At 42.1% G+C, this 115,343-nt stretch carries 87 protein-coding genes, 1 pseudogene and 3 riboswitches (2 of these 91 cut by a window edge); of the genes and pseudogenes, 30 read left to right on the top strand and 58 right to left on the bottom strand.

Annotation, left to right across the window (positions count from 1 at the left end; all coding sequences use genetic code 11):
• Nucleotides 1-254 carry the 3' portion of a TetR/AcrR family transcriptional regulator gene (locus BLP92_RS07195; RefSeq protein WP_090842045.1) on the top strand. The gene continues 328 nt to the left of window position 1, outside the view, so the window shows 254 of its 582 coding nt (coding positions 329-582); its start codon lies beyond the left edge, outside the window; the stop codon is at nucleotides 252-254.
• Entirely contained in the window at nucleotides 247-732 is a 486-nt protein-coding gene (locus BLP92_RS07200) for a small multi-drug export protein (RefSeq protein WP_090842047.1), read from the top strand. Before BLP92_RS07195 ends, BLP92_RS07200 begins: the two co-directional genes overlap by 8 nt.
• Before the next feature lie 191 nt (nucleotides 733-923).
• On the opposite strand, the gene BLP92_RS07205 is transcribed toward BLP92_RS07200, so the two are convergent.
• Nucleotides 924-2,207, bottom strand: a complete 1,284-nt coding sequence (locus tag BLP92_RS07205) for a helix-turn-helix domain-containing protein (protein WP_090842050.1) — start codon at nucleotides 2,205-2,207, stop codon at nucleotides 924-926.
• A 1,029-nt stretch (nucleotides 2,208-3,236) separates the two neighbouring features.
• Between BLP92_RS07205 and mreBH the strand changes: the two genes are divergently transcribed.
• Complete coding sequence (mreBH, locus tag BLP92_RS07210) at nucleotides 3,237-4,241, top strand: rod-share determining protein MreBH (protein WP_090842052.1); 1,005 nt, start codon at nucleotides 3,237-3,239, stop codon at nucleotides 4,239-4,241.
• 73 nt (nucleotides 4,242-4,314) lie between these two features.
• Here the strand turns inward: mreBH and BLP92_RS07215 are convergent, their stop codons facing one another.
• From BLP92_RS07215 to BLP92_RS07220, 3 genes are all read right to left on the bottom strand, one after another.
• On the bottom strand, nucleotides 4,315-4,875 hold the full coding sequence (locus BLP92_RS07215; RefSeq protein WP_090842054.1) for a carbonic anhydrase: 561 nt from the start codon (nucleotides 4,873-4,875) through the stop codon (nucleotides 4,315-4,317).
• Between the two features lie 284 nt (nucleotides 4,876-5,159).
• Entirely contained in the window at nucleotides 5,160-5,297 is a 138-nt protein-coding gene (locus BLP92_RS17880) for a lmo0937 family membrane protein (protein ID WP_139148932.1), read from the bottom strand.
• 67 nt (nucleotides 5,298-5,364) lie between these two features.
• Nucleotides 5,365-6,255, bottom strand: coding sequence for a diacylglycerol/lipid kinase family protein (locus BLP92_RS07220; protein ID WP_090842056.1), 891 nt, complete (start codon nucleotides 6,253-6,255; stop codon nucleotides 5,365-5,367).
• 757 nt (nucleotides 6,256-7,012) lie between these two features.
• On the opposite strand from BLP92_RS07220, the gene ytvI reads away from it, so the two are divergent.
• The 3 genes from ytvI to BLP92_RS07235 all read left to right on the top strand — a co-directional run bounded on the left by ytvI (nucleotide 7,013) and on the right by BLP92_RS07235 (nucleotide 10,240).
• Entirely contained in the window at nucleotides 7,013-8,161 is a 1,149-nt protein-coding gene (gene ytvI / locus BLP92_RS07225; RefSeq protein ID WP_244516710.1) for a sporulation integral membrane protein YtvI, read from the top strand.
• Nucleotides 8,162-8,653: 492 nt separating this feature from the next.
• Complete coding sequence (locus tag BLP92_RS07230; RefSeq protein ID WP_090842387.1) at nucleotides 8,654-9,022, top strand: Na-translocating system protein MpsC family protein; 369 nt, start codon at nucleotides 8,654-8,656, stop codon at nucleotides 9,020-9,022.
• Nucleotides 9,023-9,283: 261 nt separating this feature from the next.
• Complete coding sequence (locus BLP92_RS07235; RefSeq protein WP_090842058.1) at nucleotides 9,284-10,240, top strand: sodium-dependent bicarbonate transport family permease; 957 nt, start codon at nucleotides 9,284-9,286, stop codon at nucleotides 10,238-10,240.
• Nucleotides 10,241-10,433: 193 nt separating this feature from the next.
• Here BLP92_RS07235 and BLP92_RS17990 read toward each other — a convergent pair whose 3' ends face one another.
• On the bottom strand, nucleotides 10,434-10,580 hold the full coding sequence (locus tag BLP92_RS17990; RefSeq protein WP_175444207.1) for a hypothetical protein: 147 nt from the start codon (nucleotides 10,578-10,580) through the stop codon (nucleotides 10,434-10,436).
• 55 nt (nucleotides 10,581-10,635) lie between these two features.
• A complete protein-coding gene (locus BLP92_RS07240) occupies nucleotides 10,636-11,394 on the bottom strand; it encodes a TspO/MBR family protein (RefSeq protein ID WP_090842061.1) in 759 nt (252 codons plus the stop codon).
• Between the two features lie 155 nt (nucleotides 11,395-11,549).
• On the opposite strand from BLP92_RS07240, the gene kynU reads away from it, so the two are divergent.
• Nucleotides 11,550-12,821, top strand: a complete 1,272-nt coding sequence (gene kynU / locus BLP92_RS07245) for a kynureninase (RefSeq protein WP_090842062.1) — start codon at nucleotides 11,550-11,552, stop codon at nucleotides 12,819-12,821.
• Nucleotides 12,822-12,912: 91 nt separating this feature from the next.
• Here kynU and megL read toward each other — a convergent pair whose 3' ends face one another.
• Together megL and BLP92_RS07255 are read right to left on the bottom strand one after the other, a co-directional pair.
• The gene (gene megL, locus BLP92_RS07250) at nucleotides 12,913-14,100 is read right to left on the bottom strand and encodes a methionine gamma-lyase (protein WP_090842064.1); all 1,188 of its coding nucleotides are present in this window, start codon (nucleotides 14,098-14,100) and stop codon (nucleotides 12,913-12,915) included.
• A gap of 241 nt (nucleotides 14,101-14,341) precedes the next feature.
• Nucleotides 14,342-16,222 carry an ABC-F family ATP-binding cassette domain-containing protein gene (locus BLP92_RS07255; protein ID WP_090842066.1) on the bottom strand — a complete coding sequence of 627 codons (1,881 nt, stop codon included), beginning with the start codon at nucleotides 16,220-16,222 and terminating at the stop codon, nucleotides 14,342-14,344.
• A gap of 120 nt (nucleotides 16,223-16,342) precedes the next feature.
• On the opposite strand from BLP92_RS07255, the gene BLP92_RS07260 reads away from it, so the two are divergent.
• Entirely contained in the window at nucleotides 16,343-18,046 is a 1,704-nt protein-coding gene (locus tag BLP92_RS07260) for a hypothetical protein (RefSeq protein WP_090842068.1), read from the top strand.
• 171 nt (nucleotides 18,047-18,217) lie between these two features.
• On the opposite strand, the gene BLP92_RS07265 is transcribed toward BLP92_RS07260, so the two are convergent.
• The 3 genes from BLP92_RS07265 to BLP92_RS07275 all read right to left on the bottom strand — a co-directional run bounded on the left by BLP92_RS07265 (nucleotide 18,218) and on the right by BLP92_RS07275 (nucleotide 22,933).
• The gene (locus BLP92_RS07265; RefSeq protein WP_175444208.1) at nucleotides 18,218-21,454 is read right to left on the bottom strand and encodes a DEAD/DEAH box helicase; all 3,237 of its coding nucleotides are present in this window, start codon (nucleotides 21,452-21,454) and stop codon (nucleotides 18,218-18,220) included.
• Nucleotides 21,455-21,713: 259 nt separating this feature from the next.
• Nucleotides 21,714-22,319, bottom strand: coding sequence for a flavin reductase family protein (locus BLP92_RS07270; protein WP_090842072.1), 606 nt, complete (start codon nucleotides 22,317-22,319; stop codon nucleotides 21,714-21,716).
• Nucleotides 22,320-22,321: 2 nt separating this feature from the next.
• On the bottom strand, nucleotides 22,322-22,933 hold the full coding sequence (locus BLP92_RS07275; RefSeq protein ID WP_090842074.1) for an alpha/beta hydrolase: 612 nt from the start codon (nucleotides 22,931-22,933) through the stop codon (nucleotides 22,322-22,324).
• 189 nt (nucleotides 22,934-23,122) lie between these two features.
• Between BLP92_RS07275 and BLP92_RS07280 the strand changes: the two genes are divergently transcribed.
• On the top strand, nucleotides 23,123-24,433 hold the full coding sequence (locus BLP92_RS07280) for an acetamidase/formamidase family protein (RefSeq protein ID WP_090842076.1): 1,311 nt from the start codon (nucleotides 23,123-23,125) through the stop codon (nucleotides 24,431-24,433).
• Nucleotides 24,434-24,526: 93 nt separating this feature from the next.
• On the top strand, nucleotides 24,527-26,629 hold the full coding sequence (recQ, locus tag BLP92_RS07285) for a DNA helicase RecQ (protein WP_090842078.1): 2,103 nt from the start codon (nucleotides 24,527-24,529) through the stop codon (nucleotides 26,627-26,629).
• 107 nt (nucleotides 26,630-26,736) lie between these two features.
• Here recQ and BLP92_RS07290 read toward each other — a convergent pair whose 3' ends face one another.
• On the bottom strand, nucleotides 26,737-27,831 hold the full coding sequence (locus tag BLP92_RS07290; RefSeq protein ID WP_090842389.1) for a nitric oxide synthase oxygenase: 1,095 nt from the start codon (nucleotides 27,829-27,831) through the stop codon (nucleotides 26,737-26,739).
• A 115-nt stretch (nucleotides 27,832-27,946) separates the two neighbouring features.
• Nucleotides 27,947-28,046, top strand: a riboswitch (TPP riboswitch).
• Between the two features lie 184 nt (nucleotides 28,047-28,230).
• Between BLP92_RS07290 and thiM the strand changes: the two genes are divergently transcribed.
• From thiM to thiE, 3 genes are read left to right on the top strand one after another with little or no spacing between them, the layout of a single operon-like run.
• Entirely contained in the window at nucleotides 28,231-29,022 is a 792-nt protein-coding gene (thiM, locus tag BLP92_RS07295; protein WP_090842390.1) for a hydroxyethylthiazole kinase, read from the top strand.
• Nucleotides 29,019-29,846, top strand: a complete 828-nt coding sequence (gene thiD, locus BLP92_RS07300; RefSeq protein ID WP_090842080.1) for a bifunctional hydroxymethylpyrimidine kinase/phosphomethylpyrimidine kinase — start codon at nucleotides 29,019-29,021, stop codon at nucleotides 29,844-29,846. The genes thiM and thiD overlap by 4 nt, the downstream gene beginning before the upstream one ends.
• Nucleotides 29,843-30,505 carry a thiamine phosphate synthase gene (gene thiE, locus BLP92_RS07305; RefSeq protein ID WP_090842082.1) on the top strand — a complete coding sequence of 221 codons (663 nt, stop codon included), beginning with the start codon at nucleotides 29,843-29,845 and terminating at the stop codon, nucleotides 30,503-30,505. Before thiD ends, thiE begins: the two co-directional genes overlap by 4 nt.
• Here the strand turns inward: thiE and BLP92_RS07310 are convergent.
• From BLP92_RS07310 to ade, 6 genes are all read right to left on the bottom strand, one after another.
• The gene (locus tag BLP92_RS07310) at nucleotides 30,502-31,512 is read right to left on the bottom strand and encodes a ThiF family adenylyltransferase (protein ID WP_090842084.1); all 1,011 of its coding nucleotides are present in this window, start codon (nucleotides 31,510-31,512) and stop codon (nucleotides 30,502-30,504) included. The genes thiE and BLP92_RS07310 overlap by 4 nt on opposite strands.
• Nucleotides 31,505-32,272, bottom strand: coding sequence for a thiazole synthase (locus BLP92_RS07315; protein WP_090842086.1), 768 nt, complete (start codon nucleotides 32,270-32,272; stop codon nucleotides 31,505-31,507). The genes BLP92_RS07310 and BLP92_RS07315 overlap by 8 nt, the downstream gene beginning before the upstream one ends.
• Nucleotide 32,273: 1 nt before the next feature.
• Nucleotides 32,274-32,477, bottom strand: coding sequence for a sulfur carrier protein ThiS (thiS, locus tag BLP92_RS07320; protein WP_090842088.1), 204 nt, complete (start codon nucleotides 32,475-32,477; stop codon nucleotides 32,274-32,276).
• Entirely contained in the window at nucleotides 32,478-33,560 is a 1,083-nt protein-coding gene (thiO, locus tag BLP92_RS07325; protein WP_090842090.1) for a glycine oxidase ThiO, read from the bottom strand. It lies immediately after the preceding gene.
• Nucleotides 33,561-34,136, bottom strand: coding sequence for a thiamine phosphate synthase (locus BLP92_RS07330; protein WP_090842092.1), 576 nt, complete (start codon nucleotides 34,134-34,136; stop codon nucleotides 33,561-33,563).
• Between the two features lie 101 nt (nucleotides 34,137-34,237).
• Nucleotides 34,238-34,346: riboswitch (TPP riboswitch) on the bottom strand.
• 54 nt (nucleotides 34,347-34,400) lie between these two features.
• Nucleotides 34,401-36,128: an adenine deaminase gene (ade, locus tag BLP92_RS07335; RefSeq protein ID WP_090842093.1), complete on the bottom strand. Its 1,728-nt coding sequence runs from the start codon at nucleotides 36,126-36,128 to the stop codon at nucleotides 34,401-34,403.
• A gap of 179 nt (nucleotides 36,129-36,307) precedes the next feature.
• Here ade and BLP92_RS07340 point away from each other — a divergent pair, with 179 nt between their 5' ends.
• Entirely contained in the window at nucleotides 36,308-37,765 is a 1,458-nt protein-coding gene (locus tag BLP92_RS07340) for an MDR family MFS transporter (RefSeq protein ID WP_090842094.1), read from the top strand.
• Between the two features lie 236 nt (nucleotides 37,766-38,001).
• Here BLP92_RS07340 and BLP92_RS07345 read toward each other — a convergent pair whose 3' ends face one another.
• The 3 genes from BLP92_RS07345 to BLP92_RS07355 all read right to left on the bottom strand — a co-directional run bounded on the left by BLP92_RS07345 (nucleotide 38,002) and on the right by BLP92_RS07355 (nucleotide 42,789).
• Entirely contained in the window at nucleotides 38,002-39,843 is a 1,842-nt protein-coding gene (locus BLP92_RS07345; RefSeq protein ID WP_090842096.1) for an ABC transporter ATP-binding protein, read from the bottom strand.
• Nucleotides 39,836-41,557: an ABC transporter ATP-binding protein gene (locus BLP92_RS07350; protein WP_090842098.1), complete on the bottom strand. Its 1,722-nt coding sequence runs from the start codon at nucleotides 41,555-41,557 to the stop codon at nucleotides 39,836-39,838. The genes BLP92_RS07345 and BLP92_RS07350 overlap by 8 nt, the downstream gene beginning before the upstream one ends.
• Before the next feature lie 239 nt (nucleotides 41,558-41,796).
• A complete protein-coding gene (locus tag BLP92_RS07355) occupies nucleotides 41,797-42,789 on the bottom strand; it encodes a DoxX family membrane protein (protein WP_090842100.1) in 993 nt (330 codons plus the stop codon).
• 460 nt (nucleotides 42,790-43,249) lie between these two features.
• Between BLP92_RS07355 and BLP92_RS07360 the strand changes: the two genes are divergently transcribed.
• Entirely contained in the window at nucleotides 43,250-44,923 is a 1,674-nt protein-coding gene (locus BLP92_RS07360; protein WP_090842102.1) for a glycoside hydrolase family 13 protein, read from the top strand.
• A 571-nt stretch (nucleotides 44,924-45,494) separates the two neighbouring features.
• On the opposite strand, the gene BLP92_RS07370 is transcribed toward BLP92_RS07360, so the two are convergent.
• Both BLP92_RS07370 and BLP92_RS07375 read right to left on the bottom strand, forming a co-directional pair.
• The gene (locus tag BLP92_RS07370; protein WP_090842105.1) at nucleotides 45,495-47,948 is read right to left on the bottom strand and encodes a diguanylate cyclase domain-containing protein; all 2,454 of its coding nucleotides are present in this window, start codon (nucleotides 47,946-47,948) and stop codon (nucleotides 45,495-45,497) included.
• A gap of 61 nt (nucleotides 47,949-48,009) precedes the next feature.
• Nucleotides 48,010-48,456: a GNAT family N-acetyltransferase gene (locus tag BLP92_RS07375; protein ID WP_090842106.1), complete on the bottom strand. Its 447-nt coding sequence runs from the start codon at nucleotides 48,454-48,456 to the stop codon at nucleotides 48,010-48,012.
• 108 nt (nucleotides 48,457-48,564) lie between these two features.
• On the opposite strand from BLP92_RS07375, the gene BLP92_RS07380 reads away from it, so the two are divergent.
• Entirely contained in the window at nucleotides 48,565-49,038 is a 474-nt protein-coding gene (locus BLP92_RS07380; protein WP_090842108.1) for a DUF1499 domain-containing protein, read from the top strand.
• A gap of 75 nt (nucleotides 49,039-49,113) precedes the next feature.
• Here the strand turns inward: BLP92_RS07380 and BLP92_RS18125 are convergent, their stop codons facing one another.
• Complete coding sequence (locus tag BLP92_RS18125) at nucleotides 49,114-50,412, bottom strand: globin-coupled sensor protein (protein WP_090842110.1); 1,299 nt, start codon at nucleotides 50,410-50,412, stop codon at nucleotides 49,114-49,116.
• A 443-nt stretch (nucleotides 50,413-50,855) separates the two neighbouring features.
• On the opposite strand from BLP92_RS18125, the gene BLP92_RS07390 reads away from it, so the two are divergent.
• The gene (locus BLP92_RS07390) at nucleotides 50,856-51,638 is read left to right on the top strand and encodes a hypothetical protein (protein ID WP_090842112.1); all 783 of its coding nucleotides are present in this window, start codon (nucleotides 50,856-50,858) and stop codon (nucleotides 51,636-51,638) included.
• Between the two features lie 36 nt (nucleotides 51,639-51,674).
• Here the strand turns inward: BLP92_RS07390 and BLP92_RS07395 are convergent, their stop codons facing one another.
• Nucleotides 51,675-53,648: a putative bifunctional diguanylate cyclase/phosphodiesterase gene (locus BLP92_RS07395; protein WP_090842115.1), complete on the bottom strand. Its 1,974-nt coding sequence runs from the start codon at nucleotides 53,646-53,648 to the stop codon at nucleotides 51,675-51,677.
• A gap of 880 nt (nucleotides 53,649-54,528) precedes the next feature.
• A riboswitch (cyclic di-GMP riboswitch) is annotated at nucleotides 54,529-54,612 on the top strand.
• 57 nt (nucleotides 54,613-54,669) lie between these two features.
• Between BLP92_RS07395 and BLP92_RS07405 the strand changes: the two genes are divergently transcribed.
• Nucleotides 54,670-56,703, top strand: a complete 2,034-nt coding sequence (locus BLP92_RS07405) for a FapA family protein (protein ID WP_090842119.1) — start codon at nucleotides 54,670-54,672, stop codon at nucleotides 56,701-56,703.
• Nucleotides 56,704-56,929: 226 nt separating this feature from the next.
• Here the strand turns inward: BLP92_RS07405 and BLP92_RS07410 are convergent, their stop codons facing one another.
• Nucleotides 56,930-57,820, bottom strand: coding sequence for a helix-turn-helix domain-containing protein (locus tag BLP92_RS07410; protein WP_175444210.1), 891 nt, complete (start codon nucleotides 57,818-57,820; stop codon nucleotides 56,930-56,932).
• 332 nt (nucleotides 57,821-58,152) lie between these two features.
• Nucleotides 58,153-58,779, bottom strand: coding sequence for an FMN-dependent NADH-azoreductase (locus BLP92_RS07415; RefSeq protein WP_090842123.1), 627 nt, complete (start codon nucleotides 58,777-58,779; stop codon nucleotides 58,153-58,155).
• A gap of 620 nt (nucleotides 58,780-59,399) precedes the next feature.
• Here BLP92_RS07415 and BLP92_RS07420 point away from each other — a divergent pair.
• Nucleotides 59,400-60,764, top strand: a complete 1,365-nt coding sequence (locus BLP92_RS07420) for a C40 family peptidase (protein WP_175444211.1) — start codon at nucleotides 59,400-59,402, stop codon at nucleotides 60,762-60,764.
• 262 nt (nucleotides 60,765-61,026) lie between these two features.
• Here the strand turns inward: BLP92_RS07420 and BLP92_RS07425 are convergent, their stop codons facing one another.
• The 9 genes from BLP92_RS07425 to BLP92_RS07465 all read right to left on the bottom strand — a co-directional run bounded on the left by BLP92_RS07425 (nucleotide 61,027) and on the right by BLP92_RS07465 (nucleotide 69,913).
• Nucleotides 61,027-61,872, bottom strand: coding sequence for a MurR/RpiR family transcriptional regulator (locus BLP92_RS07425; RefSeq protein ID WP_090842392.1), 846 nt, complete (start codon nucleotides 61,870-61,872; stop codon nucleotides 61,027-61,029).
• A 64-nt stretch (nucleotides 61,873-61,936) separates the two neighbouring features.
• Entirely contained in the window at nucleotides 61,937-62,782 is an 846-nt protein-coding gene (locus BLP92_RS07430; protein ID WP_244516712.1) for a carbohydrate ABC transporter permease, read from the bottom strand.
• A gap of 240 nt (nucleotides 62,783-63,022) precedes the next feature.
• On the bottom strand, nucleotides 63,023-63,916 hold the full coding sequence (locus BLP92_RS07435; protein ID WP_090842129.1) for a carbohydrate ABC transporter permease: 894 nt from the start codon (nucleotides 63,914-63,916) through the stop codon (nucleotides 63,023-63,025).
• Nucleotides 63,917-64,074: 158 nt separating this feature from the next.
• Nucleotides 64,075-65,484, bottom strand: a complete 1,410-nt coding sequence (locus BLP92_RS07440; RefSeq protein WP_244516714.1) for an ABC transporter substrate-binding protein — start codon at nucleotides 65,482-65,484, stop codon at nucleotides 64,075-64,077.
• A 92-nt stretch (nucleotides 65,485-65,576) separates the two neighbouring features.
• Nucleotides 65,577-66,485 carry an N-acetylmuramic acid 6-phosphate etherase gene (murQ, locus tag BLP92_RS07445; protein WP_090842131.1) on the bottom strand — a complete coding sequence of 303 codons (909 nt, stop codon included), beginning with the start codon at nucleotides 66,483-66,485 and terminating at the stop codon, nucleotides 65,577-65,579.
• A 6-nt stretch (nucleotides 66,486-66,491) separates the two neighbouring features.
• On the bottom strand, nucleotides 66,492-67,469 hold the full coding sequence (locus tag BLP92_RS07450; protein ID WP_090842133.1) for an N-acetylglucosamine kinase: 978 nt from the start codon (nucleotides 67,467-67,469) through the stop codon (nucleotides 66,492-66,494).
• Nucleotides 67,470-67,646: 177 nt separating this feature from the next.
• Nucleotides 67,647-68,873, bottom strand: coding sequence for a YeeE/YedE family protein (locus BLP92_RS07455; protein ID WP_090842135.1), 1,227 nt, complete (start codon nucleotides 68,871-68,873; stop codon nucleotides 67,647-67,649).
• Between the two features lie 96 nt (nucleotides 68,874-68,969).
• Nucleotides 68,970-69,620 (bottom strand): pentapeptide repeat-containing protein, encoded by a 651-nt coding sequence (locus BLP92_RS07460; RefSeq protein ID WP_090842137.1) that lies wholly within the window; start codon nucleotides 69,618-69,620, stop codon nucleotides 68,970-68,972.
• A 71-nt stretch (nucleotides 69,621-69,691) separates the two neighbouring features.
• Entirely contained in the window at nucleotides 69,692-69,913 is a 222-nt protein-coding gene (locus tag BLP92_RS07465) for a group-specific protein (RefSeq protein WP_090842139.1), read from the bottom strand.
• A 383-nt stretch (nucleotides 69,914-70,296) separates the two neighbouring features.
• On the opposite strand from BLP92_RS07465, the gene BLP92_RS07470 reads away from it, so the two are divergent.
• The 3 genes from BLP92_RS07470 to BLP92_RS07480 all read left to right on the top strand — a co-directional run bounded on the left by BLP92_RS07470 (nucleotide 70,297) and on the right by BLP92_RS07480 (nucleotide 74,475).
• The gene (locus tag BLP92_RS07470) at nucleotides 70,297-71,547 is read left to right on the top strand and encodes an L-lactate MFS transporter (RefSeq protein ID WP_090842140.1); all 1,251 of its coding nucleotides are present in this window, start codon (nucleotides 70,297-70,299) and stop codon (nucleotides 71,545-71,547) included.
• Between the two features lie 60 nt (nucleotides 71,548-71,607).
• A complete protein-coding gene (locus tag BLP92_RS07475) occupies nucleotides 71,608-71,973 on the top strand; it encodes a Na-translocating system protein MpsC family protein (RefSeq protein ID WP_090842142.1) in 366 nt (121 codons plus the stop codon).
• Nucleotides 71,974-72,114: 141 nt separating this feature from the next.
• The gene (locus BLP92_RS07480; RefSeq protein WP_090842144.1) at nucleotides 72,115-74,475 is read left to right on the top strand and encodes an FdhF/YdeP family oxidoreductase; all 2,361 of its coding nucleotides are present in this window, start codon (nucleotides 72,115-72,117) and stop codon (nucleotides 74,473-74,475) included.
• A 762-nt stretch (nucleotides 74,476-75,237) separates the two neighbouring features.
• Here BLP92_RS07480 and BLP92_RS07485 read toward each other — a convergent pair.
• From BLP92_RS07485 to ggt, 8 genes are all read right to left on the bottom strand, one after another.
• Nucleotides 75,238-75,519 (bottom strand): DUF3219 family protein, encoded by a 282-nt coding sequence (locus BLP92_RS07485; protein ID WP_090842146.1) that lies wholly within the window; start codon nucleotides 75,517-75,519, stop codon nucleotides 75,238-75,240.
• Between the two features lie 75 nt (nucleotides 75,520-75,594).
• Nucleotides 75,595-76,599 (bottom strand): LLM class flavin-dependent oxidoreductase, encoded by a 1,005-nt coding sequence (locus BLP92_RS07490; RefSeq protein WP_090842148.1) that lies wholly within the window; start codon nucleotides 76,597-76,599, stop codon nucleotides 75,595-75,597.
• 684 nt (nucleotides 76,600-77,283) lie between these two features.
• Nucleotides 77,284-78,390, bottom strand: coding sequence for a M20 family metallopeptidase (locus tag BLP92_RS07495; RefSeq protein ID WP_090842149.1), 1,107 nt, complete (start codon nucleotides 78,388-78,390; stop codon nucleotides 77,284-77,286).
• A gap of 209 nt (nucleotides 78,391-78,599) precedes the next feature.
• Complete coding sequence (locus tag BLP92_RS07500; protein WP_090842151.1) at nucleotides 78,600-79,451, bottom strand: MBL fold metallo-hydrolase; 852 nt, start codon at nucleotides 79,449-79,451, stop codon at nucleotides 78,600-78,602.
• Between the two features lie 150 nt (nucleotides 79,452-79,601).
• Nucleotides 79,602-80,912, bottom strand: a complete 1,311-nt coding sequence (locus BLP92_RS07505) for a cytochrome P450 (RefSeq protein ID WP_090842153.1) — start codon at nucleotides 80,910-80,912, stop codon at nucleotides 79,602-79,604.
• A 14-nt stretch (nucleotides 80,913-80,926) separates the two neighbouring features.
• Complete coding sequence (locus tag BLP92_RS07510) at nucleotides 80,927-82,465, bottom strand: FAD-dependent oxidoreductase (protein WP_175444212.1); 1,539 nt, start codon at nucleotides 82,463-82,465, stop codon at nucleotides 80,927-80,929.
• A gap of 74 nt (nucleotides 82,466-82,539) precedes the next feature.
• Nucleotides 82,540-84,153, bottom strand: coding sequence for an L-lactate permease (locus BLP92_RS07515; protein WP_090842157.1), 1,614 nt, complete (start codon nucleotides 84,151-84,153; stop codon nucleotides 82,540-82,542).
• Nucleotides 84,154-84,180: 27 nt separating this feature from the next.
• Complete coding sequence (gene ggt / locus BLP92_RS07520; protein ID WP_090842159.1) at nucleotides 84,181-85,827, bottom strand: gamma-glutamyltransferase; 1,647 nt, start codon at nucleotides 85,825-85,827, stop codon at nucleotides 84,181-84,183.
• A gap of 783 nt (nucleotides 85,828-86,610) precedes the next feature.
• Between ggt and BLP92_RS07525 the strand changes: the two are divergent.
• The 3 genes and pseudogenes from BLP92_RS07525 to BLP92_RS07535 all read left to right on the top strand — a co-directional run.
• Nucleotides 86,611-86,747: pseudogene (locus tag BLP92_RS07525) on the top strand (manganese catalase family protein); the annotation flags it as partial.
• 242 nt (nucleotides 86,748-86,989) lie between these two features.
• Nucleotides 86,990-87,754, top strand: a complete 765-nt coding sequence (locus BLP92_RS07530) for an alpha/beta fold hydrolase (RefSeq protein ID WP_090842161.1) — start codon at nucleotides 86,990-86,992, stop codon at nucleotides 87,752-87,754.
• An 18-nt stretch (nucleotides 87,755-87,772) separates the two neighbouring features.
• On the top strand, nucleotides 87,773-88,480 hold the full coding sequence (locus tag BLP92_RS07535; protein ID WP_090842163.1) for a YqjF family protein: 708 nt from the start codon (nucleotides 87,773-87,775) through the stop codon (nucleotides 88,478-88,480).
• A 125-nt stretch (nucleotides 88,481-88,605) separates the two neighbouring features.
• On the opposite strand, the gene BLP92_RS07540 is transcribed toward BLP92_RS07535, so the two are convergent.
• The 3 genes from BLP92_RS07540 to BLP92_RS07550 form a co-directional block, all read right to left on the bottom strand.
• Nucleotides 88,606-89,139 (bottom strand): YflT domain-containing protein, encoded by a 534-nt coding sequence (locus BLP92_RS07540; protein ID WP_090842164.1) that lies wholly within the window; start codon nucleotides 89,137-89,139, stop codon nucleotides 88,606-88,608.
• A gap of 681 nt (nucleotides 89,140-89,820) precedes the next feature.
• Nucleotides 89,821-91,422 carry an ABC transporter permease gene (locus tag BLP92_RS07545; RefSeq protein WP_090842166.1) on the bottom strand — a complete coding sequence of 534 codons (1,602 nt, stop codon included), beginning with the start codon at nucleotides 91,420-91,422 and terminating at the stop codon, nucleotides 89,821-89,823.
• Nucleotides 91,422-92,336 carry an ABC transporter ATP-binding protein gene (locus BLP92_RS07550; RefSeq protein ID WP_090842168.1) on the bottom strand — a complete coding sequence of 305 codons (915 nt, stop codon included), beginning with the start codon at nucleotides 92,334-92,336 and terminating at the stop codon, nucleotides 91,422-91,424. The genes BLP92_RS07545 and BLP92_RS07550 overlap by 1 nt, the downstream gene beginning before the upstream one ends.
• Before the next feature lie 157 nt (nucleotides 92,337-92,493).
• Here BLP92_RS07550 and BLP92_RS07555 point away from each other — a divergent pair, with 157 nt between their 5' ends.
• Complete coding sequence (locus BLP92_RS07555) at nucleotides 92,494-93,087, top strand: TetR/AcrR family transcriptional regulator (RefSeq protein ID WP_090842170.1); 594 nt, start codon at nucleotides 92,494-92,496, stop codon at nucleotides 93,085-93,087.
• A gap of 75 nt (nucleotides 93,088-93,162) precedes the next feature.
• Here BLP92_RS07555 and BLP92_RS07560 read toward each other — a convergent pair whose 3' ends face one another.
• On the bottom strand, nucleotides 93,163-93,888 hold the full coding sequence (locus BLP92_RS07560) for a general stress protein (protein ID WP_175444213.1): 726 nt from the start codon (nucleotides 93,886-93,888) through the stop codon (nucleotides 93,163-93,165).
• 307 nt (nucleotides 93,889-94,195) lie between these two features.
• On the bottom strand, nucleotides 94,196-97,213 hold the full coding sequence (locus BLP92_RS07565) for an efflux RND transporter permease subunit (RefSeq protein WP_090842174.1): 3,018 nt from the start codon (nucleotides 97,211-97,213) through the stop codon (nucleotides 94,196-94,198).
• Between the two features lie 452 nt (nucleotides 97,214-97,665).
• On the opposite strand from BLP92_RS07565, the gene BLP92_RS07570 reads away from it, so the two are divergent.
• Nucleotides 97,666-99,030 (top strand): MATE family efflux transporter, encoded by a 1,365-nt coding sequence (locus tag BLP92_RS07570; RefSeq protein WP_090842176.1) that lies wholly within the window; start codon nucleotides 97,666-97,668, stop codon nucleotides 99,028-99,030.
• 165 nt (nucleotides 99,031-99,195) lie between these two features.
• On the opposite strand, the gene BLP92_RS07575 is transcribed toward BLP92_RS07570, so the two are convergent.
• From BLP92_RS07575 to BLP92_RS07610, 8 genes are all read right to left on the bottom strand, one after another.
• Nucleotides 99,196-100,035, bottom strand: a complete 840-nt coding sequence (locus tag BLP92_RS07575; protein WP_090842178.1) for a formate/nitrite transporter family protein — start codon at nucleotides 100,033-100,035, stop codon at nucleotides 99,196-99,198.
• 87 nt (nucleotides 100,036-100,122) lie between these two features.
• Nucleotides 100,123-101,532 (bottom strand): uroporphyrinogen-III C-methyltransferase, encoded by a 1,410-nt coding sequence (gene cobA, locus BLP92_RS07580; protein WP_244516716.1) that lies wholly within the window; start codon nucleotides 101,530-101,532, stop codon nucleotides 100,123-100,125.
• 12 nt (nucleotides 101,533-101,544) lie between these two features.
• On the bottom strand, nucleotides 101,545-101,862 hold the full coding sequence (locus tag BLP92_RS07585; protein ID WP_090842180.1) for a nitrite reductase (NAD(P)H) small subunit: 318 nt from the start codon (nucleotides 101,860-101,862) through the stop codon (nucleotides 101,545-101,547).
• Between the two features lie 117 nt (nucleotides 101,863-101,979).
• Nucleotides 101,980-104,382 carry a nitrite reductase large subunit NirB gene (nirB, locus tag BLP92_RS07590; protein WP_090842182.1) on the bottom strand — a complete coding sequence of 801 codons (2,403 nt, stop codon included), beginning with the start codon at nucleotides 104,380-104,382 and terminating at the stop codon, nucleotides 101,980-101,982.
• A 400-nt stretch (nucleotides 104,383-104,782) separates the two neighbouring features.
• Complete coding sequence (locus BLP92_RS07595) at nucleotides 104,783-105,133, bottom strand: hypothetical protein (protein ID WP_090842184.1); 351 nt, start codon at nucleotides 105,131-105,133, stop codon at nucleotides 104,783-104,785.
• 127 nt (nucleotides 105,134-105,260) lie between these two features.
• On the bottom strand, nucleotides 105,261-106,031 hold the full coding sequence (locus BLP92_RS07600) for an alpha/beta hydrolase (protein ID WP_090842186.1): 771 nt from the start codon (nucleotides 106,029-106,031) through the stop codon (nucleotides 105,261-105,263).
• 120 nt (nucleotides 106,032-106,151) lie between these two features.
• A complete protein-coding gene (locus tag BLP92_RS07605) occupies nucleotides 106,152-107,678 on the bottom strand; it encodes a NarK family nitrate/nitrite MFS transporter (protein WP_090842188.1) in 1,527 nt (508 codons plus the stop codon).
• A gap of 584 nt (nucleotides 107,679-108,262) precedes the next feature.
• Nucleotides 108,263-109,426, bottom strand: coding sequence for an MFS transporter (locus BLP92_RS07610; RefSeq protein ID WP_090842398.1), 1,164 nt, complete (start codon nucleotides 109,424-109,426; stop codon nucleotides 108,263-108,265).
• 392 nt (nucleotides 109,427-109,818) lie between these two features.
• Between BLP92_RS07610 and BLP92_RS07615 the strand changes: the two genes are divergently transcribed.
• Together BLP92_RS07615 and BLP92_RS07620 are read left to right on the top strand one after the other, a co-directional pair.
• On the top strand, nucleotides 109,819-111,501 hold the full coding sequence (locus tag BLP92_RS07615; protein WP_090842191.1) for a methyl-accepting chemotaxis protein: 1,683 nt from the start codon (nucleotides 109,819-109,821) through the stop codon (nucleotides 111,499-111,501).
• 315 nt (nucleotides 111,502-111,816) lie between these two features.
• The gene (locus BLP92_RS07620; protein WP_175444214.1) at nucleotides 111,817-112,623 is read left to right on the top strand and encodes a SurA N-terminal domain-containing protein; all 807 of its coding nucleotides are present in this window, start codon (nucleotides 111,817-111,819) and stop codon (nucleotides 112,621-112,623) included.
• Nucleotides 112,624-112,801: 178 nt separating this feature from the next.
• Here BLP92_RS07620 and BLP92_RS07625 read toward each other — a convergent pair whose 3' ends face one another.
• The gene (locus BLP92_RS07625) at nucleotides 112,802-114,292 is read right to left on the bottom strand and encodes a UDP-N-acetylmuramoyl-L-alanyl-D-glutamate--2,6-diaminopimelate ligase (RefSeq protein ID WP_090842195.1); all 1,491 of its coding nucleotides are present in this window, start codon (nucleotides 114,290-114,292) and stop codon (nucleotides 112,802-112,804) included.
• 441 nt (nucleotides 114,293-114,733) lie between these two features.
• Between BLP92_RS07625 and BLP92_RS07630 the strand changes: the two genes are divergently transcribed.
• Nucleotides 114,734-115,343: the 5' portion of an ATP-binding protein gene (locus BLP92_RS07630; RefSeq protein WP_175444215.1), read on the top strand. The gene runs 368 nt beyond the window's last position; 610 of the gene's 978 nt are visible here — the first part of the coding sequence; the start codon lies at nucleotides 114,734-114,736; the stop codon falls past the right edge of the window.

Raw genomic sequence — 115,343 nt, forward strand, 5'->3', positions numbered from 1 at the left:
AAAAAGACGTACGCCGGAAGTTTATGACTTTTGAAGAAGACTGCAATTTATTGCTCCGCCCATTATTTCAGCAGAAAATAGATAATAAAGAAATTCCTGTGCAGCCGCTGGAACCGCTGCTGGATGCATTTTACGGACTGCTCGACTCCTGGTCTGTACAAACTCTTTATTACGATACTGAAGAACTGAAAAGAAAACGCAGAGCCTCCTGGAAATTTTTTTGGAAAGGAATAGGAGGGCGATTGAATGATTGAAACTATCTGGCAGTATACCCTTATTTTTCTCATGGCAGCTACTCCCTGGTTTGAAATTCTTCTCGTCATTCCAATCGGTATAGGGATGGGGCTCGACCCTCTGCTTGTCGGTATTTTTTCATTCATCGGCAACTTTCTCCCCGTTCTGTTTATTATTTATCTGCTCCGTTTTTACCAGCAGACTAGTTTTCACAGAAGAAGAAAAGCAGCGAAATTGTGGAAAAAAAGGCACAGCAAAAAAAAGCCTGGGCGCAATGAAAAGGCACAGGCAGTATTTCAAAAATATGGATTGCCGGGCCTGGCAATCGCCGGTCCTGCAATTACAGGCATACATCTGGCTGCAGTAATTGCCTTATCTTTAAAAGCGGACAAACATGCCACTGCCTGGTGGATGGGAAGCAGCCTGTTTTTATGGAGCATCTTTCTTACCATTGCAAGTATTTACAGTATTGACTGGATTCAGAGTTTGTTTAATTAGCTCTGATGTCGAAATAAGAAAAGTACACCTGACGCGGAGAAATCCTTCCGCTGTCCCTTGAAAATAAGCAGGGTTCCGCGCAGCCAATCCAAGCAGGACAAAGACCGTTCTTTTGGATTCAAGCTATCGGCTGGCTTCACACCTGCTCTAAAAGTTCGTCTGCAGTGGAGACGAACCTTCCATGCAGCTTTTTAATGAAGAGTTCTTTTCCATAAAGCTTTCATGGCCTTCTGATACCAGGCGATACTCTCTTCAAGTAAATTATTGGCAGCGTAAAACTCTCCCATTCTCTCATAATAATATGCTAATGAAATCATATCCTGCTTCTCTTCAAAAAAAGGCAGGATAGTCTTTTTCATCTCACCTTCGAATTTATGAGAGGAAGCACCATCATATTTATATAAATAATAGAGAAATTTCAGTTCATACTTTTTTTCATATTGGGTATAAGCCTGTTCCCTGCGCAGTGCTTGAATAGTTTCCACTCCGTGGTTTACCCAGCTTATTATATCCTGAGGCGCATTCATAATTTCAAATTGCATGAGAATTCCATGTATGGGAGCAAGCCTTTCTCTTCCCGTGCGGAGCCTGTAGCTCTGCTGAAAAGACTGGATCGCTTTCATCGCCTCATTTTGCTGCGCATAAAGTTCTCCCTGTTCCTGAAGCATCCGTGCCAGTAATTGCTGATTTTTTATCTGTCCGCTGATTTTTTCAGCTTTTTCAAGCTCAGCTGCTGTATCTTCAAAATTGCCGCTTAATCTGAGCGCTCGTGCAAGGATGACTCTTCCCCTTCCGCTCTGCAGAAGAGCATACCGTTGATCGAACGATGTAAGTGCTTTATTTATAAGCCGAATGCTTAAAGTATAATCTCCTGTTTCAAGTACAGTTTTCCCCATCAACAAATAAAAATCTTCAAGAACATGTTTTTTCATGATTAAACTATTAATCATATTGCAGGCTGTTTGCATATTCCTTTTTGCTTTCTCATAGTCTTCATAATAACCAGCAGCTTCTCCCATAATCATGAAATAATAAAATCTGGTTTCTTCTGATAATTCCTCACTGGAAATACTATCCGCCCGCTTTATAAAGTCTTCTATCAGCCTTTCATGTTTCTTCAAAATAAAATATCTTATTGATATTAACGAATGGAGTAATTGGATTTCTCTATTTTGAAAAAAATCAATTTGTTCAGTTATTTCTCCCTTATATTTTTCTGCGGTTCTTACTTGTTCATAGATGATTGACTTATGCCATGCAGCAAGTTTCAGCCTGATTTCTTTTTCATCTACATTACTCAGCTCCTCTTTTGTAATGTGGAGCCTTTCAAGAAGCTGCATTAACAAATCATCTGCTGGTTCAATTTTATCGTTTTCTATTTTGCTGTAGTAAGAAACAGAGCAAATTCCTGCACATATTTCTTCCTGCTTCTTACGTTGTTTAATCCGATTGTATTTCAGCAATTTTCCTGACATCAATATCTCTCCCTGACAGCACATTGATTGTAGATGAAAAGCAGTTCTCCTGTTAAGTTAGGAGCGGATGTTAAACACAAAGCATTTTGAATACCTGCTTTCCTAAAACAACTTTATAATCTTGTTTTAAATACTTTAAAACTCATGTTTATATTTTCATTTTATAAATAGGCTACCTTGAAAATAAAAGTTTTGCTAAAAAGAAGTAATCATACTGCTTCCCTTTCGGAGAGGGTTGCCCAAGGGCTTGTTCTCGACTAATTTCTCTCCCAGGGTACGGCTTCCATCGATCCACAGACAGCAGGGCAGAGACCGCCATACTGTCTTGAAGAACCAGGATCGATTCCGCTCGTGCTTCGTGACCTTCCAGAAGGTCACTTGGTTCCTCCGCCTTGTCTTCGTTTTATTGATAGAAAAGCTAGTAATAGAAACAAGCTCTTTTTTTGTTTCACAAAAGGAAGAACGAGCTGGGAAGATCCCGCAGCGAAGTTCTCACTTATCAACAATGAACATTAAAATAAACTTGAATTAAGCGAATGATTTCTTTGTAATTTTTAAACTTATTATCAAAATCATAAATAATATCTGTTTAAGCTACTTTGTGCCTAATTATGAATATGAAATTAACAATATTATATAAATAAGTTCCATTTAACAGAGGCTATTATAGTGAAAATATCTACTCCTATCATATCTTGGAAAATTAATATGTAAATGATATTATTATTTTCTCAATTTAATTTTTGTTAACAATTCAGTTACAAATATTGTATGCTGTTTGTAAAAATGTTATTTTATCAATGCTGTATTCTTCAAAACAGCAGAATTAGCTTTGTCTAAAATTGTCGATTAATTCCTTATACTACTACTAAAAATGTAATGCTAATTACCTAATTGAGTTTTTGAAAGTATTTCTCTTAACTTTTTTCTTATTATTATAGATTTTCACATGTAAATTAAGGACCTGAATCTGTAAGAATAGTAGAAAGGCAAAAAATATAATAATTTATATATCGGAGGATTTATTTTATGTTATCAGCTATGCAAATTGGTATTGATTTAGGAACTGCAAATCTGCTTGTTTATACTAAGGAAAAAGGGATGATCATTAATGAACCTTCTGTTGTAGCCTTGGACAGCGCAACTGGAGAAGTGCTTGCCGTGGGGGAAGAAGCTAAAATGATGGTGGGGAAAACTCCTGGAAATATCGTGGCAATCCGGCCCCTGCGTGATGGTGTAATTGCGGACTATGACGTTACTACTGAGCTTATTAAACATTTAATGAAAAAAGCATCCAAAAAATTAGGAACTACTATTCGAAAGCCGAATGTAGTTGTATGTACTCCTTCAGGAGCTACCTCTGTGGAAAAACGTGCAATACAGGACGCTGTAAGACAAAGCGGAGCAAAAGATGTTCAGTTAATAGAAGAACCGGTTGCTGCTGCTATCGGTGCTGATCTGCCTGTAGAGGAACCTGTAGCAAATGTGGTAATAGATATTGGCGGCGGAACTTCAGAAGTAGCAATTATTTCTTTCGGAGGGATTGTTTCCAGTCATTCTCTTCGTGTAGGAGGAGACAGACTGGACGAAGACATTACTCAGTTCATCCGAAAAAAATATCACTTAATGATAGGCACCAGAACTGCCGAAGAAATTAAAATGGAAATTGGTTATGCTTTGATTGACCATACACCTCAAACGATGGAAATCCGCGGCAGGGATCTTGTCAGCGGCCTTCCGCACACAATCGAAATTACGTCCACTGAGATTCAGGGAGCTTATCAGGAAGCACTGCTTTCAATTCTTGAAACAATTAAGCTTACGCTGGAGGACTGTCCTCCTGAATTAAGCGGGGACATTGTAGATCGCGGTGTGATGCTTACCGGTGGCGGATCCCTTCTGAAAGGAATGGAAGAATGGCTGTCTAATGAAATTATCGTACCAGTTCACCTGGCGCCGAGCCCGCTCGAATCGGTAGCTATCGGCACCGGCCGATCTTTGAAAATGCTTAAAAAGCTTCAAAAAGCCAATTAATATCATGAGGTATTAAATTTAAAATAAGCTGTCCGGAATATTATTTTTCCGGACAGCTTATTAGTGTATTTGCTTATTCAGGTTTTTCAATCCATTCTACTTCCCCTGAGTCAAGGTGGAATAATCCGCCAAAGACAGGAACTTCCCGCTCCAGGGCCTGATAAGTCTCTAAGTTCTTAATGTTCTCCACCTGTACTTTCACATTATGCCGCTCCAAACTTTCTGCATCATCAGGTACTTCTCCATCATATGAAGATACTGACTCCCTGACATGGTGAATCCAGCTTTCCAGTTCAGGTGCGAATTTTTCACTTTTCGTCGCCTGAACTCCTCCGCAGTTTGTATGGCCGAGCACTAAAATATAATCTACTTTCAGCACGTGTATCGCATAATATAAGCTGGCTTTAAAGCTGTCATCAGATGCTTTCGCCTGGTTTGCAATATTTCTATGTATAAACAGCTGTCCAAGCGGCTGTCCCGTTATTGTCGTAGGAGAAGTTCTTGAGTCGCAGCAGGACAATACATAGAATGAAGGGCTCTGTCCTTTTGAAAGATTTTCAAAATACGCTTTATTTTCCTGCATTTGTTTTTCCTGAAACTGTTTTTGACCTTTTTCTAATTCATTCATCTTCATACCTTTACCCCCAAGTAATAATATTTTAATGTTAAAAGCTATATGGAATGATACGAATACCTAAGACGAGTGCCTTGAGCCGTCCTTCCCTGATCATTCCTGTAAAATTCAATGGGCTTCCTTATAATTTTAATAGTTTCTCAGCGTCTATTCAATTTATCAAGATACATTTAGACAATTTTTATTCATTTGAATGAATTTAATACACCTTATCGATACATTTCATTATCGTTCCCCACCGAAAAAGGGCAGTGCAGAAAATAAATCTCCGCACTGCCCTTTATTTATTTCCCACGGATCATTCTGATGATAAAGACAACCAGAACAATAACGAGTACGATATGAATAAGCCCTCCAGCAATATCCAGTACCAAACCTATCAGCCAGAATAATAACAAAATAGATATAATAGTCCAAAGCATGTCCAGTACCTCCTTTCAACTGCATCTATCTTCTACTATTACCTCTTCTCACAAATTCAAACTTTTGCTACTCTATTCCGCAGCAAAAAGGTAAGTACTGGTGCAGCACACTAATCTTGACAGGTGTTTCACTTTTAATTTCTCCATCTGTGTCTACTTTCTTCACAGGGTTTGTATTTATTTCAATAGATTCCCCCTGTATGTGCCGGACTCCTTCTGTATCTTCCATCGTATTTGCTGTTACTGTGCGCTGCAGCCATTCACGAAAAAGTTCTCCCCCTGTGCCCTTCATAAAAAATACGTCTAGTTTTCCATCCTGTAAATCAATATCCTCCGCGGGCAAGGGAGTCGTACCAAGGAACTTTCCATTGCTTACTAATATCATCACAGCTTCCCCATTGTATTTTTCTCCATCTATTGTCACATCATACTGAAAATTATCTGCTGATCCGAGTGTACGAATGGCACTCATAAAATAACTCAGCCTGCCTACTGTATCTTTTGCAGATTCATTAATATTTTCTGATGTATCGGCTATTACCCCTATTCCTAAAAAGTTCGAGAAAATAGAACCGTTGTACACTCCAATATCAATATTTTTTACCTTTTTCTGTAAAGATACTCTCGCAGCTTCCACAGGATTTATTGGCAGACCAAGAGACCTGGCAAAATCATTGCATGTACCGGCAGGAAGAATGCATATTACCGGAGTGATGGTTCTTTTTCTCAGAGCATCTATGCTTGCGTGCACAGTCCCATCTCCTCCCATGATCCAGACATATTGAAATGAACGGGAGTCGTCAGCTAGGTATTCTTTTAAGTCCTCTTCACTCTCCGGCTGATAAAAAGTCAGTTCCTTTACTGATTCCTGCAGCACTGCTTCTATCTCCTGTAATAATTGCGCTTTTTTAGCATTTCCAGCTTTGTTGTTATATATTACTACTCCGCTAGAGATCATTCTGATTCCTCCTATCTAATATGCAGACGGAATGAATTTTGGTACTTCCGTTTTATTGTTTCGAATTTGCGCGAACTGAAAATTTCTTTCCATGACTGCGTTCCTTTTCCTCGTATCAAAGGCATACTGCATTGAAAAATCAATCTATATTGTCCATATAGATTAAATATGTAAATCTTATTTGAGCAAAGATTTTAGTGCATCTTCCGATTACTCGTTCCAAACTAGGCGGAAAAATTGTTAGGAAGAGATCCTGCTTCTATAAGACCCTTACCCATTGTTACTTTATTAATCCCCTTCTCTTACTTTTACCAAACTTAACATACGAGGGATATTTATACGTGTCTCCAGGTATTAGTTTCTGTCTTCTTTTTTATGGAGTGTTCTTCTTTCTGCAAAATCCTGCATCAAGATTTTGTCTGTTTGAGTTTACAGATCAATCGAAAAAATCCTTCTCTCGGAAACAAAACCATCTTCTGCAGGATCTTACCACCTGAACATAGAATGCCAGATTACTTTCTCTAAGGAAACAATTCAAGTTCATTAATTTCCTGACATTTACATCTAAAATTAATATAAATTTTTGGCACATTAATTTCTATGTTTTTAATTTCTCACATTCGTGGAATAGAGTGAAAGGTAATTTATTCCTCAGGTTCTTACCTCTTATAAATTTTAATATATCACTATGAAAAATCTGGTATATTAGAACAAGTTAGTTTTCATCTTGATATTATACAGACAGGAGGGCTGATTCTTGACGAAAGATCATGCTTGGATGATGCTCCGGCTGCTTTTTGTAATTGTATTTATACTTACCATTTCCTATCTGGTATTATGGCTTTTCCGGATCGCTTATCCTTTTTGGATTGCAGCAATACTGGTATGGATGTCCTATCCATTAATCCGATGGCTTCGTAAAAGAATTCATCTTCCTAATACGCTTGCGGTAATCGTAACTTTATTACTCAGTATTGGTACTATGCTTGGGGCTTTGACAGGGCTTGTGTTTTTGATTATTTTTGGTGTCCGGCGTTTTTCAAATGTTGTACCGCAGTGGATTGAATCCACCTCCCGGGAAATTCAAACATTTTTTAATGAAACGATATTTCCCATCTGGCAGGGAATTACGGGTGCTATGGATTCTCTTACTCCTGAGCAGCAGGATGCTGTGGGAGAAGGTATCACTACGCTGGGCACACGTCTGGCTGAATCATTTACAGAAGGCGGCCAGGGATTAACAGAAGCACTTACTTCTATTTTAATTTTTGTACCAACTTCTATTGTAGTAATCGTGTTTATTTTTATTGCTTTTTATTTCATCGGAAAAGACTGGGAAAGAATTTTCAGTTATATATATTCTCAAATTCCTGTAACGATTGTAAAAAAATCGAAATCTTTTAAAACTATGTTTCAATACCGGGTATTTGGTTTTCTTCGTGCGCAGGTGCTGTTGATGCTGATTGCCTCTTTAATCGTTTTAATCGGCCTGGCGGTACTTCAGGTGGAAAATGCTATCACAATCGCAATGATCGTAGGAATTGCTGAGATTCTTCCATATTTAGGGTCTGGTACGATTCTTATTCCCTGGATGCTTTACATGTTTTTTACGGGAAATATCAGCATGGGCATTGGAATAGCAATTCTCTACGCCGTCACCGTATTAATAAGGCAGGCGATCGAACCGAAAGTACTTTCTTCCAGTATGAATTTAAATGCTTTAGCAGTATTAATTTCATTGTTTGTCGGCTGGCAGTTATTCGGAGTAATCGGGGTATTTACAGGACCATTTCTGCTGGTAGTAATCGTTATTTTTAAAGATATTGGAGTGCTTGGCGAATTATATCAGTTTGTGAAATACGGATTTAAAGAGGATGCTCCTCCCCCTATCTACGTGAAAGAATAAAGATAAAGTAGAGATAGGGAGATATTAGTTTCTAATAGTGAAAAGCGCTTCCTGTTAAGCAGGAAGCGTTTTTTTGGTATTATAAAACGGTTTATTTACTGTGCTGGCGGTGGATTCTCTCAAGTTCATCACCATAAGTGTGCACCCTGGCTCATGATAAAGCTTGCCTCTGCTTCTCACAGACACTATTGAAGAATGCAGATTAGTTTAAAAACTGGCTCTGCAATAAACTATGCTTCAAGCGAGTGACAATTTCAACAAGCAGCCTGATTCATCAATTTAGATAACCTTATTGCCGATTTTGTCCCAGCTTTTTTCCCATGAGGAGCTTTTCTTCTTATTTTAACTTGAAGGGAAAAGGATAGATATAAGTGGAATGAGAGGCTCGCGCAGTATGAGACAGGATGAATCTGTTACAAACTCCGGTTGACGGAGTTCCTAATTTCAAGTAATTTTATTACATACGTTTAGGAAGAAGGCGAGTTGAGAGAAGTGAAGAAGACGAAGGGTCAATTGGAAATGGCATTAAGTGTAAAGATTACGCAATGGGAAAAGGAGTATTTAGGCAGGGGATCACTATCATGTAAGTGTGAGTTGATCCGCGATATGGCGCTGATAACTCTCGCAGGTGTTTTAACGCCGGCTGAGTATCAGATGGCTGAATCAATTGCAGGAAGGGATCAGATTAAGAAATTCAGAAATGACCTGGTGGAATCCGGCAGGAAACAGGTTGAAGAGATGGTTAACGAGGTGTTTGGTTTGGAACTGATCTCGTTGCATACCGATATCAGTACAAAGACAGGCGAGCGGCTTATAGTACTCAAATTCAATAAACCTTGGGATCAGGCAGACAATGCCTAAATTTTAGTTGACTTACTCACTTTCATGCATAATAATAAAAGAGGAAACATTCGCTCAGGGCAGTTCAAGAGCCATTCTTGGAGATTGAGCCGCCGGATGATTGAATGGAGCCTCTCATCATAAACCAATGCGATTGTTGGTGATGTGGAATACTTTTCCAAAAGTAAGCCATACATACACAGCGCACACTCTTTTGAGTGTGCGCTTTTTTTGATGAGTGAAAACCTTTACAAACAAACTATCATTTAGGAGGTTATCATTATGGAAAGCTTATTGTATGTAGTCACAAGTCCTCCGGTTATTCTTTTTATTGTCGGTATTCTTGCGGCAATCGGAAAGTCGAACCTGAAAATGCCTGATGGATTATCTATTGGCCTGAATATGTATTTATTATTAGCGATCGGCCTGAAAGGGGGCATGGGCCTGGCAGAGGTCCGTATAGATGAAGTAGTGGCGCCATTTGCCGCAGCACTTATATTAGGGCTTATTTTGCCGATTGTAGGGTACTTTATCGGGATGCTGTTCAAATTTACGTTTGAGGAACGGGTTGCTATGGCTGCGACATTCGGTTCAGTTTCATTAGTTACTTTTGCTGCGGCTACCGCACAGCTTGATCAAATGGGGATTGGCTATGAGCCGTATATGACCACGCTTGTTGTTCTTTTGGAAATTCCCGGCCTTGTAGTAGCTTTAATGATTTACCAGCACTTTAAATCTCCCGTGTTTGGCATTGTACCTAGAGCCGGGGCGACCCATGTGATGATCGACAGTTTGATGTCAAAAAGCATTTTGCTGCTTATTGCGGGATTAGCAGCAGGATATTTTGCACCTGATACCGCTATGCTGAAACCGTTCTTTGTAGATCTTTTTCCGGGCGTACTGCTGTTGTTTTTGCTTGGATTAGGATTAAAGGTTGGACAGCAGCTCGGCGTGATTAAAGAATACGGCTGGGCTCTTATTGCTGCAGGGATTGTCTTTCCTGTTATCGGGGCCGTCATCGGGTATATGATGGCTCAAGCAGCCGGCTTTTCTGAAGGAGGAACCATACTGTTTATGGCACTTGCTGCAAGCGGATCTTACATTGCAGCACCCGCGATGCTCCAAGCTTCAGTACCTGATGCAAAGCCGTCCTTTTACTTAACGATGGCTCTGGCAGTCACCTTCCCGTTTAATCTGATTGTGGGGATACCGCTGTTTATTCAGTTCGTTACGGGTTAAAAAATATAGAAAGAGTGCGCCCCTGTCTGTGACAGGGGCGCACTCTTTTAGTTAACGCCCGATAAAATCATTGTGTGTCTTTACCAAACTTGTCTTTAGTTTTGTCCGAGCGTCTTTTATTTAATATTTATATTAGCTATGTTTTATATTTTCAAAATGGGGATTTCATTAGTGTCAGTATAAATATTATAGACTACAGGCTGGATGCTGACATGTTTCTTTCGTGCTGTACTTCCATTTCAGCGATACGATATTCCTGAATAAACGTATATACTACCCGTAGATCGTCTTCCGATAAGTTGTCTACTAAATGAAGGACATCTTGTTTTTCAATATTCACGGAAGTCCCCTCCTTCTGTTCGATCTACAGGTTATATACCCCTATTCCAGAATTTTCAACCGTCTAATTTCAAAATGTATTTCTTTCTTACTAAGAAAATAATATTATAAAGCAACAGCAACGCAGCTGTAACTGCAGCTGTAACTGCAATAAACTGTACTTCCTCTGCCCTCTCCACGTATATCCCAATAAAGGCCCATACAAATACAGATGAGTAAATTATATCTTTATATTTTTCGGCAATTATCGCAGCTATAATTCCCCCTGCAGGAATAATTATCACTGTCCATAACTCATTTGAAATGATAAAACCGTCCTCAAATCCAAATGTATTAAATAAAATGCCTATATTTACGATAAATGCTACAGAAACCCAGCCCATATAAATAGCAAAAGGCAGCTTCGTCCATACAGATACTTTGCCAGCCTGCAGGATCTGTCTGTATATCAGAATTATAGACAGAAGCAGAGCCGCCATAGGTAGCATGGTCCATGGGAAAAATTCGTAATGAAATAACAACAGCCAGCTGACATTAAAAATCCCATTCCATACAAATAACCAGCCTATATTATCTACAGCTTTAATATCACCTGCATGTGAAGTAAATAAAGAGCGAATTACCCAGATTCCCAATGTGATATAAATAAGACTCCAGATGCTGAATACATATCCTGCCGGGGTGAACAGGACATTTACTTCCTGTGACAATTCTCCTGTCGTCATATTATTTAAAGGAAGAATGTTGGCAAGTGCATTCATTCCAACTATAATCACCAGCACAACTAAGTTTATCACTGGAAATTTACGGTTCATTTTACCACTCCTTTCCTGTAGAATTTCTTCTTCCCGGACGGTTTAACGGGTAAACTTCTCCAATGAATATGTTACACTCATCTTATTCAATTTGGTTTTAAAAATTTTTTCAGAACTAAGTACGATTTATCATCCACATTGCAGGGGGTATATTTATGATGGAAATCTGGCAGAAAAGAGCGGAAGAGCTGGAAGAAAATGATCCACTGGCTCATTATAAAGCTGAATTTTATTTCCCGGAAAATACAAATGTTTATTTAGACGGGAACTCTCTTGGACTCCTTTCAAAACGTGCAGAGCAAGCTGTTTATAAACAATTGGACAGCTGGAAAAAACATGGAATTGATGGTTGGACACAAGGAGAGAATCCCTGGTTTTATTTTTCTGAGCAGCTTTCAGCAAAAGCTGCTGCTCTCGTGGGCGCTCATGCACATGAAGTTTCGATTACAGGGTCGATCACCGCAAATCTGCATCAGCTGCTTACTACGTTTTATAAGCCGGTTCAGGGAAGAAAAAATATTGTTATGGAAGAGCTTGCTTTTCCTACAGACCGTTATGCAGTACATAGCCAGTTAATGCATCATGGTTTAAATGAAAATCATTTGTCTCTGATTTCTTCAAACGATGGGTACACGGTTGATATGGATGACATTCTCGCAGCTATCGATGAACAGACAGCACTTGTTTTACTCCCTTCTGTTCTTTACCGAAGCGGACAAAGACTCGACTGGAAGGTAATCACTGATCATGCGCATCAGCAGGGCGCTGTTATTGGATGGGATCTTGCCCATTCCTTTGGGGTTATGCCGCACGATCTCCATGACGCCGGGGTCGATTTTGCCGTCTGGTGTACCTATAAATACGCAAACAGCGGACCCGGAGGTACTGGTGGGCTGTTTGTACACGAAAAACATCATGGGACTATTCCTGCACTTGCAGGCTGGTTCGGATCGGATAAGGAAAAGCAGTTTGATATGAGTGGTGAGTTTTCGCCTGCTGCTGATGCTTCCGCTTTTCAAATGGGAACCCCGAATATTTTAAGCATGACTCCTTTAAAAGGCGCTCTTGAAATGATAGAAGAGGCAGGAATTGATCGTATTAGAAGCCGCTCATTAAAACTGACTTCTTTTTTAAGGTTGGGAATTGAGGAAGCTGCTGCAGACGAATCAGCGCTTAATATTGTTACTCCTTCCGATGGGTATGGAGGACATATTGCTGTTTCCCATCCGGAGGCAGCTAAAATATGCAGAGCACTGAAAGCAAAAGGAATTGTGCCGGACTTTCGGGCCCCGGATATAATCCGGCTCGCCCCCTCCCCCCTATACACCAGCTTTCATGATATTTATGAAACTCTTGCAGTAATAAAAGAACTGCTGGAGACAAGAGAGTTTACAAAATATAAAAACACCCGGGGAATTATTGCCTGAGGACTTCCATAGGGAGACCCCGGCGGCAGATAGAGAACTTCAGCCGTCAGGGTCTTTAATTTAATGTTTCTTTCCTCATGAACCAATTTAGCTAACTAAATTCATACGTGCTGTGAAGCGCTGCTTCTATATCTGCCCAGATATCCTGCTTATTTTCCAGTCCTACCGATAAACGCACGAGAGCATCCGTAATCCCCATTTTTTTCCTCTCTTCCGCTGGAACAACGGCATGTGTCATTGAAGCCGGATGCTGAATTAACGATTCTGCATCGCCTAAACTTACAGCCCGCTGGACAACTTCGAGTGCATTCATAAATTTCTGGGCTTTTGCTTTTCCACCCGCTATCTCAAAACTTATCAGCCCCCCGAAATCTTTCATTTGTTTCTCTGCTAATTTATAACCTGAAAACTCAGGATCTCCAGGATAGATAATATGATTAACCTTCGGGTGTTGTTTCAGTTTTTCAAATATAAATCTGGCATTTTCGCAGTGCCTGTCCATTCTGACAGAAAGAGTTTTTAATCCTCTGAGCAGAAGCCATGCATCAAATGGTCCGAGCACCGCTCCGACATCTTTCTGAACGCTCATACGGATTTTTTGCATATCTTCCGACGGCCCCACTGCCGCACCGGCAATAACATCTCCATGACCGCTGATATATTTTGTGGCACTATGTACTACAAAGTCTGCGCCAAGAGTTAATGGCTGCTGGAGGTAGGGTGAGCAAAAAGTATTATCCACTACTACTTTTAAGTTATGCTTTTCCGCAGTTTGAATTACCATTTCCAAATCCACCAGTTTCATTGTTGGATTTATCGGAGTTTCTACATAAAGAACTCTGGACTCCGGACGGATCATTTTTTCAATTGCATCAGCTGTCTGCATATCAAATAAGTCATAATCCACCTTAAATTTGTCCTGCATAAGCTCTAGAAAACCATACGTGCATCCATAAACTCCCTCAGATACAAGCACGTGATCTCCAGATTTCAGCAGATGCATCAATATTGCTGATACTGCCCCCATTCCAGAAGCAAACGCAATCCCTTCCTCCCCTTCTTCCAGATCAGCGAGTTTCTGCTCCAGTTCTCTCACTGTTGGATTTCCAAGTCTTGAATATACATATCCCTCCTCTTCCCCTGCAAAGCGTGCTTCTCCCTGCTCTGCGCTGTCAAATACAAAAGTAGAAGTTTGATAAATTGGGGCGGCAAGACTGCCATGATGCTTTGAACGGTCAAAGAAACTGTGAATCAATCTGGTTTCAATATCTTTCTTCATACAATACCCCTCCCGTCACTATTAAGATAATTAAAGCGCTTACATTATTATAACCAATTATTGTATTAAGTACCATAGCAGAACTTTAAATGGCTTTATTGAGCATCTCTCGATATGAATATATGATGGCTTTTTCCTTGTTGTTAAACAAAAAAAGACCATAATCATATGGCCTTTCTGCGTTCATCCGCTGGAAGCGCTGCGGGAGTCTCTGTTCCTTTTTGTAAAAGTCTTCAGCTGCCTAGCCTTCTACAAGCAGGGACAGTTCTTCCCAGCGTTCCATTTTTTCTTCCAGAGTTTTTTCCGTCTGCTGCTTTTCTTCATATAAATCTCTTGCTTTATCAAAATCTGCTCCCGTATCTTCAATCTGCTGATCCAGTTTTTCGATCTTTTCTTCTAAAGCAGTTATATCTTCTTCGATCGAATTCCATTCCTGCTGTTCTTTATAAGAAAGCTTTTTCTTATTATTTTTAGCGACAAAAGGCGTTTCTTTCGCTTTTTCAGAAACAGCTGTTTTTGTTTTCTCAGCTTCCTGTTCCAGCCACTCACTGTAGCTTCCGTAGTAACGTTCTATGCTTCCGCCTTTTTCACGGAAAACTAGCAGCTGGCTGACTGCTCGATCAAGGAAATAGCGATCGTGTGATACGGTAATAACTACTCCCGGAAATTGTTCCAGGTAATCTTCCAGAATTGATAATGTTTCAGTATCAAGATCATTTGTAGGCTCATCCAGAAATAAAACGTTCGGCTCTTCCATTAATACTTTTAATAAATAAAGCCGTTTCTTTTCGCCGCCGGAAAGTCTGCGGATATATGTCCACTGTTTTGCCCTCGGAAAAAGAAATCTCTCCAGCATCTGTTCTGCTGTAATCATTGTCCCATCTGACGTTTTCACTACTTCGGCAGTAGCTTTAATATACTCAATCATCTTTAAATTTTCATCCATTGGCTCGTGTTCCTGTGTATAATAACCGATCGATACCGTTTCCCCTATATGCACGATTCCGCTGTCAGGCTTTATTTTCCCTGCAATCAAATGAAGAAGTGTGGTTTTGCCGACCCCATTCGGCCCAATAATACCTAAGCGGTCTCTGCGGTTGACTAAATAATCAAGTTCTTTAATTACTGTTTCTCCACCTCTGGATACAGAGACATTTTCGAGCTCAATGACATTTTTACCAAGCCTTTTGGAGCCTATGGCAAAATCCAGATCCTCTTTTTTTGTGGGCCCTTCTTCTTCCTGCAGAGATTCGACCCGCTGTTTTCTTGCTTTTTGCTTTGTTGTTCTGGCTTTCGCCCCCCGCTTGAGCCATTCCAGCTCTCTCCGGAGAATATTCTGTCTCTTAGTTTCAGACTGCGATTCCTGTCGCTCTCTTTCCGCTTTCTGTTCGAGAAAGCGCTCGTAGTTCCCGATATATTCATATAAATTACCTTCGTGCAGCTCAAAGATTTTCTGGGTCACACGGTTCAGGAAATACCGGTCGTGGGTGATTACAATCAGTGCACCGCTGTACTGTTTCAAAAACCCTTCCAGCCATTCGATCGTAATGTTATCCAGATGGTTTGTCGGCTCATCAAGCAACAGCAGATCCGCCGGCTGTATCAATGCTTTAGCCAGTGAAACACGGCGGCGCTGACCGCCGGAGAGTGCTCCTATTTTCTTCTGGAATTCATAAATACCCAGCTTAGTAAGAATCGTCTTCGCCTGCGTATTTGCCTCCCACGCGCTGTGTTCATCCATTTTCGATTGTGCTTTGGCAAAGCGGATTTGATTTTTTTCTTCCATGCTGTTTTCTGTAAGGGACGCTAAAGCGAATTCATACTCTCTCATTGCTTTCATTACAGGAGCATCTCCAAAAAATACTGTTTCTATTACTGTAAGTTCTTCATTCAGTTCTGGATCCTGACGCACATATTCCATTCTGAAATCATTTGCATGCAGGATGTCGCCTCCCTCTACCCCTTCAACTCCTGAAATTGCCTTAAGCAAAGAGGACTTTCCTGTACCATTTATTCCTACCAGGCCAATTCGTTCTTTTTTCTCCACCGTAAATGAGATACGATTGAATAGAACTTTATCACCATATGTCTTTTCGAGGTTTTCCACCCGAAGTAAACTCATTGTCATCATCCTTCACATTTAAAGCATTCTTGTCTATTGTAACGAAAAAACGAACAGGCTGAAACATTTATGGGTGTGAATCGTAGAAAAGAAGAAAAGAAATTTTAGGGGGAACTACATATGATTCAAATGATATTAATAATTATGCTTGGGGCACTTACTTTTCTGCCGCTCCAGCAGACCTGGTGGCAGAGAAAAGATTTTAAAATCTGGATCCCAGCCCGTTATTTTCTCGGGCTGCTTTACGGGGCTTTCCTGTTTTATGCAGGACTGCTGGATCAGACCTGGACACTGATAACTGCAGCCTACGTACCGATTATAGCTGTCTGGCTTATAATTGATAATAGTGTAGTCTACATGCTGGTACGCTCTTTTCGTAAGAAGCAGGCAGCTGCCGGCGCCAGCATCGGTATTGTCGTTTTACTGGTTTCTGTTGTTTTCTTTATGATTCAGCCATTGTTTCTTGCGGACAGCAAGTATGAGATTGCAGGCGGAGAAGAAGTAACAGAAGAGGATCTCAATCCAGTGAATGAAGAGAATATCCCCGTTGTTCCAAGAAGCTATGCAGAATACCGGGCAGATATTATGATGGGACAGCTGGATAACCCAGCCTTTTATAATTTGGGAACTACCCGCATTCAGCGCATGGATGAGTCATTATACTGGATTACTCCAATTGAATATGACGGTTTTTTCCGCTGGGTCAGATCTGATGCGGTGCCGGGATATATTATTGTCAGTGCAGAAAACCCGCGGGAAGATCCGCAGCTGATTGAAGCAGAGATGAACTATGTTCCATCTGCTTTCTTCCACGAAAACTTGGAACGCCATGTCCGGATGGAATATCCTGATGTGGTCATGCTTGACACTACTTTTGAAATAGATGACGAAGGTAATCCTTTCTATATTGTAAATTACGGCCATTTCACTGAATTCCGCCGTGTCGCTGAGGTGGATGGAATTATCACTGTAAATCCTGCTACCGGGGATATGGAACAGTACGAAGCGGCTGACGCTCCTGAATGGGTAAACCGTGTTTATCCTCCTCATATTGCTGAAGAGCGAAATGACTGGTTTGGTATTTATAAGCAGGGAATTATCAATCGCTTCTTTGGCCGGGAAGGCCTGACACAGCCTACCGGATGGGGTTCGGACGATGCTGTTACTGGTATTGTTGATGACAATTTGCAGCTCAGCTGGTTTACAGATCATATGAGACTGCAGAATGAAGGAGAAGAAGGCTCGCGCTCCATGGTAGGCTTTACCATGTTTGATGCAAGGACTGGAGAACTCCGCTACTTCCGGGATGCAAGTGGTTCCTTAAATGGCCGTACGGCGATGGATCTGGCCGAGCGTACCTTCCGCCGTGATGACTACGTAGCCGGAACACCATCTCTTTATAACATTTACGGTACTTACACATGGGTGGTGCCGCTGATGGACCGCAACTCTGTCCTTCGGGAAATTATGCTCGTAAACGCCCGTGATGAAAATATTTACGGTTATGGAGAAACAAAGCAGGAAGCTTTTAATGCTTATCAGCTGGAGCTTTCCTCCAGCACTGATGAAGATGTAGTTCCCGGGGAATTTACCGACCTAATCGAAGATACTTTTACAGTGCAGCGTGTGTATCATTGGGACAGAGAAGAAAATATCACAGTAAGACTATGGCTGGAAGGGGAAGACAGAATCTTTACTCTGGGGGCCTCCTCCCATCCTACGGCAGTTTTCATTGAGCCAGGAGATGAAATTACAATTTCCTATATGGACAACAATGAAAGTGTACAGCCAATTGAAGAACTTGAATTTGATGTTTCTCAGTAATTTATATTATTAAAAACGACGGGATCGGCTGATTACAGCCGATCCCGTTTTTATATATAGAATTGAATTTTAATAGTCAAACCTGAAAAGTGACTTCTTACCACATAAAACCTTTTCTTTGTCTTATAGCTCAACTGCAATTCGTGATGGTAATCCTAACGGTTTTCACATTTAAATTTCGAGCAGTTCTTCAATCTCCTCTTTTCCTAGGGAAGAAAGCATAGTTTCCCCGGACTGCACTACCCGGTCCAGCAGATTTCTCTTTTTTTCCTGGAGTTCATGAATTTTTTCCTCAATCGTTCCAGTAGTAATCATCTTCGTTACCTGTACCACGCGTTTTTGTCCGAAACGGTATACGCGGTCTGCAGCCTGGTCTTCTACAGCCGGGTTCCACCAGGAATCAAATAAAATCACAGTATCTCCACCTGTTAAGTTAAGACCCGTGCCCCCTGCTTTTAAAGACACCAGAAACATTTCCTTTTCACCTTCGTTAAAACGATCTGCCATATCGAGACGGTCCCTGGCAGGAGTGCTCCCGTCCAGGTAAAAGTAATCCGCACCGCTTTTATCAAATCGTTCTTTCATAATAGAAAGCATTTTTGTGAACTGGCTGAAAACAACAATTCTATGGCCATTTTTTCTTGCTTCGTCTGTATATTCCATCAGCCGCTCCAGTTTGTCGGATCCGCCCTCATAATCCTGTACAAACATTCCCGGATGACAGCAGATCTGCCGCAGTCTTGTTAATCCTGCCAGTATCTGCATGCGGTTTTCCTGCCAGGAATTTCTTTTAATCGCATCCGATGCCTCATTGCGCAGAAGCTGCAGCTGTCCAAGGTACAGCGCTTTTTGTTCCTGCGTCATATCAGTGTATTCCACTGTTTCGAGCTTGTCCGGCAGCTCTGTTAATACTTCCTTCTTCTGCCGGCGAAGTACAAATGGACGAATGCGTTTTGCGATTTCCTGCTCCGGCATATTGCGGAATTTTTCCTTTTGAGGAAACATACCCGGGAGAACGATACGGAAAATAGAATAAAGTTCTTCCAGTGAATTTTCAATCGGCGTCCCGCTTAAAGCATAGCTCGTGCCGCTCTCGATCGCCCGCACTGCTTTTGCTGTTTTTGTAGAAGCATTTTTCACGTACTGTGCTTCATCCAGTATTAATGTGGAAAATCTTCTGCTGTTATATAATGCTTCATCTCTCCGGATCACCGGATAAGAAGTGATGCAGATATCGTAGTGGTGCATTTCTTCAAATTGTTTGTCTCTTTCTGCTTTCGATCCTGTAATAATAATAGATGACAGTCCTGGAGCAAAACGTTCAATTTCTTTTTTCCAGTTATAGATCACACTCGATGGACAAATGATTAATGCAGGGTGCTTCACTTGCTGCCTCTGCAGTTTGCCGGCTAGAAACGTAATTGTCTGAAGCGTTTTACCCAGCCCCATATCATCCGCAAGAATGCCGCCAAAACCATAATAATCGAGGGAAGTCATCCACTGATAACCTGTTTTCTGATAATCGCGAAGATCTGCTTCTATTCCTTCAGGCATAGCAAAATCCTGCTCTTCCGGCTCCAGCAGCCTCGTCAGCAGCTGTTTAAATTCAGTACTTTTCCGCAGGTTCACAGCAGCAGACTCCTCCAGCTGAAAAGCACGATAGAGCGGAAGCTGCATATCTTCTGTAATATCCCTTTCCTTCAGTTCCAGTTCCTCCACAAGCGACCTGACTCCTTCAAAAGCTTTCCCCTGCAATGGTACAAATGCTCCGGAGTCTAATTGAAAATAATCCTCTTTTCGCGTAAGAGCCTTCATCATATTTGTAACTTCGTTTTCGGAAATACCTTCAAAATCAAATGCGACATCCATCCAGCCGCCTTCACTCGACACATTTACTTCCAGCTGAGGCTCACGGGCCGGTTCATAGACGATTTCCTGCAGTGACTGCGGCGCATAAACTTCAAAAGAACGGGAGAGTACAGGGAGCCAGGAAGACATAAAGTATAGAATTTCAGCGAAAGTATCGAGAAAAAGTTCTTCTCCATTAAATTTAAAAGGAGCTTCCTCAATCAGTGCCATTAAGCGATATTCCTGTTTCATATCCCGTACAAGCACCTTTTCTCCTGAAATATTTTCAGAAGCAAAGGGGTTAATTTCTTTTTCCCCATACTGAAAAATAACCTTCCCAGTGACTCTATTGTTCTCATGTTCAAGATAAAGCTTCGGTTTTAAAGGAGTCATATCAATATTCGTTTCAATCGCTTCATCCATTTCCACCTGGCCTACTTCTTTCAACTGGGGAAGAAGTACAGAGGCCAGAGATTCCATATGTTCTTCACTAAATGAGAGCTTTGAGGCTTCTTCCAGCGCAAGCGTATAATAAAGCGTATGAAGAATTCTTAACTTTTCTCCTTCTGTGCAAAAGAACTTTCCTTTGTAAAAGCAAAATTTAGAAGCTGGCCCCAGATAAATAAGTTCGTGTGCCTCCGGCCAGTGAAGCTGATACAGTTTTTCCTGTTCTCTTGTCACCATAAATGTAAATGGTTTTTCCATTGTCTGTATTTCTACAGTTTCAAACTGGCGTACCTGGTCATCTATGATTGTATTCAGTTCACTCAGCTGCTCCAGAAAAGAAACCTGATAGGCAGCCGGTATTTCAAAAGATCGCTTTGCTTCTGATTTATTTTGAAAATATGCAGAATGCATCATCTGTACTTCCATCAGCTCCTTGATTCTTTGGAGCATTGCCATGTCTTTCTCTGCAAAAACATGATCCGCTGGGTGATACGTAAATAATTTAGTGAATCTTAATGACTCTCCAGTTTCCAAAGCATAAAGAAATTCCAGCACGTCTTTCACAATATAAAAGCGTCCAGGACCAATTTTCAGTTCAATTTCCAGAGAACCTGGAATGTTTTCGTAATAAGAAGGATACAGCTTAACTACATACTGTACCTGCAGAATTTCTTTGCCTTCTGCAGGTTCATATGCCTGATCCGGAATATACAGGGATTCAAAAGAATGAAGAATCTGGTTCATTCTGTCTGTTTCTCTCCGGGAAAGGAGTCCCTGCGGTGCCAGCTGAAATGAGTCGTCCCGCTCCATCAGCCAGGCGACAATATTGTACTCTCCCATTTGCAGAAGCGCAGATAATACGTGAACACATTTTTTATCTCCTCTGCCGCAGGAGCATGAAGTATTCACTATGTTCAGCTGTAAATCCGGTTCTATGTCCACCATAAATCTTTGATTATACCGTTCTACATAAACACGGAAATGCTTTTTCTCAAAATCCCATAACAATTCTTTGACACTGCCTTCATCTTTATATACACGAGCAATTTTTATTTGCTCGGCTGCATGCAGGTCCTGCATAAGTTCTCGTTCACTCAGCTCATCCAAACGCACGGAACATCCTCCTTTTTTCGCACAAAACAGTCTATCCTTCATCATATCAAACTTTTCCTTCCGAGACGAATAGAAGACTTAAATTCCTGCAGAAGAAGGAGATTCTTTTTCCGTCTTTCAAATTAATAAACATACACATGATTGTCGTAAAAAGGATATATTCTAAAAAGAACGGCCTGGCAAAATACTAAAATTTAAGAGAGGTTTATATATAACCAAAAATAAAGAGTGCCTGTTTGCAGGCACTCTTTCTTCTTCCTTATTCAGGTCTTTCTAATTCGAAAACCTTGCCTAGCTTGGCGTATTTTTTTCCGCCAAGCCTTGCGACAGGTTTTACTTTTTCCGTTTGAATACTGCCGTCTTTCACCACTTTATCATCCGCGGAATAGCTTACGATACGTCCGATAATTACATCTGTCGCTCCCTCTTCCCCTTCAAAAACAAGATGCTGCTCCAGTTTACATTCTAAGCGCACCTGGCTTTCTTTCAGAGAAGGAACTCCGACAACGCTGCTTACCATGGGAGAAAGCTTTGTGTGCTCTACTTCGCTTTCTTCCGGCTGTAAATTTGCAGAGCTTTCGTTTACCTGCTTAATATTATCTTCATCCGCTACATGAATTACAAATTCTTCTGTCTGCAGAATGTTTTTAGCAGTATCCTTCTGCCTTTCAGCTTTTCTTCCTATTGAAACTGAAACGAGCGGAGGGTCTGCAGAAATAATATTAAAATAGCTGAACGGAGCAGCATTTAACACGCCCACGTCCGAGATAGAAGTAATAAAAGCAATGGGACGGGGTGTGACGATCGAAGTCAGCAATCGGTAATTTTCTTTTTTACTTAACGTTTTTGGATCAAATTCCGCCATCGTTACACTCCTTTATTAGCTTCATAAAATTTATGCGCTTCCTCTACCTCGTCTCTCGTAAGCTGATGTCCCTGATCTGCCCAATACAGTTTCACTTCAGCATTCGCACTTTCCAGATGCTCGTGAAGTTCCTTAGTTTCCTCCGGAGGACAAATAGGATCATTGGAACCTGCTCCAATAAATACCGGCAGACCGCTCATGTCAGGTAAGTCCATTCCGCGCCTTGGTACCATGGGGTGGAAAAGATAAGCCTGTTTGAATGGTTTTTCATAATGATATAAAATGCTTGCTGCAATATTGGCTCCATTGGAATACCCGACTGCGGTTACATTATTTCTGTCAAAACCATGTTCCTCTGCAGCTTCTTCAATAAATTGATGAAGCTCTCCGGTACGGAAAATAAGATCCTCTTCATCAAACACGCCTTCGGCAAGCCTGCGGAAAAATCTATTCATTCCATTTTCATCAACATTGCCTCTTACCCCCAATACAGCTGCGTCAGGATCAATCATTTCTGCAAGCGGCAGCAGATCTTCTTCATTTCCTCCTGTGCCGTGCAGCAGAAGTAATGTTTCACTGCTGTTATTTTTTGCTGGATGAAAAATATGCTTCATACCAAAATCACTCCCTTTTATTATTTTCACTATCAAAAAGTAAGTCCTATTCTAGTATATCCCCCACTCTTCCTAATGTGCAAACATGAAATATTTATTAATTAGTGATTTATATGAGCAAAATTGTTTGTGCTGCAGATGCCGGTATTGTAATATCGGTTTGAAAGCGATTACAAAAAGGAGGGGAATATGATGGCAGAAGCTAAAGAAACACTTTTAGTAAACGAGTTTGTGGATGGTATACTTGATCCGGAAAAAACAATGCTTGGCCCTGTAAAAAATGGCGGCCATATTGTAGCAAATACTGCACCCGGATGCTGGGGGCCGATGATTACTCCCTGTTTAAAAGGCGGTCACGAAGTTACCAGGCCTGTCTATGTAGAAGGGGCAGAAGTCGGAGATACGATTGCCATCCGCATTAAATCAATCCGTGTCACTTCAATTGCTACTGCTTCAGGAAATGACGCTCCTGTAGAGGGTCGATTTGTCGGTGACCCTTTCGTAGCGGTAAAATGTCCTGAATGCGGCACCATGCACCCGGAAACGGAAATAAAAGGCATTGGAAATGCAGCCATCCGTTGTAAAAACTGCGGTGCTGATGTAACACCCTTTGAATTTACAAAAGCATATACCATGACTTTTAATGTTGAAAAAAATATTGGAATTACGCTGGATAAGGAAGGTGCGGAAAAAACGGCCGTATCCGGACACCACTACATGGCTACTCCGGAACATTCTGTGCAGAACCCTATCGTAACTTTTGCGCCACACGATATGATAGGGACGATCGCCCGGCTGCGTCCGTTTTTGGGACAGCTTGGCACTACTCCTTCCAGGGCCATTCCAGACTCACACAACGCTGGAGATTTCGGATCTTTTCTTATCGGGGCTCCACATGAATTTGCGCTGACAAAAGAAGAGCTGGAAGACAGAACAGATGGACATATGGATATCAACCGCGCAAGGGAAGGCGCAGTCGTTCTTTGTCCTGTGAAAGTCCCCGGAGGCGGGGTGTATCTGGGAGATATGCATGCGATGCAGGGAGACGGAGAAATTGCCGGGCATACTACAGATGTAGCAGGGATCGTGACACTTCAGGTAGAGGTAATTAAAAACCTTTCCATTGATGGGCCGATTCTGCTGCCTGTGAAGGAAGATCTCCCCTATCTTGCCCGTCCCATCACCAAAAAAGAGCGCAGTGATGCGGAACGCCTTGCAGCCCAGTGGAACATGAAAAATAAACTGGAGCGGTCTTTACCGCTGTCTTTTGTCGGTACCGGCGCTGATTTAAACGAAGCTACTTCAAACGGGATGGAAAGAGCTGCAGCACTTCTCGGAATTACCGTACCTGAAGTAATGAACAGAGCCACAGTCACAGGATCCATTGAAATCGGCAGACATCCAGGTGTTATTACGGTTACTTTTCTCGTACCGGTGGAAATGCTCCGGCAGCAAAAACTGGAACAGTTTGCAATCGAACAGTATGGTGAAATCGAATAAGTGTTCTTATCTGCTTCTTTCTTCACATTGTCACCGGCGGGTAACTCCTGTAAACTGAAGAAAGATATTTACAAGAAGGAATGGTGGCATAACATGTTAGCAGAAGCTCAGCAAAAGCTGAAGGAACATTATGGACATGAAGCTTTCCGTCCTGGACAGCAGCGTGTACTGGAGCGGGTGTTTCAACAAGAAAATACGATGGGCATGATGCCTACAGGCGGCGGGAAGTCAGTGTGTTACCAGATCCCGTCGCTTCTTCTGTCCGGTATTACTGTGGTCGTTTCCCCGCTTATTTCCTTAATGAAGGACCAAGTGGATGAATTAAAAGAAGCGGGAATCAGTGCTACTTTTATTAACAGCAGCTTATCTGCGGAAGAAACAGGTGCCAGAATGGATGAGATTCGTCTCGGACTCCAGAAGCTCGTCTACGTAGCTCCGGAACGTCTCGAAGCCCCCAGCTTTATGAGAATGCTCCAAAGGCTGCCTGTTTCTCTGATTGCTGTAGACGAAGCGCACTGCCTTTCGCAGTGGGGACATGATTTTCGCCCCAGCTATATGCGCATCCCTGAGCTGATTTCCTCCCTTCCTGAAAAACCAGTGGTACTCGCACTTACAGCAACAGCCACACCGGAAGTGGCTGACGATATCTGCCGTGCACTGGATATTAAAAATGAGAACGTGATCCGCACGGGATTTGCGAGAGAAAACCTTTCCTTTCATGTGGTAAAAGGAGCAGACCGGGACCGTTATATCACGGATTATATCGAAAGAGATCCTGAAGCTTCCGGCATTATTTACTGTGCTACCCGGAAAGAAGTGGAACGTATGTATGAAACCCTGAAGCGGAAAAATATCTCTGTCGGTAAATATCACGGCGGGATGTCCCAGGAAGCGCGGCGAGAAATGCAGGAACACTTTGTGTATGATGTAACGAAAGTGATGGTGGCAACCAATGCCTTTGGAATGGGCATAAATAAATCCAACGTCCGCTTTGTATTTCACCGGAATATGCCAAGAAATGTAGAAAGCTATTATCAGGAAGCAGGCCGAGCCGGACGGGACGGGGCGCCAAGTGACTGCATCCTCTTATTTTCCCCGCAGGACGTGCAGATTCAGCAGTTTCTGATTGACCAGTCCCAAATGAATGAGGAACGGAAACAGCAGGAATATGAAAAGCTCCAGGTAATGATGCACTACTGTCATACTGAAAATTGTTTGCAGCAGTATATGCTTCACTATTTTGGAGACAAAGTAACAGAAGTCTGCGGACGGTGTTCGGAATGCGTAGATGAAAGAGAGCTTGAAGATATTACAAAAGAAGCGCAGATGGTGTTTTCCTGTATTAAAAGAATGGGAGAACGATTTGGAAAAACGATGGTGGCACAGGTGCTTACCGGATCTGCCAATAAGAAAGTGAAAGATATGCGGTTCCATCAGCTTTCCACTTTCGGCCTGCTGAAGAAGCGCACCCAGAAAGATGTAGCACAGCTTATTGATTTTCTCGCTGCTTCCGAATATTTAAAGCTGAGCGGTGGCGGATATCCTGTTTTACAGCTTACCGAGCACGTGATCCCTGTATTAAAAGGAGAAAAAAGCGTTACTCGTAAAACCATCAAACGTCCTGCGAAGGTCACTGCGGATCATCCATTATTTGGTGTGTTAAGAGAGCTGCGTACTTCTCTGGCAAAAGAACACGGAGTTGCTCCATATATGATTTTCTCAGATCAGACCCTCCATGACATGTGCCGCAGACTTCCGGATAATGAAACGGAAATGCTTGCGGTAAAAGGAGTGGGCCGCAATAAAATGGATACATACGGGGGCGTGTTTCTGCAGGCCGTCCAGCAGTATCTCTCTGATCATCCGCAGACAGAGTCAGAGATATCGGAAAGCAGCAATAAAGAAAAAAGCTATAAGGAAACCGCCCGCCTGTTCCTCGCTGGTTATGATATTGAACGTATCTGTGAAGAGCGCGGCATTAAAGAAGTGACGGTGAAGAATCATTTATTTGAAGCACTCGAGGACGGAATCGAGCTGGACCTGGAGTCCCTCATCGATACCGCTCATATCCCGGAAGTGGAAGCTGCGATTGATAAGGTAGGATTGGAAAACGGATTAAAGCCACTGAAGGAATCTCTTTCTGATGAAGTTGATTACTTCACCATTAAGCTTGTGGTAAATGACTATGTATCCTAACAAAATCTGCATCGCTTTCACCTGTATGCAGAAAGCTTTTCCTACGTGACATTATTAAGGAGCCTGATTCTTTTTTGAATCAGGCTCCTCTTTTAAATATATAAGTACTACTTTTTATTAGAGAACGGACAGCTTGTGATGCCCGGAGAATCCCGGTAACGAAAACAGGGAGATTTTTCTTCTGCATCATATTCCTGATGAAAAATATGCGTAGCTGCCGGAGAAACAGGGGGAATCAGCCACGTCCAGTCGCCAGTTATCTCTCTGCCTTTTCTTTCTTCCCTTTCGCAGAATATCCGGAACTGCTCCGCGGCTGTATGATGATCTACCAGGCTGACTCCCTCTTCCTGAAAAGAATAAATCACCGCACGGTTTAATTCCACCAATGCTCTGTCTTTCCAAAGAGAGGTTGCCTTGGACACATCGAGCCCTAAACAGACAGCCACCTCCCGTAACTTATTGTAGCGGAAATCATCAGCTAAATTTCTGGCTCCGATTTCTGTCCCCATATACCAGCCGTTAAAAGGAGCTGCAGGATAAATAATACCTCCGATTTCAAGTTCCATATCACTGATTACAGGTACCGCATACCATTGCAGTCCAAGCTTTTCAAATCCAGCTTCTTCCGGATGCCGCAGTCTTATCTCTCTTATTGCTGTCATGTTTTTCAGCTCAAATAAATGTACTTTCTCTTCCGCATCTTCTATAAGTAACGGGAGTATGTCAAAATCACCTCCGGCAGCCTTCCATCCCTGCTGCAGGGCATGATGAGTCATGTGAATCGAAGCAGGGTCCCCTCGCCCATCCTTATAGCCTGCATAACGTATCAGCTGATGGTTTAAAAACCGGACTGGATCTTTCCCCTCCGGCGTACGCGGAGGGAAAATGGTAATAGTGGAGCGGATCTTTCCCTCGTTTTCTGCAAACTCCAGATGACGCTTTGCTGCGATAGCAACCTGTGCCGGGTCTGCTGTATTTCTTTCATCAAATACAGTGAGTGTTTCCCAGAACAGTCTTCCGATACATTTATTTGCGTTTCTCCAGGCAAGTTTTGCTCCATATGTTAATTCTTCCACTGTGTGAGTATACATAGCTGTTTCGTTTATTTCTTTATTAATTTCATATAAACGAAGCGCTGTTTCATCCTTTGTCCTGCCCCATTCGCTGTAGCATAAAGTGATGAATTCCTCCGCCTGTTTCATCAGAGTCTTCAAGCCGGCATCTCCTTTCACTGTTCCAATTGTGCCTAAGTATGATACTATAGGGAACAAAGAAGAAAGCGCAAGCGTATACATCTTTGTTCACAAATATATCAAGATTTACCACTAGGGGTGCATCCTGCTGAGACAGACATTTGTCTGATCCCTTCGAACCTGATCTGGTTGATACCAGCGTAGGAAAGTGGAACGTGAATTCTGGTCGTTCCCTGTTATCTCAGCAGCGGAACGTTTTTTTATTTACTCGGTCTGCGGCAGCCCTTTTCCCCGGGGTACATGAGGAATTCTTCAATTTTTCGTTTGCATAAATGCATCCCTTTCCTTTTGCTGGCATCTATACTTAATTAATTAGAAAGGGTGATTCTGTTGCTTAAAGTAGCAGCTATGAGAGAAAGTATAAAAGAAAACTCCCCATTGATTCATAATATAACGAATGTCGTTGTGACGAATTTTACTGCCAACGGGCTGTACGCTTTAGGGGCAAGTCCGGTCATGGCGTATGCTATGGAAGAAGTAGAAGACATGGCAAAAATTGCGAAAGCACTTGTTCTTAATATCGGGACGCTGACCCGTGAAACAAATGAAGCAATGTTAGCTGCAGGTCGTACAGCGAATGCCCACGGGGTTCCTGTTGTGCTCGACCCTGTAGGAGCCGGAGCTACTCCATTCAGAACGGAATCTGCGAAAATGCTCTTAAATGAACTGCAGATTGCAGTGATCAGAGGCAATGCCGGTGAGATTGCTAATTTATCTGATTCCCCCGTCCCTATGCAGGGAGTGGATTCCAGGTTTTCTTCCGAGAATGAAAAAGAACTTGCCGTGCAGGTAGCGAAAGAATGGAATACAGTTGTCTGTATGACAGGAGAAAACGATATTATTACAGATGGAGAGACGCACTATGTAGTATCCAACGGGGATAAAATGCTTACGAAAGTTACCGGGGCCGGCTGCCTGCTGAGCTCGGTCACCGGTGCATTTCTAACATTGGAAGAATCTCCTCTTGATGCAGCAGCTGCTGCGTGTATCTATTATGGTATAGCTGCAGAGAAAGCTGCTTCCAGGCAGCACCTTCCCGGTCCGGGCCACTTTCAAATGAACTTTTTAGACATGCTTGACGAACTGACTGAAGCAGAAATAAAAACCTATATGAAATTTAAAAAGGAGGAGATCGAATGATTAGAGCATTAACAATTGCAGGATCAGACAGCGGCGGAGGCGCCGGTATTCAAGCCGATCTTAAAACGTTTCAGGAATTAGATGTATATGGGATGAGTGCAATTACAGCACTAACAGCGCAGAACACGCTTGGAGTGCAGGGGGTTTTTCCTGCATCCGCAGAAGCTCTCCGTGCACAGATAAGTTCAGTGCTGGACGACATCGGAACAGATGCTGTGAAAACAGGCATGCTCGTGGATGAAGAACGGATTAATGTTGTTGCAGAATTTGCCCAGGATGGAAAGCTTCCTAAATTTATCCTCGATCCGGTAATGATAGCAACTTCGGGTGCCGAACTGCTTGACCCTTCTGCCAAAGAAGCGTTAATGAATAAATTATTTCCTTATGCAGCGCTGATAACGCCGAATATTCCGGAAGCAGAGGCAATTACAGGAATTGAAGCCAACTCATTAAAATCCCGGAAAGATATAGCAAAAACGATTTTATCCTACGGAGCAGAAGCCGTGCTGCTAAAAGGTGGACATGAAGAAGGAACGGATACGATTACTGATATTTATTATGATGGTGCGGAATTCCGCTATTATACCGTTCCGAAAATTAATACTGTGCATACGCACGGCACAGGATGCACCTATGCTGCTGCAATAACCGCTTATTCTGCAGCTAATAAAGAAATGAAAGATGCCATTTATGCTGCTAAATGCTTTATTCACCAGGCCATTATGGAAGCTTCCCCAATCGGCGGCGGAGATGGGCCCGTTCACCATGCTGCACACCGGACAGCGGAAAAGCCTCCAATTTTTACAGAGGTGGAGCAAGGATGACTTCGCTTTTCACAAGAGATAAACTGGCAGTATATTTTATTGCAGGCTCCCAGGATACAGCCCGCCCACTTCGGGAAGTTGTATTTGAAGCTCTGCGCGGCGGCGTAACAATATTCCAGCTCCGGGAAAAAGGAGAAGGCAGTTTACAGCAGGAAAATGAACGACTGGAACTGGCTCTTCAAATGAAAGAGCTGTGTGACAGTTTTCATGTCCCTTTAATAATCAATGATGACGTAGAGCTTGCGCTCCAATGTAACGCGGATGGCCTTCATATTGGCCAGGAAGATATGGATCCGGAAGAAGCAAGAAAAAAAATGGGAGACAATAAAATTCTGGGGGTTTCGGCATATACAGTGGCTGAAGCAAGGTCAGCAGGAAAATACGCAGATTATATTGGAGTTGGACCGATGTATGAGACACAATCAAAAGCGGATGCAAAATCAGCTGTAGGCCCTTCCCGCATAAAGATGATGCGGGAGGAAGGGATCCAGACGCCAATCGTAGCCATAGGCGGCATCCGCACTGATCATGTTTCGAGCATTCTGCAGGCAGGTGCAGATGGTGTATCCGTAATCTCTGCAATTGCCCGGGCAGAGGCGCCGGAGAGCGCAGCGGTGGAATTTGTCAGAGAAACAAAAAAATTCACTGCTGCCAATTAACCACTGATATAACGCTGATACAGAGCCAATGCTTTTGATTTTTGATTGGTATCATGGATCAGCGCTCTTCCATCATGAAAGATAACTACACGATGTCCTTCCAGTTCCACCTGCAGCACATGCTCGTTTGCTTTCGGTGCGTAAGGAGACAATCTATCTTTTAATTCATTAAAACGCAGACTTCCAGGCGGCCTGACCTGTACCGTGTTTCTGCCGCACAGGACCGCTGTCTGGGTCTGGCTCGTTTTTTCCAAATAAGGATATTCCGGTGTGGACCCGCAGGAAGGACAATCGTCCTTCTTCAGGCGGTTCACACCTATTTTTCTTGTTTCGTTTGTCCAGACGTCAAACTGAATAAGCTCTTCACGAAGAGCTTCCATGTTCCCTGTCAATAATTTCATCGCCTCTGCCACCTGATAAGAAGCAACTATTTGAACAGCAGGACTGATAACACCGACTGTATCACAAGTATCCCCGCCTGCAGGAACTGCTCCTAAAATACAGTGCATACAGGGCTTTGACCCGGGGAGGACCGTGTAAGATAATCCGTAGCTTGCTACACAAGCCCCGTAAATCCACGGAATCTTATATTTTTGTGATGCATCATTAATCATCATTCTCGTTTCAAAATTATCCAGTGCGTCAATAATTAAGTCAGCCTGCTGAAACCGCTCAAATGTTTCAGGAGAGACATCTTCAACAATGCCCTCCACCTTTACTCCACTGTTGATAGCGCGCAGCCTTTTTTGAGCAGCCGCAGCTTTCGGAATCCCTTCATCTGCGTCTGCTTCCGTATACAATTGCTGCCGCTGCAGATTTGAGTACTCAATATAGTCCCGATCCAGTATTGTAATTCTTCCAGCTCCTGCTCTGGTGAGCATTTCTGAAGAGGCGCTTCCAAGAGCTCCGGCACCAATGATCACCACGTGCGCTTCAGATAATTTCTGCTGTCCTGCTTTCCCGATTTTCTGGAAAAGCTCCTGTCTTGAATAACGGTCATTACGAATGGGGGCTCACTCCTTCAACAGGACTGCTTGGCTGTGCATACTGTACTTTTTCAATGCGGCCTGCCAGAAAACCTTTTCTGCCTGCTTCAACTGCTTCCTTCATTGCTTCAGCCATTAACACCGGATTGCCTGCTTTCGCTACTGCAGAATTCATCAGTACCCCGTCTGCACCCAGCTCCATCGCGTAGGCTGCATCAGCAGGACTTCCGAGACCGGCATCTACAATAATCGGTACTGTTGCCTGCTCCACAATCTGCTGTAAATTATATGGGTTGATAATTCCCAGGCCTGAACCAATGGGAGAAGCTGCCGGCATAACAGCATGGACGCCAAGCTCCTGTAATTTTCTCGCCAGAACTACATCATCAGACGTGTAGACGAGCACGGTAAACCCTTCGTCCAGCAGCTGTTCTGATGCTTTGAGTGTTTCAATTGGATCTGGCAGAAGCGTTCGATCGCAGCCGATCACTTCAACTTTAACCATATCACAAAGCCCTGCTGCATAGGCTAATTTTGCTGTCCTTACAGCTTCAGCAGCTGTTTTAGCTCCCGCAGTGTTTGGGAGCAGCTTAAACTTATTAAGATCAATCCCTTCAAACGCATCCTTCGCTCCATCTTCCAAAGAAGTTCTTCGTACTGCAAACGTCAGCACTTCAGACGCTGAAGCTTCCACTGCCTGTTTTTGAATATCAGTATTTTCATACTTTCCTGTTCCTAACAGCAATCTTGATGATAATTCATATTTTCCTATTTTTAACATATTAACCGCCTCCTACAAAGTGTACAATCTCTATTTTGTCCTGCTCTCCAAGTAACGTTTCATCCCATTCTTCTTTCATAAGAATATTACCGTTTTGTTCTACAGCAATTCTGGCATCTTCCAGCTGATACTTTTTTAATAAATCAATTACTGTTACAGTATCTTCCGTTACTGCCCGTGTTTCTCCATTGATAATAATATTCATTTATGAATGCCTCCTCTGTGGATCAAGCAATTGTAATTCCTTGTTTTTGGTTTCCTGCAGCATTTCTTCACTTAATAGTCTGCCGGAAAGACCAGACATGAGAATGCCATTGCGGTAATATCCTGAACTTACATATAACCCCTCTTTCACTTTTCCGGCAAACGGATATCCATCGATACTCTTCGGCCTCACTCCTGCCCAAACTTCATGAATCGGAGCATCTGCCAGTGCAGGTACAATCCGGATTGCTTCCTGAAGTAAATAGGATACTGCGCCGGCAGTTACGGTGGTGGAACAGTCCCCTTCTGTTTCTGTCGCTCCAATAATCAGCCTGCCGTCTCCTTTTGGCACAAGGTATACATCAGGGGTAAATATAGTAGAAGTAAAAGGAAGCACATCCGGCTTTACAGCAACACATTCTCCCTTTACAGGGACAACTCCGGGTACCTCCAGGTTCATCAGTTTTGCAGTTCCCGCAGCGAGTAATAATTTTTTCCCGTAGTAAATCTGCTCCCCCGCAGTAACTTTCCAACCAACATCTTTTTGTTCTATCTTCGTAATCTCTGCATTTTCCACTAAATCTCCCTGCTGCCTTACTGCTTCAATAAGCGCAGCAGTATAGCTCCGCGCATCTACCTGTGCTTCTGCCGGAAAAAAGGCAGCATCAACATTTTCCGTATTCAAGCCCGGGAGCTTTTCCTGAAGATCTGTGCCGGTGAAGTCTGTTACTTCTTCTCCTGCTTGCTGCTGCCTGTGGATTAACTGCTCTAGTTCTTTTTTTTCCTGCTTCGATCTGGCAAATTTCCAGGCACCTTCTCTTCGGTAATAAATATTTTGGTTAGATATCTCTTCCAGTTCTTCCGTGAAAGTTTGAAAATAATTCCTGCATTTCACTGCAAATTGAAACATCTCTGCACTTTGATGCAGTTCCGTCTGCGCCCCCAGCATTCCCGCTGCTGCAAAAGAAGCACCTTTTCCGGCTGCATTTTTATCTATGACTAACACTCGTTCCCCACTTTTTGCAAGATGATAGCCAGTCGACAAACCTGTTACACCTGCACCGGCTATTATTACGTCATACATTCAGTTGCCTCCCTGTTTCCGAAAATTCTGAGCTGCCTGCACAGGATCCTTCTGAAGAAAAACCGCAGAAATTGCTGCTGCTCCTGCAGCACCTGCAGCTCGCACCTCAGGTAATCTTTCCGGAGAAATCCCTCCCACCGCGATAACAGGCAGAGATACCGTTTGTGTAATTTTATTTAATTCATCCGTTCCCGCCCCCATAACTCCTGGCTTTGAAAAAGGAGAATACACCGGACCGAACACAAGGTAGGAGGCCCCTATTTCCTCTGCCCGCTGTGCTGCTGCGAGTGAATGTACAGAAACCCCTCCTTTTTTCAGGGTTACTTTCTGCATTTCGGCTTCCGGATAGTGAAAGAGACCCTGCCAGAAGAAGGAACCTGGAGTCTTGGTATTGACGATTACTTTATCTGTTAAACCATTTCTGTTTGAAAATTCCTGAAGCACGTTCCTTAAATCAGTTTTGGACCAGGAGGGCTCTCTTATATGAAGAAAATCCACGTGCGCCTGTATTTTTACAGCTGTATCCATCCAAGTCTGCGGATTAATACTGCCGGGAGATATCACATGCAGTTCCATAATTACCGCCTTTCCCTCACAAGATCTATTTATACAGCTGACAAAAAGCCGCTCCCTAAAATAGGAAGCGGCTATACTTAACCAATAAACAAACTGCTCTCATCAGTTATATCTCACTTCCCTACGCCAGTACGATCTGGATCAGGTTCTGGGAGTCCCGAAGTAAAACTTCAATCTCAGCCCTTTTAAAAGGCACCTCCAGTGAATCTTGTATGAAATTATATCTTTACTTTAATAGTTTGTGAATGCGTTGTCAATCCCTAGCTATACACTCGTGTGCTTTTCAATTTCACTGTCAAAATATCCTAAATCAGTAAGCTTTAAAGATGGAATGACGGGAAGACACATAAATGACAATGCTGAGAGCGGATTAAAACTGCCAGTAAAGCCAAGCTCTGCAAACCCTTTTTCCACTGTGATTAAATCTTCTACAGCTTCAGCTGCTGGACCGGTTGACATAAGACCAGCTAAACTCAGTGAAAGGCTGGCGATCACGCTGCCTTCTTTTACGAGAACAAGCCCTCCCTGCATTTCATGGACTTTTTCCACCGCAATTTTCATATCTTCATCTCTATATCCTGCAGTCACTATATTGTGCGAATCGTGTGCGACAGTCAGTGCAAATGCTCCTTCTTTAAAAGCAAGACCCCGAATAAACCCGAGACCTATATTGCCGGTGTTTTTATGCCTTTCAATCACAGCAAGCTTCATTGTATCTTTTTCTGCGGAAGCCTCAAATCTGCAGTCTTTTACAGGGAGTTTCACTTCTGCTTTTTTCGTAACAATACTGTTAGGAATATAATCAATACAGAGTGCGGTATCTTTTCCATTTGCGTTAATTTCAAAGGTATTATCTTTTAGTTCCGGTATGACTACTGTATGTGTGAGGCTTTCCGGTACGGGTGCCTGGAGTGTCTCTCCTCCTAAAATATTTCCATGTTGGGCTACTATTTTTCCCTGCTGATATACTTCTTCCACAGTTAACTTTTCAAGATTGTCAACAATAAGAAGATCTGCATCATATCCCGGTGCTACTGCTCCCTTTTCAGTCAGTCCGAAGCATTCTGCTGCATTTATAGTTGCCAGCTGGACTGCTGTAAGTGGGTCCATCCCCTGTTTCACTGCCATGCGTACGCTGGCATCGATACTGCCTTCTTCCATTAAGGCATCCAGATGTTTATCGTCAGTACAAAATAAAAATCTGCGTGAATTAGCTTCGGTCACAGCCGGGAGCAGTGCTTCCAGATCTTTAGCTGCAGAACCTTCCCGGATAATTACATACATTCCTCTGCGGACCCGGTCCTGTGCTTCTTCTGCCGTAGTACATTCATGATCTGTTGTAATTCCTGCTGCCCGATAGAGATTCACCTGATGTTTATCAAAACCTGCGCCATGGCCATCAATATTCGCCAGCTGCCTTTGCGCATCTGTAAGCTTCTGCATCATATCAGGAGAAGTGCCTGCAACAGAAGGATAGTCCATCACTTCCGCCAGGCCGATCACGCGTGGATGCTGATAAAAAGGTCTTAAATCTTCCGCAGTCAATACTGCCCCCGCGTTTTCAAATGGGGTTGCCGGTACACAGGATGGAAGCATAAAATAAGCATTTAACGGTCCTTCTTCAGAATCGTCGAGCATATATTGTATACCTTCGCTTCCTTTCACGTTCGCAATTTCATGCGGGTCTGTAACTATCGTAGTTACGCCTTTCGGCACGACCACATCCGCAAATCTGCTCGGAGAAACCATGGAAGACTCAATATGCACATGCCCATCGATAAATCCCGGCAGCAAGTAGCGTCCCTCCATTTCCACCTCTTCTTTTCCTTCATAGGATCCCAGTCCCGCAATTTTTCCAGCAGTTATTCCAACATCGAGTGTTTCAACCTCTTTCGTAAACACGTTTACAACTTTTGCATTTTTAAAGACGAATTCCGCTTTTTCTTTCTTGTCAGCGGTTTTTATCAGGCGTTTCATTATATCTTTTTCCATATACTCATCTCCTCCAGCACTCTTCTCGTTTCTATGTATTATACGCAAGTAGAGGTCAGACGTCTATGAACAACCTGATTCTCCCCCTTCCATCTGCGCAGACTATTTGTTAGAACCTCCTGCAAAAGAGTGATAAACTGTATCACATGTTCATTTTCGTAAGAAGGAAGGTCCTGTGTATGAAAAAACCGTCTAAAAATATATTGATTGCTGCTATCCTGCTAATTGGCTCATTTGTTACTATTTTAAATCAGACCCTCATGATCACAGCAATTCCGCCGATAATGCAGGAATTTAATATTACAGCCAACACGGCACAGTGGCTGACTACAGTATTTATGCTTGTAAACGGCATTATGATTCCCATTACTGCCTTTCTAATTGAAAAATTCACTACACGGCAGCTCTTTATGGCAGCCATGACTGCGTTTGCTGCCGGCACAATTATTGGGGGCTTCGCCACTAATTATGAATTTTTAATTCTCGGCAGAGTCGTACAGTCCATGGGGGCAGGAATAATGCTCCCGCTCATGCAGACTGTTTTTCTGCTGATTTTCCCTGTTGAAAAACGCGGCACAGTAATGGGATTTGTAGGATTGACAATTTCTTTTGCTCCAGCCATCGGACCTGCGCTGTCCGGCTGGATCACTGAAACTTTTACCTGGAGATTTCTTTTCTGGTTTGTTCTTCCTCTTATACTTATTATTACTATCATTGCTTACAAAGTGCTGGAAAACGTGACAGAGCTGAAAGATCCTAAAGTGGATCCTCTTTCCATCATTTTATCATCTGTCGGATTTGGAGGCCTCCTCTATGGCTTTACCAGTGCCGGAAACCACGGCTGGGCTTCAGCTGTCACTTTACTCACCCTGCTTATCAGTGCAATCGCGCTGTTTACCTTTATCATGAGACAGTTAAAAATGCATCATCCAATGCTCGAATTCCGGGTATTTAAGCTGCGGACTTTTACTATTGCTACTATTATTGGAATGATCGGGTTCCTTGGCTTAATAGGGCTTGAAACACTGATTCCATTATATATGCAGGAAATGCGCGACTTTACTGCGCTGGATTCAGGGCTTGTCCTGCTGCCGGGGGCCTTGGTATCTGGTCTTATGTCCCCAATTTCAGGGTATATTTTTGATAAAGTCGGCGCCAGAGCACTTGCTTTTACAGGTTTGAGTATTATGACAATAGCGACCCTGGGCTTCGTTTTTATTGATATGTATGCAAGTATGATGCTGCTTGCACTGCTTTTCACCATGAGAATGTTTGGATTTGCTATGGTATTAATGCCGGTTACCACGTCAGGGTTAAACGAGCTTCCAAGGAAACTCATCCCTCACGGTGCTGCAATGAACAACACAATGAGGCAGCTGGCTGCTTCAATAGGAACAGCTCTTCTCGTTACTGTCATGACAACGACAGCAATGCAGGTGGAAACAACTTCTCCAGCACGAACACCTGATATTATCGGGTTAAACGCCGCAATGGCGGTAATAACAATATTAACATTTGCAGGGCTGATTCTTGTATTTTTCCTGAAAAATACTTCTCCGATGACGGACGAGGAATGGGATGAAAGAGAAGAGCTCACCAGACTGAGAAAAATCGAACGAAAGAAGAAAAAACAGTAGGGCAGCTTCGGGCTCCTAACTCGAAAAACTTTATAATGATAAGCTCCCGTTCCTCTTTTAAGAGAAACGGGAGCTATTTTTTATAGAGAGAGTCCCCTCCGGAAAGCGTCCGTCGGAAGCAGAACGTCTTAGCGCATTCCAAATTAAGAAGCTCTTTCCTCTTTTTTAGACAAAAAAACACAGGATATCACTTGGTTTATAATGGATCATCTGCAGCATTGATAACGTAATTTTTCTCAGGAAGTTACGCCGGAGTAAGTGTGGGAAACATTTTTTTGACTGTGAAATAAATCAGCATAAAATCCGTCATGTTCCAGCAGTGTTTCATGACTGCCGGCTTCTATTACTTCCCCTTCACGCAGCACAATAATCTGGTCAGCTTCTCTGATAGTGTTTAACCGGTGTGCGATCACAATACTCGTTCTCCCCTGCATTAATCTTCGTAAAGCCTGCTGGATTTTAATTTCAGTGATCGTGTCTATACTGCTTGTAGCCTCATCAAGAATAAGAATCTCTGGATCTGCAAGCAAGGCTCTGGCAATCGACAGCAGCTGTTTCTGCCCCTGGCTGATCCCTGCCCCTTCTGCATCAATTTTCGTCTCATATCCCTCCGGCAGCTTGGAAATAAACGAATGCGCATTCGCTGCTTCCGCTGCTTTCTCTATAGCTTCATCGCTCGCTGTAAGTTTCCCATAACGAATGTTCTCCCTGATAGTGCCTGCAAATAAAAAGGAATCCTGAAGTACAAACGCCATATACTTTCGCAGTGATTTCTTTTTCACCTCGCGAATATCCTGATTATCAATACTGATTACGCCCTGATCCGGGTCATAAAACCGGGAGAGTAAACTGATAATTGTGGTTTTTCCAGCTCCCGTAGGTCCTACAAATGCAACAGTTTCCCCTCGCTCTGCCGTGAAGGACACGTTGTTAATAGTAACTTCCTCACCATATCCGAAAGTTACATTATCAAAACTGATACTTCCCTCTTTATACTGAAGATCCTTCTTCCCACTTTCATCGTGGGACTCATCTTTTTCATCCATGATCTGAAATACTCTCTCTGCACCGGCAATTGCTGATAACAAAACGTTAAACTGGTTGGCAAGATCGTTTAACGGACGTGTAAATTGCCGCGCATATTCTGCAAAAATAACGATAACTCCAATAGTAATCATCCCGTTTAATGCGAATATTCCACCGATACCTGCGATAACCGCAAAGCTTACGTTATTCAGCATATTCATCAATTTAGGAATAAATCCGGAGATTGTCTGCGCCCAGAATCCGGCAAGGCGGAGATTTTTATTTTTCTGTTCAAACTCACGCATCACCCGTTCTTCCTGAGAAAATGACTTTATAATACGCTGCCCCGACATCGTTTCCTGGACATAACTGTTTACACTGCCTAAATTATGCTGCTGGGCTTTAAATAAAGGACCGGTTCTTCGTGTAATCCACTTCATGCCGAGCACCATCACCGGCACAATTATTAAAGTAATCATAGTAAGCAATGGGCTTAAATAAAGCATTACGATTAAAATACCAGCCAGGGTCAGTACACTCTGGAAAATTTGAATCACAGAACTGTTCAGCGTGTTGCTGATATTTTCCATATCATTTGTGAGTCTGCTCATTAAATCCCCATGCTGTCTTTTATCAAAAAATGGGATTGGGAGTTTCTGCAGGTGGTCAAACAGCTGCGTACGGATAGTGTATACCGTTTTCTGCGCAATACTAACCATCCAGAAGTGCTGCAGAAATACAGTTAATGAGTGAAAAATATATACCGCCCCTAATACAAACAGGACGAGTACTATGAGAGAAGTGTCACCTTCCACTAAAAACCTGTCGATAGATAAACCAACGATCAACGGTCCTGCAAGCGCCAGCAGTGAACTTAAGGTAATCATCAGAATCACCAAAAATAATACCGTACGATGCACCATTAAATAGGTCCAGATTCTTTTTAAGGTCCCCCGCCAATCCTGTGCCCTTTTTTTCCCGGAAGTATTATTTGAATCGGAAAGGGGAAGCTTCGGGTGCTGAAATGGTTCGAGCCACCGATTGTTAAGCATGACTGTCTTCCCCCTCTCCAAACTGCGAATAATAAATCTGCTGATAAAGTGCAGAGCTGTGCATAAGTTCTTCATGTGTTCCTTCTGCCGCCAGTTTTCCATCATCAAGCAGAAGCACCCTGTCTGCTTCCATTGTCGTACTCAGTTTCTGAGTGATCATTAAGGTGGTGCACTCGTATTCGTCCAGCGCTTCCAGAAGCTTTTTTTCCGTTTTCACATCAAGAGCACTCGTACTGTCATCCAGCAGCAGGATTTTAGGATTTCGAATCAGCGCCCTGGCGATAGATATCCGCTGTTTTTGACCGCCGGATAAATTCACACCCCGCTGCCCGATTCTGGTATTCAGTCCCTCAGGCAGTTCTTTGATCGTTTCATATATCTGTGCATCCTTCAGAACTTGAATCATTTCGCTTTCTTCTGCAGCTTCTTTGCCCCATTTTAAATTTTCTGCGATGGTTCCCGTAAACAGCATTGCTTCCTGAGGGACATAGCCTATCTGCGACCGAAGGCTTTTCCAGCTGAACAGGCTTACGTCTGAACCATCGATACTCACTTCTCCTTTGGAAGTGTCATAGAGCCTTGGAAGAAGCTGAAGCAAAGAGGTCTTTCCCGAGCCTGTCGCTCCAAGAATTGCTATTCTTTCTCCTGCCCTCACTTTAAAAGTAATATCAGTAAGTACCGCCTCTTTTTTATCGGGGTAATGAAAGGATACATTTTTAAAAGAGAGATCTCCATAAAAGGAAGGTGCTTTTTGGGTTGTATCTTCCATGTCCTCTGAAGTATGAAGTACATCAGAAACTCTTTCAGCCGAGGCTTTTGCACGGGAAAAAATAATGATGATCATGGAAAATATGGACAGCGCGCCTGTCATTCGGGTGATATAGTTGATAATTGCTACCACTTCCCCCACGGAAACTGCCCCGGTATTGACGCCGGTAGTGCCGAACCATAATACCGCCATAATACTTACATTCATAACGAGTAAAATCAGCGGCATCGTAGCTTCGACAATTCGAAGTGTACGTACTGTTTTATGCTGGAGCTGCGCAGAGGCCGTATCAAATCGGCCCGACTCATAAGGCTGGCGGCTGAAAGATTTAATCAGGCGTATCGCAGTCAGGTTTTCCTGTACTACATTATTCACCCGGTCTACTCTTGCCTGCACCTGTTTAAACATCTTCCCTGCTGCACGCATTATCAGAAGCAGAAGACTCACCAGAAGCGGAATCGTAATTACTAATACAAGGGCAAGCTGCCAGTTTACAAATAAAGCCATGATGACTGACCCCGCCACCAGGAGCGGCGCCCGCAGCATAATACGCAGACTCATAAAAATGGTGTTCATTAACTGATTTATATCGTTTGTGATCCGGGTTAATAACGAAGAAGTGGGGAACTGCTGAAAGTTTTTAAAAGAAAATGTCTGAATCCTTTTATATAAATCTTTTCTCATATCAAATCCGGCATGCTGACTTGCATGTGCTGCATAAAAGGAATTAATAATCCCTGCTGCAAAAGCAATCAAAGAAAGGAGGAGCATAACTCCTCCCCAGGTTAGGACCACCTGCATATCTTCCATCATAATCCCGTCATCTATAATCCGTGATATAAGAAGCGGCTGTACCAGTTCCACACCAAGTTCTATAAGCGTAAGAACCAGGGCAACTGTTACCGCAAATTTATATTTACGTAAGTAAGTGAATATTAGTCGCATATTTTTCGCTGCCTTTCTTACCTGAACCAGTTTATAAGAAAAGTTCTAAAAATTTTAACGGACAGCAGAAGGTCTATTTTTTCTGCCTGGATAAAGGCAAGCCCGAAGCATTCAGGAACCTTTTTCTATCTTCTGACTTCGCTGAAGTTCATAATGAAATTTGCTTCCTTTGATTAACAATCAGTTTACCATAATTATTTTTGTTCCCGAAGTAATTGAAACTTTCCGGGAAATTTTAATTAAGCAAGCCGATAGTACATTAACACCATAAATGAAAGAACCAGAATAAAATTCACGGAGATAAAAGTAATCTGCTGCCAGGTTCTTTCGTGAAAGGAAACAGGCGGCTTGTAAAAGGAAACCCCCTCAATAATAAAGGTGAGCAGAATCACATGTATCGGAAAATGTCCTATGAGCTCCAGCCAGCCAAATAACAGAGCTGTACTGAAAAATATACCCGTCAGCACCAGTGCCAGGAGCCGGTTTAATAAGCCAATGATCAGCAGGTATCCCACGACAAATTCTACGAACCCGAGCATCATCGCAAATGTACCAGGCTCAAACCCAAATGTGAAAATATCATGATTAATCAGTACATTTGCCGACATATTTGGGTAGACCCATTTTTCTACTGCTACCCAGCAGAGGGAAAACCCTGTAGTTAAGTATAAAAAAGGAAAGGTCCATAGGTTAAGTTTCGTCCGATAAAAGAAAAAGATAAAAATAATTCCCAAGTAAAAAACGTAGTCAAGCATATGAAGCCAGCTGTGTACATAAATGGTAACTCCATACAGGAAAAGCAGAATAACCCCCGCACTTCTTACTGTAATTCTCATCGGAATAAGCAGGAGAATTACAGTAATAACTGTGAGCCAGAGCCAAATACCTTCCAGCGCCATTAATTCCGGGGCAAATAAATTCCCTCTGAAAATCTGGATTACCAAAGATACAGCTGTGCCGTATTGAAGTATCACAAAAGTATAGGCCCGTAAGCTTGCTACCCGGCTTTCCAGTTTTACCGAAGGTTTATGAGTACGCAGTTTTTTTAAGGCAAAAGGCAGGAACGAAATTATTACAGCTGACAACAATGCGAAAAATGCAAAGGCAGGCGTGATAATTTGATCAATAGAAGCTTGTTCCGCATCGGTTTCTGTAAACCATTTAACATGTGCATAGGCGGATGCCGGCAGTAAGTATAAAATCATAATTAAAATAATAAGATATCGGTTCATCCCATCGTCCCCCTGAGCATATAAAGTTTTTTAACTTACTTTTCCCCCCTCCCCTTACTTGAAACCTTTCGTGTGACATTGTTGATAATTTACTACCTTGAAAATAAAAGTTCCGCTAAAAAGAAGTAATAATGCTGCTCCACTTTCGGAGAGGCTTACCCAAGGGCTTGTTCTCGACTAATTTTGACGGAAAGAACATCCGCCAAAATGGATTCTCGAACGGCGCTCATCCTTTGGGTGTCCTCTCCTTCGTTACACAGCATTATTAATTTTCATACTTCATGGTGCAAAAATTTTGCATGAGTGTCTCTGTTAATTTAAGAAGTTGCATTGTATTTCCCTTGTGAATTCGTTATCATAGTAAGATAGTAGCACAATGAGCCTGGCGCTCTTTTTTTATTTACTATTTGGAAAACCGTTTGCACAAATGCTATGCAATTAAAATATTGAGGTGAATCGAATGGAAAAGGTTTGGTGGAAAGAAGCTGTAGGTTATCAAGTGTATCCCCGCAGTTTCCAGGATAGTAACGACGATGGTTTTGGAGATTTACAGGGAATGATCAGCAGACTCGATTACTTAAAAGAGCTTGGGATCGACTTTATCTGGATTTGCCCTATGTATAAATCGCCTCTGGACGATAACGGCTATGATATTTCTGATTATCAGGATATCTTAGAAGATTTCGGTACGATGGAAGACTTTGATCAGCTGCTGGATGAATGCCATAAGCGGGGAATCCGCCTGATTATTGACCTTGTACTTAATCACACGAGTGATGAACATCCATGGTTTCTGGAATCGCGTGCGAGCAGAGAAAGTGAAAAGCGGGACTGGTACATTTGGCGCGATGGAAAGAGTGAAGATGCACCGCCAAACAACTGGGAAAGTATTTTTGGAGGCTCTGCCTGGGAATATGATGCAAAAACAGATCAATATTTTTTACATGTATTCAGTAAAAGACAGCCCGATTTAAACTGGGAAAATGAAGAAGTGCGCCAGGCATTGTTTGAAACTGTCAACTGGTGGCTGGATAAAGGTGTTGATGGGTTCCGTATTGATGCTATCTCCCATATTAAAAAGCGTCCCGGTTTTCCAGACATGCCAAATCCGGAAAAGAAAAAATTCGTTTCCTCTTTCGATATGCACATGAATCAGGAAGGTATCCATACATTTCTGGAAGAATTTCAACAAGAAACATACAGCAAGTATGATCATGCAATGACTGTCGGGGAAGCAAACGGTGTAAGTGTGGAAGAAGCACACCTGTGGGTTGGTGATCAAGGAAAAATGGACATGGTATTTCAATTTGAACATCTTGATTTATGGGATCAGGATGCAGAAGAAGGGCTGGATGTTGTCAGCTTAAAGAAGGTTCTTACAAGCTGGCAGACCGGGCTGGACAATAATGGCTGGAACGCGTTGTTTATTGAAAACCATGATAAATCGAGAGTGGTTTCTACCTGGGGAGATGACGAAGAATACTGGAAAGCCAGTGCGAAATCACTTGCAGCCATGTATTTTCTTATGAAAGGCACGCCTTATATTTATCAGGGACAGGAAATCGGTATGACAAATATCTACTTTGACACAATTGATGACTACGATGACGTAGCAGCAAAGAATTTATTTATTGAAAAGGCCGGCGAAGGAAAAACAGAAGAAGCACTCGAAATTTTAGCAAAAACTTCCCGCGATAACAGCAGGACTCCCATGCAGTGGTCTGCTGACAGCCAGGCTGGATTTACGAACGGCGATCCTTGGCTGAAAGTCAATCCAAATCATAAGGAAATTAATGTAGCATACCAGGAGCAGGATCCAGCTTCTATCTTATCTTTTTATAAAAAATTAATTCAGCTTCGAAAACAACATGAAGTTTTCGTCTACGGCTCTTACAAGCTGCTGATGGAAGATGATCCAAGAGTATATGCGTATGCAAGGGAACTTGATAATAAAACAGCAGTTGTTATTGCGAATTTAACGATGCAGCCAGCTGTATGGGACGAAGAAGGCAGCGGCATCCAGCTTTCTTCAGAACAGCTTCTGCTGCACAATCAGGAAGAGGAAATAGAGCATGAGAAAACAGATTCGTTTCTGCTGCACCCATATGAAACAAGAGTTTATATGATAGAGTAATACATGAAGAGAGCCCGCCTTTTTAATATTAAGGCGGGCTCTCAGGCCATTGAAAAAGTATTTTTCTGTTTAAGCATACGCTTTTATGCTTTGCCTTCGAAGGTACGCGTTCCGGAGGGAACTCTCTCAGCTAACCTGCCTCTGGCAGGTGGATCTTCGAATCGTCCTACTTCCTCCCGGAGTCGACCTTCTGCGACTGCAGCTGAGAAAAAAGACGGTTGGATTTTATACAGCGTCTCCAGCACAGGCGCAGCTTTTTCTATAAAAACCTATTCTCCATAGCGCCTGGCAATGACAGCGGGATTCAAGCGCAGTCTGTGAGGGAATGTCCAAACGATTGTTCTGGACATTCTCTTCAAACTTGAGGGATGTGGCTGCGTGAACCCAAGCTCTTCTTATTTTATTGAATCCGGCAGGCATTGCAAATAACTGAAGACGAGCTGGCAAGCTTCTGCCGGAAAGCGGAGGAGAACCCATACACAGCAAATCATAAATATACAAAATTCCTTACTTTATAAACACTCAGAGAGCCCGCCTTTTTAATATTAAGGCGGGCTCTCTTTTGCATTTATCACAGGAATTTCATATTCTTTTCAAAAACGGAAAAACCGTCTTTTTGATTGTGTTTTCTTTGGTACATTGCCTTATCAGCATTTTTCAATAATTCCTGAACATTATTGCCATGATCCGGGTAAAGAGCAACCCCTATCGATGCTTTTACGCGCAGCGCATTATCTTCTACAGGAATAGGCTGTTCCAGCGCTCTAAGCACTCCGTTCACGGCAGCGGTCAATTCATCAAAAGAAATTATATTTGTGAATAAAATTAAAAATTCATCTCCAGCCATGCGTGCTACGGTATCTGTTTCTCTTACTGATGCATTTAAGCGCTCCGCTACCCGAATGAGAAGTGTGTCTCCTATATCATGTCCGAAATTGTCATTAATTTTTTTGAAATCGTCTAAATCCACAAACAGCAGGCCTAATTTCGCCTCGGTTCTCCCACACTGCAATATCTGCTGTTCCAGCCGGTCTACGAGAAGTCTCCGGTTGGGCAGTCCCGTAAGCTCATCATGATAAGCCATTTCCTTCATTTTCTCCGCAAGTTTTCTATACCGGGTCTCACTCTTTTTTAAAGCTTCTTCATATTTTTTAATTTCCGTCATATCGTTCAGATAGCCGCTGAAAATAATACCTCCGTCACTCATCTTCTCTGGTACGGATGATCCGTAAACCCACTTTTCTTTTCCGTTGGGCAGGACAATTCTGAAGACTTCTCTGAAAGTGCTCAGTTTTTCTCTTGCTTCATTCATTTTATGCAGCATCCATTCCCTGTCATCCGGAGAAAGCAGCTCAATCATATCTATTTTCACCATTTCAGCTTCAGATATTTCTGTTTCCAGCAAATCAGCAATACTTCCTGTCGCAGTTAGAAATGTAAAGTCATCCCTTCCGTAGCTGACACTTTGAAAAATTACTCCGGGTACTCTTGAAGAAATGTCTGCAATCAGCTTGTCTCTCTTTTTCAGCTTTTCTTCTTTTTCATACAGCTCTGTAATGTCATATACGTATCCATTCATATTTAAGGTACTCTCATTTATCCGCTTCGGTGTTGCTCCGGTTCTTACCCACCGAATTCCTTTATCAGGGTGGCAGATACGATATTCTTTAGAAAATACCCCTCCGGACTTCATTGATTTTTTTATAGCATTCGATACCTCTTTTACATCATCTGAAAAAATTAAATTGCAGAAAACTGAAGGATCTTTTAAAATATCCTGCGAAGAAACTCCAAATAATTCTTCCGCAAACTCTGAAGCAACATTAAAATTAAATTCTTTTTCATCTTTTATTTCCAGCTGAAACAGCATGCCCGGGAGGTGGTTATATAAATTCCTCATCTTTTCTTCACTTTCCTGAAGAAGAAGGTGCTGCTTTTTTTCTTCCGTAATGTCGGAAACATAGCCATTCCAAATAACATTCCCATCGTTTAAAAAGGTGGATTTTGCTTTGCCGCGGATCCAGCGCACTTTCTTGTCCTGCGTGTATATCCGGTACTCTGCATTCCATATGTTGTTGTTTTCTGCAGCCTGCAGGGAAGTAAGTACATCCTGTTCATCCTCAGGATGTAAGATTTCAAATGCAAGCCCTGCATTCTGCTTAAATTGAGCATCTGAAATATCATATACTGCCAGAAAGCTCCGGGAATAATATGGAAAAGAAATCTGTCCTTCTGAAGAAACTGAAAGTTGGAAAATGCCTCCCGGGAGGTTATCGGCAAGCTCTTCAAGCAATACCTGACGCTGGTTAAGCTCTTCCTCCTTTAAACGAAGCTCAGTTACATCAGCAGAAGCGCAGTACACAGCGCTTCCTCGCATAAAAACGTGCCACTCAATTTCTAATACAGCACCTGTTTTGTTAATTACCCTATTGATAAATTTGCTTTTCGTTTCTCCTTGAATAACTTTTAGAAAAGCCTCTTTTGACTTTACTCTATCTTCCGGATGTATTAATTCCAGCATATTTCTTCCATATAATGAAGACTCTTTATATCCAGTAAGGCTGTACCAGTCTGCACTTAATTCCACAATATTTCCCTGCTGATCTAATTGAGCCAAAAGACCCATATTATCCGCGAATTTATTTTCGTTTTTTTCAGGTTCTTTTTCACTCGTCACATCATAAAAAACCACCGAAAAAAATTGTGCCTCATGTGGAGTAACCGTAATGCGAAACCAGCGCTGCAGATATTCTAAATAGTGATCGAACCGGACAGTTTTTTTGTCTTTAAAAGCTTCCAGATACTTACCTATCAAGTATTGATGCTCTTTGTTCAATGGAGAATTTAGAGAGTGGACTCGACTGCCTGCAGCTTCTGAAACGTTTACTTGAAGGATGTCTGCCATTTTTTTATTCAAATCTACAATTTCATAAGTTAACAAATTTTCCTTTTGGCTGATTAGTTTTTGATAAGCATAACCTGCAGGAAGTGAACGTATCGTATTTAAATAGTCCCTCTCTTTCATTTCACAATCCTCCTATAGACCCTTTTATTAAATACAGTATATAACATTTAACGGGGCAAAACTACTTATTTATATATAAGTTCATATCTATGTGAGGTATATCATCTTCCAAATATACGTCTGAAATTCTGCTGAAACCGAAAGAAGCATAAAAACGCTCTGCGTATTCCTGTGCCTGAATGCGGATTACTGGTTCACCGGTGCTTTCAATAAAAGCGATGGCACGTTCCATCAGCTCTTTTCCGAGTCCTGTGCCACGTTTATTTTTATGGACCAGCACCCTGCCGATAGATGCTTCTTGATAAGTGATACCATGAGGAAAAAGTCTCGCGTATGCTTTAATTTCTCCATTCTCTCTGCCTATTAAATGCCATGACTTTTTATCATACCCGTCTACTTCCGGATAAGGACATTCCTGTTCTACTACAAATACATTTACTCTTGCCTGCAGAATATCATAAAGTTCTTCCGCAGTAAGTTCCCCAAACGTTTTTATATTCCAATTCATATAATTTCCCCCACCTTTATTTAAATAAATATTATTGTAGCATGCTTAGAATAAAAGATGAGAGGGTAAGTGAGTTAAGGACACAAAGATTTTCAGGAGGTAATAATAATGAAGAAGTTACTGACAACTGCTTTGATTACAGGCTCCGCTGCGGCTGCCGGAGTTTTCTTTACCAAAAAAAATAATACGATTCCACAGAATACGGGAGTTTACCGGGGCAGAATGGCACCAGTATCAAACATTCCCAATGCGGTTTCTTCCCAGGCAGAAGGAAACAGATACGTTGCTCCATTTTATCCGCCGGAAGGTAAGAGAAACAGCTGGGCTGCATTAGGCGAAATTATTGAAAGAAAAGAAAATGCTGAGATTATCACTAAAACTGATGACTATCTTCATGCAGTTTTCCATTCGCCGAAGCTGCGGTTTAAGGATGACGTTGAATTTTATTTCCATCAAGAAGAAGGCCATATCGATGTACGCTCTGCTGCCCGTGTAGGCAGTTATGATATGGGAGTAAACCGTGAACGGGTAGAGCAGCTGCGGGAAGAATACAAAAATGCTGTAGCGATCCGTGATTTGTAATTATAAAAACGATAAAAACCGGGCCTGTCCTGATGACGGGTCCGGTTTTTTGTGCTGTTAATATTTATTGTTTGCTTATAAATTTTTTGAATGGTCGAGGAGTTCTTCTGCAGTAATCGAAATCTGATTGGAAGCTTTGGAAACTTCCTTCACTACATCTACAAAAGCTACTAGCTCATTTTCTATATCTGTATTTTTCCCAACCGCTGATTCCATTTTTGTAAGAATTAATTTAAACGAATCCTGCACCGTACTTACATATTCATTTCCTTCTTCAATACTCTCGGCAATTTGTCTGGAAAGTTTTGCGTTTTCCTGTACTCCAGCGTCTGTCTGATCCGTCAAATCTTTTACTTTTACTACTGAATTTTTTGTCTGCTCCGAAAGTTTCCGTACCTCATCTGCTACAATCGCAAACCCCCGGCCGTGTTCTCCAGCTCTTGCTGCTTCAATCGCCGCGTTTAAAGCTAATAAATTCGTTTCATCCGCAATGCCCTGCACGATCCCTACAATATCCTGAATCTCTTTTGAGAAGGAAGCAAGTTCTTTCATCTGCTTATCAATAGTTTGAATCCTTTCCGTAGTCTCAGACATTACTCCGGCAAGAGATTCTAACCGGCCCTGGCCGTCCTGTGCTGCTTTTTTAGATTCATTAGAGAGCGAGGTGCCTTCCTGAGATTTAAAAGTAATTTCTTCCGCCTGTGCCATCATTTCCTGGATGGAAGCATTGGTTTCTTCAGCAACAGCACCCAGTTCCTCTGATTTTCCAGTAATGTATTCATCCAGCTGTTCCCGCAGCGCTGCTTCCCTCTTTCTCGTATCTTCCATTTCATTTTCAAATGCTTCCAGCACCAGCTGCTGCTCCAGGCTTAACATTTTCGATACTGCGTCTACAGCATCCGTAAGATCTTTTTCTTTAAATTCCTGATAGATCAGGTGAAATATTTTAATTTGCAGCGCCTGGTAGGAACTAAGATACCATTTTGGTTCCAAGCCAATTTTCACATGTATTTTTGCAATTCTAATCCGCTTTTCGATAAATTCTTCATCCAGTCTGCCGGAAAACATTTCTACAATATGAACTCGAAGCGTCTGCTTTAAACGTTCTACTGAACTGTTTTTATTAATAATTTCCATTAGATGAGGTTTAATTTCCAGATTTTCATAAAAAAAGTCAATCAACTCGTTGATATTATGATTAATTAACGGCTGCAAAGACTGAAGAATATACAACGTTTCTTCATTTAAGCCTGTCATACGGAGCTGTTTTTCAATTTCAGAACCCGGCTGTATCTGTAGCATTATCTGTTCCTTTTTTTCTAATAAAGCTGTCCCTGTTTCCTCATTAGTCTTTTGACGCTGAAACCATTTCACCAGCTAATCCCCCTTGATATAAACTATGATGCTTATATCGGTTTCATCAGGCTGAATGTTTATGGTATTAACAAATAATGTATTTATTCAGAACCGCTCCGTTGATCATCAGGTTGTCACCGAAACAATTTTGGACATAAATTCAGATAAAAAAGAGTTTTCCCTGCCTGTCGCCCTTTCGCCGAACGTCATCAGGAGAATGTATTTTTCGTTCCCCAAAAAAATCAGCGCGTTAAGAGCACGGAGCCATTCCCGCGTTTTATTACCAAGTAGAGAGAATTGCATTCTTAATTTATTCCGTTAGAAGATCTCCTGTCTGCAGTCTGAGGTGATTTATGCGTTCCTGCAATTTTTAAAAGCAGCATCTGCACTTCACTGTTCCTCAAAACACATTGGGTTATGGTAAACTGTTGAAAGAAGTTTCAACAGAAAGGTGGAGACACATGTCAGTATTTCAGCAGATGTCCTTAAAGCGCCAGGGCCGCAAACATAAACAATTTTTCGAAAAGATGCAGCTCTATCCTTATCCTGTGCAGATAAATGGCCAGACATATTTTTTAATTAACTATCTTAAGGCAAAAGCGACTACAGGAAGTGCAGTAATTTCTTTAGACCAGGAATCGGCGGATGAAGCGAAAAAAGCACATCGTCTGCTATTTCCTTTTTATGTACTGCATGAAAAAATTAATACAGAAGGAAGAATGCGGGCGGGAATTAATATTGATTTTTTCCGAAGTCCGCTTGAACTCATGGATGCAAATAAAAACGCTTCCTTAAAGCCAGGTTACGACCTTATTGATAGTATCCTCGAGCTGCAGTTGAAATACAGAAAAACATATGACAATTTTCAGTCACTGCTGAAAGAATTAGAATCTGAAGAACGCTCCCTCACAGATAAAGATTTACAGACAGCAGCTGAGTCAGCTGCGATGCTGGACGTTCTGCAGTATCAGATCGTCCATACACTCGGTGCAGGAACAAAAACTCTAAGAAATTGGATAGAAGCAATGAAACAGGCAGATCTCTGGGAAAAGCTCACAAAAGCTCAGCAGGTATTTTATCAGCAGATGCTTCAAAATGAAGAATTAATGCTGAAAGAAAGCAAAAATATGCCTGTAGTAAAGCATGAAAATTTTGATAAAATGCTTAAGCTGAATTTGGACAAAATGAAAAGCTATAAAAGAAAAGAACAGCAGGAAGAAGAAGCAGCACTCCGACATCCTTAGGAGGGCTGCTTCTGTCATGATTATCGCACTTACTTTTTATAGGAGAGCATATTCCCCGCCCTGTGCAAGCTTTACTGTCATATTTTCTACTGTCTGCGGCGGATCATAAAAATACCCTTGTATCAGTTCACATGCCGCTTCATGCAAAAACAATTTTTGAAGCTGGGTTTCCACGCCTTCCGCTACTACAGTAAGTCCTAAGCTTCTCCCCAAAGAAATCACTGCTTTTAATACCGCTTCTCCTTTTAAGCTGGAACCTATTTCATCGATAAAACACTTATCAATTTTAATTTTATCAAAAGGAAATTTTGTTAAATAATTTATTTTGGAATATCCCGTACCAAAATCATCAATAGCAATAATAAAACCTTTTTTACGAAGCTGCTGCAGATAAGAATTAATTTCCACAGATTCTACCAGATCCATATCTTCTGTAATTTCGACCTCGATGACATGGTCAGGAATTTGATTATCTTCTTTTGAACAAATAAGAAAATTTTGAAATTCACTTATTTTTAATAAAGAAGAAGGCACATTGAATGCTATCGTTCCCTGATAGGAATATTTATTTCGCCAGCTGATAAGCTGATTTATACCTGCTTCAATAATCTTTTCCGTTAAATATTGCAGCTGGCCAGTCCGCTCTGCCGCTGCTATAAACTCTGGAGGAGGGATGAAACCTAATTTCGGATGTTTCCAGCGTGTTAATACTTCCATCCCGCTTATTTTTTCTGTTTCCGTGTTGATCTGAGGCTGATATACAAGAAAAAAATCGTTGGTTGATATACTGCTTTTCATGTCTTTTTCGATCGAGAGCTGTCTTCTCATCTGTTCAGTTAATTCACTTCTGTAAAAATATATGTTTTCTTTTAGGTATTTTTTTTGTTTTGCCTCTTTCATTGCAGCATCTGCTGCACTGATCAGTCTGTATGAAGTGCCTCCATCCTGTGGAAACTTTGCTGCACTCATGCTTCCCGTAACTGTAATCTCAATATTTTCTTCAAACTTATACGGCAGCTGCAAAATTTCTGATATTATATCTGCTTTTTCTTTTATCTCAGCTGAATTGTCAGTAAGAACAATTAATGCCAGTTCGTCTCCTCCAAATCTGCCGATGATCTCCTCAGAAAATGATTCCTGAAGTCTTCTTGCGGTTTCATTCAGCAGCTGGTCGCCTACATAGTGGCCGTAAACATCGTTTATCAGCTGAAAATCATTTAAATCAATGTTTAAAAGTGTAAAAGGAGATTGTTCCTCAATAAGATTCGTCATCATTTTTGACATATATTTTCTGTTGGGAAGCCCGGTAAGCGAATCGTAATTCACTGATTCCCATAATTTAGTTTCTGATTTTTTTATCTCGTTTAAGTTCTGAAAAAATATAAAAAGTCCGCCTCTGCTGCGTGGGTAAATATGTACTTTAAGCCATGCATCCACCGGTTCAAAATAATATTCCAGCTTGTAAGCTTTTTCATTTGCAGCAGCGAGAAGATAAAATTCTTCCAGCCTGCTCCCTGCTGCCTCAGGAAACATGTCCCAGATGTTTTTGCCGACAATATCATCTCTGCTGACATGAAGCTGCTCTTCCGCTGCTTTATTAATACTAGTGAATATAAAATCCTCATCTAAAGTGTAAAAAGCATCCGACATATTATCCAGCAGGTGAAAATGCTCTGCAAACTGCTCATAATTCTCATCCCGCTGTTCCTCCACAATTACTGGCGCGTGTTTCTTCTGGTCCTGCATGGCATATACTCTTACTGTTATTCGGCTGTTTTCCGCTTCACTGTATTGAAATTCGCAGAAGGAACTCTTTCCCTGGGTGACTTCTTTGAATGATTCAATTGTTTTAATTGATGCTTTTTGCTGAAGGTGTGTAAAATAATTATCGATTCTTTCCTGTTCACTCCACGATTGTGCTGCTTTATTTACACTTTCCACAGTTCCATCTTCTTCCACGATAAAAATCCGCTGACGCATAGTATCAAGAATCGATTGATTGTTAATCATATTTTCCGCCCCCCTCCATCTAAAATCCTTCTATTCTAACCATCGACTAAATTTATATAATTTTAACACCTGGCCTAATTTCATGATGCACTTTTCTAAAGTGCTGCCTTGAAAAACAGCTTTTTATCAGAAGGTATGTTACGCTGTTCCACTTTCGGCAAGCCCTTGGGTAAGCTTCTCCAAAAGTGAAGCAGCAGAATATTCTTTTTGAAAACTTTTATTTTCAAAGTAGCTTTATAAAGAAACCCTCCATGTATGAGACAGTTCCTTTCCGTCTTTTGGATATAACTCTATCGATAAAACACTTAAAAGTAATTCACTTTGTTGAGTTAATTCATTACATTTATTATATCAGCAGTCATCTTTTAAAATCTCTTAATTTTAAAATATTCAGTAAATTAAGCATTTTCTTGTGGATGGAAGTTTTTCCAGCAAGCAGTTTTCCTTTTTATGGGCTCCCTTTTAATGAATTCTTTTATGAGATATACATTATGCCTCCGAAAGTGCAGCAGTGTTAATACTTCTTTATAGCAAAACTTTTAATTTCAAGGTAGCTTTATAAAAAAGGAACCAATTGCATAAGTACATGTATGTTGATCTTTTCCACGGCAGGCCATATGAAGTGAAATTACCTTATGCCACTACTGATAATTCACAGAGTATTTTAGTGAAAATTGATGAAAGAAGATCATCGCAAAATATAACTTTCCCTTTTTATCCGCAGAATGGCTGGAAGGATTCGCCTATTATTCTGCACACTTTATTGTTTTACTTTTTATAAAGAAATATTTTTGTAAGCTCTTTTCCACCTTTTGAATATTCCCATATAGTGAATTTCATTGTATAGTATAGGTAACTAGGATTTTAGAAATCTATAATTTCAAGATAAAGGCAAAACTATTGAAAAATAGTGACGCAAAGCCATGGGTCTAAGGGGATTTCCTAGGATTGCCAGGCTGCCGAAGCAGGTCTTTCTGCTTCCTTTATCCACTTTATTCAGGAAGAAAGGTGGCAGAGCCTAATGGAAAAAAATCATATTTTCACCGGAGAGAGTGTGGATGAAGCTGTTCAAGTTGCTCTGGCTGCTTTAAATGTAGCAGAAGAGTCGGTTGATATAAAAATTCTGCAAAATGAAGGACCTGGTTTTTTCGGACTCGGACGCACAAAAGCAAAAATAAAAGTGGTGCATAAGATGCCTTCCGAGGAAACAGGATGGGAAAATATGCTTCAGAAATATACCGCGGAAAATACATCTTCTGAAGAACGGGGAGAAGAGCTTCAATTAAATCTGGATGGAAAAGCCTGGATAAAAGAGGGCTCTTTATATTTCCAAGATACAGCTGAGCAGAAGCCAGTGCTTATTCTGCCCGGTGGTGTCACAGCTTTAAAAAATGGAAAGCCGGTTGAAAAAAAGACCATTCTTTCCCAAGGAGACAGACTTGATTTTTCACTGGAAAAGCAGGCTCGTGAAACAAGCTGGTCTGTGAAGGTGGATAACCAAAAGCAGCTCGTGGAGCTGAGAGTCACACCTGGTGCTTATTTTGTAAGTACCATTGAAGATGCGCCACCTGCCGCGAACCTTTACATTTCCACAGCTTCACAGGAAATACCTTTAAATCAGCTTACGGAAAAAGATATTTATGAGCAGCTGGAGAGAATGGATATCGTGGAAGGGATCTGTGAAGAGGAAATTAAAGCAGCTACGAGGGCGGAAAGACCTGCTTCATTTATCATTGCCAAAGGAAAACTACCCGTTCACGGAAATAATGGGAAAATTAATTTTATTATTGATATTCGGCAGCAAAGCGGTAATTATAAAGAAAAACTCGACGGTACCATTGATTTCCGGGAATCTATTCATATTCCCACGGTGAATGAAGGTACGGTATTTGCCTCCATAATAGAACCGACCCCCGGAGAAGATGGCATCAGCGTATTTGGAGAAGTGTTAAAAGCAAAAGCCGGCAAACCTATACAGCTTGCCCCCGGCGCCGGAATTGAAATTAATGAGGAAACGAACGAAGTGGTTGCTGTAAGCAGCGGAAGACCGCATGTAGACCAAAGAGGACAGTCTGTGCGTCTTTCCATCCTTCCTAAATTGCTGCACCGCGGTGATTTAAGCCTGCAGGATGGGAATATACATTTCATAGGGGATGTAGAAGTCCATGGCTCAGTACATGAACAGATGATGATTGAAGCTGCAGGAGATATCTGGATTCATAAAAACGTTGATAAAGCATCTCTCCAGTCGAGTAAGTCGATAATAATTAATGCAAATGCATTAAACAGCAAGATTGTCGCCGGACAAAGCAGTGCTATTTATGAAGAAGCACTTAAACTTCTGAAGCAGTTTCTCTACAATTATCCTTCCTTTTTAAAAGTTTTCCAGCAGGTCACTTCATCAGAGGCATTTCAGTCTTCCTATAATGGAAAAAACGGCTGGGGTCCTTTAGTGAAAGCACTGCAGGAGAAGAAGTTTCCGGAAGTGAAAAAATCTGCAGAAGCATTAACTGCCTATATTAACGCCCAGAAGACTTTGTTTGAAGGTAAGTGGAAAGATTTTTCCGATATGATTCAATATGGGCTGCTTACTTTTCACCATAAATCACCGCTTGCAGAAGATCACTTTTTTGAAATAGAACGACAGGCTTTCCAATTACATGACGTGCTGGAAAGCCCCTCTGCCAGCAGTTCACGAATTGCTTTAAAATACGCTGCCTACAGTGAAATGTATTGTGACGGCGAAGTTGATATTCTGGGGAAAGGGGCCATCCACTCTCATATATATGCAGATGGCTATGTAACCATTCACCAAAAATTTATCGGTGGTAAAATTTCCGCGAAAAAAGGAATGAATATTAAAGAAGCAGGCTCCCCTGGAGGAGCGAAAACGCTCCTCCAGACGGACAGTACCGGTGTAATTAAGATAGAACATGCGCACCCCGACGTCCTTCTCTCTGTAGGCGGAATAAATCATAAGATCCGTATGGAGGAGTTTTACCTCACTGCCAGGCTTGATAGTGAGGGCAGGATGAAGATTTCGCGAAATAATTAATGTGCTGTTTGATTATATTTTTAACAGAGATCGGATGCAGCCGCACAAGGAAAACTTTGCAGGCAAGCTACTTCTACTTCCGAGGAAAAAGATGCAGCCCTTTTTCCTCGGAACATTTTTTCCTGATTTTTTCTTTAACGTATTTAGAGATAAATTATAATCAGACACATTGATTAACCCATCCAGTTCAAATCAAATATTATCTCGTATTTCCCCCCTGAAAGCATTATATATTTTCAACTGTTAATTCTTCTATCTCTTCATCAACTATTTCCGCAAAGAAAGTGTTGTTTCTAAGTAAAAAAAGTGTTTTTGCTCGTTCATAAAAACGCAGCGCTTCTTTTTTTGATAACTGCCCTCCTTTCCACCCACTCTGTCCGCACTGAAAATAAAATTCCCCAAGTATATAGAGAGAATCGTTCTGGAGACAATATTTCACCCCTTCCTGTGAAAATTTCAAGGATGTTTTGTAATTCTCCTGGTCAAATTCATTTTTGCTGTAATTGTAATAGGTTCTCAGAAGAAGCTTATTACTCAGCACATATGGATGACGGGCTATTTCTTTCAAGAGAAGCTTATAAATGGAAGCTGCTTCTTGATACCTTTCCATCACACTGTAAATAATCGCTTTGCTTAAAAGGATATCCAATTCTCTCTCTGATTTGTTTTTCGCAGTTGTAGGAGCAAGTGCCAAGGCTTCATCTAAACAATCAACTGCACTTGCTGCATCTTCTTCCAGATGAAAAAGACAAATGCCTTTTCTCCATAATAAATACTGTTTTAAATCTGCCCTTTTAAATATTGGATTCTCTTCTTCTGCTTCCACCATCTCCAGTACTTCTGCATACTTGGCCCTGTCTATATTTTTCGAAATGGAGTCAATAACTTTATACATATAATTCACCTTCGTTACATCCGCAAAGGGATCAAAAAAATACTGCGGCGCTACGCCAAGGCGCTCTGCTATCATGGAAAGTACATTAGCTGAGGGATGCACAAGACCTTTTTCCAGTTTACTAATAAAACTTTGATTGCAGATCCCTTCACATAAATCCGCTTGAGAAATTCTATAAAATGAACGAAGTTCTTTTATTTTTCTTCCAATTTCAATATCCACGGCCTCTCCCTCCAAATAAATATTCCTATATGAATACAGTTTACACCTTTTTATCAGAATACCAAGTTTTTTGGCCAATTAAGCCATAATTCAGCCTCTGACGCTGTTTCGGTATTTTTTTTACTTATCGTATACTTAAAAAAAATACGAGGAGGCTTCTTATGAAAATATTAGTGTTCGCTTGTACTGCTGTCATGGTTATGGCTTTTGCCGGGGTAGATCTGCTGGACGTGGTGGAACCTCTCGGTAAAGGACTTCCTTATAAGCACGGTTAATATTTGAATAACTAAAGCCGCCCCTTCATGGGACGGCTTTTTTGGTTCATGCATTATTTAGAAGCTTGCTGCCTGCTTTTCTGTTTTAGCAAGACCTTCCTGGATAATTTCTTCTGCCTTTTCCGGGAACTGATTGTGACCTTCGATAATAACGCTTGAGCGGTTATCAATACCAAAGAAGTTCATGATCGTCTCCACATAGTTCACAGCCATCTCCATAGAAGCAGCTGCACCTTCTGAATAAACACCGCCGCGTGCATTCAGCAGCATTACTTTTTTCTCGGACATCATGCCTACCGGGCCAGCTTCTGTATATCTGAAAGTTGTACCTGCCTGACAAAGGTAGTCAAAATACGTATGAAGTACAGCAGGGACACTGAAATTCCACAGTGGGAATGCAATTACTACTTTATCTGCTTCAAGAAACTGGTTTAAATAACCTTTTACAAGCGTAGCTGCTTTTTCTTCTTCTGGAGAAAGTTCAAGCCCTTTTGCTGTTTTAAACATTCCATGAATTTTATCAGCATCGTAATAAGGAAGATTTTCTTTAAACAGATCAAGTTCCTGTATACGGTCATTCGGATTTTCCTTCAAATAATTTGCTTTAAAAGTATTGTACATCTGCAGGCTCACCGCCTGGTCGTCCGGACGAGAGTTTGCCTTAATAAATAATACATTTGCCATTTTGTAAATGTCCTCCTGGTGAAAATTAATTTTTCAGCTTTTATGCTGAGTTTTAAACTTACAAAAATATAGTATATACAGATTCGTTTATAGATGCAAATAGAATGCTTGTACTTTAAGAAAAAGCTGCCTTAAAAATAAAAGTTTCTTCAAAAAAGCATTACTGCTGCTGCACTTTCGGAGAGGCTTACCAAGGGCTTGTTCTCGACTAATTTCTCTACAGGGCACGGCTTCCATCAATCCACAGACAGCAGGACAGGGACCGCCATGCTGTCTTTATCGCGCCAACTTGGCCTGCCGTGGAGGATCTCTTCAGCTACCTCGCTTTGCTGCGGGAACTTCCCGGCTGGGCACCCGCAGGTTTTCGCTTCATTTTTTACTTTGTGAAACAATAGAAAAAGCATTCCTTCTTTTTGAAGAAAATTATATGTGAATGTACTGCCGATGTTTTAATTTTTCTTCAGCAGTCAGCTGGGATATGTATGAGAAGCGTTCGTTTACATAGCTTGGTCCGATCCCTATAATGATTACAGATAATATTTTAAGATTTATTAATTACTGAATCACCTTTCTTACCCTTACCTTTTTATCATTCACTATTGTTCATGGAGGTTTTATTTTTGGCAGAAAATCAAAAGCGATCACTAGGCTTATTTTGGATCATCGCTTTACTGGCTGGAGGCGGAGCTGCCTTCCTTTTATTTTCCGACAGCTTTACAGAACAGGAAGAACAAAATAATTCCCGTTCTCCTGAGTCTGCAGAAGAAGAAAGTATGGAACCCCATAGCCAGGGGATATTAAAAACAAATCTTGATTTTACTATAGAAGATTTTGCGGCGGAAGCCCGGAATCTGGAAGGAGCTCCCTTTTCTTCCGGAGGAAATCATCCAGATGAAGGGTTTAACACTTCTGGTTTTGTGCAGTATGTTTATGAAGAAGCAACAGGAATACGCATGCCCAGAATCAGTGCCCACCAATACGATCTGGGAGAGGATGTCGGCAGAGAATATCTTCAGATGGGGGACGTTGTTTTTTTTCAGGCAGAAACGTTAATGTCCGGAATTTACATGGAAGATGATGAATTCATGACCGCTACGGAAAGTGACGGTGTAATTACTTTAAATCTGGAAGAAGATGCTTTCTGGAATGATAATTATATCGGTGCGAAAAGACTGGAAGAAAATGAAATTGAATCACTTCATCCCGGCACATACAGTGATCATGAAAACCCGGTAGTCCGGGAAGCAATGAATTATCTTGGCACCCCCTATGAATTTGGAGGAGATACGCTGGAAGCTTTTGACTGTTCCTACTTTATTCAAGAAGTTTTCAGAGAGCACAAGGATGTTTATCTGCCCCGTGTGACACTGAATCAATTTGAAGTGGGCGAAGACATTGAAGAGGATGACATCAGACCTGGAGATGTCCTCTACTTTTCTGATATAGACGCAGCAGATGACATGCGGGAAGATGGAGAAGTGACGCACGCGGGCATTTATGTCGGCAATAATTTTATGATCCACGCGAGCAGGACAGAAGAAATGACACAGATTTCTTTTTTAAATGACTACTGGAGTGAGAATTTTACTGGAGCAAAACGTTTCGATGATATGACGCTGGATGGGGCTGCACCTGCAGTGGAAGAAGCAGCCTCCCATTTAAATATTCCCTATGCTTCTGGCGGGAACCATCCGGAAGAAGGTTTTAATCCCATAGGTTTCGTAAGCTATGTTTATGAAAAAGCTGGAACAGGGACACTTCCGTCCACTGCAGAACAGCTTTGGGAAAGTGGAAACGCAGTGGAAAAAGAAAATCTTCAGCCTGAAGATATCGTATTTTTTGATGGAGAGACAAATCTTCTCCCCGGGATTTATGCCGGGCACGATCTTTTTATTATTGCAACCCCCTCCTCAGGCATTACGATACGCCATTTGGAGTACAGTGATTATTTTTCAGACCTTTATATAGGGGCAAGAAGATTTTAACTGACTTGCTGCAGGTCCAGGCATTTAAAGCCGAATTATAAAAATCTGCGAATACCCTGCTAATAAATAAACCGAACTATCATGAAACTCTGAGGAGAGTTTCAAAAGATAGTTCGGTTTATTCATGTAACAAAAACACTTTATCTGTTCAAGAAAAGGCTTCTATACCTTCTCTTCGAAGATACATTTCTGCCTGGAAACGAAAGAGGACCTGATGCTCAGAAAATTATTCAAAAGAAAAATCCTTGCTTCAAAACAGTGATTACTGTTTTCTTCCACTTTTCATAAAATCCATCGCTGACTTAATCTCTTTCAAATAATCGGAAGCAATGGTGTATTGATCCGTCACAACGCTCACAAACAGTATATCAATCATGTGCAGCTGCGCAAGCCTTGAAGAGGTTGCCCCGCTCCGAAATGGAGCCGGCACTTCACGCGTCGCTGAAATGTACAGCGCGATGTCGGCACAATCAGCAATCTGCGAGTGTCCATACCTGGTCAGACTGATGGTTTTTGCACCTCTGTCCTTTGCAAGTTCCATAATTTTCAGCGTTTCATAGGTTTCTCCTGAAAAAGATATACCGACTACCACATCATTTTCACTGACATTCGCAATGTACATGGAAGCATTGTGAATGTCAGTGAAGCACGATACGGACTTATTCATCCGCAGAAATTTCTGCTGGGCATCCTGGGCGATAATGCCGGAAGCGCCGACGCCAAAGAAATGAATTCTGTCTGCATTCTTTAAAGCTTCCACTGATTCACTCAATGCTTCGTAATTCATTAATTCCGCAGTTTCCTGCAGGGCCTGTACACCATTGTTTGTAAGCTTATCAACAATCGCTTTCTGTGTTTCTCCAGGTTCGATATTACTGTACTGCACAGCAGGCGATTTCTGCAGATCCCCCGAGATTCTTAATTTTAAGTCCGGAAAACCCTTCAACCCTATAGACTTGCATAAACGTATGACCGCTGCACTGCTTGTGGCACTTTCTTCCCCCAGCCGTGCAGCGGTGAAGCGTATTGCTTCATGGGGATTTGAAATAATATATTCTGCAACCTTTTTCTCAGAAAGCGGCAGTTTATGCTTTATTTCGTTCAGCATGACTAACCCGCCAGATAAAGAATCGTTGTTCACTTTCAATTCGTCTGTCTCCTCCCTTTGATTATTATCCTTTAATTGCTCCTTCTGTCATTCCTTTGGAAATTCGTCGCTGGAAAATAGCGTACAAGATAATAATTGGAATTATAGCGATTGTCAGACTCGCAAAGAGTGTGCCCCAGGCATTCGTGTAGGCCGCCTCCCGGCTGATAAAATCAATCGCCAAGCCCAGTGTGTAATTTTCTCTGGACTGAAGAAAAATTAATGCCATGAAATATTCGTTCCAAAATTGAATGGCATTCATAATAGTTACTGTAATAATACCAGACATCGAAAGCGGGGTAATAATTTTCCACAGGATTTTATAAGGAGACATCCCATCGATCGCTGCAGATTCTTCCAGTTCCTTAGGAATAGAGCCCATAAATGTAGTAAGCACAAAAATGCTGAAAGGAAGCTGCGAAACTGCGTAGACAATTGCCAGACCGAATAAATTATCAAGCATCCCAATATTCATCAGCAGGAAAAATAAAGGAATCCAGCCAAGTACCATTGGTATCATCATCGCTGCGATATATAAATTAAATAAAAGAGTACTCCCCTTAAAATTCAGCCGCTCCAGGGCATAAGATGTGGGAACTGCAAGCACAAGTGTTAACAGCGCCCCCAGTACGGTAACGAATAAGCTGTTAAATACCCCCAGGTCAATATTATAATTATTCCAGGCATCTATAAAGTTATTGAAATTAAATGATTCCGGCAGTCCCCATGGGTTCGCATAAATCTCTGCGTTTGATTTAAATGATCCCAGTATCATCCATATGATCGGATACAAAACCGCAATAGACCACAATATTAGCGGAAGTCGAATTCCTGCCCGTGTTAAAAATTTCCCTTTAGCCTCGCGTTCCACTGCATGAACCTCCCTCTGTAAATCCTTCATGTCGCACTTTTATAGAAACTGATTTATCAGCGTAATGGTTTTTTGTGCACTATTTCGTGAACCTTTGTATTAAACGCCGGCTTTCCTCTATCTCCAAACAGAAGAAATAACTGAAGACGGTTCGGCAAACTTCCGCCGGTACTCACAGGAGAAAATCAAATCACAACAGTGAATAATAATACGCTATTTACCAATTTTTCAGCAGCCTCGTTAATACTGTACCTTTTCTCTCTTCATTAACTTCTGCAGAAGAAAAACTGTAAGTAGAGATAGAACAAGAATCATTACACCAATCGTTGCTCCGTATCCAAAATTGTATTGCTGGAAGGCCTGCTGATAAAGATAGGAACCCATAACGTGCGTCGAATTGTTCGGCCCTCCGCCTGTCATAATCTGCACGATAATAAAGGAACCATTTAATGTGGTAATCACAATATAAAGAACTGCTACTTTAATCTGCGGCCATAACAATGGTACGGTTACTTTCCAGAACTGCTGCCATTCATTTGCACCATCTAATTCTGCAGCTTCATAATAGCTCTTGGAAATTGTACCGATTCCTCCCATCAGCATCAGCATGAATAGTCCTATTCCTGCCCATATAGAAGGAAGGACAATTGCCGGCAGCGCCCAGGTTTCACTTCCAAGCCACGGCCGTGCTAATTGTTCAAGACCGACTGCCTCTAAACCGGAGTTAATTAAACCCATACTCGGGTTATAAATAAATGTCCATAAAATACCGATAACTACCACTGACATAATATTTGGAAAAAAGAAGATAATCCGGTAAAACGGAGCTTCTTTAATTTTCATCTGCATAATGGCAACCGCAAAATACATTGCAAGCACCATAATTCCAAACACCTTTGTGATTACGAGAAAGTAATCATGCAGGATGGTTCTGGGAATAATTCCATCGTTAAACAACCGGATATAGTTATCTATTCCTATAAATTCTCTTGCAGCAGCAGAGCCTGACCAGCTGAAAAAGGAGAAATACAGTCCGCTGAACAATGGATATAGCGTGAAGATAGCAAACAGTATGAATGTAGGCACTAAGCAGAACGCTAAAAATAAGTATTTTTGTTTTTTCGTTTGTACCATCTTAACCCCTTCTCTCCCATCAAACTTCTCTGGTAAGATTGTTTCATTGTGAATCCTTTACGTGTACATAATTTCTCCGCGGCAGGGGGAACAGCTTTATAAAATAAGGAATGTAAAAGCAAAGACGATACTTTGCCTTTACATTCCTTTCTCAAGCTTTATTCTCCTCGGTAATCAGCAGTTGCCGCTTCAGCATCTTCAATAAATTCTTCTACTGTAATTGTTCCAAGCATCAGCGCTGTTAAAGAATCCCCGATCGGTGTTTCAAGATCGGCACTCATTGGGTGCGGACGGTGGTAAATTTGCACCTGATCCGGATCATTGATCATGGCGTTTGCTTCGATCAGGTAATCTGGTACATTTTCATTCTCCGATAGATCTACGCCTTCCAGATTCATAATCGCTCCTGTATGCTCAGAAAACAATGTGGCATATTCCTGTGTAAATACAAATTCAACGAATGCTTTTGCTGCATCAGGGTTATCTGCATTCTCTGCGATAGCCAGCGGACGCAGATCCGGTACGATGGCATAAGGTTCTCCTTCATCCTGCATTGGAGAAGGAATAAATCCATACTCAAAATCTTCCGGTGTATCCTCTGCCATCTCGTTCGGCAGCCAGAAACCTACCGGGATAAATGCGTTGTCACCAAGAAGGAAGTTCATTTGAGACTGCGTATGGTTAAATGCACCAAAGCCGTCATCAATATATCCTGCCTCCTGCATCTCAGCTACCTTTTCCATTTGAGCTACTACTTCTTCCCGCTCCCATACTCCTTCTTCGCCTGTTACGATATCCGCAAGCAGTTCATCGCCACCTGCTGCGCCAAAGGCTGGTGTTAACACACCGCGCAGGAAGTAATACGGATGCTGGCCAGTAGTTACGAATGGAGCAATCCCTTCATTATCCTGAATTTCCCCCATCGTACTCATATAGCTGTCAAAATCGGTCGGCACTTCATAGCCTTCTGCTTCAAACTGTGCTGCATTGTACCAGGTACCCCAGGTATCAAATACGAGCGGCAGGCTGTGAATTTGTCCGTCATATGTCGCAGGGTCTACAATAAAGCTGTCTTCAAGCTGTTCGCCGTCCGCAGTTTCCACCTCGCTTAACCAGTCAGTTAAATCCATCAGCTGGCCGTCTTCCACCATCTGTGTTTCACTTGATCCGGCCCCGTCGATGTAAACAACATCCGGCGGATCATCGGACACCCAGCGCGACCGCATTTCATCATTAATATTCGGGCCTGCATGATGGGTCACTGTAACATCAGGATATTCAGCTTCAAAATCACTGATTACTTCCTGCCACCAGGAATCTCCATAGCCGCCTACAAAGTATTGAATTTCCAGCTCCCCTGCTACTTCCCCGTTTCCTTCGCCATTACTGTTTCCCTCAGCATTATTTCCGTTATTTTCTTCAGCAGTGTTATTTCCTCCGGAAGCATTATTTTCAGCTTCGTTATCTGCTCCTGCATTTTCTCCATTCCCGCCGCATGCGGCCAGTGCACTCAACATCAAACCAGTCGAACAAGCAACAGTAAAACTTCTTTTAAAAGATCTGTTCAACTTAAATCCCCCTTATAGATAAATTTGATTTATATGAAACGCTCCTGCTCCGCTCCCATTCAGCAGGCTGCGAATTCAACATTTCTCAAGAATCATTTTTGGGCGAACGCAATTGCTTCTCCCACATAGCCATTATTCTTTTTAATTGCTTTCAACGCCTCTTCATAGCTTACCTGTGTTTCAATCATGATAATGGCAGGTTTCACCTGCCAATCAGCAAGTTCAAGTGTTTTTTCTGCTTCAGCTGCATCTGCATTTGTTATTTCTGTAACAATATACTTGGCTCGCTCTTTCAGTTTGTGATTGCTGGCATGTACATCCACCATCAAATTTTCATATACTTTTCCGAGCTTCACCATTACCGCAGTGCTTATCATATTCAAGATCATCTTATGAGCAGTTGCTGCTTTCATTCTGGTCGATCCTGTCAGTACTTCCGGGCCTACAATTACTTCTATCGCACAGTCGGCATAACCACTGATGGTTGAATTTTTATTACAGGAAAGAGATATTGTTCTGGCATCTGCTTCTGCAGCAGATTTTAAAGCTCCGATCGGATAAGGTGTTCTGCCGCTGGCGGTTATGCCAACTACTACGTCTTTCTGTGTTACACCCATTTTTTTCAGATCATTTTTTCCGTCTTCTTCATGATCTTCAGAACCTTCCGCGGCATTTGTAAAAGCTTCATTTCCGCCGGCCATCACGGTCTGGATCATTTCCGGCGGCGTCATAAATGTGGGCGGGCATTCAGACGCATCGATAATGCCCAGCCTTCCACTTGTACCGGCGCCTACATAAAACAATCTTCCATTATCCCGTAACGCTTCAAATATTATTTCAACAGCTTTTTCAATTTCCGGCAGCACCTTTGAAACAGCTGGTGCTACCTTCATATCTTCTTTATTAATTACTTCAAGCATCGCTGCTGTAGAAAGCTCACTTAACTTCATACTGTTAGGGTTTCTGCCTTCTGTAGTTAATTTGGATAGCTCTTTTTCCACCTGTCATCACCTGACTTTTCTATTATCTTTGAGCAGCTGTTCCGCAAGAAGGCAGGCTCCATAAACTGGAGTACTTCGTGCAGGAGAAATCACTCCCAAATCCCGCGAATGGATCTGCTGTTGAAAATAATTCATTACTACTGCTGAATTTTCAAAAATAGATCCTGCTGTCATCACCGGCGTGTCTTTATGAAAATCACCACTTTGCAGATGGAGGCTTTCTACATGGAGCACCAGTTCCTCTGCAGCCTTTTTCAATATGCGCACCGCAACTTCATCTCTCTCTTCTGATGCTTCAATTACTAATTTCGCAAACGCTGCAATTTCTTTTTTATCCGCTTTATGCTGATAAACAAAATTTCTAACTTCCATCAGGTGGTCCCAATTCATAAAATTTAAAATTTTCTCCGTCAATAAAGTAGGAGCACCACGTTTGTCAAACGCTTTCGTCAAATGCTGTAATGCATGCATTCCAATCTGATATCCGCTTCCCTCGTCACCTAAGAAATGGCCCCAGCCCCCACTCCGGAAAAATTCTCCTGAATTTATAATGCCGAGTGAATTTGAGCCAGTACCGGAAATAACTAAAATCCCTTCCTCTTTGTCTTCGGGAATGGCACCATACAAAGCAATAAAAGAGTCTGAATGCACTGATAAAAATAAATTTTCTGAAAAATCAAGCTCCAAAAAGATCTCTTTTATTATTTTCTCGGTATGTTTTATATCCTGTGAGCTTCCCAGACCGGCAATTCCGCAGCTTACTGCGCTTATATCTCCGGCTGTAATATTAAAAGTTGATAAACCATTTGAAAGTAATCTTCGTAAACGTTCTTTCATTGTTTTAAAGCCAACAGACTGCGGGTTCGTTCCTTCTCCAGTAACGATAAATGCACTATCGCTGCCTGGATAAGAAAAGCTGCCGGGTTTATTAAATAAACAAGTGGTTTTTGTGCCACCTCCATCTATTCCAACAACATAACTCATTTGTTACCTCCATGGAGTAAGTATAGGTAAAGTATATGTTCATTGAATTATTATGTCAATACTATTTATTATATTTGTATTTTTATTTTAAAATTTTATTTTAATTATAAAAACTTCCTTGCTTCATAAGCATATTAAAAAACCCGCAGAGCAATTCCCCACGGGCCATTCAAATAATTAAGTTTGTTCTCCTTCTTTCGCAGAGCCGAGAAATTGAAATTTGTTATTGAGAAATGCAGCTGTATAAACTCCTGATACTGCCATCACCGTCCAAATCCAGGCGTGGAGGCTCATGGAAGCAAGACCACTGAAGTAAGCGCCTACGTTTGCTCCATAAGAAATGCAGGCACCGTATCCCATAAGAAAGCCCCCGAGTAAAGTGATACATGCCATCTGAAGAGATATCTTGCTGAATTTCAATAAGCCTGCCAGGGACATTGTCAACAGCGTTCCGGTAAACACTCCGAAATTCAGTACGCTGAGATCATTCATAAATACCGAGCTGTTTAACTCTATCATCAATTCCTGCTGTCCCCAGTATCCCCAGGAAGAAGGGGTAAGACCAAATTGATCTGCAATCTGCGAACCCCAGAGAGTAAATGGTGCCGTGAACTTCCACGGACTTCCCTGCACGAGCAGAACGGCAGCATTTAAAGTCGCAAGCACCGTTGCTCCTACCCAAATCGGCCAGGTGCTGAAAAGTATTTCCGTCCAGCCGGTACCTCTTGGCATCGGTGGAAGAGCAGGAGGACGCTTCCTCTTTTTATAAATATATGTTCCAAAAGCAATAGCTGCAAAAATTGCAATTTGTACTAGCCAGGCCCCGACATAACCAAGCGGAGTATTATCCGCAAGCGAAACCCCCGGGCGATTCGGAAGCGACTCGTTCCAGAAAGAAAAGTGTACTGCTCCTATGGTAGCTCCTAAAAGAAAGCCTGCCAAAGTAAATAATAAAGAAGTGCGGCCGCCTTTTTTCGTACGCATAGAAGAAGGCCCCAAATTACTTCCGATGTTCATACCGAACCCGAATATAAAGGAACCGAGTACTAAGCCGATACTGATTGGGGAAACGGCACCTTCCGGAAGGTTGCCGAACAAGTTCCATTGATTCGCAAGAATAAGCGAAAATAAAGTAGTCGCGATAATCAGCTTCTGCATATGTCCCCGAAGCATCTGGGTATTTCCATCTTCAATAAGGTGTTTATACACAGTCGCGAAACCATAATTGGAATGAAATAATGTATATCCAATCAAAAATCCAAGTACAAATAATACGACAAAAGCCCAGCCTGAATGTATATAGGCAATGTAGGCAATAATGCCGCCGGCCAATAAAATGATAAACGAGATTAAGTATTGGGGTCCCGGATAAGAAGGTCGGGAGTTTTCACTGTTTTCAGACATAATTATCTCCTTTCTTCTATATCTGCGGCAATCCCCTCTCTATTACCTTTATAATCCCGAATCAAACATGCGGCTGGATTAGATCATTGACGGGAGTCAGGTTTCTTTTACTTTTAGTCCAAGCAATTGAGAAAACACTATTGCCTGTTCTTTGGAGACTTCACAGCCCTTCAGCGTTTCTAAAGAAACATGAATTTTCTCAAAACTGGAATCGCTGATATCCATTCCTTTTAAAGAGGCCTGCGCAAAATCTGCATCCTGCAGATTGCATTGTGAGAATTGTGCTTTTGCAAAGTCGGTTTCCCAGAAGTTTGCTCCTTCTAAAATGGTATCTTTAATGACTACCTGTTTTAACGTTGTGCTTGAAAAATCACTTAAACTCATGTCAGACTGGCTGATCTGCACATTTCCCATATGTACACCTTCCAACTGTACCCCTACCAGTTTACAATCCGTAAAGGAAGTTCTATGCAGAAGTCCTTCTTTAAATGACACATTGGAAAGGTTACAGTTTTCGAAGATGACATCCGTCATGTCCACCCGCTCAAACATAGAATTTACGATTGTTACATTTTTGAATTTCACTTTTGACAATATTAAGCGGGGTATTTCTGCTTCTTCAATAAAATCACCTGAGAGTTGACACTGCAGGAGCTCAGGCTCTTCCTGCAGGAAAATTTCTTTAAACTCCATCTTTCTCATATTATCCGGTACTTTCGGAATTTCCACTCGTACTTTTGCTGCCATTAAATTACCTACTTTTTATGTTTATTTATGTACAGAGAAAAGCGTATAACTGCTTTTCTCTGTAACAATGTTTAAAGAAGTTCTCTCATCTGCTGGTTACGGACTTTCTTTTCTTCTTCTGAAGCTAAATCGTATTTTTTCAGCAGATGAAACAGTTCGTTCAATTCCACCTGTGAAGGGGTGCCCTTTAAAAATAGTTCACTTTTCTCAAACAGATCTTCTGGCAGAAAGCTTTTCTGCGCCTCCAGCTTTTTCTGCGTATCTTCTGCAGAGTGGTCCAGATTACAAGCCATCCTTATTTCCCTCCTTCTTTCATGTTTTCTTGATGAACTGATATTTCCACTGTCATTATAACAATTTTAGAGGCCGGAAAAAAATGTGTCTAAAAATTGAACTTTTGATCTTTTACCTATTGTAAATGCTTTCATATAAAGGTAAGATAAAGAATGAATTCAAAGAGATATGCGTGATTGAGATGCGAGACAGCGATCCTGTCGTCGGTTTAATCAGCATATTTAATTTGACGATAACCGTTGGTCATTTAAGCAGCGAACCTGCTTAAAGATAGCCGTTGCGTATTTTCAGGAGAGAAGTCTCTTTCTTTTCTGGAAGTTACAGCAGCGGTTTTTTATTTGCAATTTTACAACTATGTTTATTCGAACGAAGGAGTGGTCACATGTCAGGAAAATTAAAAAATCGTTGGCTCATTGCACTTTCAGCTGTAGGAATCCATATTTCTATAGGATCTGTTTATGCATGGAGTGTATTTACCAATCCGCTGTCAGAACAATTTGGCTGGAGCCTGAGTGCTATCTCATTAACATTTAGTATTGCTATTGCGTTTCTCGGGCTTTCTGCAGCTTTTATGGGACATTTTGTAGAAAAATATGGTCCGAGAATCTCCGGTTTAGTCTCTGCTACATTCTTTGGTATTGGAATTATTGGATCAGGGTTTGCTGTGCAGGTGGAATCCCTATGGCTTCTCTATGTAACTTATGGAGCACTCGGCGGTATTGGACTCGGTGTAGGTTATATTACTCCTGTTTCCACTTTAGTAAAATGGTTCCCGGACCGGCGCGGGCTTGCTACCGGCCTGGCAATTATGGGCTTTGGTTTTGCGGCAATGATATCCAGTCCTATTATGGCATCGTTAATTGACAGTGTAGGTATCGCAAATACCTTTTATATTTTAGGTGTTACTTACTTCATTATCATGTTTTCTTCTTCTTTATACTTAGAACGTCCACCGGAAGGCTACATGGAAGATGTAAAGGTGGATTCCGGCAAAAAAGTAAAAGCCGATTTGTCACAGCTTACTGCGAACGAAGCTGTAAAAACAAAGCGTTTCTGGTTTTTGTGGATCATGCTGTTTATTAATGTAACGTGCGGAATTGCAATTCTTGCAGTTGCCTCTCCTATGGCGCAGGAAATTGCAGGTCTTACCGCTGTTGCAGCCGCTACTATGGTAGGAATTATGGGATTTTTCAACGGCGTAGGACGTCTTGCCTGGGCATCAATTTCTGATTATATCGGCCGCCCAAATGTATATACTGCGTTTTTCGCAATCCAGATCGGCGCATTTTTCGTGCTTCCTTCTGTGACACATGCCATATTGTTTCAGGCTTTGCTCTTCCTTATCATTACCTGTTACGGCGGCGGTTTCGCTTCTATCCCTGCATATATCGGTGACTTGTTCGGTACAAAGCAGCTGGGTGCGATACACGGATATATTCTTACTGCCTGGGCGCTTGCAGGTCTGGTGGGTCCTATCCTGGCAGCAAATGTACGGGAAGCTACAGAAAGCTACGCAGCAACCTTATACATTTTTGGAGGAATGTTTGTTATAGCACTTCTCGTTTCCATAATTATTCGCTGGGACATTCAAAAGCTTCAAAAAGAAAATGCTGCCGCAAAGTTGGCAAGTTGACTTTTCCTGCATGAACGACTAATCTTTTTTTATAAAGTATAAGTGAAGGAAAGGATAATTATGAATAAAGTAGAAGCTGAGTTCAGTAATTTGGTACGGGCATTTCGAAAAAGACACATGGGTAAAGGACCAAGCAGGATTAGCACTACGTTCTGCAAAAACTGGGCTATCAGTGAAATGGAAGGAAACCTTTCTCCTATTGAGAAATTTATTGCAGGTGATGCAGACGGAAAGCAGATGCTGCGCGCCGCAAGAACAGAGATGGTAAAGGAAATGTACCGAAAAAACCGTCCGGTGGAAATGGAAGAATTACTGGGCTGTAATTTTGTAGAACTTTTCGTGGATATTGATATTGAGCAGGATAAAGGCATGTCGATATTCGTTTTCGAAGATAATCTGGAGAAAAAATTTTCACACCTGAATTAATATCAGGTTAGGCACTTGGCAGCGTTCCTGCTTAAGACTCAACCACCGAAGAATGGCGCAGTGCGCCTGTTTTCGGTGGTTTTTATTTTATGCCATCAGCTGCATAATCATCATGCAAAGACAAAAAAGGAGTGTTGGACAATGGGAAAAACGAAACATGCAGGACCTATGAAAAAATCAAAAATTCCGGCACCGGAGCACTGGGTCAGCCCTGTACCGTTTGGGCTGGGCAAGATTAAACCGACACATATCCGGGACTCATTTAAAACCATGTGGGAAAATAAAGATAACCTGAATTATGCCAAAAATATTATTACCAAGGGTGTCTGTGACGGCTGTGCGCTTGGGGTTTCCGGGTTATATGATCAGACGCTTACCGGACCGCATGTCTGCACGACAAGATTCAATGTACTCCGCTTAAATACGATGCCTGCAATCAGTGAAGATATTCTTCACGCAGATATTTCTGAGCTGAAAAAGTATTCCAGTACGGAACTTCGAAAGCTCGGCCGCATTCCGTATCCTATGATCCGCCGTAAAGGAGAAACCAAATTTTCAAGACTCAGCTGGGATGAAGCAATGGACACGATTGCTGATAAAATGAAGCAGCTGGATCCGAAGCAGTATGCGTTTTATATGACTTCCCGAGGTATCACAAACGAATCTTATTATGTTGGTGGAAAAGTATCCCGCTTTCTCGGGACAAACAATGTAGATAATGCCTCCCGCATCTGTCACTCTCCGAGTAAAACAGCGATGAAACGATCGATTGGCGTAGGCGCATCTACTTCCAACTACCAGGACTGGATCGGCACGGATGTTCTATTGTTCTGGGGAAGTGTTGCTTCCAACTCTTCCCCCGTTTCCACAAAGTATATGCTCGAAGCAAAGAAAAAAGGTACGAAAATCATTGTAGTCAATCCTTACCGGGAACCTTCCATGGACAAATACTGGGTGCCTTCTGTACCTGAATCTGCCCTCTTCGGCACAAAGGTCGCAGATGATTTTTATCAGGTGAATATCGGCGGTGACATTGCCTTTATGCACGGTATTATGAAACATTGGTTTGAAATGGAAGAAAAGCAGCATGGCGCTGCAATCAACCATGAATTTGTACAGGAACACGTCAATGATTATGAACTGCTTAAAGAAAAAGTAGAAGCACAGAACTGGGAAGAAATCGTGGAATCTTCTGGTGTATCAAAGGATAGAATTTTTGAACTGGCAGAACTTCTTGCCAACAGCAAAAACGCGGTATTTGCATGGGCGCTCGGCTTAACAATGCATTCTTTCGCTACCGATAATATTTCACAGGTGGCTAACCTTGCACTTCTCCGCGGATTCCTTGGCCGGAAGCACAGCGGCCTTATGCCTTTCCGTGGTCACTCTTCCGTACAGGGAAGCGGAGAAATGGGCGCAGATCCTTTTGTTCTTCCCGGGGGAGACTTTAAAGGAGAAAACATTTCACGGATTGAAAAACTCTGGGGATTTAAACTTCCTGACTGGCAGGGTGATATTGTGGGAGTAAGCCTGGAGAATATTATGCTTCCGGAAGATAATGAAAGAAAAATTAAAATGTATTACATGTCCGGCGGAAACTTTTTAGAAACGATGCCGGAACCGGACTTTATTGAAGAAGCACTTGCATCACTCGATATCCGTGTCCACCAGGATATTATTTTAAATACCTCCACTCTTGTGGAAGCACAGGAAGCGGTAATTGTCCTGCCGGCAAAGACCCGTTACGAACAGGAAGGCGGCGGCACCTCCACTTCTACAGAACGAATGGTGTATTTTTCACCACCAATAGATGGAAATAAGAATTTGATCGAAGAAGCCCGTGCCGAGTGGAAAATTTATATTGACCTTGCAAAGCGGGTAAAACCAGAAACAGCGCATCTGGTTGATTTTAAAGATGCAGATGAAATCCGGGCGGAAATTGCTGTTGCCAATCCTTCCTACGATGGCGTACAGCATTTGAAAAAACAGGGCGACGTATTTCAATGGGGCGGTGCATGGCTCTGCGAAGACGGTCTCTGTCCTACTCCGGATGGAAGAGGAAATTTAATTCCTGTAGACATACCTGATCTGAATAAAAAGCCAGGAGACTTCTATGTAACCACCCGACGAGGAAAACAGTTTAACTCGATGGTGTATGGAGAAACGGATCCTTTCAACCGGGCAGCTCGCTATGATGTGCTGCTGAATGCAGAAGACGCTGCAGAGCTGAGTATCGCAGATGGGGAAGGAATTGTTATTTATAATCAATATGGCGTATTCCAGGGGAAAGCGAAAATTGATGCAATTGCAAAATCAAATGTCGGTGTGCATTTTCCGGAAGGGAACTTCCTGCTTCCGAAAGGACGATATGAGAAATTCGCCGGGATTCCTGACTACAATATTGCAGTAAAAGTAGAAAAAGCAGACAGATTTAATGCACGTAAAGATACAAAATATTATGAGAAGCCTATTGAGGATCTTGAAATGGCACCACCAAGCTAATGAGAATAAAAAGCTATCCTCCAGTCTACAACTGGGGATAGCTGAAGGATTTCTTCTCGGCAAGCGTAGAAAAAGGAGCCGAAGGCGTAATTTTCTTATATCAACATCAATCTTTAACAGAGACACTCATGCAAAATTTTTGCACCATCAAGTATGAAAATTAATACTGCTGTGTAACAAAGGAGAGGACGCCCAAAGGAGGAGCGCAGTTCGAGAATCCAAGTGGCCTGGTCACGAAGCACGAGCGGAATCGATCCTGGTTCTTCAAGACAGCATGGCAGTCTCTGCCCTGCTGTCTGTGGATCGATGGAAGTCGTGCCCCGGGAGAGAAATTAGTCGAGAACAAGCCCTTGGGCAAGCCTCTCCGAAAGTGAAGCAGCAGTATTACTTCTTTTTAGCGGAACTTTTATTTTCAAGGTAGTCTTTAACAGAACCTTATAGAAAAAACTGTTCTCATTTTGAAGACTCTATATAAAAATCTGTTATCTTCTTTTTTAGCTGCAGTCGTAGAAGGTCGACTCCGGGAGGAGATAGAACGATTCGAAGATCCATCTGCCCATGGCAGATTAGCTGAGAGAGTTCCCTCCGGAAAGCGTACCTTCGAAGACAAAGCATAGAAGCAGATACTCATACAAATTACTTTTTCAACAACTTAAAGCTATCCTCCAGTTTACAACTGGGGATAGCTTTTTTAGTGTGATTCCGGATAAAGACAGAGGCTTTTCGTCAGGGCTGGTGCTGAAAATACCCGCTCCCCTTTTATTATTCACCCGATTTCAAAGTTAAATGAAATTCTCCTGTATTCCCTTGTTCATATAAATTCGTGATGGAAGTGGCATAGCTGGTAATAACCGCCGGGAATTCCAACTCTTTCTCCGGTACTCTTACCACAAATTCTCCTTTATACAGCAAAGTGGTGATTTCATGATAGTCTTCATGCGAGACATCAAACCGCACAGAAATTTGTTTCTTACCCTCCATGGCGTCTGAAACAAATTCCTTTATATAAATTCGTCTGTCATCTAAAACAATATAGCTAACCATTTAAGTCCCCCCTCCCTTTCCGCTGAAAGTAAAGTACCTCCGGGAGATGCCCGAAGGTACTGTTTTGCAGGTTTATTATTTTCCATCCACAATTTCTTTTAAAATTTCATAGGAGCGGTGCTGTTTCTGCTCGTCGAACATATAGGATACAGCCATAATTTCATTCACATTGTATTTGTCCTGAAACTGCTGCAGCTGCCTCCGTACTGTATCCTTGCTTCCAACGAGTGAAACACTAGTCATCTGTGCTGCAAGTGCCTGCTCCTGCGGGTGCCAGATGCCCTCCATGCTGTCTACAGGGGGAAGAAGTGGCTGAGAAGTTCCACGTACCACATTTAAGAAAAACTGATGCATAGTCGTCATTTCTCTTTCTGCTTCTTCATCAGATTCTGCTGCGATTAAATTTAAGCAGATAATCATATATGGCTCTGCCAGATACTCAGACGGTTCAAATCTTTCACGGTAGATAGCAATTGCCTCTTCCATATGTGCCGGAGCAAAGTGTGCCGCAAAAGCATAAGGCAGTCCCAGCTTCGCTGCCAGTTTCGCTGAATCCGTGGAAGACCCTAAAATATACAGCGGAATGTGTGTATTTAAGCCAGGGTGAGCTTTTACTTTTTCCTGCACTTCTGCCGGTCCAAAATAACGAAGCAGATCCTGGACATCATTCGGAAATGAATGTACAGAAGCATCCATCTGTGATCTTCTTAAAGCCCGGGCGGTCAACATATCTGTACCTGGCGCTCTCCCAAGTCCTAAATCAACACGGTTCGGATAGATAGTTTCCATCGTTCCAAACTGCTCAGCTACGGTGAGCGGTGCATGGTTTGGCAGCATAATACCTCCCGAACCTACGCGGATGCTCTCTGTGTGCTCTAATGTATGTTTGATTAATAATGCAGTCGCAGAACTAACCAGTGTTGGTGTATTATGATGTTCCGCAATCCAGTAACGGGTATATCCCAATTCCTCTGTTTTCTGCGCTAAAGTTGTCATCGCCTCTATAGCGGATTTTTCATCCTGCCCCTGTCTGATAGGTGCAAGGTTTAATACGGAAACTGGTACTTGAATATTTGACATATAAATGTATCCTCTCTTTAAATAAATTACTTGCTTATCGTAACAGTAAGAAATCGGAAATTAAAATAATGTGCTTATGCTTCTGAAATTTCTCATGCAAAGGAATCTACCTGGCGTTTCGCAGATGATGTTTGCAGAAGATTTTTTTCACAACTGCTGGGTGAACTCCCAGAATAATGTTTTCCCAAAACCGCATTCTCAGCTGAATCGGCACTCTCCGCTCAAATGAATCTGCAATTCGTGTTTTTTTCTTCAGGTGCAATATCCCTCTGCCTATCCGGCGATGAGTTAAAAAATGATCTTTATTTTCAATCGATATACTGGTCATGAACCATTTCAGTATGGGTTTTATGCACGGTGGATAAGATCCTCGTATTCTGTCATTAGCAGCAGTTATCTGTACACGATGACGTATTATCTGTTTTTATCAGCTGATGTTCTGTTATTAGTGGACGTATCTGTTACTAAAAAGGAGGAATGTGATTTTAATAGCACAGTTTTCCTCTTTATCTGTCATTAGTAGATGCGAATCTGTTATTAGCAAATAAGTACCTCACCTGCCCTCTCCTCTTCCTCCCTCCTGTCTCCCCACTTTTATCCATTAGCAAGTTACCTGCAAAAATAATTTCCTGTACAATAAAAAAAATTCCGCTGCGTCATTTAAAACACAGCGGAATTTCCGGATTATTTTACAGCAGTTTGTTTTTTCATTTCTTTTTCCCTGGAAAGGGATAAAAGAAAATCACTTAAGATTTCCTGATAGTCTTTTACGGAATCCATATAAACATATTCGTTGTCTCCGTGCCAGTCATGACCAATTGGTCCGAATTCTATCGCATAACCGCCATGCGGTGTAAAATATTTTCCATCGTTTGAACCATGCTGGCCATAAATTTTTGCCTTTTCCAGTGACGTTACGTTTGTAAGAGAAGAGGCAAGGGTCTGCACAAACGGATTGTCTTCTTTTGTTACGACCGGATCACTAATATCATTTACGTGAATATCCCCTTCTGTTATCTCTTCAATCTGCCTGATGATTTCCTGGGGAGACTGAGACGGAAGATAACGAATATCGAGTGACATTTCGCATCTTTTCGGCACCTTGTTGTAAGCATCTCCTCCACTTATCTTAGCAAGGTTAATCGAAGGTCCTTCATACATAGGAGGCTCAGATTCTTTTGCAAATGGCAGCTTAAAAATCTCATAAAACAGATCAGTCGCCATCGTGATTGCGTTCCTGCCTTCCCATGGACGGCTTCCATGTGCAGGTTCTCCATGCAGGGTAAGATCGAGCTGCACTACCCCCTTTGCCTGAACAGCGATACCGAAATTTGTAGGTTCGCCGCAAATAATGAAGTCCCCTAAATAACCGTTGTCTGTTAAATACTTTGTACCGTGCCTTCCTCCGGTTTCTTCATCAGGAACAATCTGCAGCATTACTTTTACATTTAAATCTTTATCTTTTAACTCTACCATCGTCTCCATCATTGCAGCTACTCCGGCTTTCATATCAATGGCACCGCGTCCGTAAAGTTTACCGTCCTTTTTTTCAGCATCAAACTGCTCTTCTTCTGCTTCCACTACGTCTACATGTGCATTAAAAATAACAGTTTCATCTCCGGAACCAATTTCACTTACCAGCATTGGGTATCCTTCGTTTTCAAGTCTTTCCACAGAGAGACCACGCTCTTTGAGCCACGTTTCGCAATAGTTCACTATTTCGATGACTCCTTCTTTCGTAGAGCTGTCCTGTTCAATTAATTCTTCTAATAAAGGAATTGGGTTGACCATGCTTATCCTCCTTACAGCTAATACCTGAACAAAATTTCCTCAGACACGCTTTTTCTTCAAGAATACGTATCGATTCCCCAGCGTGCAGGCGGAAAGATAATTTCAAAAATAACACTCATCAATTCTCTTTCCGCATCTTCAAATCCATTAAACATAGAATTTACAGTGTCCGACTCAATCTCCTCAAGCAGTACCACTGAAAAGAGGAATTAGTTTTGTTCGTCTCTCACATATTTTCCATAAGAAGGAACGGCCGTTTCTTCAAAGTTATCAGCAAGATTATTCAGCCCTTCAGCCAGGTTTTCACCTTCCATCGGCTGCCCATGCCCGGCTAACACTGCAGAAGGATTTAAATCTCGTAATTTTTCAACTGATTTTTTCGCTTTTGTCCAGTCTGTAGTAAAGTATCTGGGAGGTCCATGTACTTCCTGCGTCTGTCTCAGTACTTTATACAATTCATCCTGTTTTACAGTACAAAAGGCATCCCCGGCAATTAAAATTCCATCAGACTCCCGGAATAGTGATATATGCCCGGGAGAATGACCTGGAGTGTGGTACCATTTCCATCCTTCGAGGTATGGGACGGATCCATCCTCAGGCAGCACTTCAATGTATTGACTTACATCTACCGGGTCCGTTGGAAAATGTTTTGACATATTCGCTACGATGCCGCCTTCCACTCCCGGATCCGGCTCTGGGTAACTCGCTTCTCCTGTCAGATATGGAACTTCCAGTTTATGTGCATATACTGGCACATCCCATCTTTCTGCAAGCTGCACCAGCGCTCCCACATGATCAAAGTGCCCATGAGTCAGAACGATAGCTTTCGGCGGTTTTTCCTGGCGAAACCTATACTTAACTTCTGTTACAATTTTGTTTTCGGTGCCGGGCATTCCAGCATCTATCAGCACCCAGTCATCATTTTCAAGCTGTGTCCCTATAAAGGCAACATTTGCTATTTGAACAGGAAAGCAGAATACATCCTGGGAAACTGCATAGCCTTCTCCGCTTGCGATGGAGGTAATCGGCATCACTTTGTTCTTTCTCAGATATCTTTTCATTTTTCTTCTCCTTACTTTTATTTTATAATGAGGTTTTCTTATTGAAGTTGTTTTGAAAAAGAAAATTTTGTTAAAAAGAAGTACTGATGCTGTGCACTTTCGGAAAGGCTTACCCAAGGTCTTTTTCTCGATTTCGTTATACAGCAGTTTTTAGTTTCTAATCACAGGCTGGGCACTCATATCCTCTTCAATGTCTTCAGATGATTCCACTTTTTTAACTTCTGTCATCACGAATCCGCTTTTCGGCATGGTAGGCATCCGCCTTAAATCATATTCCAGGTTTTGTTCGGGTACGCGGTAAGTGATTTTGTTTGTAAGATATTGAAAAACTGCACGCATTACCATGACAGTCATCCATTCTCCAGCACAGCGGTGGCCGATATGATGATCCCCTCCGCCGAATGGGACAAAAGCAAAGGGACTTTCTTTCCAATCCTTGAAACGTTCCGGAATAAATTCATCTGCCTTTTCCCAGGAATCCGGATGACGGTTCGTTCCGAAAAGATCCAGGATAACAAGTGTATTCTTTTTAAAGTCCTGGCCATGCCAGTGAAAATCATTTTTAACTTTGGCACCCATAGCAGGTGCAAAAGGAAAATACCGCCGGACTTCCTGTGTAAACCATTGAGAATAGTTATTTTTATCTTTCCGCAGTTTTTCTTCAATTTCCGGATTTTGATGAATTGCCATCGCACCAAATGTAATAAAATGCACAGCTGCAAGCAGAGGACGGAACGCGTTATTTAATGAGACAGCTGCTGTTTTTGTATCCAGCTTTTTCCCGTTCGCTTCTACATGGTGCGCAACAATATATGCCGGAGTGTAGGCCGGCACTTCCACTTTCCCTTTGCGGATCTGCTTAATATAATCAGCCAGCCATTTTTCCTGGCTTTTTCTCGCTTTTCTTCCGTCTTTATATTGCTGGGGCGTGCCTCCGAAGGAATCTACCATGGCTGACAGCTCTTTCGTTCGCTGCTGTACTTCTCCTTCAGACAAGGGCACCCCTGCCCATCTGCATGCAGCCCGCGTAAGAATTTCTTCCATTTCATCAAATAGAATTACTTTATCTCTGCTTTCCCACTGAGCGGATTTTGTATCGAGTTCCTCCACTACGAATTTCTTCATATCTTCAAGCCTTTCCGGCGTCATCATAGATAAGAACATTCTTTTTCTTTGTTTATGTGCTTCCCCGTCCATTCCATGAATAGCGCCTTCCCCTGTCAAAGTCATGCGAAGGGGTTTTGGAATAGCTCCTTTCCGCTTGAATTTGTCATTATCATAAAATACTTCAGCGGCTTCTTCTCCTGCCATGCATATTGTTTTTTGTCCGGCAATTCTTGTTTTAAAGATATCTGACTGCAGCTCTTCCCGATGGCTCGGCAGAAAATGGAAACCCTCCTGGATAAGAGCTTTTGTTTTGTCAAAACCTTTCGTCTTAGGTATCGGTGTTTTCACTTTCATGTATATACGCTCCTTTATTTTTTGTCGGCTTCTATTTTTTTCAAAGGTTTAAGTGCCGGTCCTTCAATTACCTCCCCGTCAACCGCAAAGCGGGAGCCGTGGCAGGGGCAGTCCCAGGACCTTTCCGCATTATTCCATTCCACTCCGCATTTCATATGGGTACACACTGGATTTATAAGATGAAGTTCTCCTTTTTCATCCCGGTAGGCACCAGTTTTCTTCCCATCATATTGAATAATTGCTCCTTCATCATTCTGCAGTTGCTCCAGCTCTTCTTCTTTACGTTTTAAATGCGATTTTACAAACTGCGTCCCATCATCCAATGTTTCTTTCGCTAGAGTCAGACCGTCATCAACCTTCAAATGAGACCGGCGCGGATCAAACAGCGAAACAAATTCATTTTCTTTTTCCAGAATTGTGTCTGTTAATACCTGTGCAGCCACCATTCCGTTGGACATTCCCCACTTTTTGAACCCTGTAGCTACGTAGACGTTCGGCCTGCCGGTAACAGCCTGGCCGATATAGGGGATTTTATCTAGGGTAGTGAGATCCTGTGAAGACCATCTGTATGCCATCTCGTATGCTCCAAAATTTTCAGCAGCAAATCGCTTCAGGTTCTCATAGTGCTCCATCGTGTTGTTACTTTTCCCAGTTTTGTGGCCTTCCCCACCAATCAATGCATATTTTTCCCCGTCAATATCTACATGCCGCAGAGAAAAACTCGGTTTATCAAAGCCCAGATACATCCCATCCGGGACAGGTTTTTCCGTTTTCACTACAATGGAATAAGAACGGCTCGGGTGAAGTCTTGAAAAATAGAACCCAAGAGAGTCTTTAAATGGAAAATGCGTTGTCATTATTAAGTTTGAAGCATTTACTTTACTGCCATTTCTCATTTCCAGTTCTACAGGGTTTTTCCCTTTGAAATCTACTGCCGTTGAATTTTCGTATATTTTCCCGCCAAGTTCTGTAATTCTTTCAATAATTTTATTTAAAAACTTTACTGGATGAAAATGAAACTGATCCTGCATTATCAATGCTGCTTCCGTAGAAAACGGCAGATCGGAAGTTTCATGGAATTCGTGGGGAATGTTCAGTTTGTCATACGCTTCTTTTTCTTTTAACAGCTGTTTTTTTCCTTTTTCTGTACCTGCGTGTAAAATTGCTTCCTGCTTTTTAAAATCACAGTCAATCTGCTGTTCTGAAATCAGCTGTACTATTTTGTTCATTGCCTCTGTCTGCGCCAGAAAATACTTCGCTGCACTCTCTTCACTCTGATTTTCTATCAGCTCATTGTACATAACATCGTGCTGGGCTGTAACTTTTGCTGTAGTAAAACCAGTAGTCCCATCCATGAGAGAAGTTCCTTCCAGCAGGGCAACCTTCTGGCCTTCCAGTGTTAATAAGTATGCAGTTAAAATACCTGCAATTCCCCCTCCAACTACAGCAGTATCCACATGAATATCTTCCTCTAATGCTGGAAATGACCTGTTTTCACTATGTGTTCTCCAGTATGATGCTGAATAATCCGGTATGTTCATGTTTTCTTTCATCTTCATCCTCCTCTGTTTGATTTAAAAAAAAGAGCAGCGTTAACTGAAACGCTGCTCTGTAAACTATTTACTCTTTACCCTCCAATGAAGTGAAGTAAAACTGCTGTCGCAGAAACTGCAACTCCTGCAATCAGACAAAATACTATTGCAGGTTTGAATACTTCGGCATCTCTTCCTTGAATTCCAGCTGTACTTGTACCAAGTACCACGTTGGCGGGAGCAATGGAGTTACCGATAGCACCGCCTGTCGACTGCGCTGCAATTGTCTGTGCCAGATTCAATCCGTCCATAGACTGTGCAACATTTCCGTGCAATGGTGCGAACAGCACGTTGGAGGAAGTGTTGGATGATGTCATAAATGCACCTGTAATACCGATAACATTCGCAAGCGCAACGTATACAGGTGGATTTGATACCATCGCAATACCGAGTGCAAGAACTGTCGTCTGTCCGGAACTGCCCATGATCTCTGTCATCGTCAGAAACCCGGAAATTGCCAGAGAAGCTCCCACAGCATTTCCCTTTACTCCCTTCCAGACGGATTTTAATGTGTCGGAAGAATACAGTTCCAATCTTTTATACCAGAACACACCGAAGGCGGAAGCTAATAGCAAATACAGCCCTGGATGCGTTAATGGTGCAATTGGAGAATATGCTTCCTCTGCTTCTTCTTCAAAGCCGTAACCTGTCTCTGTAGCAGGGAACGGAGGACCGAATTCAAGCTGATCCAGCATGTTATTGATCTGCGGAATCCCCAAAGCGATCACGGATACTATAGTTAATACATAATAAGGCATTAAAGCTTTATGCATAGAAATATCCGGTTTTTTTCCATTGTCTTTTTCTTTTTCCTCTAAAATATCTGTATCTTCTTCTGACGGCGATTTTTCGCTGTACTTCTTTCGTTTTGCAAATAAGAGAAGTACTCCCATGGCAATGGTTGCCGGGATGAACGTACTAAGCGTTGGATTCAGCTGTGCAAGTGCCAGCTGTCCTCCCCCATGAATAAGGGAAATAATAATAACGACAACAAAACCTTCTTTAATCCCTTTCCATTTTGCAAATAAGTAACAAATCATCAGCCCTGCAAGCAGATTTGGAATCCATAAGAGAATGGATGTATAAAGAATTGTTAATGCCTGTTCCTGAATTTCCACTGCGTTTACAGTTGCAATCCAACCTACGGCCAGTGTGCCGAACATATTTGCCCAGGCATGGCCAATCAAAGGAATAACTACGGCAGTAACAGGTTTTACACCGATTCCAATTAATAAAGGTGCAACAATCGCGATCGGCGCACCGAAGCCTGCAATACCCTGTAAAAACGAAGCAAATACCCAACCGAAAGCAAGCACTAGAAACAAGTAGTTCTGACTTTTATCCTGGATTCCTTCCCGGATGACATCAAAGGCACCTGCTTCTTTCGTTACCTGATAAAGTAAAAGTGCCGGCCAGACAACAAGCAGAATAAAAAATGCTTCCCAGAGTCCTTTACCGAAGCCAACTGCTACATTGTCAATTGGTGCCTGATACACTAAAAATGCGATTGCTGTAGCAATACCCATAGCAATCCACCCGGACCGCGGGCCGGACCACTTAAGTACCACCAGCATAATTAATAATAAAACAAGGGGGAGTACTGCGACTCCCCAATGAAGTAAATCTACTGGAAGGTTCGTATCTTCCATCCTTATCGCTCCTTCCTGAATTTGAGGTTACCAGCTCAGTGCAATACCATCCCCGCGAGGGTCCGCACCGGCTTCGTATATTTTGTTTCTGATAATAATTCCCTGCGCGTGCCCCATCTGCTGGGAGTAGCTTAGGGCAGGTTCAATTTCATGGCCTTTATCTGCTAGTGCTGTAACGACTGCATCAGGAATACGGCTTTCCAGTTTTAATGAAGAGCTGTCTTCGCCCCAAGTCCTGCCATACAGCCATCTTGGCGCTTCAATTGCCTGCTGCATATCATAGCCGAATTCCACAATTCGTGTAAAAAGTGCACATTGGCTCTGCGGCTGTCCTTCTCCGCCCATCGTTCCAAACAATAAAAATGGCTCATCATTTTTCAGTGCCATCGCTGGAATAATCGTATGGAAAGTTCGTTTTCCCGGCTCCAGTTTGTTCGGATGCTCTTCATCCAGACTAAAGAAAGAACCACGGTTCTGCAGGAGAAATCCACAGTCTTCCACCATAAATCCTGAACCGAATTCATGATAAATACTTTGGATCATGGAAACTGCATTTCCGTCTTTGTCTGTTACTGCAAAATAAGTTGTATCTTTGTTTACATCAAGTTCCGGCAACTCCGGCAGATCTTTGACAGGAAATGCTTTATCCATATTAATTTGGCCCAGCATTTTTTCCGTGTGCGCTTCTGAAAGCAGATCTTTTACCGGTACATCTTCAAACGCAGGATCTGTCACCCACTGGTCCCGGTAAGTGAACGCAATTTTCGCCGCTTCTGCCATTAAATGATAGTATCCGACCGAGTTATCACCGAGCTCTTTCAAATTATATTTCTCTAAAATATTCAGCATCATCAGGGTCCCTATCCCCTGCGTATTCGGCTGCATTTCAAAAATTTCGTAATCTTTCTTGTATGTGGTTGAAATTGGTTCCTGCCAGTCTGATACATGATTTTTTAAATCTTCTTTAGTAAGCAGTCCATCATGCTTTTCCAGAGAAGCAATCATTTTATCTGCAATTTCTCCTTGATAAAAAGATGAAGCTCCATGATCTGCGATTTGTTTTAACGTCCAGGCAAGATTTTTTTGTACCATGAGCCACCCTGGCTCTAAACCTTTTCCTTCCTGGAAAAATACAGAACTTGCTTCTTCATTCATTTCAATTACTTCCGCTTTTTCATTGATAAAGCGGTTGAATTTTTCGGAGACAGGAAAACCATGCTCTGCATAATAAATCGCATCTTCAAATAATTCTTTCCACTCAAGCTTTCCGTGCTGCTGGTGCAGTTTTTCCCAGGCATCCACTGTTCCAGGTACCGTGTTTGCAGCCTCGATACCTCTGTCCGGGATACTCTTATAATCCCGATCTTTATACCAGGAAATCGAAGCATTTTCACCAGCCCGTCCACTGCCATTTATAGACTGTACACGTTTTTCCTGCTGGTCATAGACCAGTGCAAATAAGTCGCCTCCGAGACCAGCCATATGCGGATATACGACGCAGAGGACTGCATTTACAGCTATTGCACCTTCCACAGCATGACCGCCTTTTCGGATGACCTGTTCCCCGGCCTGCGTAGCTAAGTAGTTTGGAGAAGTAACGGCGCCTCTTGCCCCTTGCACCGGTTTTCTGCCGGTATCCAGAAATTCTGGTGCTGCTCCCTGTTGAATTTGCAAGATTATCCCTCTTTTCTGTAAATTTCAAGCTTATCTTTAAAGCTTGATTTTTAGTAATTAGATCTCCTGACAGTTTATTAATTTTTTGTGTTTTCGATAAAGTGGAGAAATCGTTTTTTGAAAAGCATTAGTTAAAATCTACAAATTATATATGTCTGATTTCTCTCCTTCCCTCATAAGAATGTCACTAGTCTTTTACCTTTATGCATATTATTTAAAACTCCTTTTGCAGAAAGACGCTTTGAAGACGAAGGGAAAACGCGGGGTCCAGATAGGAAGGAAGTCTTTTAACTACTGATTATCAAGAATCAATTTGATAGTACAAATGCAGAAAACCACATATTAGTAGAAAGTTTCGGTGCTATATACAGATATTTTCAGTAAATGTTCAGTTAAAAAAGAAGATAATATCTCGTCGAGGCTCTGCTGAGCAATTCGTCTGGGACTTATACTTTGCAATACTCGCCTGAAAGCGAACACTAAAGATGGCTGCATTTTATACCGTTGTTTTGTTCTAAAGAAGATAAATAGGTATTTTATAAAGATTTTTCTATTTTTCCCTTCCTGTGTTTATTTTTGGAGAAAGGTGGAATTCTTTAAAGAGTTTCCATGCATAAAGGTTGGGTGCCATGATTAAAAAATGTCTGTACTTTAGTTATAAAGTCCTTTGTTTATGCACGCTGAAGTGGAATTGATTTTTCGAAATTTAATACATTTTCATTTTGAGGTTTGGTACATGAAGAAAGTTGATAAATTATTAAAATTAATAAGGAGTGATTGACTATGTTTTACCATAGAAAAGAACTTCAATTTCATGCAAAGCCGGAAAAACCGGATCGATTTTTGCTAAAATGCTTCAGGAAATTCTAGGTGGCCAGTTCGGCGAAATTTCTGTTCCTATGCAATATCTTTTCCAGGGAGTATGAAAATTAATACTGCTGTGGAACGAAGGAGAGGACGCACGAGCGCAGTTGGAGAATTTATTTTGGCGGACGTTCTTTCCGTCAAAATTAGTCGAGAACAAGCCCTTGGGTAAGCCACTCCGAAAGTGAAGCAGCAGTATTACTTCTTTTTAGCGGAACTTTTATTTTCAAGGTAGCTTATGTTTTAAACTTGAGTATTAAAGGTATTAAAAATTGTAGTCAGTCAGGAGAGGATTACAATGCCATATTTCACATCTATTAATACACAAATTCACTATAAAAGTACAGGCAGTGGCACTCCAATCATTTTTGTTCCTCCACCTGCACTGGGAGCGGAAGCTTTTCAATATCAATTTTCACAGCTGGCTGACCATTTCCAGGTGATCACTTTTGACCCTGCCGGCAATGGAAAAAGCGGGAAAGAAAACATTCAGGAGCAATCTATAAGAGAGTGGTCAGATGATATTCTGGCACTGGCTGATCATTTATCTTTAGAAAAAATTCTACTGTGCGGCTATTCCCTCGGAGGTTCTCCAGTCCAGGAATTTGCAGCTGCTCACCCTGACAGGGCTGCAGGAATTATACTGCTGGCAAGCTTTCCTGAAGTACGTACAAAGCTGCTTGCTGCCAAAATTAAAACCGGCGAAGCTGTGACAGCAATGAATTTTAAACGCTTCCTGGCTGCAGGCCTGGCTGTTGCCCACAGTTCGAATAAAAAAGTACGAAAAAACCTGCAGCGCAACATTGAGCAGTCTTCTTTTTCAGTTGTTAAAAATATCTACAGGAATGGACGTCATTATTCTATTATGAATAAAATTTCATCTATAGAATGTCCAGTTGCTTTTATATATGGAGCATGGGATCCCGTAGCCCGTCCTTACGCTGATTTATACCGGCAAAAACTGCCGCAGCTACAGTTAATTAAAATCTCGAATGCTTCACACCAGCTCACAACGAGAGCCGCACCGCAGGTAAATGCAATAATTCGAAGTCTTTATCAATGATATGAAGGAGTGTCACTCATGGCAAAAACGAAAAAAAACTGGCTCGCAAAACAAAATTGGAATGATCTTTTATTTATTCATTATCCCATTGCAATAGAAGATCTGCGAACACACATACCAGAAGAGCTGGAAATAGATACTTTCGAAGGACAGGCCTGGATAGGGATCGTTCCTTTTCTGGGAACAGAAAACCAGGCGAGAAAATTCGGCAGGATCTTTTCTGCAGACGATTTTTTAGAACTGAATGTACGCACTTATGTAACTTATAAAGGAGAAAAAGCGGTTTACTTTTTTACAATGGATGCAGATTCTTCCCTGGTAGTGCGCACCGCACGATCTGTTGTAGGTCTTCCTTATTATCATGCAGATATGAAAATTGAAGAGAAGGATGGAACAATAAAATATGAAAGCAAAAGAACGCATGATGGTAAAGCAAAAGCTTCTTTCTCCTGCTCGTATGCTCCTGTCTCCAAACCTTCCAAGTCTAAGCCGGACACTTTAACCCATTGGCTTACGGAAAGATATGCATTATTAAAAGCAAAAAATGGCAAGGTTACAAAAGGTCCTATTCATCATGAGCCCTGGGAGCTTAGAGAGGCAGAATTAACCATTCACAAAAACGAGCTGCTTGATTTTATAAATCCGGAAATATCAAAAACAGAACCTCTTGTACATTACTCCAAAGCAAAAGAAGTGTTATTTTATCCTTTCGAAAAATTATCTTAGCATATTTTTTGTAAAGTTAAATTTTATTAAAAAAGGTGGTCCCGGCAAATACCGGGACCATCTTTTTTGCTTCTTTCATTATTTACTTCTCCACGTTCAATCTCTTTTGCAATATCTCTCTATTTCTAGAATTTTTCCCGCTTATCTTCATCTGTAGGAGGGTTCTGCGGGTTTAATGGATCTCCTGCCCGGCTTGTCCCTTCTCCATAAGGGGGAGCTCCTACATTTTTTTCGTTTTTATCATTTTCCCCAATTTCACTTTCAGCACCAAGACCCCTTGCTGGTTCATGAGGAGCCATGATTAATACTTTTCCATTTTTTACGTCTGATTCATGTTTTTCCGCTTGTTCCTGCGTTAAGCCAAATTCCGTTAACTCTTTGTGAATATTATCCGGATCCCTGCCATGCAGGGTTGTATCTCCTTTAAATGCAGCTTTTACTTTTTCCCAGAAGGAAGGCTCCCCGCTTTCTCCAGGTGCTACATGACCTTCGGCAGTATCTACATGGGCAGAAGTTTCTTTACGAAGCCATGAAGTAGTATCAACATCCTTGGCAATCAGTGTAATATCTTCCGCACGGTGTCCTTCTGATTCCAGTCTTTCCACGACCTCTATTACCTGCGATTCTGAATCAAATGCTCCTACAACTTGTTTAGACATATATATTACCTCCTTCTATTTTAATGCTATATATAATCTATTCCCATGAGAGATGAGATCAAACTAAGAATTTTTTTGGCAGGACGATCATTCCTAAGATCTCCTTTTCCTTTGCTAATATATGGTTCTTCACCTTACCATGCAGTTGAAATACAGATAGTTATTATTTCACCTTGATGATTGCAGCCTTTGTCTCCATGGGGACACTTTCCGGGCGGGCCGGCCCCAGCTAATTCCTACCTCCGGTTGGTCGGGCGGAATGGATCTTCGACTCGGCCAATTTCCACTTTGTCTGCAGAAGGAGTGTTATTTTGTGTGAAATCTTTTTCTATTTCGATTTTTTCTTGTTAACTACATTCGTGGTGATGAACCTAATATATGTTAGAAGCTCCAATTTTTTAAATGCTACCCTAAAACAGCTTCGTATTAGGAGAAATATCACGTTGTGCCACTCTCGGCAAGGAATAGCCGATGGCGTCCTCTCCTGTGTGACACAGCAATATTTCTTTTCATCTTTCATGGTGCAAAAATTTTGCATGAGTGTCTCTGTTAAAGAATTCCGTTTTAACCTTCTACTGTAGAATTTTAATTCCAAAATAATACGAAACAGCATAAAAAAAACCAGGAGCATTCAACGCTGAATGCTCCCGGGAATTAATATAAGCTCTGCTTTTATGAAAGTTAGTTTTCAATATCTCTTTTTCTGAATCCAATAAACCCGGCAGCAGCAATTACCGCTGCGATCAGCATCAAGACAACCAATGGAAATATGGCCATGTCTTCTACCGGATACTGCGGTACATGTCCAAAGGGAGAAAGTTCCCCGATCCAGTCTGCAAATTGAAATAATCCGCCAAGGTACAGCACGATAAACGAATAAAAAATATATACCCAAACCAGAGTAAGAAATTTAGGAAACCATCCGATGAATGCTGCTGACAAACTGATCATTACTAGTATCGCAGGATAATAAGCAGCTGCCGCTCCCATTACCATAGAAAAAGAAAATCCTTCTTCCATTACCGCATTTCCCGCTGCCCATAGACCGAAGCCGGCAAGCATCAGCATGACAAATCCATTAACTACAGCAAGCGTAAAGTAACTTCCCATCAGTTTATTCCTGGAAACCGCCCTGCCTAACATGTGATCAAGTCTTCCTTTTTTCTCTTCACCCCGAAGTTTATTCATCGACATTACCGGAGGTATTGCTGCAAGGAGTGACAGTACGATAAGCAGCATTGGTATAAACGTTTCTGTCAGGGTAAGCCCTGCTTCCGGCTGCAGCATCTGTTCCATTAGTTCATTTCCTTCAAAAAAAGATTCCATATCTCCAAGTACCGATCCATAGGAAGCTCCTATTACAAAAAGTCCTATTGCCCAGGCAATAAATCCTGTTCTTTGTAATCGGAACGCAAGTGCAAAAGGACTCTGCAGGAAACTCCCTGCATGCGTTCTCCCGGATCTTGCCGGAAGAAAACCGCTTTCCAAATCTCTGATAGCATGTAAATAGTTTGCGGCAGCAAACATCACAAAAGCAAATATCACCATCAGCACAACCGGCCACCAGTTATTTGCTCCATAGGCTTCTGTTTTTGTTACCCAGCCCAAAGGGGACAACCACGAAAGGGATTCGTTGCTTATATCAGTTACTGCGCGAAAAAGATAAGCTGCCAGCAGAAAACCGATTGATAATCCGACAGTACCGCGTGCATTATCTGAAAGCTGGGAAAAGAACGCTGTAATGCCAGCAAATACGAGTGCGGTGCCTCCTAATGCTGCTCCATATAACAGCGAGCCTTCGAGCTGCATCGATTCAATTCCAAGCATATATAAACCGGCTCCATTAATAATCGCTAAAATAACACAAACACAGCTGATTACGAACAGCGCAGCGTTTAAATAGGCCAGCCTTCCTACAGGAAGAGACCGGATTAACTCCACTCTTCCTTCTTCTTCATCTGCCCGGGTATGCCTCGTTACAAGCAGAATACTCATCAGTCCTGCAACAGCAGCTGTCATTAACAGCATCTGATGGCTTGTCATCACTCCCAGTGTGTAATTGCTTAAATCAGCAGGCCCCACCATCGCCGTCATCGCCGGGTTCTGCATCGTCTCCGCCATCGCTGCTCTTTCCTGTTCACTTGAATACAGGGACACAAAAGAAATGGGGACAATTAAAGTAAAGAAATTAAGGCCAGTCAGCCAGAGAAAAATTCGTATCCGGTCCAGCCGGAACATAAAAAGTGATAAACGGCTTGTGTTTGCAGTTACACTTTCATTCATCAGCCTTCACCTCCAGCTCCCGATCCGCTCTTTTTTGTTCCTTCATAATGCCGCATAAACAAGTCTTCCAGCGCAGGAGGAGCACTCTCCAGCTTTACTATGCCGAATTGGGTGATATACCGCATTACGCTGTCCATTTCTTCAGTGTCCACCTGAAAGGTTATCCCCTGGTCTGTGCTTGAAATGTCATGTACTCCTTTTTGTTTGTTCAGCTCCGGTACGGGTTCTTTTGTTTCAAGTAAAATCTGTGTTCTTGTTAAATGCCGCAGTTCTTTCAGTGATCCCGTCTCAATTATCTGTCCTTCCCGGATAATCCCTACTCTGTCACACAGTTTTTCCACTTCTGAAAGTATATGACTGGAGAGCAGCACACTTTTCCCCTGTGCCTTTAGTTCCAGCACACATTCCTGAAAGATCCGCTCCATCAGCGGATCAAGTCCTGAAGTAGGCTCATCCAGAATATAAAAGTCTGCTTCAGAAGAAAGAGCTGCAATTAACGCAACCTTCTGCCGGTTCCCTTTAGAATATGTTCTGCTTTTTTTGGAAGGATCCAGGTCAAAACGCTTTACCAGCTCCTCTCGTTTATTTGCAGAATTTCCCCCGCGCAGCTTGATGAACAAGTCAATTATTTCTCCTCCCGTTAAATTCGGCCATAAATTCACATCCCCCGGCACGTAAGCAATTCGTTTATGAATCTCTACAGCATCTTTCCAAGCATCCTTTTCAAAAAGTTTCACTTCTCCTTCTGTCGCTTTCAACACTCCAAGCAGCACACGGATAGTGGTAGATTTCCCCGCCCCGTTCGGACCGATAAAACCAAAGATTTCCCCTTTTTTTACGTTGAAATTCACATCATGCAGTGCTTTAAAGCTGCCAAATTTTTTCGTTAAGTTTTTCACCTGCAGAATATCCATGTATAAGGCTCCTTTCAAGAAGCAGTAATAATTATGAAATATTTTTACTTTATAAGTTCATAATATATATTTATTTAAAGAATAGCAATAGATTATGAACTTTATTAATTGTTTTATTTCATATTTTTTATTACTATGTTGGAAAGAGGTGAAAAGTATGGATGGATTTGAACGCCGGAGAGAGTTAAAGAAAAAAGAAATCCTGGAGTCTGCGCTGGAGTTATTCATGGGGCACGGGGTGAATAAAGTAGCTGTGAATGAAATTGCTGCGAAAGCAGGAGTATCACAAGTAACTATATATAATTATTTTCAAAGTAAAGACAACTTAATTCATGAAACGATTATTTACTATGTGGATAAAGCATGGGCTGAAGGGCTCGCAGTGATGGACGAAGATATTGCCTTTCCTGAAAAAATACAAAAGCTAATATTCAACAAAAAACAGGCGGCAGAAAATATCCATGAGGACTTTTACATTTATTTTATGAAAGAATATACGAGCGGCACCACCTATATTGAAGACTTTTATCATAACAAAGCGCTTCCCCGGCTGATAAACCTGTTTGATGAAGGCAGAGAGCAAGGGTATGTGGATCCTGAGATTTCAAACGAGGCAATCTTGTTTTATATACAGATGCTCCAGGAACAGATGCAAAAAGAAGATGTGTATTCCAAGATACTCCCATTAACTGAAGACATTATGAAGCTGTTGTTCTATGGGATCTCCGGGAAACAAAAGAAAGACGAATAACTTTCTTACCACAAGTACAGCAGAAAAGCCGCTGGAAAATTCCAGCGGCTTTTACATACATTCTAATTCATCATTTTAGTCGTCTGATGGCTTTTTTTCTTTATTTCTTGCTCTTTCTTCCGGATCTACATCTGTATCCTGTGGAAATTTTGGAGATTCTTTTGCCTGTTCTTCCGGATCTTCCGGACTCATTGGATCTCCAATTTGACTTGGTCCGCCAGGGTTTTCCGGATCTTCTGTATTGGACTTCTCTTTTTCTCTCACAGGATCTTCAGAATTATTTTTTCCGGATGGACTCGCAGTGCCTTCCTGATTTGGACGAAGCGGGTCAGCCAGCTCGTTATCCGGTAAATCTTCGCCGGCTTCATTCTGATGCTCTCCTCCCTGGCTGTCCGTGATACCTTTGTCCGCATCCGTTGTTTTCTGCGGTGCCAGTACTACAACTTTTCCATCTTTTACTGCCTGTTCGTATTCATTTGCTTCTCCTTCACTGAAACCGTGCGCTTTAAAATCAAGCGGATCATTTCCTTCATAAGTTTCTGCTCCGGAAAATTCTGTCTGGCCTTTAAACGCCATTTTCACTTTATCCATGAAAGATAGGTTTTCTTCATTATCTTTTTGGGATCCTTCTTCCGGTGTTTCAATTTTCGCATTTGTTTCCTGTTCCAGCCACTCAGTTTTTTCCCCTTTTTCCGCAATGAGTGAAATCTCTTCCGGACGGTGACCTTCCAGCTTCAAGTCTTCGACAGCTGCTGCTACTTCTTTTTCAGAGTCAAATACGCCTACAATACGTTTTTTCATTATTACAGCCTCCTCTATATTCATTGTACAGTCAACTTATAAATGGAAATTTCAAGATATAAAACTTATTCCCAGAATGTACGAATTCAAACTAGCTTTACATCTATTGTTCCTTTCTATCAGCTGTTTGCAGGCTTTTTGCTTACTGCAGGCGTATTTTGTAAGATTCTATGAATTTATCAGCCGCCCCAATGAAAAGACAGCTTTAACTTTAATTTTTTATCAGTAGAAAACCAGCGAGGAAAAAGGAAGCTTCCCGGTTCTCCTTATAGTAACTAATGATTCTTCTTTATTTTATCTTGTCTGCTTAAGCAGCTTTCATGACTTCTTTTTTGTTTTTTCTTCTGAACTTCTGAAAACCGGCTTTCACATCCTCCATCACCAGGTATAACGATGGGATCATCAGCAGTGTGATAAAGGTCGCAAACAGCAGCCCGGAAATAATAACAATCGCCAGGGGAGACTGATAATTACTGGCAGCATCTGCTGCGATGGCAAGCGGCAGCATACCGCCGCAGGTAGTCAGTGTTGTCATAAAAATCGGCCGAATTCTGTTTTTTCCGGCTTCCATAATTGCGGCTTTAGGTTCCAGCCCCTCTTTTCGCAGCTGTTTTGTCCGATCTATTAAGAGGATCGCATTGTTTAATACAATACCTATAAGAAAAACCATCCCCAGTGCTGACAAAACGCTGAGTTCAGACTGTGTGAGCAGCAGTCCCAGCAGTGCGCCTGTTGCTGTTAATGGAATCACAGACATAATAATCAGCGGATGAACAAAACTGTTGAACTGCACCGCCATCACTGCGTAGACTAAAAACACCGCAATTCCCAGGATGATCATCATTTCCTGCATTGCTTCTGACTGCTCCTGCAGACTTCCACCAGTATCGATGGAATATCCTGCCGGAACTTCGTACTTACTGAGCAGCTCTTCCATATCACGGTTGACCGCGCCAAGGTCTCTTCCTTCCAGGCCGGCGGAAACGGTAATCATTCTTGTACCGTCTCTTCGGTCAATTGCAGCCGGTACTTCCGTTTCTTCCAGCGAAATATAATTCGACATCGTTTTAAGGCCCTCTGCTGTCTGTATTTCCTGCTCCAGCAGGTTCTCCACATCAGCCCTCACAAAGATATCTGTCTGCTCTCTTCCTTCTCCGATCGTGCCTGCCGGCAGTTTATCAGCCGATGCCTGCATCTGGTGCAGCAGCTGCAGCTCCTGTACCCCATCTCTTTCCATTTCAGTGGTATTTAATTGAATCAGTTGTTCCTGCAGTTTATTTTCTGAAGACGATGTAATCCCGGTAATTCCTTCAACTGCAGCAAGTCTTTCTTCAACATCGGAAGCAATCTGCTCAAGTTCCCCAAAATCCTCTCCCATAATTTCCACGACTACAGGCTGGCCACCTGCACCGGTAAAGTCTCCTCCCGTATCAATTGGCAGATCTGCAGCAAGTTCCCGCAGTTCCTTATCTATTGCTTCGTTTACTTCCTCCTGGGGCACTGTAATTTCCCCGCCTTTTGTCATGTTTACAAGCACGTAGAAATAATCGATATCATCCATGATAAGATTCGCCTCTACATCAGGAATTTTTGATAATTTTTCGTGGATCTTTACAGCTGCCTGCTCTCTCTGCTCTGGTGTCGTCCCACTCTCCACCGGTACTGCCATTTCTGTATAGCGGTTAAAAACATCCGGCATTACCGTTGAAGGTATTTTAGGAAAAAGTGCCAGAGACCCTGCGAACAACAGGAGAAACATGAATATAACCGAAAAACGGTACAGTTTTTTCCCGGCGAGGAACTGAATTACTCTTCCGTATGCTGTTATGGCCATTCCTTCTTTTAAATCTTTTTGATTTACTTTCAGCTTCAGAAAACTTTTACTGAGAGAAGGGATCAATGTGAACGCTACAATCACGGAACTTACAAGCGTAATCACTACTACGAGGGAGAGGACGATCATAAACGTGCCAATCTCCCCGCCCAGCAGTCCGATTGGCAGGAATACCACAATTGTCGTTACCATCGAAGCGATTACTGCAGAGGCTACCTCTTTTACTCCAGCTGTTACTGCATCAAGCTTTTTTAACCCCTGTTCTTTTTTCCGGTAGATGGATTCCAGAATCACAATAGAAGAATCCACCATCATTCCTATCCCAAGCCCCAATCCAATCAGCGTAAGAATATTAAAACTGTAGTCGAACAGCCACATCCCCGTAAAAGTAAGTGAAATAGAAATAGGAATCGATATGCCAATAATGAATGTCGCACGGAAGTTTCTTAAAAATAGAAACAGCACGGCAACCGCAATAATTCCGCCAAGCAGAATATTTAAACTCACGCCGTCAATTGCATCTGTCACATAGTCAGCCTGTGCGACAAGTTCGTTCAGTTCAAATCCTTCTATTTGTCCATCCGCACGAATTTTCTCCACCTCTGCGCGGATACTTTCTGCCATCTGAATTTGCGTGACACCTTCTGCTCTTCCTGCCTGGATAAAAACAAAATTCTCAGAACCGTTATACCAGCCCGGAGAGCTGAGGTTATTTTTTTCTTCCTTGATTTCTCCTAGTTCGCTCAAGGAAACTGCGTTTCCTCCGGCAGAAATAATCTCCGTTTTTTCCAATTCTTCCACCGTCTGAATTTTATTTTTCCAGCGTATAGCGTCCGTATCGCTTCCTGCCGCTGTTAACGAAACATCCTGATCCGACTGTGTTAATGTCTCTGCTACCTGTGCAGAAGTAAGTTCCTCCTGCTGCAGCTTTTTCTGATCCAGTACTATTTCAATATCTTTTTGTTCCAGTCCATCCAGTTTTATTTCCCGTACTTCAGGAAGTGCTTCTAAACGTGTTTTCACTACATCATCTGCAAAAACAGACATTTCCTCCATGGAACCGCCATGTACTGTCATAAAAAATTCATATGGCTGATCTGTAGAATATTGCTGCATATTAATATCTTCCACCTGCGGAAGCGTATTTTGAAGAGCATTTATTTCGGCTTCAATTTCCTGATAAACTTCTTCTCCCTCTCCTTCTTCCGTTTGGATCCACATGGAGCTGACACCGATAGAAGAAGAACTGTTTACCTGCTTTATTCCTTCCATCTGCTGAAGGCGCTCTTCTACCGGAATGGTAATTTCTTTTTCAACATCTGCTGAAGACATATCTCCCGCATTTATAAATATCTGCGCACCATCAAATGACATCGCAGGAAGCAGTTCGCGATCAAGCTTCCCTGCGCCGTAAACCCCGGAGATTAAAATCGTAAGAACCAGTAAAATGACGACTACTTTCTTTTCTGCAAAGAACCGTACCAGCTGCATTGTACTTCCTCCTCTTTTCGTAAAATATTTCTGCTATGTCAACATACTGTGATCTGCTGCACCGTATGAAAATTTCTCTTTTAAATTTCTTTCAGCGGGAAGAATGGGATTTGTGAGAGAATCTTGCTGAAATCAAACGCAAAGTTTGGAGCCTGTATCTTGAAGAAGAGCTGTTTTCTGTCTGTGCTGTCGTATGCAGCCTGCTTATGTATGAAGAGCAGATGTCACCTTGATTAAAATCCTACTTGTTTTCTGCTGTCTTTATAATCAGCCGCAGTCTAATTTCCAGTAAGCCTTGTGGCTTATAAATATATAGGTCCCTTTTACGAACAATAAAGGAATTGCTCAAATTCATTGTTTTAACAGGCTTTTTTGTTAGAATAAAGGATACCTTTGTACATCGAACCAAAAATCCATGTAAATATATATAAGGGACGCAGGAGAACATTCACATGAAACATGTAGATACAAGAAAAGATAAAGCAGCATTATTCATAAGGATTTTATGGCCCATTATGGTTACACAGGTCAGTATGTTTGCAATGAACCTGGTTGATACCATCATGTCCGGACGCGTCGGAACAGACGATCTCGCAGGAGTAGCGATCGGCTCCAGTCTGTGGATGCCGATTTTCACAGGAGTTAATGGAATACTGCTTGCAGTAACCACCATCGTCGCCTCACTCTCCGGAAGCGGGCAGAAAGATAAAATTTCAGGTACCGTTACGCAGGCAATTTATTTAGCTATGGTGCTTGCACTGTTTGTTTTTATCAGCGGATACTTTTTCCTGGAACCGATACTTTCTTTGATGAGTTTGACGGAGCCCGTGCATCATATTTCCTTTCATTATCTTGTCGGTCTTGCTTTTGGAGTTGTGCCTTTGTTTCTTGCCAGCGTGCTGCGGAATTTTTTCGACGGCCAGGGATTTACAAGGATAACAATGATTATTACAGTCGCAGCCGTTCCTTTTAACGTTTTATTAAATTACGGATTTATTTTCGGGAACTTTGGGCTGCCCCAGCTGGGAGGAATCGGAGCTGGATATGCGACAGCGGTCACCTACTGGATTATTTTCGGATTCAGCGTATGGATGACCTTCCGGGTTGCAGCGATCAAGCACTATAGGATTTTTCTGCATTGGGCAAAGCCTTCCTGGAACCACTGGAAAGAACAGCTTGCAATCGGCATTCCTATCGGTCTATCAATTTTCTTTGAATCCAGCATATTTTCTGTAGTGACGCTCCTGATGGGAGCAATGTTTACCACGGTGACCATTGCGGCGCATCAGATTGCACTCAGTTTTACTACCCTGATTTTCATGATTCCGCTCAGTATTTCCATGGCGTTAACGATTGTCGTGGGATTTTCAGTAGGAGGCGGGAAAATAGAAGCTGCCAAAACTTATGCGCGCCTCGGGGTTTTTGGAGGTATCGGCTTTCTTGCAGTGGGTGCTGTATTTCTTTACTTTTTCCGGGAACAAATCGCTTATTTTTATACAGACGACCCCGATGTCGTTATGATGGCGGGACAGTTTTTTATTATCGCTATCGTTTATCAGCTTTCAGACGCCGCACAATCTGGTCTCCAGGGAGTCCTGCGGGGATATAAAGATGTGCAGATTCCGTTTATCATTGCTTTTACTTCCTATTGGATTATAGGGATCCCGGCAGGCTATCTGCTCGCTGCTTTTTCCCAGCTTGGGCCATTTGGACTCTGGGTAGGCATCACGCTTGGATTAACCTTTGCAGCAGCCGGCTTCCAGCTCCGCCTCCGGATCATTCAGCGCAGAGCGGAATTACAATTTAAACAAGGCTGAGTATAGACTGCGGCAGGCCGATATGAAAAAGCGCGGAAAGAAAATTCTTCCCGCGCTTTTTGTATGGAGATATATGCAAAGAATAAATATCCTTGCTGCTGGCTTCACTTATCAGAAATTTTTACCGTTTCTTTATGATTTAAAGCAGCTTGAAATTTCTTCAGATTACCGGGCACTGCTTTCCGGTGTTTTTCTTTCCACCTGCAGGATGGCAGGCTTTGCTGCTCTATCCAGTTTTGGAACCGTGGCAGAAGATGTATACCAGTAGGCACCTCCTACAAATACAATGCCGCCGATCATGTTTCCGATCGATACCGGGATAAGGTTGTGTGCCATTCCTGCCAGCGTCACAGTTTCAGGATGCGGCACGAGCAGTCCGATAGAAAGCAGCGTCATATTTGCGATGCTGTGCTCAAAGCCAGAAGTAATGAAAGCAAACAGACACCAGAAGATCATGATTAGTTTTGCAGTATCACTTTTTAATTTAAAAGCACACCAGATCGCCAGACACACCAGAATGTTACAGAGAATTCCTCTTACCAGCAGCTCCATAAAAGGAAGGTTCATTTTCACACTTGCTGTCGCCGTGATAAATTCTGCCGTTGCTCCCTGCCAGAGACCGGAATAAAAATATAGTACAGCCGCTGTGACAGATCCTGCAAAATTAGCCAGAAAACCGAATCCCCATATTTTCCATGTATCTTTCCAGGTCGTTCTTTTTTCCAGTGTTCCAATTGTCATAATCATATTATTACCTGTAAATAAGTCTGCCCCTGCCATCAGTACAAGGCTCAGGGCAATACCAAAGGAAACACCCATGACGATTCTTGCAAGCTCAGGGCTGATGGGAGAAAGCAGCCCGCCGATCGTGAATATAAGTATAATTCCTAATCCGATAAAAAACCCTGCCATCATGCCGGATACAAAAAATTTGCTTTTGCTCGTATTTATTTGATTCACTTTTAATGCAGCTGTATCTCCAAATGCCTGGATTACTTCTTTCATCTTAGACAACTCCTTAAATGTATTTGTGAAGTATTGAACATGTATGTGTGAAGAGAAAGCCTTGTCTGGAAACAAGACTTATGCAAATTATATGTTATGGACGGCTGGCCGCGTTCTGTTTTTCTGCCATTTCGTTAACTCTTCCTGTACTTCTTCATCTAAATGGGCAAAGCCTTTTTTCACTGCATAATTTTTTACCCGCGTTCCAATTGCGGCAAAGGATATTTCCCTCAGGTGTTCACTGCTGTATACGCAGCAGCCTTCCAGAAACCAGTCTACCGCAGATATGCTCGGGAAAATCACAGTTTCCCACGATTCTTCTTCCAGCAGCCGCTGGTCGATTACTGCAAACCGGGGATCCAGCTGTATACTGTGGGTAACGATGTTATTATCTTTATGCTGATACCCTACCTGCAGCATCTCTGCATCAGCAGAAGCAATCTTTTCCGACTGCAGACCGGCATGCTCCAGTACTTTCCGTGTCTTTTCGGATAAACAGAAAAGCTTGCGGGGGAGGTCCCGGATATCCCGTCCTTCTTCGTATAATGATTTAATCAGAATCGAGACACTTTCCGGTGCAGCAAACAGGACTTTTTCTGCGGAAAGAATCTGCTGGATCCAGCTGGGAGAAAGCGGTTCTTTTTGCAGCTTCAACGCTGGAAACGCATAGGCTTCAGCTCCCTGGTCCAAAAAATACTGTTCCAGTTCACTTTCCCCAGCAGAAGCTTTTGCCACCAGAATCCTTTTTCCAAACATTCTTTTCTTTTCAAACCATTGCAGTTCTTCTCTTAATCCTACGACTTCCCCAATAATTGTCATAGCCGGATTTTTGATATCATGTGATTTTACTTTCTCTCCAATCGAAGTTAAGGTACCTTCCACTGTCCGTTGTTTTCCGGTCGTTGCCCATTCAATCACAGCGATTTTAGTTTCCGGGGAAAAACCCTGCTTGATTAATTCCTGGCAATGGTGCTCCAGATTTTTCACACCCATGTAATAGGCAATCGTATCGCCGTGTTCATCTTTATCATGCGGGCCGGTGCTGACCGCCTGGCAGGTATGCCCGGTGCGGATAGTAAAGCTGGTGCTGAGCTCACGGTGGGTAACCGGCATCCCGGCATAGTTTGCTGCAGCAATGCTTGAAGTAATTCCCGGCACGATCTCATAGCTGATTCCTGCATTTTTTAATGCGGCAGCCTCTTCAGCGACTCTGCCAAAAATGGAAGGGTCCCCTCCTTTTAAACGCACTGCAAATTTCCCTGCATTTCCAAGCTCCACCAGCATTTCATTAATTTTTTCCTGGCGCATCGTATGCCTGTCTGGAAGCTTCCCACAGTAAATTAATTCACAGGAATCCGGTGTCAGACGAAGCAGTCTTGGATTCGCCAGCCGATCGTACAGGACAACATCCGCTTTCGCGAGACTTTCTTTTCCTTTTTCCGTAATTAAGCCGATATCGCCCGGGCCGGCGCCCACAAACGAAACAAAGCCACTCATGCTGTTCACCACCTATATGGATACGAAAATATTTCCGTTTTCGATTACAGTTTCATAGGTTGGTACTTCTCCTTCATCCGGAGCCTGCACCTTCCCTGTTGTTAATGATACTTTCCAATTCTGTAAAGGACAATAGACAAATTCTCCTGATACGATTCCTTCTGCCAGCGGTCCGTTTGTATGAGGGCACCTGCTGCCGACAGCCTTGATGGTTCCATCGCTGAGCCGAAAAAGTGCAATGGACGTACCGTAAACATTTACCTCTCTTCCTATAAAGGGAATTAATTCTTTTTCCGGCATAACCCGGATAAGACTTTTCGTCATATTCATTAGAAACACCTTCCTATTCAGTAATATTAAGCTCAGGACAGGAGGAAGAACTAATTCCTCCTGGTGCAAGGATATTAAATTATTTCTGTAAAAGCATGCGCGCTTTTCGATTTTCTCTTATACTCGAGTAATTTCGTACATTTTCTTTTCCTGTGTCTTCGCGAGCATTGCGCTCCATGCTTCCTGATACGTGTCCTTCGCTTCAGTAAAGCGATTTTCATAATAGGTGCGCTGCTTTTCATCCTGCAGCATTACTTTTATTGTATCGACTCCCAGCCGGTCCACCCACGGAGCAGTTCTTTCGCCATAAATGCCGGTTTCCCGGTAATACTGCACGTAGGCTTTCGCATAGGCAATTACTTCATCTTCTGTCGCTACAATTTTTACGAAGTCACATTCTCTGATTTCCGTGCCGCCGTTTCCTCCGATGTAAAGCTGGTAGCCGTTATCGACACAGATCACACCAAAGTCTTTCGTCAGTGCTTCAGAACAGTTGCGCGGGCAGCCTGCCACACCCATTTTCATTTTGTGCGGAGTGTCCACCATTTCCAGTTCCTGCTCCAGCCGGATTCCCAGTCGGAGGGAATCCTGGGTGCCGAAGCGGCAGAATTGAGAACCGACACAAGATTTCACGTTTCTTAAAGACTTGGAATATGCGTATCCGGACCGCATACCAAGTTCTTCCCAAACATGCGGCAGATCTTCTTTTTTCACGCCGTACAAACCGATTCTGCTTGCTCCGGTTATTTTCACAAGAGGCACGTCATACTTTTTCGCCACCTCTCCCATTTTCACTAAATCTTCTGCAGTTGTCGTGCCTCCATACATTCTTGGCACGACAGAGAAAGTGCCGTCTTTCTGGATGTTCCCTTCCATCCGCTCATTTACAAGACGGGACGCTTTATCATCCGCATAAGTTTCCGGACGAAGCATTCTCATATAATAATTCAAGGCTGGACGGCACTTTGCGCAACCCTCTTTGTTTTTAAATTCAAGTACGTATCTTATTTCCTGCGGTGTCTGCAGTCCCTTTTCTTTAATTTCCGCCACTACCTCATCACGGGTAAGAGCTGTACATTCACACATCCCGTTTTTCTGTGCAGCTGCATCGTAGCCCGCTCCAAGCGTCAGTGCAAGAATTCCCTCTACCATCGGCTGGCATTTCCCGCAGGAAGCACCTGCTTTCGTACAGGTTTTCACTTCTTCATATGTTGTCAGATTATCTTCTAGAATAGACTGCACTATTTTCCCTTTCGTTACCCCATTACATCCGCAGACCGTTTCTTCCGCCGGCATTTCTGCCAGCAAATCAGCTTCATCCTCTTCTCCCGCTTTCTGGAAAACAGCAGCAGTCGTAAAATCTGAAATATCGGTTTCGTTTTTCAGCATAGAGAAGAGGCGGTTTCCATCACCAGCATCTCCGTAGAGAACGATACCGGTAATTTTATTTTCTTTCACAAGAATTTTCTTATATACACCAGCTACAGCGTCCTGCACAACGATTGCATCTGTTTCATCATCTTCATGAATGTCCCCGCCGGAAAAAAGATCACATCCTGCCACTTTCAGCTGGGTGGAAAGCACCGTTCCCTGGTACCCCGGACTTTTTATTTCCGTCAGGTGAGCTGCCAGCACTCTTCCCTGCTCAAATAATGGAGCAACAAGTCCGTAAGTCATACCATTATGTTCTGCACACTCCCCGACTGCATAAACAGAAGGATCAGAAGTCTCCATATAGTCATTGACTACAATTGCGCGGTTTACTTCCAGTCCGCTCTTTTCCGCAAGTGCTGTATTTGGCCGGATTCCTACTGCCATCACTACGAGGTCGCAGGCAAGTTCTTCCCCGTCTTTGAATCGGATCCCTTCTACATGAGTCTCTCCTAAAATTTCTTCCGTCTGTTTTTCCATTTTAAATTTCATACCCTGCTTTTCAAGATCCTTTTTCAGCATTCTTGCTGCAGGCGCATCCAGCTGCTGTTCCATTAGTGTCGGAAGCAGGTGTACTACGTGGACCTCCATCCCCTGGTCGATCAATCCTCTCGCTGCTTCAAGTCCAAGCAGGCCGCCACCGATAACAACCGCTTTCGTTTTACACTGAGCTGCCTGCATCATTTTCTCCGTATCTTCAATTGTCCGAAAGCCAACAACTCCTTCGAGCCTGCTTCCCGGCAGCGGAAGAATAAATGAGCTTGACCCGGTAGCAATGATTAACTCATCGTAATGAATTTCTTTGCCATACTCGGTTTCCACAATTTTTTCTCCACGGTCAATCTCGATCGCTTTTTCCCCTGTGATAAGCGTAATGTTATTTTCTGTATACCAGTTCCAGTCATTAATTGTGATCTCATCCAGAGACGTTTTCCCCTGCAGTACGTTGGATAACATAATCCGGTTATAGTTTGGATACGGCTCATCGCCGATGATTGTAATTTCATATCGCGTGTTATCTCTTTGCAGCAGTTCCTCCAGCGTCTTTACCCCGGCCATTCCGTTTCCGATCATTACCAGCTTTTTCATTTTCTCTATACCCCTTTCATCTTGTTCACTTCTTCACATAAAACCTGATACTAAAAATAATTTTTCTTCATGAAAGATATTGAAATTCTTTCAAGTTAATTTTTAAGAACTACTTTTATGTTCAGTGATTCACAAGAACAGGCAAAAGAAAAAGCTCATATGCTCAATCATTCACAATTACCTGTAAAAAAAGTGATGTAAAGCAGCTCTTATGTTTTTAATAACTTAAGTATATACGATACTGCATTAAAGTCATCTGGAAAATGAAAGAAAATAGTGAACATTTTATGGACAAATTATCTCATTAGAATTCTCGTGGCAGGTGAAGGAGCCCGCAGGCGTACCTTCCTTCTGCCAACACCAGCCTTCACTGAGCTTTTTTAAAGAGACTTTATTCTCCCTACTGCAAATATATTATCGTCGCTGTAAAGAAAACAACGAGCAGCCCTGCACCCGCTCCTGCAGACACCATTGCCTGGCGGAGGGAAATTTTTGAATCGTTATTTTCCTCCTTCTCTGCAGTATTCGTTTCAATCGTTTTGAACTTTTTAGGAGCCTTCGTGCCGTATATAGTCGGCCTTGGAACCTTGGAAGTCGTAATAGAACGGATAATTAGAGGCAGGAATGCAAAAATACCTGCAGCGACTAAAAACAATAAAAATAGATTCGTATAGTCAGTTGTAAAAGCAAATGCACTAATCCCAGCTGCTGCAACTGCTCCTGTGATAATACCTATTATTAAATTTTTCATACAGCGCCTCCCGCCTTCAATAAATCAATGGAGAAAAAATTATATTCCTGTCTGCCTGTTACCTGTTTTTCTCCTGTGGTAAACTAACCATTATTTAATACTGAACAGGTGAGAACTCTTTAAATTCCTACCTTTCTTTCAGCGGAAGCCAGGAAAGCACCTCCTGAATTTTTTTGTCCCAGTATCCCCATTCATGCTCCCCAGCTTCAAAGTCAGTCCGGATTTGATAATTCAATTGATTACACCACTGCTGAAAACGCTGATTATCTTCAAATAAAAAGTCTTCTGTGCCGCAGCACTGGAAGATCTCCGGCCTGTCTTCGGCTTCTGCCAGCTTTTCAATAAGATAAAACAAATCCTGTGAAGAGCCTTCGATATTCTCTTTATCAAAAATGAGAGAAAACATTTCCTCCTCTGATTCTTTTACACGGGAAACGATATCGAGCGCACCGGAGAGTGAAGCCGCAGCTGCAAATTTTTCCGGATAGTTTAATGCCCACTTTAATGCACCATACCCGCCCATGGATATTCCGGCTGTAAAATTATCTTCTCTTTTATCTGATAAAGGAAAGAAAGACCGGGCCACGGCTGGTAATTCCTCTGTCAGGAATGTCCAGTACTTATTTCCATAATTCATATCCGTATAAAAACTCCGGTCTACCTGCGGCATTACTACTGCAAGACCGAGCGGAGCAGCGTATCGTTCCAGGGAGGTGCGTCTTGTCCAAATCGTGTGATCATCCGTTAATCCGTGCAGCAGGAAGAGTGTTTGATGCTTTTCCCCGCCTTTGCTGCTCTCCATCCCTATCTGCCGGATGGCAGGCTGAGGCAGTATTACTGTCATCGAGGTACTTAATTCCAATACTTCTGAGAAAAAATCGCATTTTATCAGTGCCAACGGGATCTCTCCTTTTCATGTCATATTTTTATTGTACTTGAAAACAGCAAAAGCCGGGAAGAAATGATTCCCCCCGGTTTTTACTGAATATTTTATAGCTGCGAAGCAGGTATTTTTTGCTTACACCGCACTTTCTTTTTTCTGCATTTCTTTTTCATATGCAAGCTGACTTTCTGCTTCTTTCTGCTGTGCAAGCTCGTCATCCGTAAGGTAATATTCTTCTGCAAAAGAGTTTTTCGGTTCTTCCAGCATAAAGTAGCAGATCACAAAACTGACAAAAGCACCGCCGGCAAGAATGAAGAAGAACTGCTGCGCACTGACAAATGTGTATAAAGTAAGGTATACGGTGGAACCAACGTTGCCGTATGCTCCTGCCATGCCTGCCACCTGGCCGGTGAGGCGCTTCTTTACCATCGGCACAATCGAATACGTGGCCCCTTCTGCTCCCTGCACAAACATAGAGGTTAATACAGTAACGGCAATTGCTACGATCAGCGGCCAGCTGGAATCCATGAATCCCATCGTCATGAGGCCAATACATATACCAATCATATAGGTAAGCATAACCTTCCGGCGGCTCCCCATTCTATCGGAAAGTACGCCTCCGAGCGGCCGGGCAATTAAATTAATAAATGCGAAAGAAGCTGCGATTAATCCTGCCTGGGAAGCGGTTAATGAAAACGTGAGCTGAAAAAACATAGGAAGCATAGAAATAATAGCAAGTTCTGCACCGAAGTTAGCGAAATAAGTGCTGTTTAATGCTGCTACATTTTTAAACTTATATTTATCCTGTTCCGGCACTCCTTCTTTGAGACGCGGAACATTCACTTTAAAGATGTTAATCATCTGAATGACTAAAATAACACTAATCACAATATAGATAGAATAAAGAATGGTATCTGAAATAAATCCAAGGTCGTTCAGTCTCCAGGAACTAAGCGCGACTGCACCACCGAGTGGAATTGTCCAGATAATCAGCTGTACCATATCTCCCCAGCTGCTTACCTCCAGTGCAGAAGCTTTTTTCGGCTTCACGAGAGCTTTTCCGTCCGGCGTATCTTTTGCCAGCAGATAAAAGATAATACCGTAAACGAAACATACGACTCCTGTAAAAGCCAGTGCATAGCGGTATCCATCATCACCGCCTAAAAGAGTAAGCGCGAACCAGGGAAGAAGCATTGCTGCAGCAGCAGAGCCAAAGTTACCCCATCCGCCGTAAATGCCCTCAGCAAACCCAACGTTTTTCGGGGGAAACCATTCTGCCACCATCCGGATCCCAACTACAAAACTCGCACCAATACTTCCAAGGATTAGACGTGACACCATTAACTGGGCCCAGGTATCTCCAAAAGCAAAGGTAATCGCGGGCACCGCCATTATCATGAGCAGCCCAGCATATACTACTCTCGGGCCAAACTTGTCGAGCAGCGATCCTATGATGATACGGGCAGGAATTGTGAGAACAACGTTACATATACCAAGTGCTGCGATATGCTGTGGAGTCAGCCAGCCCATATCGTCCATCATTGTAGTTGCTAACGGCGCCATGCTGAACCATGCAAAAAACGAAACAAAAAAAGCAAACCAGGCTAAATGCAGCATCTTAATTTCTTCATTTTTAAATTTAAAAATATCTGCTACTTTCATTTTTTGTCCCTCCAGTAATTTTATAGTTTTTATTTTTTCACGCCTCTTTTTTCACACCACAAGTTCAGAGAAAAATAAAAACAAAAAGAAAATTTACAATAATTTGAAATTTTCCTCCACCTCTCTTTTCTTAAAATTCTTATTTTCTTTTCCAGGAACCTGTGGACATTACTGAAAATCCTTTCATTCTCAGGAATATTCTTTTGTTGAATTATTCTGAATATATACATACTTTAAACATACATCTTTTATATTTCTTTAATTCTGTGAGCTTATCTTACCTTGTTTTTTCCTTGCGGCTCTTGGCTTAACTAAAGAATTTACTCTGGAATCCCTTATGTAATAACGATGAAAACGCCAACATAATATTCGGATTTCCTGCATAAAAATAAGAATTTCTATAACTAGTTTCAAGCAGCATTTCAAATATCCACTCTGCAGAAACAAAAAAGGACACCTGTAAAATTAATTACAGTGTGTCCTTTAAAGATTTATACATTAGATTAATTCTCTCCGTCGATTGCATGCCGAAGTGTAAAGCATCCGCTGAACCAAAGCAATATCTTTTTAATTTTCAGTCACCCTCAGCGGATTGTCTCTGAGCGCTGTTCAGCTCCTGCTCTTTCGCTTTTTGGCACTGTTACGGTCTTTTTGTCGTATTCCATTTTATTAAATGAAAAACAGACGAGCGACACTACTGCCAGCAGAATAAATGCGATCGTATAAGCCCCGGTCAGATCCCTGATCACTCCCAGCATAATCGGTGGAAAGAATCCTCCTAACCCTCCAGCTGCCCCCACAATGCCTGTTGCAGCTCCGGTGGATTTTGCAAAAATGGACGGCACCATTTTAAATACTACGCCGCTTCCCATTCCGGAAAGGACAGCGAGCAGTAAACTTGCAGCTGTAAATATAAAGATGTTGCCAACAGCAGGTGCAATTACTGCTGCACAAACTACAATACCGGCAAAAAGCTGGGACATCATTTTCCCCGGGTCATACTTATCTGCCAGATATCCACCGACCGGACGGACAAAGGTAGCAAGCAGAACAAAGCCAGCTGCTCTCATGCCTGCATCCACTGCAGACAGGTCATACACGTTTATTAATAATGTCGGCAGATAAATACCCATCGCTACAAACAATCCGAATGTAACAAAATAAAATAAGGAGAGAACCCAGGTATCTTTATATTTTAAGATGGATAATTCTCCTTTAACTGTTCTATTTGTTCCTGCAGAGGGTGTTTCAGGTGTAAAAAACCAGATGACTGCCGCCATAATCAGCACCGGAAGAATCAGCCCCCAGAAAACCCACTCAACTCCCCACATAAGGGCAATAGTAGGAAGCAGAAAAGCTGCGATTGCTGTGCCTGCATTCCCCATCGCGTTAATCCCTAAAGCAGTCCCCTGCTTTTCTTTCGGAGTCCATTTGGAAACAAAAGTCATGGAGATGGCAAAAGCAGTCCCTGCCATTCCAAGAAACAATGCACATATCAGCAGTGTCAGGTACGAATTTGCAAATCCCGTTGCCAGTAAAGGCAGCACCAGGAACAGCAGCAGTGCTGTGTACATTTTCCTTCCGCCGTATTTTTCTGTCAGGATACCCAGCGGGATTCTCATCACAGACCCGAGCAGCACGGGAATGGCTACTAATATACTCTGCTCCGTAGCAGATAAGTTATATGTCTGCCCGAATTGATTAATAAGCGGAGAAAAAGCTGCCCAGGCAGTAAATGCCACAAGCATACCGAATGTAGATATTATCAAAAGACTTTTACTTGAAGTTTGCTGATGCAACACTGACAACTCCTCTTTTACAGATCGGTTAGATTTTTTCTGGACCAGAGTGCTTCTAAATTAACCATCTATTAAGAAGTGTGGCATATTCCAGGAACCTTTTAAGCAATTTAAGCAAATAATCTGACAATATTTTTTCTGTTTTTACACGAAAATATTGAATAATTTTCATAAATATTAGTGAAAATACACTAAATAATTTGTCGATCAGTGCCGATAGAAAGGTTATAGCTGCTGATTATTTAGTCCTAATTTATAAACAATATATTGTTTATTTATATGTCTAATTCAGCAGTATATTTTATTTTTCAAAAAGTAATATTGAAAAGGGGCAGAGGGGCATGAACAGTTTAAGAAAAAAGATTTTATTGGGATTTGGGGTTATCCTGGTAATCATTTTGGGGCAGGCGGCTTTTAATATTTATGAGTTTAATAACATAAGTTATGAAACTGAACACTTAGCTGAAGAAGAAATACCTATTTTAAACATCAATAACAGACTTGCTTTTAATGTTGCTCAAAGAATTGGTTATGCAAATGCCTATGTATTGTTTGGAGATCCTGCATATTTAGAGGAATTCGTAATCCATACAGAAGAAGCACAGCAGTATGAAGCACAGCTTCTTGAGCTTGCAAATACACCGGAAAACATAGCGATGATTGAACGAACAATTTCGTGGGCAGATTTAATTCAAAATGAAGTTTTCCCTTTATATGAAGGGGGTGACGAAGAAGCAGCGATAGCACTTTTAGCGCAAGAAGGTCGTACAGAATCTCAGGAAATTTTGCTTTATTATGAATCACAGGCAATTGAAGATCAACTTGAGGTTACACGTGATATTCAAGCTTTGAATAACTTAGCCAATACTTTATATTATTTAACGATAATTATCAGCGTCATTATAGTTTTAGCTGCAGTAGCCATTGCTTTATACACTGCGCGGATTATTTCCAAACCAGTCCAGGAAGTGACAGAACGTGCGAAAGCGATGGCAGCGGGTGATTTAAGTCATGAGCCGCTGGAGTCGAAATCCAAAGATGAGATTGGTGCACTGGTTGCCGCGATGAATCAAATGTCGGAAGAAAACAAAACGACGCTGCACGGCATATCGCAGATTTCGACTTCCCTTGCTTCGCAGAGTGAGGAACTTACGCAGTCCGCAGATGAAGTCAAAACAGGTTCCCAGCAGATTGCATCGACCATGGAAGAGCTTGCATCGGGGACGGAATCCCAGGCAGATCATTCGTCTCAGCTTTCTGCAACCATGGGCGAGTTTTCTCAGCAGATGAAAGCTTCCAACGATAGTACAGGTGAAGCTCTGGAGCTTTCCAATAATGTTATTGCTTTAACAGGGAATGGCAGCAAAATTGTCGGTGACTCTGTACAGCAGATGGCACAAATTGACACGATTGTTTCCGATGCAGTAACAAAAGTAAAAGGACTGAATCAAAAGACGAAGGAAATTACTTCTCTTGTTACTGTTGTTCAGGATATTGCAGAGCAGACAAATCTGCTGGCATTAAATGCTGCCATCGAAGCCGCGCGCGCCGGAGAGCAGGGCAAAGGTTTTGCAGTGGTGGCAGATGAAGTAAGAAAACTGGCGGAACAGGTTTCAAATTCCAGTACGGAAATCACTTCGATTGTAGAAGCGATTCAAACAGAATCTTCTGAGGTGACAAATTCACTGGAGGACGGTTATAAAGAAGTAGAGCGGGGATCTGCGCAGATGGGAGAAACAGAAGCTACGTTCCATGAAATAAAAGAAGCAATGGATGGTTTATCTACCAACATTCGTTCCGTGAATGATCAGATTGAAAAAATGACTGCCAACAGCGCCGCTATGGCCGCAACGATTGAAGAAATCGCTGCAGTAGCAGAGCAGTCGGCAGCAGGTGTACAGGAAACTACTGCTTCCGCGGAGCAGACTAGCAGTTCTATGCAGGAAGTTTCTGCGAGCGCAGAAGAATTATCTTCCATGGCAGATCAGCTCCGACTGTCGGTAAGCAAATTTAAGCTGTCGTAATAAGGCCATAAATATATGAAATACCATGAGTGATATCTGCTTAACTGCAGATATCACTTTAATATATTAAATTTTAATTGCATTCTTTTATAACTTTACATATTTATATCCCAGATTATCTTATTGTACTCCGGTACAGGTAAACAGATCTCCCAGCTCCCTGCGTGACAGTTCTTTCCCCTCCCTTTCATACTGGAAAGATTTATAACTTTTTCACAATTCCCCCTTTGAGTTATTTGGATAAATTAATATATAGAAATATCGTTTTTATGTATGTTACACTGCCCCCAGTGAGAATCAAAAGGGGGATTTATGATGCATAAAAAATTGTTTTTAAGTGTAACTGCCGCAGCAGCGGTGTCTATATTTACCGCATGCGGTGGAGAGAATAATGACAATACCGCTGCTGAAAACCAGAACGGAAGCAATATCGAGAATCAGGAACAGGCAGCCGAAAACGGAACGAATGAGATAAATAATACAGATGCGCCCCAGCAGCCTGAGCCTCAGCTGGAGGACGTACCTGATGTTGTCGCAGAAGTAAACGAAGCTGAGATTACAAAAGACGAATTTGAAACAGCGTACCAGGGTATGTTTATGCAGGCGTCCCAGGAGACGCAGATGACAGGAGAAGAAGTAAACCAGGATGAATTAAAAGAAGAAACCGCTGAGAATTTAGTACGGAATGAATTATTAGTACAGGAAGCAGAAAACCGCGACATCTCTGTTTCTGAGGAAGAAGTAGAACAGACATTGGAAGAACTGGCTGTCCAGAACGGCTTGGAATCTTCAGAGGATCTCCTTGCTGCTTTAGAACAGCAGGGTACTGAGGAAGAAGAAGTGATGGTAGAGATTGAAGAGCAGGCAAAACTGGATGAGCTGATCGCCAATGAAGCTGGCGATATTGAAGTAACGGACGAAGAAGTAGAAGAAATGTACGAGCAGATGACAGCACAGCAGGAGCAAATGGCTGGAAATGAAGGAAACGGAACGGAACTTCCGGCATTGGAAGAAGTACGCCCGGAAATTGAAAATGAAATAGAATCCCAGAAACAGAATGAATATGCACATGATCTTGTGGAGGATCTGCGGGAAGATGCAGATGTAACGATCCACTTATAAAAAAAGCGCACCTGATTTCCCATTGAAAAGAAATCAGGTGCGCGGTTTGTAATATAAATATATACTTCGTACCTCTTTCAGAAGGTGCGAACCTGTTGAGCTGAAAAAGACAGTGCTCTGGAAGTTTCCATGCTTTTTTCAGCTGAAACCCCCCATCTGCCCTGCCTTTTTAATATACTTAATTATTTCTTATCGCGTGTTCTTCCAGGTAATCATGGATAATATCAATTTCGGAATAAGGAACTTCTACACCATTGATAATCTGATGATCCAGTACCCCAAGCCCTGTCAGAAGAACAATGTCTCCTTTTCCCGCAAGCTCCAGTGCTTTACGCACCCCGTCTTCACGATATAATTCGGTAATAAGTTCCTCTTTTCCCTGAGAATCTTTCAGCATATCATGTAAGATAGCAGCTCGATCGAATCTGTCCGGATGTTCGACTGCCACGATAAGATGATCTGCTTTTCCTTTCATCGTCTCAAGCAGCTGCGGCTGCTGTGATTTATCTCTCACGCCGTTTGCTGCGATAAGCACAATCAGCTTATTGGGCCGCATACTTCTCGCAGCACGTACGATGTTGTCCAGTGCATCCGGAGTATGGGCAAAATCAGCAATAATTTGATAATCCGTGTCCGTATTTATTATCTGGAGCCGTCCCCGAGGAGTTGTAATACCCGGAGCGTGCTTCAATAAACTTTTCACAGAGATATCCTTATGCAGGCACGCACACAGCGCTGCAAGGAAATTATAAATGTTATGTTCACCAAATAAAGGCAGCTCCACTGAATAATAATTCTCTTTCACTTTCAGTTCAAGCTGTGTCCCTGCAGGAGTTACTTCGAGAATTTTCCCGGTAACATCTGCATTTGATTTTAAGCTGTAGGTATATAAAGGACCGGTAAATATATCAATGATATCCTGTCCCATTCCTTTGTCATCCTTGTTTACGACCGCTTTTCTTACCTGCCGGAACATTTTCAGCTTCGCCTGCTTATAGCTCTCATAAGAAGAGTGATAGTCTATATGTTCGGGAGTCAGATTCGTATGGACACCTATATCAAACATTAGACCATCTACTCTTTGCTGCGCTATTGCAATAGAAGTTACTTCGAGCACCGCTGCATTCAGCTGCTCTTTTACAAATTCAGTGAAAATATAATGAAGATCCGGCGCCTCCGGCGTAGTATGTGTAGAATGAGGGAAATCCCTCTGCTGTTTGTCGTCCCATACTCCCTCCGTACCGATTGATCCTGCTGCCACCCCGCATTGATTCAGCAGATATCGAATAAAAGAGGTAACGGTGGTTTTTCCATTCGTCCCCGTTACCGCGATTGTACTTATTTTATAACAGCTGAAATCATTCAGCAGTTGTGAATAATAAGACATTGCTTTTTGCGTATCCTTTGCAAGTACAAATGTTATATGTGGAAGCTGTTTTTCTAATTTCCTGAATAATGTTTCATCTGTTCCGACGATCACTGCAGCCCCGTTAATGATTGCCTGCTTTATATACTCATGCCCATCCTGCATTGATCCTTTAATACAGAAAAAGGCCGTATTTTGAACAGTTCGCCTTGAATCGTAGGTAATAAACTCAATCTCTCGATGAGTACACCCGAATATCTCTCTAATGTTGGAGTTATTCTCAGTTGTAAAGTGTATTAACATCTTTTTTCATCCTCTCCCTATTCCACAAATCCCTATCGCTAATTTTATAGATTATTACATGATATCTCTCTTTTGCCTTTCTGAACCATTTTCAAACCCAATTCAGCAGGGAATCTGCAGGAACACGAGGATATAAAAAAAACGAGTCGAATTTCCCAGGAGCTGTCGGCTGAAAGAATTCATCAGGTGTAAAAAATTACAATTCAGGATAAATTAATTAGAAACGCAGATTATCAACTGAGCATGGAAAGAGTAAGTATGAAACTCTTGTATCATTAAATTAAGCAGTGCCAGGCTTCAATCTGGAATTCATTCTTGCTGTACTGCAAGAAAGCTCTCTTCTATATATAATGCTTATTATACCGGGGCTGTTTATTAGCCAGTATTATCCAAATAATATTTCGTGTTTCCTATCTAAAAATGATAGAAGGAGGTTCTTTCATGCCGAAATTAAAAGTCCTGATCGGGCTTCCCGGCAGCGGCAAATCAACTTATGCAGAGAGGCTTTCTAACGGCTCTTCCTGGCACCATCTTTCTTCAGATCGCATTGCGCATGCGCTTTACCGAGAAGAAAACGAAATTGATTACTCAAATATTTTTCAGGAACTGTTTGAACAAACTGCTGCATTGCTGGAAGCAGGAGAAAATGTGATTTATGACGCAACCAATCTCTCCTCCAGACGCAGAAAAAGCCTGCTGCACCGGGTGGATAGTTTAAACACAGCAGTAACTAAAGAAGCCGAGCTGTTTTTAACCCCTTACGAAATTTTAAAAGTACGTAATGAAGCAAGAGATTCCTGGAATAGAGTGCCGGAGGAAGTGATCGAACGATATATCCGCAGTTTTGAATTACCGCGTAAAAATGAATTATTTGATTTAATAACGATAAAGGGAGTACAGAAGTCATTATCTGAAAAAGGAATAGAAAAGATAGAAAAAATACTTTCCGGGACGGAAGTAACAATCGAAAACATAAAAGAATTCTATCTCCTTTTTCCAGAAATGCGTCCATTTATAAAGTTGGAGGAGGAACTGGAAGTTGAATTTTCGT

Origin of the sequence: Alkalicoccus daliensis, from assembly GCF_900103955.1 — a bacterium.
Classification (GTDB): domain Bacteria; phylum Bacillota; class Bacilli; order Bacillales; family Salisediminibacteriaceae; genus Alkalicoccus; species Alkalicoccus daliensis.

Excerpts from the sequence above, each read along its gene's own strand:
- BLP92_RS07200 (WP_090842047.1), top strand. The coding sequence starts at position 247 with ATGATTGAAACTATCTGGCAGTATACCCTTATTTTTCTCATGGCAGCT.
- BLP92_RS07205 (WP_090842050.1), bottom strand. The coding sequence starts at position 2,207 with ATGTCAGGAAAATTGCTGAAATACAATCGGATTAAACAACGTAAGAAG.
- mreBH (WP_090842052.1), top strand. The coding sequence starts at position 3,237 with ATGTTATCAGCTATGCAAATTGGTATTGATTTAGGAACTGCAAATCTG.
- BLP92_RS07215 (WP_090842054.1), bottom strand. The coding sequence starts at position 4,875 with ATGAAGATGAATGAATTAGAAAAAGGTCAAAAACAGTTTCAGGAAAAA.
- BLP92_RS17880 (WP_139148932.1), bottom strand. The coding sequence starts at position 5,297 with ATGCTTTGGACTATTATATCTATTTTGTTATTATTCTGGCTGATAGGT.
- BLP92_RS07220 (WP_090842056.1), bottom strand. The coding sequence starts at position 6,255 with ATGATCTCTAGCGGAGTAGTAATATATAACAACAAAGCTGGAAATGCT.
- BLP92_RS07235 (WP_090842058.1), top strand. The coding sequence starts at position 9,284 with ATGGAAAGCTTATTGTATGTAGTCACAAGTCCTCCGGTTATTCTTTTT.
- BLP92_RS07240 (WP_090842061.1), bottom strand. The coding sequence starts at position 11,394 with ATGAACCGTAAATTTCCAGTGATAAACTTAGTTGTGCTGGTGATTATA.
- kynU (WP_090842062.1), top strand. The coding sequence starts at position 11,550 with ATGATGGAAATCTGGCAGAAAAGAGCGGAAGAGCTGGAAGAAAATGAT.
- megL (WP_090842064.1), bottom strand. The coding sequence starts at position 14,100 with ATGAAGAAAGATATTGAAACCAGATTGATTCACAGTTTCTTTGACCGT.
- BLP92_RS07255 (WP_090842066.1), bottom strand. The coding sequence starts at position 16,222 with ATGAGTTTACTTCGGGTGGAAAACCTCGAAAAGACATATGGTGATAAA.
- BLP92_RS07260 (WP_090842068.1), top strand. The coding sequence starts at position 16,343 with ATGATTCAAATGATATTAATAATTATGCTTGGGGCACTTACTTTTCTG.
- BLP92_RS07270 (WP_090842072.1), bottom strand. The coding sequence starts at position 22,319 with ATGGCGGAATTTGATCCAAAAACGTTAAGTAAAAAAGAAAATTACCGA.
- BLP92_RS07275 (WP_090842074.1), bottom strand. The coding sequence starts at position 22,933 with ATGAAGCATATTTTTCATCCAGCAAAAAATAACAGCAGTGAAACATTA.
- BLP92_RS07280 (WP_090842076.1), top strand. The coding sequence starts at position 23,123 with ATGATGGCAGAAGCTAAAGAAACACTTTTAGTAAACGAGTTTGTGGAT.
- recQ (WP_090842078.1), top strand. The coding sequence starts at position 24,527 with ATGTTAGCAGAAGCTCAGCAAAAGCTGAAGGAACATTATGGACATGAA.
- BLP92_RS07290 (WP_090842389.1), bottom strand. The coding sequence starts at position 27,831 with ATGAAACAGGCGGAGGAATTCATCACTTTATGCTACAGCGAATGGGGC.
- thiM (WP_090842390.1), top strand. The coding sequence starts at position 28,231 with ATGAGAGAAAGTATAAAAGAAAACTCCCCATTGATTCATAATATAACG.
- thiD (WP_090842080.1), top strand. The coding sequence starts at position 29,019 with ATGATTAGAGCATTAACAATTGCAGGATCAGACAGCGGCGGAGGCGCC.
- thiE (WP_090842082.1), top strand. The coding sequence starts at position 29,843 with ATGACTTCGCTTTTCACAAGAGATAAACTGGCAGTATATTTTATTGCA.
- BLP92_RS07315 (WP_090842086.1), bottom strand. The coding sequence starts at position 32,272 with ATGTTAAAAATAGGAAAATATGAATTATCATCAAGATTGCTGTTAGGA.
- thiS (WP_090842088.1), bottom strand. The coding sequence starts at position 32,477 with ATGAATATTATTATCAATGGAGAAACACGGGCAGTAACGGAAGATACT.
- thiO (WP_090842090.1), bottom strand. The coding sequence starts at position 33,560 with ATGTATGACGTAATAATAGCCGGTGCAGGTGTAACAGGTTTGTCGACT.
- BLP92_RS07330 (WP_090842092.1), bottom strand. The coding sequence starts at position 34,136 with ATGGAACTGCATGTGATATCTCCCGGCAGTATTAATCCGCAGACTTGG.
- ade (WP_090842093.1), bottom strand. The coding sequence starts at position 36,128 with ATGGAAAAAGATATAATGAAACGCCTGATAAAAACCGCTGACAAGAAA.
- BLP92_RS07340 (WP_090842094.1), top strand. The coding sequence starts at position 36,308 with ATGAAAAAACCGTCTAAAAATATATTGATTGCTGCTATCCTGCTAATT.
- BLP92_RS07345 (WP_090842096.1), bottom strand. The coding sequence starts at position 39,843 with ATGCTTAACAATCGGTGGCTCGAACCATTTCAGCACCCGAAGCTTCCC.
- BLP92_RS07350 (WP_090842098.1), bottom strand. The coding sequence starts at position 41,557 with ATGCGACTAATATTCACTTACTTACGTAAATATAAATTTGCGGTAACA.
- BLP92_RS07355 (WP_090842100.1), bottom strand. The coding sequence starts at position 42,789 with ATGAACCGATATCTTATTATTTTAATTATGATTTTATACTTACTGCCG.
- BLP92_RS07360 (WP_090842102.1), top strand. The coding sequence starts at position 43,250 with ATGGAAAAGGTTTGGTGGAAAGAAGCTGTAGGTTATCAAGTGTATCCC.
- BLP92_RS07370 (WP_090842105.1), bottom strand. The coding sequence starts at position 47,948 with ATGAAAGAGAGGGACTATTTAAATACGATACGTTCACTTCCTGCAGGT.
- BLP92_RS07375 (WP_090842106.1), bottom strand. The coding sequence starts at position 48,456 with ATGAATTGGAATATAAAAACGTTTGGGGAACTTACTGCGGAAGAACTT.
- BLP92_RS07380 (WP_090842108.1), top strand. The coding sequence starts at position 48,565 with ATGAAGAAGTTACTGACAACTGCTTTGATTACAGGCTCCGCTGCGGCT.
- BLP92_RS07390 (WP_090842112.1), top strand. The coding sequence starts at position 50,856 with ATGTCAGTATTTCAGCAGATGTCCTTAAAGCGCCAGGGCCGCAAACAT.
- BLP92_RS07395 (WP_090842115.1), bottom strand. The coding sequence starts at position 53,648 with ATGATTAACAATCAATCGATTCTTGATACTATGCGTCAGCGGATTTTT.
- BLP92_RS07405 (WP_090842119.1), top strand. The coding sequence starts at position 54,670 with ATGGAAAAAAATCATATTTTCACCGGAGAGAGTGTGGATGAAGCTGTT.
- BLP92_RS07415 (WP_090842123.1), bottom strand. The coding sequence starts at position 58,779 with ATGGCAAATGTATTATTTATTAAGGCAAACTCTCGTCCGGACGACCAG.
- BLP92_RS07425 (WP_090842392.1), bottom strand. The coding sequence starts at position 61,872 with ATGCTGAACGAAATAAAGCATAAACTGCCGCTTTCTGAGAAAAAGGTT.
- BLP92_RS07435 (WP_090842129.1), bottom strand. The coding sequence starts at position 63,916 with ATGGTACAAACGAAAAAACAAAAATACTTATTTTTAGCGTTCTGCTTA.
- BLP92_RS07450 (WP_090842133.1), bottom strand. The coding sequence starts at position 67,469 with ATGAGTTATGTTGTTGGAATAGATGGAGGTGGCACAAAAACCACTTGT.
- BLP92_RS07455 (WP_090842135.1), bottom strand. The coding sequence starts at position 68,873 with ATGTCTGAAAACAGTGAAAACTCCCGACCTTCTTATCCGGGACCCCAA.
- BLP92_RS07460 (WP_090842137.1), bottom strand. The coding sequence starts at position 69,620 with ATGGCAGCAAAAGTACGAGTGGAAATTCCGAAAGTACCGGATAATATG.
- BLP92_RS07465 (WP_090842139.1), bottom strand. The coding sequence starts at position 69,913 with ATGGCTTGTAATCTGGACCACTCTGCAGAAGATACGCAGAAAAAGCTG.
- BLP92_RS07470 (WP_090842140.1), top strand. The coding sequence starts at position 70,297 with ATGTCAGGAAAATTAAAAAATCGTTGGCTCATTGCACTTTCAGCTGTA.
- BLP92_RS07475 (WP_090842142.1), top strand. The coding sequence starts at position 71,608 with ATGAATAAAGTAGAAGCTGAGTTCAGTAATTTGGTACGGGCATTTCGA.
- BLP92_RS07480 (WP_090842144.1), top strand. The coding sequence starts at position 72,115 with ATGGGAAAAACGAAACATGCAGGACCTATGAAAAAATCAAAAATTCCG.
- BLP92_RS07485 (WP_090842146.1), bottom strand. The coding sequence starts at position 75,519 with ATGGTTAGCTATATTGTTTTAGATGACAGACGAATTTATATAAAGGAA.
- BLP92_RS07490 (WP_090842148.1), bottom strand. The coding sequence starts at position 76,599 with ATGTCAAATATTCAAGTACCAGTTTCCGTATTAAACCTTGCACCTATC.
- BLP92_RS07495 (WP_090842149.1), bottom strand. The coding sequence starts at position 78,390 with ATGGTCAACCCAATTCCTTTATTAGAAGAATTAATTGAACAGGACAGC.
- BLP92_RS07500 (WP_090842151.1), bottom strand. The coding sequence starts at position 79,451 with ATGAAAAGATATCTGAGAAAGAACAAAGTGATGCCGATTACCTCCATC.
- BLP92_RS07505 (WP_090842153.1), bottom strand. The coding sequence starts at position 80,912 with ATGAAAGTGAAAACACCGATACCTAAGACGAAAGGTTTTGACAAAACA.
- BLP92_RS07510 (WP_175444212.1), bottom strand. The coding sequence starts at position 82,465 with ATGAAAGAAAACATGAACATACCGGATTATTCAGCATCATACTGGAGA.
- BLP92_RS07515 (WP_090842157.1), bottom strand. The coding sequence starts at position 84,153 with ATGGAAGATACGAACCTTCCAGTAGATTTACTTCATTGGGGAGTCGCA.
- BLP92_RS07530 (WP_090842161.1), top strand. The coding sequence starts at position 86,990 with ATGCCATATTTCACATCTATTAATACACAAATTCACTATAAAAGTACA.
- BLP92_RS07535 (WP_090842163.1), top strand. The coding sequence starts at position 87,773 with ATGGCAAAAACGAAAAAAAACTGGCTCGCAAAACAAAATTGGAATGAT.
- BLP92_RS07540 (WP_090842164.1), bottom strand. The coding sequence starts at position 89,139 with ATGTCTAAACAAGTTGTAGGAGCATTTGATTCAGAATCGCAGGTAATA.
- BLP92_RS07545 (WP_090842166.1), bottom strand. The coding sequence starts at position 91,422 with ATGAATGAAAGTGTAACTGCAAACACAAGCCGTTTATCACTTTTTATG.
- BLP92_RS07550 (WP_090842168.1), bottom strand. The coding sequence starts at position 92,336 with ATGGATATTCTGCAGGTGAAAAACTTAACGAAAAAATTTGGCAGCTTT.
- BLP92_RS07555 (WP_090842170.1), top strand. The coding sequence starts at position 92,494 with ATGGATGGATTTGAACGCCGGAGAGAGTTAAAGAAAAAAGAAATCCTG.
- BLP92_RS07560 (WP_175444213.1), bottom strand. The coding sequence starts at position 93,888 with ATGAAAAAACGTATTGTAGGCGTATTTGACTCTGAAAAAGAAGTAGCA.
- BLP92_RS07565 (WP_090842174.1), bottom strand. The coding sequence starts at position 97,213 with ATGCAGCTGGTACGGTTCTTTGCAGAAAAGAAAGTAGTCGTCATTTTA.
- BLP92_RS07570 (WP_090842176.1), top strand. The coding sequence starts at position 97,666 with ATGAAACATGTAGATACAAGAAAAGATAAAGCAGCATTATTCATAAGG.
- BLP92_RS07575 (WP_090842178.1), bottom strand. The coding sequence starts at position 100,035 with ATGAAAGAAGTAATCCAGGCATTTGGAGATACAGCTGCATTAAAAGTG.
- cobA (WP_244516716.1), bottom strand. The coding sequence starts at position 101,532 with ATGAGTGGCTTTGTTTCGTTTGTGGGCGCCGGCCCGGGCGATATCGGC.
- BLP92_RS07585 (WP_090842180.1), bottom strand. The coding sequence starts at position 101,862 with ATGAATATGACGAAAAGTCTTATCCGGGTTATGCCGGAAAAAGAATTA.
- nirB (WP_090842182.1), bottom strand. The coding sequence starts at position 104,382 with ATGAAAAAGCTGGTAATGATCGGAAACGGAATGGCCGGGGTAAAGACG.
- BLP92_RS07595 (WP_090842184.1), bottom strand. The coding sequence starts at position 105,133 with ATGAAAAATTTAATAATAGGTATTATCACAGGAGCAGTTGCAGCAGCT.
- BLP92_RS07605 (WP_090842188.1), bottom strand. The coding sequence starts at position 107,678 with ATGAAAGTAGCAGATATTTTTAAATTTAAAAATGAAGAAATTAAGATG.
- BLP92_RS07610 (WP_090842398.1), bottom strand. The coding sequence starts at position 109,426 with ATGCTTGTGGCATTTACTGCCTGGGCAGCTTTTTCTCCGCTTATTAAT.
- BLP92_RS07615 (WP_090842191.1), top strand. The coding sequence starts at position 109,819 with ATGAACAGTTTAAGAAAAAAGATTTTATTGGGATTTGGGGTTATCCTG.
- BLP92_RS07620 (WP_175444214.1), top strand. The coding sequence starts at position 111,817 with ATGCATAAAAAATTGTTTTTAAGTGTAACTGCCGCAGCAGCGGTGTCT.
- BLP92_RS07625 (WP_090842195.1), bottom strand. The coding sequence starts at position 114,292 with ATGTTAATACACTTTACAACTGAGAATAACTCCAACATTAGAGAGATA.